Here is an 84,658-nt window from a genome sequence, read left to right as displayed (position 1 = left end):
ATTGATGGTGTTGCCAACGTTATGTTTTTCGGAAAATCCACCTCTGCATTATCTATCGTACTTGATCCGAACCAATTAAAAAACAAAAACGTAACATCACAGCAGGTACTAACTGTTTTACAAGGAAAAGAAACTTCTACTCCAGCTGGGGCAATTACTGTTAATCAGGAAGAATACAACCTCCGCGTCATTGGGGACATAAAAAATGTAAATGACATTAAAAACATCACTGTGGCACCCCAAGTGAAATTGCAAGACATTGCTCAAATTGAAATTAAACAACACTACGATACAATTTCACATATAAACGGAGAAGAAGGCACAGGATTAATCATCATGAAAGAACCGAGTAAAAATGCAGTTGCCATTGGAAAAGAGATTGATAAAAAAGTTAAAGAGATAGGTAAGGAATATAAAGATCAATTTTCTATTAAACTTTTGGCTTCAACCCATGAACAAGTTGAAAATGCTGTTACTAGCATGGGAAAAGAAGTAATACTTGGAGCAATCGCTGCAACTCTAATTATCTTAATCTTTTTACGTAACTTCCGAACAACACTCATCGCTGTTGTCAGTATTCCATTATCTATTTTATTAACACTCTTTTTACTACATCAATCTAACATTACGCTTAACATTTTAACCCTCGGTGGTTTAGCTGTTGCGATTGGACGTCTCGTCGATGATAGTATCGTTGTCATCGAGAATATTTTCCGCCGTTTACAAAAAGATTCTTTCTCTAAAGATATCATTCTCGATGCAACGAAAGAAGTCGCAGTCGCAATTACTTCTTCTACTTTAACAACGGTCGCTGTTTTTTTACCTATCGGCCTCGTATCAGGAGCAATCGGAAAATTAATGTTACCTATGGTATTAGCAGTTGTATATTCTATACTATCATCCTTAATCGTTGCACTAACAGTTGTTCCACTTATGGCTTTTTTACTACTCAAAAAAACAAAGCATCGAAAGCCAAGTTCTTCATCACGATATGTCGCTACATTAAAGTGGGCTCTTTCTCATAAATTCATTATTCTACTTACTTCATTTTTATTATTTGCAGGATCAATTGCGGCCTATATATTACTACCGAAAGCAAACATAAAATCTGAAGACGACACAATGTTATCTATTAACATGACATTTCCAGCCGATTATAATGCTGAATCTCAAAAACAAAAAGCATTTGATTTTGAAAAGAAATTACTTTCTAATTCGGATATAACAGACGTTATTTTACGAATGGGATCTAGCGCAGAAGATGCACAATGGGGGCAAACAACTAAAAATAACCTCGCTAGTATATTCGTAGTCTTTAAAAAAGGTTCTGATATTAATCAATATATTAAAGAGTTAAAAAAGGAAAATAAAACTTTTGAGCCTGCTGAACTTGATTATATAAAAACAAGTTATTCAAGCTCTGGCGGCGGCAATAACTTACAATTTAACGTAACAGCTACTAACGAAGCGGATTTAAAAGAGGCGGCTACTATCGTTGAAACAAAACTAAAAAGCATGGATGATCTTTCTAAAGTAAAAACAAATTTAGAAGACTCTAAGAAAGAATGGCAAATTCATATTGATCAAACAAAGGCTGAACAACTAGGTTTAACACCAGAAATAGCTGCGCAACAAGTAGCATTCCTTATGAAGAAATCACCTATTGGCGAAATTACAATTAATAATGAAAAAACTACTATTATGATAGAACACAAAAAAGAAAACATTAATAAACAAGAAGATATTTTAAATACAAACATACTATCACCTATTAATGGCCCAATACCTTTAAAAGACATCGCAACTATTTCAGAAAAACAAACGCAAACAGAAATTTTCCATAAAGACGGAAAAGAAACAATCCAAATTACAGCCGAAGCTTCAAATGAAGATTTGAGTAAAGTAAACACAGCAGTAAATAAAGCGATAACTGACTTAGATTTACCTAGTGGTGCAAAAGTAAATATCGCAGGAGCTACTGAATCTATGCAAGAGAATTTTACAGATTTATTCAAAATTATGGGGATTGCAATAGGGATTGTATATTTAATTATGGTTATCACCTTCGGGCAAGCACGTGCTCCTTTTGCAATCCTATTCTCTTTACCGTTAGCTGCTGTCGGCGGTATTTTAGGATTAATCATTTCAGGAACACCTGTTGATGTAAATTCCTTAATCGGCGCATTAATGTTAATCGGGATTGTTGTTACAAACGCTATTGTATTAATAGAAAGAGTCCAACAAAATCGGGAACACGGAATGGAAACAAGAGAAGCCTTACTTGAAGCAGGTTCTACTAGACTACGCCCAATTATTATGACAGCTATTACAACAATCGTTGCTATGCTCCCACTTCTATTTGGCCAATCCCAAGCAGGGAGTATGGTATCAAAAAGTTTAGCCGTCGTTGTCATCGGTGGTTTGGCAGTCTCAACTCTTCTTACATTAGTAGTTGTTCCAGTTATGTATGAACTATTAGATAAAATCGGGAGAAAAAGACGCTCCCGTAGAAAAATAAGCACTTCTACAGAAACACCTGATATTTAAAAGAAAAGGGTTATCTTCACGAATGAAGATAACCCTTTTTCTCTACCTACTCATATAATCCATCATTTTTTCCGCATACCGTTCTAGAGATTCACTAGAATCCACAATCTAAATTACATCTGTTCGTCTATATAATTAATCACAAATTCAACAATCGTTACGCCCTTTCCTTCTATAATTAAAATACAAAAGAACCCCCTATTTATAAGTAGAGAGTTCTTCTTTATAATTTATGCCGCTTTTACCTTTTTCGTCGTTTTACTTTTTCTTTTCGTTCCTGTAAAGCGCTTGTGTAATATAGATGCTACTAAGCGTGAAATAACATTGAATAGTAATACCATAATAATTAATACAGCTGCAGATTTTGTCGCAATTAACTTCGCATCCGGGATAATTCCTTCAGAATTTAACTTCCAAATGTGAACCGCTAACGTTTCAGCTGGTCTAAATGGATTTAAAGGATGAGCAGGACTTGAGAAGTCCGCTGCTGAATTTAAAATCGGAGATGTTAAACCCGCTGTATAAATTAATGCCGCTGCTTCACCAAATATACGACCCGCAGCTAAAATAACACCTGTAATGATTTGTGGTAATGACGACGGAATAATAATACGAGTGATCGTTTGCCACTTCGTTGCACCTAGCCCAAGACTTGCCTCTTTCACATTAGAAGGAACTTCTGAAATCGCATTTTCACAAACACGCGTTAAGCCCGGTAAGTTTAAAATAGTTAAAGCAAGGGCACCACCCATTACTGTATATCCCCAACCAGTCATTGTAACAAACACTAACAAACCGAATAAACCAACAACAATAGAAGGTAAAGATGCCATTGTCTCGATACATAAACGAACAAAGTTTAAAAAACGTCCTTGCTTTGCATACTCTGCTAAATATATTCCAGCACCTAATCCAAGAGGAATAGATATAATAAGCGTTATAACAAGCATATAGAAGGAATTGAATAACTGCGGACCAATCCCACCACCAGCTCTTGTATTGCTTGGTTCTCCAAACAAGAAATTAGGATCCCAAAAACCCCATCCCTTTTGTAAAATCTCAAACACTAAGAACACTAGCAAAGCTACAACTAAAGCTGCAATCGTATAAAAGATACCTGTCCAAACTTTATTTACCGTTCTTGCATTCATTATTATCGCTCACCTCTTTGCCCAATCGCTCGAATTACTAAAATAAACAGGAATGAAATAACAAGTAAAATCATCGCTAAAGTCCATAGCGCATTGTTCCAAGCAGTTCCGTTTAATGTATTTGTCATGTCCATTGTTAAAATACCAGTTAACGTCGCTGTCGGACTGTATATTCCTTCTGGTAATTTAATCGTATTCCCGATTACCATTTGAACCGCTAGCGCTTCACCAAAAGCACGCGCTAAACCTAAAACAACACCTGTTAAAATCCCTTTCTTCGCAGCAGGAACAATTACTCGGCTAATCGCTTGCCATTTCGTTGATCCTAGACCATAAGAAGCTTCTAAATAATCAAATGGAACAGAACGTATTGCATCAGAAGCGATACTAGCAATAGTTGGCAAAATCATAATACTTAATACAACAATACCCGCAATTAAACTAAAGCCCACTCCCCCAAACGAATCACGTAATAGCGGCACTAAAATCGTAACCCCTAATAATCCGTATACAACCGAAGGAATACCAACTAATAATTCTAAAACAGGCTTCAATACTTTATTTCCAAACTTTGGCGAAATTAAATTCATGAATATAGCAAGAGCTATAGCAATTGGCGCACTAATAATGACCGCACCTAACGAAACCACCGTTGAACCTACAATGAAAATTAAAGCCCCGAAGGATCCTTGATCAGCATTTGGATTCCATTTTGTCGATGTTAACATCTCAGTAAATGAGATACCACTTTGTGTAAAAGATTGAATACCTTTACCACAAATAAACGCAATAATAGCTAATGTAATTAAAACAATAAAAATACCACAAAACGTAACAAGTGATCTTCCTATATATTCACTTTTTACGTAATTAATTTGTTTTTTCCCCTTCATCACAGGACAGACCCCACTTCATAAATTGAAATGAACAGGACTGGCCTTGCAGCCAGCCCCATAAATTTTATTACTTATTTAATTTAGACATTGGAATATAACCCATATCTTCTACTTGCTTTTCAAAATCTTTACCTTTTACATAGTCAATGTAAGCTTTTGTTGCTTCTTTTGCCTCACCTTTTGTTACCATGTACTCGTAAGACCAAAATGGATATTTACCAGACGCAATGTTTTCAACTTTCGGTTCAGCACCATCAATTTTTACTGTTTGTAGCGCACCTTTTTTCTCGCCGACCATGTAAGACATCGCTAAATAACTTACTGAACCTGGAGTAGAGTTAATTGCTTGTTCTACTGCACCGTTAGAATCTTGTGTAGTACCAGTTCCATCATTGATTTTCGCGTCTTTCATAATTGTTTTTTCAAATGTAGCACGTGTACCAGAAGAAGCTGGACGATTAATCACGTTGATTTTTTCATCTTTCCCGCCTACTTCTTTCCAGTTTGTTACTTTTCCAGTGAAGATATCTTGTACTTGTTGTACTGTTAAGTTATCAACTTTTACATCTTTATTTACGACAAGTGCGAATGCAATACCCGCTACCTTGTTATCTACTAATTCTTTCGCCTTATTAGCATCTTTTATTTTATCTGCAGATGGAACATCTGAGTTACCAATTTGGACTGCACCAGAAGCTACTTGGTTAATTCCAGTTCCACTACCGCCACCTTGCACTTGAATAGAAACGTTTGAATTTTTCTCCATAAATTTCTTTCCGGCTTCCTCTGCAAGAGGTTGAAGTGCTGTAGAGCCTGCAGCTGCTATCGTACCTGACAATTCTTGTTTTGCATTATCGTTTCCTTTAGCATCTTTACCTGATGTCTCTTCTGCTTTTCCACATCCCACTAATGAACCCGCTACCACTAAAGCTGCTAAAGAAAATTTAATACCCTTTTTCATAACCATGTCTTGTACCCCCATTTGGATTATCACTTTTCACATTTGTCTACTTCTTTCGAACACAAATTCATTGTAGGACAATAATATTATGTAAGTGTTAAGCAATTTTTAATTTTAAGTAAATGACGATAATAATCCTTAAAAACTAGGAATCCCAACATTTATAGTTAAAGAACCCAACAAAATCCACACCATTTAAGCTGTAATGTAAATTTATTCTTAACAATGTAAATCCAATGTAAATGTTTTTCTCTCTTTTTCCCTTTTAATTAAAGTTACATTTACAATTACGCTGTATTTTGTAACTTTTACATGCCTAATTGATGCACATAAAAAAGAATTTCAGTAATATTTTTTAGTACAACTAAATAAATTGGAACAATTCTAAAATTAAATGAATATTTTTAAAGTACCAATTGACAGCATCATCCAATGTAGTCTACTATATTACTAACAAAAAGTTTACCTAAGGAAACTTTTTAAACTCAAACTAAAAATATAGAGATGAGGTAACTTTTATGGTATCGGCTAATATAAAACCACTTTCCGAATTTAAAATAGGAGAGTTTGTACAAATTGAGAAGATACAATTAGAAGGAACTATGAAACGACGCTTATTAGATTTGGGATTTATCCCAGGGGCGACGATTAAAGTATTGCAACGCAGTCCACTTGGAGATCCGGTCGCTTATCAAGTGAGCAACACAACTATTGCACTGCGTAAAGAAGAAAGCTCCCTTATTTTCGGGGTATTAATAGGAGATGATTTCAGATGAGCAAACATCGTATCGCTTTAGCTGGTAACCCGAATACAGGGAAAAGTACATTGTTTAATACTTTAACAGGCTTAAAACAACATACTGGAAACTGGACGGGAAAAACTGTTTTAAAAGCTGAAGGAGAATATGAACATAACGGAAGTAATTATACATTAATAGATTTACCGGGAACTTACTCACTATACTCAAATTCCGCAGACGAAGAAGTAGCGAGGGATTATATTATATTTGAAAAACCAGAAGTAACTGTAGTTGTTATAGACGCAACTGCTATGGAAAGAAATTTAAATTTAGCACTCCAGGTGATGGAGATGACAAATAATGTAGTCATTTGCATTAACTTAATTGATGAAGCCGAGAAAAAAGGGATTGTTATCGATGAAAAGAAATTAGCAAAATCACTTGGTGTACCTGTCGTTAAAATTTCAGCACGTAACCGAGTAGGTATTGGTCATTTGCTAAATGTTATTGCAAGAGTAGCAAATAAAAAACTAATTCCAACACCAATTAAAATTACTTACAGCGAAAAAATCGAAAATATGATTCAGAAATTAGAACCACAAATTTATAAAGTGTTCGGTGATACGTATCCAGCACGTTGGATTGCGTTACGTATATTAGATGGAGATAAAAATTTCTTAACTACACTTCAAAAACACCATAATGAACCACTTGTAAGGGAGGTCGTAATTAATGGAATCTCACTCAGCCAGTAAAGCTCTTCCATTAGACTATATTATTCAACATGCACAAACACTTTCAAAAGAAGATATACGAGATGATATAGTCGGAGATATTTACCGAACATCTGCAAGCATATGTAAAGAATCTGTCCAATATACAAATACTGATAAATTATATCGTTCCGAAAAACTAGATAAAATTTTCACATCTCCAATCTGGGGATTCCCAATTATGCTCGGTATTTTATCTATTATTTTTTATCTTACAATTGCAGGCGCTAACGTACCATCTGATATGATTGCCGAATTCTTCGGATGGGCCGAAGGATATTTAACATCTTGGTTCCAAGCAGCGCATGCACCTGAATGGTTACATGGCATTTTAATACTTGGTTTGTTCCGTGGTATCGGTGCTGTTATTAGCGTTATGTTACCACCTATGGCAATCTTTTTCCCTATGTTCGCGCTATTAGAAAACTACGGATACTTACCACGTGTCGCGTTTAATATGGACCGCTTATTCAAACGATCCGGCGCACACGGGAAACAATCTTTAACAATGGCAATGGGATTTGGTTGTAATGCAGCAGCCATTATGTCAACACGTATCATTGAATCACCACGTGAACGTATGCTAGCAATTTTAACGAACAACTTCGTTCCTTGTAACGGTCGCTGGCCTATGTTAATTTTAATGGCTTCACTATTTATGGCTGCTGGTTATACAGGCAGTATGCAAACATTGGTTACTGCTGGTGTTGTAGTTGGAATGGTTGTAATTGGTGTTATTATGACATTAACCGTTTCTTGGGTACTATCAAAAACAGCCTTAAAAGGGGTTCCAACTCACTACACACTTGAGTTACCTCCGTACCGCAAGCCAAAAGTTTGGAATACAATTGTTCGCGCAACACTCGATAAATCAATCTATGTTTTAAAACGAGCTATAGTTGTTGCTGCCCCTGCGGCTGCATTAACTTGGTTACTTGCTAACATTTTTATCGGTGACACAAGCTTACTTATGTATTTTGTAAACTTCCTAGATCCATTTGCTAAAATGTTAGGACTTGACGGGTTTATTCTAGCTGCATTCATTCTTGGACTACCCGCTAATGAAATTGTAATCCCAATTTTATTAATGTCTTACTTATCAACTGGGGCTTTAACTGAAATAGATGATTTTAATCAAATTAAAAATCTATTCCTAGAAAATGGTTGGACTTGGTTAACAGCGTTAAACACAATGTTGTTCTCACTTCTTCATTTCCCGTGCGGAACAACACTTGTTAATATATACAAAGAAACAAAAAGTGCAAAATGGACATTCTTATCGTTTGCAATCCCTACCGTTATCGCCATTGTTGTTACATTCCTCTCTACACAATTGGTACATTGGTTAGGGCTTGTATAAAGCAAAGCATACATAGAAGGTATCCCCCTTCACATATGCTTTGCACGAAAGAAACCTGAAATTATTCAGGTTTCTTTTTTTGCACATCAGTATTCCACGGCTGTGCTCCATACGTTGTGAGTTTTTTATGAATAAAATATATAGTTCCTGGAAGAACTGCCATTAATATCGTGCAACTAATTCCTAATCCAGTAAACAACTTTCATCACCTTATTTCACTCTTTTCGGTAAAGCTGAACCTGAATGTTCAATTGTTGGATGAACATGAACAGTAATTTCAGCATTACTAAAGTAATTTTCGCCTTGATCCCAATTCTTACTTACCTTTTTCCACTCTTTATAATTATGTCGCTTATACACTTCCCCTAACTCTAGTACATCTACCTTATATTTTTTTTGAACAAGTTTAATTGATTTTTGAATACGCTTCTCCATTTCTTCCGATATATCCTTCTCTAAACGCTTTTCATTCAAAACCTTTTTATGATCACTAAAATGCAACTCAGCCAATGTGCCTTCCAGAGATAAATGAATATCAAACTTTGGTTTTGTAGCATTCGTTGTGGATACTTTAATTTTTCGACGTAACTTATGAATTTCATATGTAATAAGTTGATTCTTTTTACGGATGGTAAAAAAACCTCCAATTTTTTTACCTATTATATAATTCATCCCTACTGTTTCTTCCCCACTCAAATTGCCTACACACTTATTATCCTTTCCACGAAACAATGCTGCACCGTTCATTTGTACCCCTTGTTTTGTTAGTTCAAGAATAGGTAATACAAAACTTCGGTTAGAGATCATCTTTTCCTGTACCTCACCAATTCTTGCAGCCTCAATCATTTGGGCATTTTTCGGAGGGTGTTCAGCTAACATATCAATATACTGCGCCGGTAAATTTTCAGGCTTGGCACTTTGTTTTAAAATAGCTTCGGCATTTTTATTAGAAACGAACAAACGAATATTTCTTCTCATCTCATGATCGCGAATATATACATCTAACGTATTTTGTAAAATGTATGGATGTGAAAGTAATTCTTCAGAGAAAATAATCACCTGTATATGAGGGAAAAATAACGTACGACTAATTTTTTTAGCGATTATTCTTATTTGTTCAAATACACTATCTGCTTTTGCACTAACATTAATATAATTTTCGCTATCCCCACCCCCTTGTCCACCCTGTTGAGACAATTTACTGGGGAGTACCATCTGATAGGTCCCTTTCATAATTGGATTCGCTTTCTTTTCCTTCACGATATCGTAAGCCGCTCCTACTACAAATCCTCTTTCTTCTATCTCTTCTAACTCAGAACACCCACTCATAAATCCAGTTAAAGCCATAACCATTATAATTTTAAGAAGGTGTTTCATTTCCACCATTCCTTCTTTTTATTTTATATACAATTAAAACGAGCAAAGGTGCTAACACAACACACCCCATATCTATCCAAGCTAAATAAGTCCCATAACTTGATAAAGCATTCAAACTACTAGGTATCATATTCGCCATAAAAATAATTGGGGCACTTACGAAAATAAAAATATGTTTCTTCACTTTCGGAAACATAGCACAAAACAATAAAGATGCAACGTCATAATACATTGCTGTCGTGTTATAAATAGTAATAATCCAAGTCGTAAAAAAAATCGCATCAAACCTTTCTAAAAATCCTCCACCAATTTCAATTTCTTTCCCTAATTCAATTGTTGGATATGTCAATCCACGTGTTGTCATATAAGTAAAAACACTAATACAAGTTACATAAATTAAAATGTATGACAGCACGTTTACCATCACCGCTTTCGCAACTGCCATTGGCGCTTTTTTCGCTGTCTTATCATTCAGCAAAACCGCATAAAATAACGCTACTTCAAATCCAATAAACGTAAAAATAGAATTTTTAACTCCAACAGCATATTGACTTACTTTCGTTTGAAAAGCTGGTAGTAAATTATTTATTTCCATTAAATTTATATTCAATAAAGAAAGAAGTACTATCGCAATTAAAACAATAGGCAAGAATAAAACATTTAACCTTAATAAGGCTGCTCTTGATCCTGCTATTCCATAAATAACAACTAATAAGAAGAAAAAAGACAGTAGTTGTATTGGTGTATCACTAAATAAATACGTTTGAGAAATAACTGAAATCATTCGCGATTCATACGCTGTCAAAGCAGCAAACGTTAATACTAAAATGCTACTAATTGTGTATGCAACAGGCTTCGTCAAATGCGCACTCGTATATTGAACAAAATTTTGTTTCGGAAATAAGATAGCCACTCTCGTCACAAACCAGCCTAAAACTGCACAGATCAATCCACCCAAAAGCAAAATAATCCAACCGTCCGAAAATAAAGTTTGGTTAGCAATATCTCTTGGCATAGACAATGCCCCTATACCAATAATGGTCGATGATACCGCAAACCCAATTTCCCGAGATCCAATCTCTTCATCGCCATACTCAAATGGTTTCAATTATTTTCGCTCCTTTGGACGTATTGTAGAATCTTTTGTTTGTAAGTACTCCGGTCTATCTTTCAACATCGCTTTTGGTATGCGAATAAATTCTTCTTTCCAATCTTTATAAAATGCAGGAGCAATTGGAGTTGTATACGGTATACCAACACTTGTTAAATTTGTAATATGAACAGCAAGTGCAATCAGAGCTAGAATGATCCCATACAACCCAAAAGCAGTTGCAGCTAATACAAAGACGAAAAGTAAAATCCGGAACGTAATCGTAATACTATATACAGGAAGCGAGAACGTAGCAATCGCAGTAACTGCAATAATAATAACTAAAAACGGATTTACAATCCCTGCATTTACCGCAGCTTCTCCAATTACAAGACCTCCTACAATCCCTATCGTTTGTCCCATTGGTTTGGGCAATCGGATTCCAGCTTCTCGTATTAATTCCATAGTCAAGGCCATCATTAACGTTTCAATATATGCTGGGAACGGAACACCTTCCCTCGCACCTGCAATTGAATAAGCCAGTTTAGAAGGAATAAGTCCTTGATGATAAGATACAAGTGCTACATACATAGCTGGTAACAAAACCGCAATTATGCCTGAACCCATACGTAAAAATCTTAATAACGTTCCAATCACCCAGCGCTCGTAATGATCTTCTACAGATTGAAAAATATCAACAAACACAAGTGGTGCAATAAGAGCAAACGGGGATCCGTCTACTAAAATGGCCGCCTTCCCTTTCGCTAATGAGGCTATAATATTATCAGGCCTCTCTGTATTCAAAAACTGTGGAAATGGGGATAAATTATTATCCTGAATTAATTGTTCAATCGTACCTGTTTCCAAAACGACATCTGTCACTATTGATTGAAGACGGCGATCTAACTCTTTTACAATGTGAGGATTAATAATATCATCTATATATACTAGGGTTACTTCTTTCTGCGATCGCTTCCCCATAATATAAGATTGGAACCTCAACTTGGGATCGCGTAAGCTGCGTCGGATTAACATTTTATTCACATTAATATCTTCATTTAATCCGACTCTCGGTCCACGTATTAAATCTTCTGTCACTGGTGGTTCTAAACTTCGCTTCTCCCAAGCCCTACTATTAATAATGATAGCGGTTTGAATATTATCAATTAATATAACTGTATCTCCCGCTAAAATCGCATTTATAATATCCGGAAATGTTGTCTTCTTACCCACTTCCGCAATAGAAATAAAACGATCCAATAACGTCTGAACGACAGCCGCTTCATTTTGCACTTCTTCATATTGAAGAGTACGAACTACATATTTATAAACATTATCCTTGTCTGTTAACCCACATAAAAATACAACCGCACAACGTGTAAAACTCCCAGCAAGAGCAACTTCTCTAATTGTTAAATCATTAGGTGAACCTAACTCATCCCTAATTTCTTTCATAACTTCAAATAAGTTACCTTCAAGCTCTAACAATTTCCCCACCTAACTTCCTTTTCAACAAGTTTTTAGTTAGATTCCGCTAATTGAAGAAAATATATACAAAAAAGAGCTATCTCTTTTCAAAGATAGCTCTAATAAAGTAAAACTTTAATCAACCCTCACCAATCGGGCTTTTACAGGCAGCAGGGCCCCCACCTAACTTCTTTGCTTCCGCTGAATTTTGAGGTGGGGGTCTTACTGCTTGTTAATGCGGGATAAACGAATTACTTTTCCACTATTATAGTGTTTTTCTTTATAAATACACCTTTTGTAAATCCACTGACTCCAAACATCACAATTATATTAATTAGCAATGCGACTATACCTACATTCAAATCTTTTATATACTGCGGGAAACTCGGAAACATCGTGGCTATAGTTGAACCAGATAAGGTAATATATGCGACCACTAATAGCCCAACTCCCATTCCTGCAATAGCTCCTTGCTTCGTAATAATTTGACGTGGAAACAAACTACATACAAGTGCAGGGAAAAGTTGTGTAACGATACTGTATCCCATTAATAGAAGCGCTCCTATCGTTTCTCCTCCTTTAAATGTAAATAAAACTGCCACGAGCGTTACTACAGGCACAAATAATTTTGCCATCTTAGCAACTTGTCTATCTGAAGCAGCTGGAACTATCGTTCGATAAATATTTTTCGCTAACAATGTAGAAGCCGCCATAACAAGCATCGAACCCGGAACCAATGCCGTTAATACTCCCGCACTACCAATAATTCCAATAAACCAAGGGTCAAACGTTTGAAGAGCAAGTCTGAACAATGAAAGGTCTACATCCCCTCCTTTTAATCCCGGAACCTGTAATATAGCAGCAAATCCTGCAAAAAATACGAAAAGTAAAACTAAAGAATACAATGGCATAATTGCTGCATTTTTACGAAATACTTTTTCATTTTTTGCAGAAAAAGCAGAAGCAAATGTATGAGGCCACATATAGAAACCGAGGGCCGTTAATATAATAGTAGAAACAAACCAAGAAATACTCATTCCTTCTTCAGGTAAAGATAAAAATCCCGGTTTCGCTGCCTCTACAGCCTCAAACATCGGCTGAAATCCTCCATAATAATGATACGGTAAATATATACCTAAAAACATAACGATAAACAGTATCATAATATCCTTCAAAGCGGCCGTCCAAGCCGAACCATGTATACCTGAAACCATTACATATATAGTTATAACAATAGCACCAATCCAAACCGCAACAACAGGTGACACCCTTCCGTAAGAAGCTTCTGAAACGATAATTCCCAGTCCTTTTAACTGTAAAACAAGATATGGGATGATGGAAACAACACCAACAATTGAAACAATAATCCCAAGCGCTTTACTTCTATATTTCTTCGCAAAAAAATCCGACTGTGAAACAAGGTTATGCTCTTTCGCATACTTCCAAATCGGTGGCAATAAAAAATACGATAAAAGATAAGCTAAAGCGCCATAGCCTAAAATATAAAAGGTAGGTGCTCCTTTACTATACGCCCAGCCACTTCCTCCCAAAAATGTAAACGTCGTATAAATTTCACCTGCCATAAGGAGAAAAACAAAAATAGTGCCAAACCCTCTTCCCCCAACTGACCATTGCTCTAAATTCATATCTTTTCCATGTTGTGCCCGAATCCCTAAAAATAGTGCGAGAAACAAAAATAAAATAATGATAAGTAATGCAGTCATTTTACATCCTCCTTATTAGCAGGATCAAACACGTACACAAGCCCCATACAAAAAGATGTAATAAACACTGATAATAATACCCAAAATAATAAAAATGGCATCCCTAATACGTAAGGAGTAACTGAATTCGCAAATATTGGCCCAACTACTAAACAAAGAACTGGGATAAGCGCTAGAATGTGTATTTTCTTCATCTCATTCTCCTTTACTTATAAATTTCATAATGGCTGATACAAAGACTTCCACTCCAATCGGTAATGCATCTTCGTCAATCGTAAAACGAGGGTGATGGTGAGGATATATAATACCTTTCTCTTTATTTCCCGCTCCGATAAAAAAGAATGTCCCCGGTGCCTTTTGTAAAAACGCTGAAAAATCTTCTCCAGCCATCGTCGGCTGTAAACGAACAACTCTATCCCTTCCATAAAGTTGTAATGCCGTTTGTTCAATAAGCTCTGTAGCTTCATAGTCATTTACAACTGGTCGATACCCATATTCATATGAAAATGTATATTTCGCTCCGTAAGATTCCGTAATATGCTTCACAATCCGCTCAATCTTCTTCTCTGTTTCACCTCGTAATTCATGTCTTAAACTTCTCACTGTCCCTTCAATTTCGGCTTGCTCTGGTATTACATTATGAGTTGTCCCCGCATGAAATTGCGTAACAGATATTACGAGAGAATCTAATGGATTCGTGAGGCGAGATACAATTTGCTGAAGTTGCGAAACGACTTGTGTTCCGATTGCAATACTATCCACCGTTTCATGAGGGATTCCAGCATGTCCACCTTTTCCCTCTATCTTAATTTTAAAAACATCCGGTGCAGCCATTGCAGGACCATAAATAACACCTATTTTCCCAACCTCTAACGACGCCCAAAGGTGAGCACCAATAATATAATCCACACCCTCCATTACACCTGCAGCAACCATCTCCTCTGCACCACCAGGAAAATTCTCTTCAGCATGTTGGAATAGAAAACGAATCTCCCCTTTAATCTTCTCTCTTTCTTCTACTAACTTATATACAACCCCAAGTAATATCGCTATATGTCCATCATGACCACATGCATGCATTACACCTTTATATGTAGAAATAAAATCAAACTCATTTTCTTCATGAATAGGAAGAGCATCCATATCGGCGCGAATCGCAACTGTTTTGCCCGGATGTTTACCTACTAACTTTGCCATCACACTATATTTAGTCGGCCGTGACACTTCTAAACATGGAAATTTCCGAAGTATATCGAACACAAACTGCGATGTTTTTTCTTCTTGAAAAGATAACTCTGGATACTTATGAAAATGCCTTCTCCACTCAACTAACTGATTTTTTAACAAAACAAGTTCCTTTGCAACATCCATTTCTCTTCTCCCCTTCTTCACCAAGTTAAATGTTATTATAACGTGAATTGTTAACTTTTAAAAGAATGTTCTGAATTTTCAGTGATGATAAACTAAAAAGAAAAAGCCATCCAAAAGATGACTTTTTCTTTATTATAAAATAGTAATTGCTTGTTTTCCCATTTGCTCCCAAGCTTTCTCAAATTCTGCTCGCGGAACAGCCAAACGTGGATTATTTTTAAGAGGATCATTTACATATACAAAGTTTTGATCATATCCAATTACTACTGCACTATGCTCATAATATGTAATTTTCACTTCGCCTGAACTCGTATTCCATGTTTCAAAACTACTTTCAGCTAGCGGCTTAAACGTCGTATTAATAATGACCCATACCGGAGAGCCTGAACTAATTACTTTATATATATCTTGCATGTCTCTACCTGTTAAATTAATTACTTTTTCAGGAACATATTTTTCTGCTAAATCAAAGATTGGTTTATTGTACACACCATATCCAGGCTCTGCCTTTGTATAAATATTTCCCACAAATCCCTCGTAAGGATTTCCACGCAAACCATTTTGTTCAAATGGAACACGATGAATTTCGCTAGCAAGTTGCATCTTATCTACTTGTACACCTTTATATTGCAGCAACATAGCTAAACTTGTCACTTCACATCCTCGAGGTAATTCTGGTAATTGTTTAATAAACGGAACATCTTCAATCATAGCTGCTTCTTTCATTTCAGATAGAAATTCTAGGCGTAGAACTTGCGCCTTTTGCATGATTTTATCTTTCCCTATAAAAAACGCAGCAGCAATTATAATCCCAAAAACAAAAAGATATTTTAACTTTTTCATTATAAACAAAACTCCATTAATTATTATTTTACAGACATAACTCTTATCATTGTACCCTTCTTCTTACTAGTTTGCTAGAAAGATCATGTGAATTATCGCTCATAGAATGAATTATAAAAATTCTAATTATTTTTAATAAAAAGAAAAATAAATATACATTTACAGAATATTTTGCTAAAATCAAAATTGTTAACATAGTGAAGATATCACCATGTTAACAAACATTCTTAGAGTATTTAGTCATAGTTCTTTTTTTACATACTCCATTCATTTCATAGCAAATAAACCGAGTGTGTGTTGCATCCCCCACTAATGATTAAAAACTCAGAATAAAACGAAGTTCACACATTCAAGAAAATACGGGGTGAGGGCATATGAATCAACAAATTGAACAAACAGATTTAAAACGAACAATGAAAAGTAGACACCTATTTATGATTGCACTCGGCGGTGTTATCGGAACCGGGCTATTTATGGGATCTGGTCAAATTGTCCATAATGCCGGACCTGGTGGTGCTATTCTTGCATTTTTAGTCGGTGGATTTGTTATGTATTTAACGATGTTATGTCTTGGTGAATTATCCGTTGCTATGCCAGAAGCAGGTTCATTCCAAAGTTATGCAAGCAAATTCATTTCACCTGGTTTTGGATTTGTTGTCGGTTGGATGTATTGGTTAAATTGGGCTGTTACAGTTGGCGTAGAGTTAACAACTGTAAGTATTTTAATGAAACGCTGGTTTCCAGACGTTTCTTCATGGATTTGGTGCGTTACATTTGCAGCGGCACTCTTCCTCGTCAACGCTTTATCAGCAAAAGCATATGCAGAAGCAGAGTTTTGGTTCGCAAGTGTAAAAGTCGCAACAATTGTTATTTTCATCGTACTTGGCGGCGCTGTTATGTTCGGTCTACTAGACTTTAATGGAAAGCCAGCTCCAATGCTTCATAATTTCACTGAAAATGGCGGGCTATTTCCAAATGGTGCATTAGCTGTTCTTCTTACGATGATTACAGTAAATTACTCCTTCCAAGGAACAGAATTAATTGGAATCGCTTCAGGCGAAAGTGAAAATCCTGAAAAAACAATTCCAAAAGCAATTAAAAACACAATTTGGCGAACTCTCTTCTTCTTCGTCTTAGCGATATCAGTTGTTGTAGGTTTACTCCCATGGCAAGAGGCTAATCTAGTCGAAAGTCCCTTTGTACTTGTATTTGATGTAGCCGGTGTCCCATATGCAGCAGACATTATGAACTTTGTTATTATTACAGCTGTATTATCCGTTGCTAACTCTGGTCTATACGCAAATTCTCGTATGCTGTGGGCGATGGCAAAACAAGGAATGGCAAGTCCAGCATTTACGAAATTAACTAAAAAAGGTGTACCGCTAAATGCATTAATTTTCAGCCTAATTTTCGCTAGCCTGTCCTTACTAACAAGTGTATTTGCGGCAGATACTGTCTTTCTAGTTTTAACATCTATTGCAGCAATGGCTGCCGTTGTAGTTTGGATGTCAATCGCCGCTTCACAGTTTTTCTTCCGTAGAAATTTCGTGAAAAATGGTGGCGACATAAATAATTTAAAATATCGTACACCGCTCTATCCACTCGTTCCAATCGTAGCGTTCTCGCTCAATTTCATTACATTTGTTAGTTTGGCTTTCATTCCAGATCAAAGAATTGCTCTTTATTGCGGCATTCCATTTATGATTATTTGTTACATTTTATACCAAGTTAAATATAAAAAAATTGTCACACTTGAACAGCCACGAACTGTCACACAAGAAATAAACTAAATATACAAAATATTCAGCTATCTTTCTTATCATAAGATAGCTTTTTTCTATTTCTTGGATATCCTGGTATAACTTTATTTATCTTAAAATTTTCACAATCACGTTTTTCTCTGGAAAATAGTTTACAATGTAATCAAGTTACAAATGATATTCACCTTAAAAAGTGTGCATTTGTGTCTATTTTTTAACAATATATCAAAAACTATTGCCTTCTATAAATTAATAGGTTTATATTGTTTTATTGGCATAGTTTCAATCCAAGGAGAAAGGAGATTTTCAATCGTGCAACTAAAGAAAGCGTTTTGGAAGTTGGCTTCGCTTCTTCCGTTATCATTACTTCTGTTCCTCGGTGGCTGTGATAAAAAACTCGCAGTATTAAATCCGCAAGGACCTGTTGCAAAAGCACAGTATGATTTAATTGTTTGGTCATTCTTGCTTATGTCATTAATTATCGCAATTGTATTCATTCTGTTTACAGTCATCTTGATTCGTTATCGTGAAAAACCAGAGAATATGGACTATGAGCCACCTGAACAACACGGTAACACATTACTAGAAATTATTTGGACGCTTGTTCCTGTTATTATCGTTATCGCATTATCGATTCCAACAGTAAAAGCAACTTATGCTTCGGAAGAGGTTCCGAAAGAGTCCAAACATATTAAACCAGTTGAAATTTATGTTACATCTGCAAACTGGAAATGGTTATTCAGTTACCCAGAGGAAAAAATTGAAACCGTTAACTATTTAAACATCCCAGCTGGTGTACCAATTCAATTCAAACTGACTTCTGTCGGCCCAATGAATGCTTTCTGGGTACCAGAACTTGGTGGTATGAAGTACACAATGGATGGCATGATTATGGATCTTTATTTACAAGCTGATAAGCCAGGTTCTTACCTAGGCCGTAGTGCGAACTTCTCTGGTGAAGGATTCACACACATGGAGTTCGAAGTTGAAGCAAAAACTAAAGAGAAATATGACAAGTGGGTTAAAGAAGTACAAGAAACTGCTCCTAAACTAACAGAAGCTAAGTACAACGAAATTGTTAAACCTGGTGTAGTTGGTCGTATGACATTCTCTAGTCACCACTTAAGTTATGTAGATCCAAAATCACTTGAATATTGTGATTACAACTACTACAAAAACAAAAAATAATAGCTATTATTCCAACAGATTGGAGTGAACACAGTGAAGCTTGATGAATTCTTTGTCACAGGTGACCCGATTATTTACGGTGCAGACGCTTCTATCGTTCTTGTGACATTAGCAATCATTTTCGTACTAACAAAGTATAAAAAATGGAAATGGCTTTGGGACGAATGGTTAACAACTGTTGACCATAAAAAAATCGGAGCTATGTATATTATTTCTGCGGTTATCATGTTATTCCGTGGTGGTATGGATGGTTTAATGATCCGTGCACAATTAACATTCCCAGAAACAACTTATTTAAACGCTGAACACTATAACGGGATCTTTACAACACATGGTACAGTAATGATTCTTTTCATGGCAATGCCATTCGTTATGGGATTAATGAACCTTGTAGTACCATTACAAATTGGTGCTCGTGACGTTGCATATCCGTTCTTAAATGCTTTAAGTTTCTGGTTATTCTTTGTCGGAGCAATGTTATTCAACATCGCTTTCGTAATTGGTGGTTCTCCAGACGCTGGGTGGACTTCTTACTTCCCAATGGCAGGTACAGAGTTTACTTCGGGCGTAGGAAATAACTACTACGCAATTGCATTACAGATTTCAGGTCTCGGTACGCTAATGACCGGTATTAACTTCCTTGTTACTATCTTAAAAATGCGTACACCTGGTATGACTTTAATGAGAATGCCAATGTTTACTTGGTCAATCTTAATTACAACAATTATCATTATTTTCGCTTTCCCAGTATTAACAGTTGCTCTTGCATTAATGACATTTGACCGTCTATTCGATGCTCACTTCTTTACGATGGCGAGCGGCGGTATGCCGATGTTATGGGCCAACCTGTTCTGGGTATGGGGTCACCCTGAAGTATATATCGTTATTTTACCGGCATTCGGTATTTTCTCTGAAATCATTAGTACATTCTCACGTAAGCGTCTATTCGGTTACAGTGCGATGGTATACTCAATGGTTGCAATTTCTTTACTAAGTTTCGTCGTATGGCTTCACCACTTCTTCACGATGGGTGCAGGTCCAGCGGTTAACTCATTCTTCTCGATTTCGACAATGGCGATTTCGATTCCAACCGGGGTTAAGATCTTTAACTGGTTGTTTACACTGTATAAAGGACGTATTCGTTTTACAGTTCCAATGCTTTGGTCATTGGCATTTATTCCAAACTTCGTAGTCGGTGGGGTTACAGGGGTTATGCTTGGAATGGCAGCAGCTGATTATCAATACCATAACAGCTACTTCCTAATCGCTCACTTCCACTACGTATTAATCGCAGGTACAGTATTCGCTATGCTTGCTGGATTCACATTCTGGTATCCAAAAATGACTGGTCATATGTTAAATGAACGCCTAGGTAAATGGACATTCTGGATCTTTATGAGCGGATTCAACATCTGTTTCTTCCCAATGTACTTCTTAGGTTTAGACGGTATGACTCGTCGTATGTACACTTACTCTGAAAGTCTTGGATGGGGATGGCTAAACCAAATCGCATCTGTTGGTGCGGTAATGATGGGTATCGGCTTCCTACTTCTTTGCTACAACGTAATTTGGAGTGCACGTCACGGTGAACGTGACACAACTGGAGATCCATGGGATGGTCGTACACTTGAATGGGCAACTCACTCTCCTGTACAACATTACAACTTCGCGAAGCTTCCTGAAATTAAAGAAGCTGATGCTTTCTGGTACATGAAAAAACGCGGAGAAACAGTTACACCAGCAGCAGAAGATATCAAACCAATTCACATGCCAAGTAACTCTGGTGTGCCTATTATTGCGTCTGGATTCTTCGGTCTTGCAGGTTTCGCATTAGTATTTAGCTGGTTCTGGCTTGCAGCAATCGGTGGAGTTGGTATTTTAGCTTGCTTAATCTATCGTTCATTCGATTATGATGAAGGTTACTATATCAGTGTTGATGAAATTAAAAAAACAGAACATATAGCATGAGAGGTGAAATGACATGGCGGCTTTAGATAAAAGCTTACCTTTGGAATATCAATCCGAACAAAGCAGATTGAATATCCTAGGATTCTGGATTTTTCTTGGGGCTGAAATTATGCTGTTCGCAACACTTTTCGCCTCTTATCTAGTCCTTGCTGGTCGTACGGCAGATGGCCCAACACCAGCGCAACTGTTTGAACTTAAAACGCTTTTAATTCAAACATTACTACTTTTAACAAGTAGTTTCACATGTGGTATCGTAATTCACGAAATGCGTAAGCACAACCAAAAAGCGATGCTTGGATGGTTCGTCCTTACATTACTTTTAGGTGCAGGTTTCCTATTCTTCGAGATTGAAGAATTCATTATGTATATTGGTGAAGGTGCAACAATTCAAACAAGTGCCTTCTTATCTGGATTCTTCGTTCTTCTTGGAACGCATGGAGCCCACGTAACAGGCGGTATCATTTGGGCAATTTGTGTTATTATCCAAATTTTAAAACGAGGTTTAACACCAGTTACAGCTCGTAAAGTATTCATTATCAGCTTATACTGGCATTTCCTCGATCTTGTTTGGGTCTTTATTTACACACTAGTTTACTTGAACGGGATGGTGGCGTAAATGGGTCAAAATAACAACCAAGCAAACGGACATGCGCATAGCGGATTCCCTTGGTCACACGTTTTCGGATTTATTTTATCGCTTGCATTAACGTTTCTAGCGTTATACGTGGCACTTTACACAACATTGCCACTTTCAACAGTCTTAACAACTATTATCATAATGGCTGTTGCGCAAGCATTGTTACAATTAATTATGTTCATGCATTTAAAAGAAGGAGAAGGAAGAGTTCAAATTCTTACAATGATATACAGTTTCTTCGTTGCAACTGCAACAGTTGGTTTAACTGTATGGATCTTCTTCTCAATGTAATGTACATGAAAAAGACTGCTGAGATTCCTCAGCAGTCTTTTTTTATCCCCTCCCCTATTACATCCACATTACGGAATTAACAACAGAATCATGAAAAATATACTTATTATGACAAATGTTAAGAAAAATCTTTCTTTATGAAATCGAATCCATATGCGTTGCTTTTCTACCTATTATATGGCTAAATAGGTACTATATTTATTTGAAGGGAGAGAACGCAATGGAACATCATACTTCTGTTCTATCACTTATGGTTGTCGTTGCAATCGCGTTTTTCGTTCCCCTTTTGTTACAACGCTTTAAATTAAAAGCACTTCCTGTTGTCGTTGCAGAAATTATTGCAGGAATCTTTGTAGGTAAAAGTGGGTTTAATATTATTGAGCCAGATATATGGCTTCAAGTTTTATCAACATTAGGATTTATCTTCCTCATGTTCTTAAGCGGTTTAGAAATTGATTTTTCTATCTTTAAACAAAAAGGGAAAAAAAATACGACAAACGAGCCAAATACATTTCAAGTAGCAAGCATTATCTTCTTATTTATTTTCATCTTGTCTTATGCCCTATCATTACTATTCGTATGGCTAGGATTCGTAGATAATGCAATGTTCATGACTTTAATTATTTCAACTATTTCTTTAGGTGTTGTTGTACCAACATTAAAAGAGAACAACCTAGGAAAAACTGCAATCGGACAAATCATTTTATTAGTTGCTGTTATTGCAGACTTAGTTACAATGATTTTACTCGCTGTTTTTGTCGGATTAAATTCCGAAAGCGGTCAGAGTATGTGGCTCTTACTTATTCTATTCGGTGCCGGTATTGTCATTTACTTTATTGCAAAACGCTTTAAAAACATTCCATACTTAGATAGTTTAAAAGCTGGTAGTGTACAAATTGATACACGAGCTGTTTTTGCACTCATTTTAATCTTAGTTGGGTTATCGGAATCTGTTGGAGCAGAAAATATTTTAGGCGCCTTCTTAGCAGGTGTACTTGTATCGTTATTATCACCAAATGAAGATATGGTGGAAAAACTTGATTCTATCGGCTATGGTTTCTTCATCCCTATTTTCTTCGTAATGGTTGGTGTAAATCTAGAGGTGTGGTCTATTTTCAAAGAACCTTCTAGCATGCTCATTATTCCAATCTTAATTGTAGGACTCTTTATTTCGAAACTCTTACCATCACTCGTCTTAAGAAAATGGTATCCACGTAATATCGTACTTGGAAGTGCAATCTTATTAACATCGACACTTTCTCTAGTTATTGCGGCTGCACAAATTGGTGAAAAACTGGAGATCATCAGTCCAAGTTTATCTGCCTCTCTTATTTTAAGCGCAGTTATTACTTGTATTTTTGCACCTATATTGTTTAAAAAAATGTTCCCAAAAGTAGAAACACCAAAACCAAAAGTAGCTATTATTGGCGCGAGCAGAATTACCCTTCCGTTATCACTAGATTTAAAACGAGAAGATTATGACGTAACGCTATATATGATGCGTCAAAACAAAATAAATGATGAAGAAGCGAAATCACATGACTTCCCTATCGTGAAATTAGATGACATCACAATCGCATCATTAACTGAACAAACAGCATTTGATGCAGATCGCGTCGTTGTTGCAACAAGCGATGATGAACAAAACTTATTATTGGCAGAACATGCAAAAGAGCTAGGTGTTGAACATGTTATTGCAAGTGTAGAAGATCCACTTCTACAAGAAAAAGCAACGCAAGAACATATCGCTGTATTCTCAACAATTAACTCTACACGTATTTTATTACGTGCACTTATTGATAAACCTAGTCTCGTTCGCTTAATTACAACAGCAAACGAAACAGTACGTGAAGTTGAACTGCGCAGCAATAAATATAACGGCGTTGCGCTTCGCCGCCTCCCGTTTTTAGGTGATGTACTTGTCATTCAGATCTACCGCGGTAACAAAGCATTAATACCACATGGTGATACAAGACTACAACACGGTGACATATTACTTGTAACAGGTTCAAAAGAACATATCGATACACTAAAAAACATATTAGAGTAAAAAAATGCCCCTCACATAATTGAGGGGCATTTTTTTAACTTCATATGGTAAAATGTTACTATCACATATTATGAGGATGGATCACATTATGTCTATTGTAACTTTAGCTCTTTTATTATTAGCAGAAATACTCGTTGCCATTATTCTCATCGGTGTTAGTATTGAGATTTGTAGTTACGGATGGAAAAAATCGAATGGAATAAAATATTCTTGCCTCCTACTTTCACTCCTTCTCGGAACTGCTAGCATACTCGGACTTCTCGCCGCACCTGCTTATTTCTTTATACAATTAACAGAAAAGGCCTTATAAGAAAGGATGTTAATATGATTATCGTGAAAAATATTGAGGGATCTGAAACTTACGTATTACGTCAAAAAATTTTACGCCCCAATCAAACATTAGCAGATTGTAAATATCCTTCCGATTATGAAACAGACACCTTCCACTTAGGCGCATTTATAAACGATGAACTAATTAGTATCGCTTCCTTCTCAAAAGAAATATACCCTGACCTACCAGCCGGTATTCATTATCGTCTACGAGGAATGGCCACATTACCTGAGTTTCGAAACAACCACGCTGGAAGCTCCTTAATTCAGAATGCAGAACAAATCTTACAAGAGCGTCAAGCAAATATGTTATGGTGTAATGGCCGAATTACTGTAACTGACTATTACAAGCGATTAGGCTTTCAGGAGCATGGTGAAATTTTTGAAATTGAACCAATTGGCCTTCATAAAGTTTTGTATAAAAAGATATAAGAAAAGCTTTCCTCAATACGGGAAAGCCTTTCTTATATTTCAATCTTCTCTTTTTATTTTTTTCATATATATGTATATAAACAAACTAGGAACTAAAAAACAAGCAAACATAATAAGTCCTGTCATACTAATTTCCTTTATCGAAATATCTGGTGTTACAACGATACAAATAGCTAAAATCCCAATAATAATACCCACCGGAATGAATAATAGCTTCATAAAATAACGACGCGACACTCCGCCCGTATGCTCATACACTTCCACTGAATTTTTCAGATTTAAAAAGTTAATAATTATTATCCCGCCCATAAATACCATTAATAAATCCGAAACACTTTCATATCCTGCCCCTTGCAAGACATAGCGGTAAAAGACGATAGCTAGTATGACGATATTTTGTAAGATGAAAGCTAATCTAATATGTTTTAACCCTTCAATCATTAAACGTTCATCTTTCACGATTTTCATCCTACCACTCCTTTTCCTCCCAAAATAAATCATTCAACGTTTTATCTACTGCATAACAAATTTTTAAACATAAATCTAAAGATGGATTGTATTTCCCCTTCTCAATTAAACTAATCGTTTGCCTTGTAACGCCTACTTTTTCTGCTAATTGTTGCTGTGTTAAATCTAACTGAACACGCGCGACTTTTATTTTACTTACAGCCATTCATGTTCCTCCTCTATCTATATTGTAACATATATATTCCATTAAGTAATTTATATTTTACAAAACCAATTAAGTTTTCATCTTATCCCGATTGGTGCGGGCTAATACACAGTGAGGATATCCCCTACTGCCCATAGTTTCACTTTATTATACACAAAAAGGGAGCCTCCCATAAGAAGGCCCTCTCCTATATTTATATTATAAGAATAAATGACATCCAAATAAGAATGCAAATAAGTATAGTAATGGATGCACTTCCATCCCTTTACCCTTCACAATTTTCAAGACTGGATATACTAAAAATCCAATTGCGATTCCATTTGCAATACTAGATGTTAACGGAATACCTATAAAAATTAAAAATGCTGGTAACGCATCTTCAAATTCATTCCAATTAATATCTCGAATGCTTTGTGCCATTAAACTACCTACTATAATTAATGAAGGAGCTGTAATAGCGGCTACACTTGATAAAGAAGCAATAACAGGACTAAAAAATGCCGTTATAATTGTTAGACCAACAACTACAATCCCTGTTAATCCAGTTTTACCACCTGCAGCAATACCTGCTGATGATTCAATCGTCGCTGCTGTTGGGCTTGTTCCAAAGATAGAACCTGTAGTCCCGCCAATTGCATCTGCAATAAACGCTTTACCAAAACGCTTCTCTGTATTGTCTGTAATTAAACCTGCTTGTTTAATTAAACCGAGTAATGCACCTGTTGTATCGAATAAAAGTACAAGTAAAAATGAAAATACAACGCCGTATAATCCGTATTCAATTACATCTGAAAAGGCATTGATTGGGTTTGAAACGATGATACCCTCTGGTAAATGAGGCATCGCCACAATTTTATCAGCAAACTTCAATTGCCCTGTAAAGAAGGCAATAATTCCTGTCACAATCATACTAATAAATAATGCACCGCTCACACGCAATGTCATTAATACCGCCGCTAATATTAAACCAATTAAAGTTAAAATAACAGCTGGAGAATGAAAATCACCAATCGTAACTAAATTAGACGGATGATCCACGATAATTCCAGAAAGGCGCAATCCAATAAAAGCAATAAATAGTCCAATTCCACCTGCAATTGCATGCTTTAAACTATCAGGAATTGCTAAAATTAACTTTTGCCTAAACGAAGTAAAAGATAATAAAAGAAAAATAATCCCCGTTACAAATACAGCTGAAAAGGCAACTACATATGTAATCCCTTCTGCCTTCTGTACAACAGAATAAGCAAAATATGCATTCATTCCCATAGCTGGAGCAATAACAATCGGGTAATTCGCGAAAATCGCCATACCTACTGTTCCAACAACGGTTGCAATAATTGTTGCTGTAAACGCTTGGTCAAATGGTACACCTGCATCAGATAATATTTTTGGATTGATGACAAGAATATACGCAAATGTAAAAAAAGTTGTGATGCCAGCTAAAAACTCTTGCTTCACAGAAGTGTTATATTTTTGTAATTGAAACATGCTTATGTACCCTTCCTACACCTGAATTATTATCACACATTCTTTTTCTTACTAGTATGTGAGAAAATATAATACTTAATCTTAACAATCAATAAAAAGAAGAGTCAATATATTCCCTAATAGTTCGAATTTTAAGTTTAAGTCTGACAAGTACAGATGTAGTACAGTTCATTATGATTATTTTTGTAGCATAACAGATAGAAATGTTTTATAATTTGAAATAGTTAAATATTTAACAAACACATTCAAATATCGTTCACTCTACAAGGGGGATTCTTCTTATGCAGCACACAAACAAATCTGGAACTTTAAATCGTGGTTTAAAAGAACGACATATTACTTTAATGTCACTGGGCTCAGCTATTGGCGTTGGGCTATTTTTAGGATCCGCTTCCGCCATTAAACTAGCAGGTCCTTCTATTTTGCTAGGCTATATGATTGCCGGTCTCGTTATTTTTTTCATTATGCGAGCGCTTGGGGAAATGGCAATTGAACAACCTGTTGCTGGTTCTTTTAGTAAATATGCATATGATTATATTGGACCACTCGCTGGTTATATTACTGGTTGGAATTACTGGTTCTTATGGGTTGTTACTTGTATGGCTGAAATTACAGCAGCTGGCATTTACATGCAGTACTGGTTCCCTGATATCCCGCGCTGGACTTGGGCATTACTTGCTCTATTATTAATGAGCGCTTTTAACTTCTTATCGGTAAAAGTATTTGGAGAACTTGAGTTTTGGTTTGCTCTCATTAAAATTGTCACAATTATCTGTATGATAGTAGTCGGAGCTGGTATTATTTTATTCGGATTCGGAAACGGTGGTATCGCTACTGGTATTTCAAATCTTTGGTCACATGGTGGCTGGTTCCCAAATGGATTTTCTGGGTTACTACTCTCCATGCAGATGGTACTATTCGCTTATTTAGGCGTTGAATTAATCGGTGTTACAGCTGGTGAGGCTCAAAATCCGAAGAAAACACTCGCAAAGGCAATTGATAACGTATTTTGGAGAATTCTACTCTTTTACGTTGGGGCATTATTCGTTATGATGGCAATTTATCCATGGAACGAACTTGGTGAGAAAGGCAGTCCATTTGTATTAACATTCCAGCAAATTGGTATCGCAAAAGCAGCAGGTATTATTAACTTTGTCGTATTAACAGCAGCTCTTTCTTCTTGTAACGGTGGTTTATTTAGTACAGGCCGTATGCTATATACATTAGCTCAGCAGAAAAAAGCTCCTGAAAGATTTGGTCGTTTAAATAAAAATGGCATTCCAAGCCAAGGAATTGTAGCAACTGCTATCATTTTACTCATTGGTGTTATATTAAACTATCTCGTACCTGCAAAGGTATTTACATGGCTTACTAGCATTTCAACTTTCGGCGCAATTTGGACTTGGGGCATTATATTAGTTGCTCAAATTAAATTCCGTAAAAGCTTGCCTACTCAAAATAAACAAAGGTTATCGTATAAAATGCCTTTATACCCATTAAGCTCATATTTCTCACTCGTTTTCCTTATATTAGTATTAGGTATAATGGCGTATTCAGAAGATACACGAATTGCATTGATTGTTGGCCCAATTTGGCTTATCGGCTTAGCAATCGTATATTACATGAAAGGGTTTCATAAGATTGATGAAACACCTAACTCAAAAATTAGTTAAGCAAAACATCCCTTCCTTATTACTTGGAAGGGATGTTTTTATATCTATATAAATATTTCTCAACATAATTCACGGTATTTTTACAATCTTTTAATATTTTTTATGTTTTCCGTCTTTATTTTTACAGAAAAATAAATTACATTATTAAAGCACATATATTTATTATTAGGGGGATTCTTCTATGAAGAATAAAAAATGGATTACATTTTCTTTAGCAACAGCAATTACACTAAGTATAGGGACCTCGTTCATACCGTCTACTTATGCCGAAAGCTCTGTAGACCCAGCTCCTGAAATTGCTGCAAAAGTTGTAAATCAAAACAATGGGAAGAAAGTATTATTTGATAATACACACGGTCAAACTGCTGGGACAGCTGACTGGGTTATTGACGGCGGCTTTTCTGACTTCGGAAACGGCATTGCAAAAAACGGATATCACGTAAAGGAACTTCGTAAATCAACACCTATTACGTACGAAGATTTAAAAGATTACAATGTATTTATCGTTCCAGAAGCTAATATTCCTTACAAAAAATCTGAGCAGGACGCTATGTTACAATATGTAAAAAATGGTGGTAGTATCTTCTTTATTGCTGATCATTACAATGCAGATCGTAATAAAAATCGCTGGGACTCTTCTGAAGTATTTAATGGATATAGACGCGGTGCTTGGGATAATCCAGCAAAAGGAATGTCTAATGAAGAAACAAATTCACAAGCTATGCAAGGAGTAGAAAGCTCTGATTGGCTCTCTGACAACTTCGGTATTCGCTTCCGCTACAATGCACTTGGTGATGTTTCAGCGAAAACAATTGTATCGCCTGAACAATCTTTCGGAATTACAAAAGGTGTTTCGTCTGTAGCAATGCATGCTGGTTCTACTCTGGCAATTACAAATCCAAAACTAGCAAAAGGACTTGTTTACCTTCCAGAAAATCCATCAAAATGGAATAACGCTGTTGATAGCGGCGTTTATAATGGCGGTGGTATTGCAGAAGGCCCATATGCTGCAATTGCAAAAGTAGGACTTGGAAAAGCTGCCTTTATTGGTGACTCTTCTCCTGTTGAAGATGCTACGCCAAAGTACGTTCGTGAAGATTCTGGCCAAACAAAGAAAACTTACGATGGTTATAAAGAAGAAAACGATGCTATCTTATTAGAAAACATTGTAAATTGGTTATCAAATAAAGAGACATTTACAAGTTTAGATCAAGTAAATGGTTTACAACTTGATTCACCTACAGCTCTACAAACATTTGAACAGCCAAGCTTATCAACAGAACCACAACCTGAACCTTGGAGTGCACCAAATGCAGGTTATCAATGGTTTAATACAAATACTTTTAAACCAGGTTCATACGGTTATAACGGTGCGGTAACAACAAGCGACTACGTCGTTACACACCCTAGCATTCTACCAAACAATGAAATTTTCCAAATGAAGATTCAAGTAAACAACTTACTACCTAATACAACGTATAACAACTATTCTTTAGGTATCTTCACTACTGGTGGAACACAAGTGGCTAAAGTACAAAATGCAAACGGCACTTGGCCATCTACTTTTGGATATAGTAGTGCATTTTCTTTCACAACAAACAGCTTAGGCTCTGCTGAGAAAGTTGTAAATGTACAGATTGATTCAAATACAATTGGACAAGCAACGCTTCGTCTACGCCAAAATACAACAACGAAATATAATGAAACTGTAACAATTAATAAGAAATAATAAAAAAGGCAATCCATACATGGATTGCCTTCTTCTCACTTCTCTTCCTTCGAGAAAAACATTCTTGAAATAACGATACCTATACTACCGACGATTAGGAATAACACTGCCCTAATCATCATCGATACCTCTGGTAAGTCAAGTAAGAATAACTTCCCTACCGTTACGACTAAAACGACTAAACCAGCATATAATATTTCATTCATATTTCTATTTCTTCCAAACCAAACCGCAAATAATGCATATACCATCCATAATAACGATACTGATACACTAATTACGCTTCCATCTGTAGATAAAACTTCACCGATTCTCGTAATTGTAATAAATACAATTATCATAAACCAATAGAGCACTATAGAATACATATATTTGCCGAAGCTCGCTAATACTTCTTTCGCTTCTCTCATGCAATAATAGAACGTTCCTATTAAAATAAGATGAGCAACAAAGCCTGCCGAAATAAATTGATCAAACGGGCTAAAAATAGTCTGTATCATTCCAATTGCGTAAACCGTCGCACTAACATACAATTTTATCTGTTGTTTTACTTTAATAGAAGTGACCATGCCGAGGAAACCTTGTAATAATAGTACAATCGCTGCATTCACTAAACTATACTCATATAAAATTGCTAAACTAAATGCTCCCATTGCGAAACCAAATAAGAGATTTGTAAATGTAGAATGTCTATTTTTCCTATATTCAAATACGAACATAGCGGCATGCACGATTGCACTAATAATTAATCCCCATGTTGTAAAATCAGGTATTTTTGAAATAGCTAGTATAAAGAACACTGCATTTGCACTAAATATCGCCAAACGTGGTTCTAGTATAAAACTTCTCTCCGTAAACATATGCCAAAATAATAGTAAATGAATCAAACCATATACAATCGTTAACTGTATTTGCAAGTTCTCTACTAACATTGACATAACAGCAAAGAAAACGAAAAGGACAATGGCAGCAACAGCGTAAGAAATCATATATAAGTATTTATAACGATTTTTCAACGCATACCATAATAAACTAAGTGTTAATACTGTCTCATATCCAAAGAAAATATAAGGATTAGGAGTCGTACTATTTAACAAGAATGGTACGAAGAACGCTCCGACCGCTACGAAAATAGTGAGATATTCCGATTGATATCTTTTCGCTAAATAAATACCTAAAATAACCCATGCAATATTACAGAGAAACGCGACACTTGCCGGAATAAATCCATATAAATAATGTGCTGCAAACGTTGTTAGAACAATCCCGGTAATACTTCCTCCAGCTAATACTAACCCTAACGCCTGCCGCTCTCTTTTAATTTGAATATCTCCTATATAATACAATCCGATAGATAATACGATACCAAACACAATTCGTATCGCTGGTGTTAATAAGCCAGCATCTACCCCTGCTTTAAATAACCAGATCACTCCAAGCAACATAATACCGACAAATACACGCGGTAACCATGTTTGACAAAACTTAATAATATTAAATGGCTCTGGTTTAAAAGCAGATATATCTACTTGTTTTACCTCACGTTCTTGCAAAGGCTCTTTTATCTTAACTATTTCTTCTTTTGGCTTTTCCTCCATTACCGTTTCAATATATTCTTTCTTGTTCTTACTAACATGTTGCTGAGCGTTTTCTACTTCTATTTCCCTTTGCTTCACTTTTAATTCAGCAAGTGCTTCTTGAATTGTTTCAATTGCCGTTTCGAGTGCTTCTATTTTCTTATCCAAATCCTTCTTCATACGCTCCCCCCTCATTTGTAACTCTCATTAAACCTATATATTACCAATTATCTTTATCATACTCTTAGTCTATTCATTTTCAATAGTATTTTTTCCAAAAAAGAAAGGCGTCTTCCAAAATCGGAAAACACCTTTTTACTCAGTTATTCTTATTTAAAACAATGCTAACGATGAAACCAAGACACATGCCTACAATAGCTGGAACAATCCACCCAACACCTTCTGTATAAAACGGAATGTATTTTAATGCTGACGTCCACTGATTCATCATTACATTTTTATTTAAAATATCAATTGCACTAAATATCGCTACAACCAAAACATTTACTGCATATACGTATGCATACTTTCCAATATACTTATGGAATAACCCTAGAATAATAAGAGTTAATGCAATTGGATAAATAAATCCAAGAATTGGAACTGATACTTTTAAAATTTGCGTTAATCCTAAATTAGCTAAGATCATACTAACAACGCTTACTATAAATGCCCACACTTTATAAGATACTTTCGGAAATGCACTCGTAAAAAATTGACTACAAGACGTAACAAGTCCAATTGAAACACATAAACATGCGATAGTAAAAATAAGACCTAATAAAACGACTCCGCCCTGCCCCAATAATGTAGTCATAACTTGCGCTAACACTTTCGCACCGTTATCGAATGTTCCTAATGAGCCACTAATTGCCCCCACATATCCAAGGATGACATAAATAATCGATAATAATAATCCTGCCACAATGCCAGCAATACTCATATATTTCGCTAAACTTTTATCATCTTCAATACCTTTTGCACGTAATGCATTTGCAATAACAATTCCAAAGATTAAAGCAGCTAACGCATCCATTGTTAAATATCCATCTAAAAACCCTTGAAACATAGGAGCTTGTCCATAGTTCCCTATTGGTTCTTTCATATCTCCTACCGGTGTAAACATACTCTTTATAAAAATAAGTGCAATCATACATAATAATAACGGCGTCAATACTTTTCCAAACAATCCCATTAATTTAGATGGAGATAAACTTAACCAGTAAACAATACTAAAGAAAATAACTGTGTAAAACAACAATAGTCCGCTTCCTGCTTCAGGGAATAACTGACCTGGCCCCATTTCAAAAGCTAAACTTCCCGCACGTGGTATACCAAGCCCAGGTCCAATAAATACATACACGATACATGGAAAAATAATTGCAAATGAAGAATGAACCCTACCCGCTAACGTTTGAAAACTTCCTGCTTTTGCAATAGAGATAACACCTAATATAGGAAGACCTGTTGCTGATATAATAAACCCTACTAATGAAATCCAAACATGTTCTCCTGCTTCATACCCAAGGAAAGGTGGAAATATAAGATTCCCTGCTCCAAAGAACATAGAGAATAACATAAGGCTAATAAGTAAAATTTCTTTTTTCTGTAACAATTTCATTTCTTTCTCCTTCTTTAATTTCATCTTTTATGAAATCAATTTCACATATAAAAAAGTACAATAACCCGCTTCCTTACAAAGAAAACATAGTCCATAGTCTATCACAAAAGAAACACCCATTCTATAGCTATTCCTCTTTTCCAATTTCTTCTGAAAAATCAACCTTTATTGACTTATAATAGTTAATAAGGTAAAATATTAAATGTACAAAATTATTAACTTTGTTTTTGTTTGTGTCAGGAGGAAAATAACATGGAATCAGCGATACAACTAGAAAGAGAACAACAAAGAAAAAAGAAACATCCTCCAGGTTTATACTTACTCTTCTTTACAGAAATGTGGGAAAGATTTAGTTACTATGGATTACGAGGATTATTAACATTATATTTAACGACAGCTTTAGTAAGCGGTGGTCTTGGGTTTAGTCCCGCATGGGCACTCTCTATTTACGGATTTTATACTGGAGCCTGTTATTTCACACCAATGATTGGTGGATACTTAACAGACCGTTTTCTAGGTAGACGAAAAGCAATCACAATTGGTGGTATAACAATGGCAATCGGTAACCTTACACTATTTGCCTTGCAAAACCAATTAGGTCTATACCTCGGATTAGCGCTTATTATTATAGGTAACGGATTCTTCAAACCGAACATCTCTACACTGGTTGGAGAATTATACGAAGAGAACGATCCAAAACGTGATAGTGCATTTACCATTTTCTATATGGGTATTAACGTCGGGTCATTTTTAGCTCCACTCGTTTGTGGATTTTTATCAGAAAATTTATTCAAAACAACAGTTGATGGCGTTGTACATTACGGATTCCGTTACGGTTTCTTAGCCGCTTCAATCGGAATGATCATTGGACAAATTTTATTTACAACACTATCAAATCGCTTCCTTGGTAATATCGGTAAAAAACCAACTCGTGATTTACAAACAGCTGCTGGACAACCATCAGTAGGAGATACACCGTTAACAAAAAAAGAAAAACAACGTACCGCAGTTATTGTCATTTTAACATGCTTCGTTGTCTTCTTCTGGGCTGGCTTTGAACAAGCTGGTAGCTCATTAACATTATATACAAACAAATTTGTAGACCGCTCTGTGTTCGGATGGGAAGTTCCAACATCTTGGTTCCAATCGGTCAATCCATTATTTATTATTTTACTTGCTCCAGTCATTTCTGCATTATGGGCAAAACTTGCAACTCGCAAGCAGGGTGATTTAAAAATCCCAACTAAAATGGGACTTGGTATGATCTTACTCGGTATCGGTTATATCATTCTCGTTATCGCTACATTAAAAACAGGTAGTGATGAACATAACATTACAGAAAAAGCAAACTTACTGTTTATCGTCTTTACGTATCTTTTCCATACGTTAGGTGAGCTATTCTTATCACCTGTCGGACTATCAATGGTTAGTGCGCTTGCTCCGGTAAAATTAGCATCTTTATTAATGGGTGTATGGCTAGCAAGTTCAGGTATCGCCAACATTTTAGGCGGACAACTCGCAAGCTTCACAACTTCACTTGGATACGCTGAAGTATTCACAGTTATTGGCGCTGTGGCAATTGTATTAGGCTGTGTTTTATTATTAATTTCTAAGAAATTAGTGAAATGGATGGATTAAAAAAGATGAGGAATTTCTCCTCATCTTTTTTATGCTGTTTTACCTTTTTCTATTGCTTGTTCGTACAGCTCTTTATGTTCTTTATATTCACTTGGTACGAAACTCTTATAGAAGAATGAGAACCAGCTGTCTCCTTTTTTATACCCTTCTTCTCGAATTTCCGCTGCTTTTTTATTCGATTTAAATCCTTCAGTAAACCACTTCTTTAACAATTCATTTCGTTCATACTTAGCAGGAACTTTTAAATCATAGTTTTCAAATGCATACTTATAGCCAGCCTTTTCTACTGCCTTTTTTGTAGACTTATAGCCTTTTTCATACGCTGTTTCATATGCCTTCACGTATACTTCTTTCTCTCTATTTTCAGGATTCTTTTCAGCTAGTTCTTTCCCTGTCTTTTCCCCTAATTCAGCTTGCTCTTTTTCAATTTTTTCGGTTCTTTCTTTATTCCCTACTTTGAACCCGTCTGCAAAGTTTACCTTAAACTCTGGAGCAACTTGACTATCGTCCATCGTCTCTTGTGCTAAACCTTGTTCTTTTCCTTTTTCAAAATGCGTTTTCTTCTGCTCTTCTAAAGACCATGCGGCTACATAAGTCGCTTTAAACGCTTGTTTATATGCATCAGATTTTCCAGCTACATGCACTTCTGCATCATTTTTTCCTGCTTTAAAATCAGTTTCTCCATTCTTTTGACCTTCAAGTTGACCTTTTTCCATATCAGCTTGGCGCTGCGCTTCCTCTTGCTTACGTGCCTCTTCAGCTTTTCTTTGTTCCTCGGCTACACGTTGTTTCTCTTCTTCAGCTTTACGCTGTGCTTCTGCAGCACGTTGTTTTTCAGCCTCAGTATTGCGCTGTGCTTCTGCTTGTCTCTCAGCTTCTACAGCACTATTATTATTCTGACTAGGAGCTGGGCTCGTTGCGCCACTACTAGAAGCTGGTTTATTGTGATAATGATATTCCCCGTACTGTAATCCCCACTTCTCACAATTTGTACGACACGTATGTCCGCCATTAGCATCTGTACGCCCTGGATGCGCATAAGCTGAAATTGGAGCTACCAATAACGCTATACTCGTTGTTAAAAGAAGTTTCTTCACCTGTTGTCTCACTCTTGTTCCTCCCAAAATATAGAATTCTAAATTTATTATACATAAATAGAAGAATAATTAAATACAAACCGAAATATTCTATTATTTCTCAACATTAGTAAAAAAGAAGGGGAACTCTTTAAAGAGTTCCCCTTCTTTTTTACTTCTTCGCCTTCGTTCCTACTAAATCACCAGCAACAACATAACGCTTAGAATTGTCCTTTACAGATACACATGTAATAAGCGTTATCTCATCTTTCCCATGATCCTCTACAACTTCCCACTTATCAGGAGTCACTTCAGATACACCAGTAACCGCATACTCATATTCATTTTCATTGTCATACAAATAAATTTTATCGCCTTTTTTCAAAGAAGCTATATCACTAAATAAAACACCTTTTTTAGACATATTATGTCCTGCTAATGCGTAATTTCCTTTTCCCATAACTTGATTCTCTTTTACTGTCGCTGCACCTGATAATAAGTTTTTTTCAGTAGAAGCTTTTAAAACAGGCAGTTCTACTGAAACACTTGGAATCGAAATACGACCAATTACTTGTTTCTTATCTAATGATGCATTCGCTACTTCCGCCAAGTCTGGTTGATTAATTTTGGAAGCATCTACAAATTCCGTCTCATGCTTTTCATAATCCATCTTTTGAACAGCCTGCACATTTTCAGTCTGTTTCTTTTCAGCCTGATATCCATCATAAAATGGCTTTCCAATTAACACGCCACCTACAACAAATAGCAGAATTGCTACTATACTATAAATTCTTTGCTTATTCATACACAGTTCCTTTCCCTTACAAAATCTTACTCTATATAAAATGATAAAATAATATCGCTATATGTACAAGTATTAGCTTAAAAAGAAACCTTCTTGCCGGTGCAAGAAGGTTTCTTTTTAAGCTAATTTATTTCTGTATAGTGATACGTGAAATACTGTCATTTGAATAAAGAAAATAGAAAATAGAATATATAATGGGTATCCAGGAAGATATTCATTAATAATAGGCGAAAAAGTTAAAAATCCAACTGCACAAGGTAACACAAACCATAACGATACAAATGTTGTTCTACAAGCTTTATCCGTAATCGCTTTTTCACGTTCATCTTCTAGTGGAAATAATAATGGATACATCCAAAAAGATAAATTCTTATATTTTTTCTTTTGAATTCTATAAAAAATTGTAACTATAATTGCTCCAATAAATAATAAAATGAATGGTACTCCATTAAACCATACTTCAAACGGGAATTTCTCGTTTTTAATTATATCTGCTAACTCTGTAATAACACTATAAAATTCAACAAATGTCCAACATGCTAGTGCAGTATAGAGTACATTTATAATATAAGAAAAAACAATTCTATTCATCCTTTTCCCCCTCCTTATTTAAAACAAACACATCTTCCATCTTTAACTGAAACACATCACAAATCGTAAGTGCCAATAACAACGAAGGAACGTAATCCCCTTTTTCAATTGCTGCAATTGTTTGTCTCGTTACTCCAACCTTTTCTGCTAATACGCTTTGCGTAAAGTTAAAACGAGCTCTTAATTCTTTTACTCTGTTTAAAATGGTCAAATTTACCACCTCTCACCATTATTGTATGCTATCCTTAACAAAATGTAAACTCAACTTAACATTATTATTATAAAAAAATCCAACTCTACGTATTGTAAAGTTGGATTACGTGTTAGTTTAAAATTGTAACTTTAACTGTTCTTCTGCCCCAACTACTTGATGAACCTTTATCTGGCATTAAAACATCAATTCTATGCCCCTTAATAGCTCCACCAGTATCGGCTGCAATTGCTACTCCATAACCTTCAACATTTACAGTCTTACCTAATGGAATAACATTTGGATCTACAGCAATTAATTTCATTCCTGGGTTTGCAGTTAAGTTATAGTGTCCCCATGCAGAAAATACTTGTTGACCTGGTGCATAACCATTTTCCGCTGGATCAGCTGTATAAGCTGTAGCTTCTACATAAATTTCTTTCCCACCAGCAGTTGGCTTAGAAGGTGGTTCAGGTTGTGCAGGTTTGGTAGGTTCTACCTTCGAATTATTATTAGCAACTGGTTCAGCTGGTTTACTAGCTTTTTCCTGCTTTTGCTTTTCAGCAATTTCTGCTTGTGCTTTCGCTAAAGCTTCTTGCTCTGCTTTTGCAGCCGCTTCTGCTTTTGCACGCTCTTCCGCTGCGATTCTTGCTGCTTCTTGCTCACGAGCAATCGTTTCTTGTACTGTCTTCATATTTGATTCAATTTTAGCTTTTTCTTCCGCTGCTAAATTAAGTTGACTTGCAACTTCATTATATTTAGCTTGAACTGTTTGTAAGTTATCTTGACGTTTTTTCAAGTTATCTTGCAGTTCAGCTTGCGCTTTTGCTAATTTTTGTTTGTCTACTACTAAAGATGCTTCTTTTTCGTCAATTGTTTTCTTGTCCTCTTCAATTTGACGAAGATCTTGTTCTTGTAGACGTAAAATTTCTTTATCAGCTTCTAGAATAGTAGAAACTGCGTTCATACGTTGTAAGAAGTCTGCAAAGTTTTTTGACTCTACTACAACTTCTACTACTAAACTTGTATTTGAACTGTTTTGAACAGAAACCATACGTTTTCTCATAATATCTTTACGAGCAAGGACTTTATCCTCCAAAACGACAATTTCTTGCTTTTTTTGCTCAATCTGCTTATGTGTTTCATCGATTTTACGTTGAATAGCAGCTTGATCCTCTTTATTTTTTGCAATTGTATTATTTAAATTATGTAGTTCGTTTTCGATACCTTTAATTTCTTTACTAACAGCTTGCTTCTCTTGCTCTTTCTTTTGCATTTCTGCATCGTTTTGTTGCAATTGCTGTTGCATGTTGTTAAGTTTCTCGTCGTTTGACTCTGCTTTAACAGCGACTGTACTAGAAAGACCGATAATTCCTGCTAATACTAGACAGCTGATTCGCTTAAAATAGTTCATAATCCGACTCCCTTCTTATACAGTTATACATGATTTATTTTACAGTTTGTTTACAAAACGATTAAATACAGTTTATTTTTCGTGACGAAAAAAAGAGAATTATGAATAAAATGTAATAGATTCTTAAATATTTAACAATTCCTATATTTAAAAAATACAAAAGATGCTAAAATCCAAATATAGAGAAAATATAACTTTCGAAGGCGGTTGAAATAAATACATGTTTACTCAAAAAAAATCACTCCAACATACAATTGCTCAATTAGAAGAGCGTATACAAGAATTAGAAGCAGAATTAAAACAAAAAGATATCGAAAAGCAAGAGACTATTTCTACTATCCACGATCGTGTACAAAGCGTTATCCAAGAGCATCAACTTGTAAATAACCAACATAATACACTTCAAAATTTAGTTCAACAGTTAAGTTCATGTTTCGAAAATGTTTCAACACGTACGACACATTCCAATGAGTTAAATAATGAAATGTTACAAAAGGAACAAAGCTTAATTCAGTCTATTGCAGAAATTATTGACTGCTCTAATGAAGGAAAAGAATCCGTTCACCGTTTACTTATTGTAATTAATAAATTAGGTGAACAATCTCAACGCACGTCTAATAGTATGAATCATCTAAGCGAACGCTCAAAGGAAATCGAGCAAATTGTAGAAGTCATTCAAAACATTGCAGCACAAACAAATTTACTTGCATTAAATGCGAGTATTGAAGCCGCACGTGCTGGAGAGCACGGTAAAGGATTCGCCGTCGTTGCCAATGAAGTAAGAAAACTAGCGGAAAGTACAGCAGAAAGTACAAAAAACATCGGCAACTTAACGAAAAAAATACAAGAAGAAATTGAAAAAGCATATGATAACACAAAAGATAATTTACATTTAGTCGATGAAGGTGTAGAAATGAGCGCCGATACAAATGCTAGAATTGAAAATATTTTAGTTATGATTCAAACGTTACAAAATGGTGCTACAAATGTTATTAAGGCTATCGAAAACCAAAAGTCTTGTAATGATGACATATTACGAGAATTCGCTAACACACAACAAATGTTCCAAAAATTAAATACTACTATTATGAATCATATTCATGATGCTGAAAAAGTCGATGTTCAATTATCTAAAAGTCTTCAAGGAACAGTGACTTCTTAATTAAAATTAAGAATCCCTTATACTGCTATAAGGGATTTTTATTTTATTTTGAATATTTATTTCTTTTCAATATTCATCCATATCTTTGTTATAATGGAAAAGTTGTTTCTTTCAACTAATAAACAAGGAGGTTATTATGGAACAATTTTACTACGTTTTAAAATATTTAATTCTCGGTCTGTTCCAAGGACTAACAGAACCAATTCCGATTTCTTCAAGTGGTCATCTCGTTTTAGCACAACATTTGCTAGGACTAAAAATAGAAGGGTTTAGCTTCGAACTACTTGTTAATTCAGCTTCATTATTAGCTGTATTACTTATTTATAGAAATGATTTAATTCGTCTAACGAAGAATGGTCTCTCTTATATATTTACAAGAGCAGAAGACGCAAAATCAGATTTCTTCTTTATTATTTATCTTGTTATTGCAACCATTCCAGCAGGTGTTATTGGTGTTTTATTTAAAGATTACATCGATCAGTACTTAAAAGGTGTGAAGATGGTTGGGGTTTCCCTTCTTATTACTGCTGTCGGCCTTTGGATTATTAGAAATTTACGCGGTCGTAAAAATGATGGCGACCTTTCTATGAAAGATGCAATCATCGTCGGATTAGCACAAGCTTGTGCACTGATTCCCGGAATAAGCCGATCTGGTGCCACAATCGTAGCAGCAATGTTACTTGGTATGAAGCAAGAAACAGCTCTTCGCTTCTCATTCTTACTATACATTCCTGTTAGCTTAGGTGGCTTATTGTTAAGCATTACAGACATTGCAAATGACCCAAATCTAGACACATTATTCGTACCATATGTCGTTGCATTCATCGCAACATTTATCATGACGTATATTTCACTAAAATGGTTTATGAACATTATGGCAAAAGGAAATTTAAAATATTTCTCTTTCTATTGTATTATCGTAGGTGTACTTACTCTTATTTTCTTATAAAGTAAAACTTACAAATTAAAAGCGAGTCATCTAGTGTAATAGAATGACTCGCTTTTTTATACCTTTATTAAGTTAAAACCTATTATTCACTTACAATTTTCAGAATAGTATAATATTTATCAAGTTCACTATTACAGTAATTCTATCTTTCCTACTATTATCGTAAAAGAGGTGTTTATATGTTTATAGTTACAAAACTCATTCACATTAAGTACGAATATGAAAATGAGCTACTTTATGGGCTTAAACAATATTATCCTTCCCCCGGAACGAACGGTTGTATTAACATAGAGTTTTCACCTGTTCATCGTACAAATGATAAGGCAGAGTATATGATTCGTATGTTATGGAAAACACAACAAGATTACCATACATGGCTTTCTCAAAAAGAAGGCAATGAAACTTTGAAGCACAAAATACAAGGCTATATCCTTTCTTCCAAATCAAATGCTACCTATGTGCATTAATCCTTCTCTTTTTATTCCTAACGAGGGCCAAAATGATAAAGTTAAATTAATCAGCCCTCATCAATTGGGCTGTTCACAAATAACGAGATAAGGACCCTCTTACTTTTCATACTGTAAGAGGGCTTCTCTTATGCATACACTTTCTTCTCTTGACAATACAAACGAATAACATGTTTATTTTGTTGAAATACATCATGCGTCAGCCGAATAATAATAAAGTTTCGTTTTGTTTGATCATCATGAACAAAAATCTGTTCTCCCTCCTGAAAACGCCATGCACTTTCAAAAGTCGTAATATGATCCCCACTTACAGAAAAAAGTTCATATCGCATCTCTTGTACCCTCTCTCAACTTATATAATCACAATATCCTTATATTAAATTTATTATAACTTAATCCCTATCAAATTAGTAATTTTTTCTATTTCGAAAGGTTTTAACTTTGTATTTAAATATTTTTAGCGCTATAATGATAAACGAATTTTTATTGAAAGGAGTTTTACTTTGACTGCATATTTATTTCCAGTGAAAACAGCATTTATTTTATTTCCTTTTTTAGCAATGTTTCTTTTAATCCCTTTTTTAATATTTAATTATCGAAAATACGGTTATTTAAATAAATGGCGCTCATTTATTTTATACTCACTATTACTTTACTTATTAAATGCCTATTTTCTTGTTATTTTGCCGTTGCCACAAACGTTTGATACTTGTAGCCTACAACCGGCTAATACACAACACATGCAACTCGCACCATTTTATTTCATACAAGAGATTAGTAGTCATACATCGGCAGTTTTAACGAAACCAGCTACTTATTTCTACTTATTAAAAGAGTCTGCGTTTTTACAAGTTGCCTTTAACGTTCTATTAACTGTTCCATTCGGTATTTACTTACGTTATTATTTCCGACGTAGTTTCTTACAAACAATTTGCATTTCCTTTTTCCTTTCACTATTTTTCGAGCTAACACAAGTGACTGGATTATACGGTATATACAATTGTGCATACCGATTATTTGATATCGATGATTTGTTTTTAAATACATTAGGTGGCGTAATTGGTTTTATCATTGCACCAATATTTACGTACTTCCTTCCGAAGACAAACGAGTTAGATAGTCATATTGATTTGGAAACGAAACCAGTCGGATTCATTCGTCGCCTTATCGCGATGCAAATTGATTGGATTTTCTTATCTATCGTCGTACCTGTCGTTAAAAACAAAGGAAATTCTTTCTTCGTTTCTAATATGCAATCTTACACCAATATGTATGAACTCATTTTCATTACGTGTTCAATCCTTATTTACTTTATTATTATTCCATACTTTACTAACGGAAAAACAATTGGGAAAGCATTGCTTCGCATTCACGTGAAAGGAAAATCAAATCGTATTACATTAAAAGAACTATTTATTCGCTACGGTATATTTTATTTTGCGTTAGGTGGAATCAATTATATTCTTTCTAGTAGCTCTATTTTAAATCACACAGAGCCTCTAATATTACTCGTTACATTGTTATTCCTATTCATCATTAACGGCCTATTTATTATTCATGTTTTACTACATGTATTTAGCCGGGATAAACTACTATTTTATGAACATATTAGTCATACAAGAAATGCAATTACACTAAAAAAAGCTGACAAATAATTATTTGTCAGCTTTTTCATATACATAATGTGAAACTTTAATTAGCCCTCACCTAACTTCTTTGCTTCCACTGAATTTTGACGTAGGGGTCTTACTGCCTGACAAATAGCGGGATAAATAACTTCTCCGCATAAGGATTAAAAAACATTCCAAGTTCATCTAGAGATTTCCTCACCTGTAAAAACGAATGAAACTCTGGATATATATATTGTAATTGTTCATACGATAATGTATGCATTTTCCCCCAATGTGGACGCCCTTCATACTTCAGAAAAATCTTTTCCACTTCGCCAAAGTAAGCAGCATATTTCATACCTTTATACATATGAACAGCGATATATGCTGAATCTCTTCCATAGGCCGGACTAAGCCATATATCATCCCCTTTCACATAGCGGCATTCGATTGGGAAGTGCACCTTATACTTTTTCTTTTCAATAAGATTTGAGATTTCTTCTACAACCGTCCTCATATACTTTGAAGGAATGCTATACTCCATTTCATAAAATGGCACCGTACGTGATGTAGCAAATACTTCATAGCTCGGGCCAATTATTTTTGTGTTTGGTACAGCTTTAGCTGATAACCGACTCACGCCTTTACTTATAGAAGGAAACCATTTACATCCTTTAGATAGTAAAGAGAACATCCTATTTTCAAGTAACTCCACCTTTAGTTTATGCCATTTCAAATCACTGCCTTTATTCGTTGTTTCGTTCGTAAGTTTCACTTGTACTTCATCAGAATAAGGAAAAACGAAAAATTCAAAATGACGATGCTTCTTATATTCTTCTAGTTTGTTCATTACAGTGGATAATGACTGTTTTTCACTTTCATAAACGAGTGAATACGCTGGAATAACCTTCAATTTTATCTTTACAATGATACCTAACATTCCAAGTGACAACTGAAACGCTCTCCAATATTCTACGTTCTCAGCTTCCGAACAAACTATACTCTCACCATTAGATAGAACTGCCGTAATCTCTATAACTTGTGTTGATAAACTCCCAAAGGTAATACCCGTTCCATGAGTCCCCGTACTAATCGCTCCTGCAATAGATTGCGAATCAATATCCCCTAAATTTTCTTGCGCATAACCTTTTTCCTCAAGTAACTTCCCTAAATCATATAACTTTGTTCCTGCCCATACTTCAGCAACCATCTTCTCTGCATCAATATTCACAATACCCTTCAATTCATCTAAAGAAACTAAAACTTCTTCCGTTTGCACAAGGGGGGTAAACGAGTGTCCTGAACCGACAACACGAATTTTCTTTCCCTTTTTTCGCGCAAGCCCCACAACTTCTACTACATCTTGTATACTTTCTGGATACATCGTATAATGCGGCGTTCCTTCTACATTCCCTGTCCAATTTCTCCACTTTTGTCCCTTTATAGAAAGCATTGGCCATCCCCCCGATATGTTGAATACTCCCCGACAATCTCTCCTTTTTTAACACGATATAAAAAAGGAAAGCGTTCACATAATTCACCAGCCTTACTATGACGAAACAAAATGGTCTCTCCTATATCCACTCGTTCCTCGCCGTTATAAAAAATTGGCGTTTGTACCTCGCCAGCACCTTCTAAAGCTAATAATTTTGCACCCTTCGGTCTCCAAACTTCAGGCTCTTTATCTTTTCCAACTGCTCCTGAAGCAATATATCCACCACCTAGGCAAGTGTAAATAAACGGGACTGGTTTACGCACAACTGGTAAGGCAAATCCGACCGCTGGATGAAATTTCACCTCTTTATAATAATCAAACAGCTTCGGAGAATAAAAAGCAGAACCTATTGTAATCTCTGAAACTGAATTATCTTTCTCGGTTGTTTTTATGCTTCCTGTTCCGCCTCCATTTACAAACCTTAGCTCAATACCAATGTTTTGTATTGCTTTTACAATATGTTCTCTTCTTTCTTTAACTTCTAGCACTGATTTCTGCTTTAAATACGAAATCACTTTACTTTTCAACCATTGATTCGGTATATAATCGCCCACCCCGGCAATTTGAGCTTCATATCCCATTACACCATCTAACATTAAATATGATGACCTTCTCACCTTTTCTACTACTTTCAACGCATCCTGCACATTTTTTACTGGGGACCTTTGTACACCAAAATGAAATTGAAAGAAGCGACTACTCATATCAATATCCAAACAAACACGAAAACATCCTTTAGATTGCTCAGCAATGTTTTCTAAATACACAATATGCTCTTCACAATCCACCATACAAGTTATAATGAAACCTTCCTTTGTTAACAAACTAATTTCATACAGAGCTCTTTCATCGTAAGCAGGATATCCAAGCAATAAATCATTAAATCCTTGTTCTATTAAAAATAAAATCTCTCTAGGTGAAAAGCACATAATACCTTGAAATCGATCATTTGCAGCTAGTATCTTTTGCATAATCGGAACAGAGCGTAACGATTTACTCGCTATACGAATCTTTTTATTTCCACTTAACTCTATAATCGATTGAATATTTCTATCTAAAGCCACTTCATCCAAAAATGCACAAGGTAATGGAACTTCTTTAAAAATTCCTCGATCCACATTTTTCTCTCCTCTTCTCAATATGTCTTATACATATTGGAAAGAAAGTGTGATTTTCCTGTTTGCAAATAAAAAAAGTTTCTTCTTTACGAAGAAACTTTTTGAAACTACTTCATAGAAATAGTCGCCTCTACTGGATAATGATCAGAGTAATCATTATACGTATATTTTTGGAACCATGATGTAACAGTCCATTGTGGAGATTGCGGCTGTAACACCTTATTCTCTATATACGATGGGTTCGCATGGTCTTTACTTGCAATAATATAATCTAAATACTCAGCAGGACTATCAGGGAAATTATATTTTGCAATACTGTTTGTCGTTGCGTCCCAAGTCGCTGTATGTCCAGTATAAGATGGTACAGAAGCGTTCAATGTTTTAAACATAGATGCATACTCTGAGTCATTCTTGTTCTCTGCATTTATTTTATTTACGTTCATATCACCACCAATTAACACATACTCATTATTTGGTATATTTTTATTTTTAATAAAGTCTTGAATTTCTTTTAATTGGTCTGTACGTACAGATGCAGGTGAAGTTTTTCCGCACATACTATCTTCCGCTTGCAAATGCGTACCAATTACATGAACAAAGTGATCATTTTTCTTAATTTTCGTGTATACAAATCCTTTATTCGATAAATTATCTGGCCCGCATCCTTTTGCAAATACATATTGAATCTTTTCAGCGATTGGCCATTTGCTCACAATCGCAACGCCACCATCTTCAGGAGTTGAAGATGAATAGTTTCCTAACGTTTTATCCCATTCACTTCCACTACTACGACCTAATACTGCTGTTTGATTTGGATATTCTTTCTTCAAATTCCCTAATAAACGATCTGATGCGCTATTATCAAACACTTCATTTAATATAACTACGTCTTGATTCTTTATATAATCTGCCGCCCCGATTAAATCAGCACGCTCAGTTTGTCCCCAGTTCGGATATAAGTTTGTTGATAGCATATATACATTATGCGTCATCACTTTTAATGTATCGTTTTGATTTGTAGACGCTTCTGCTTGAGCTGACGTTCCGCTATATAAAGCTCCTAGACCAACACCTAAGCTAAGTACACCTTTTAGCAATTTACCTTTCACGTTTCATACCTCCATGTATTGTATAGTGATAAAAAGGCCAAATACTCTATTCTGAGATTTGACCTTTTTTAAATACTTAACGATTTCCGTACGTATCAAACCAAAGCTGAATATATCCAGCAGTAACACGTTGTGCATCCATTAAACGCTTACCTGTCATTGGTGTAACTTCAGCGCGCCATTTATCTGCATATTCTTGTGATACAGCAGCTCTCACGAACCAATCTTTCGTATTATCATTTACAATGCCAGCGTAATCTTGTTTCGCAACTACTGCCGCTCCATGAATCCAATCTTCTGGATTCGTACCTTTCCAGTTCCAATATCCATTTCCATCCGTTACTTTATAGTTATCTTTTATCGTATCTACAAAGTTTTCATATTTAGAATGGAACCCTTGTGGATACGAAAGGTTCGTAAAGTTTGCTGCATGCATCGGTTGGTTTACATCCCCTAGATAATGAAGAGATAATCCTAAATAGAAGAATGCTTGTTTCATATCTTTATTTTTGTAAGACTCACCAGCTAATTTAAAATACTTAGCTCCAGTTTCCTTTGCCTGCTTTGCATACGGAATATAAGTTTTCCCATTGTCAGGGTCATAGAAATGTGAAGCAAATGTGCTATTATCATAGTAAGGATTTTCATAGTCAGCAGCATAAATACCGTTCTCTAACTCCGTACGCCATTCATTTAATAGTGCAACTCGATCTTGTTTTACAAGTGTTGTATTACGAGACATAATATCAATTGCACGGTTTACAATCCATAAATGAGAATTCACGCCTTCTTTATGTTTATCTTCAGCAGACCAGCGCGGAATAACTCCAAATCTCTGTCCCCCATCATTTTCATGAGCAAATGCAACACTTTGTAATGGAGCAACTAATGTAATAGCTGCCGCTAAAGCAAGTACTTTCTTTTTCATATAAAATCCTCCATTTTATAATTGAATTATTGTAAACATTTTGTTAGGATCCTATGATGTCGTCCGGTTAACCTATGACTAGAATATCCCACCTTTCACGAAATTTCTATCAATAAATTAAAATATGCAAATGTTCATATCATTATAACTTTATACACAGTGAATATAATGAATGAATACACTTTCATTTTAATAAACTATTATTAAGGCTTGTCTAAACTAATGTAAAAAAAGAGTAAAGCATCTGAATGCTTTACTCTTTTTTTCTATTCGATAATATACTTGGCAATTGTACATTAACTGCTAACTTATGAATAAATCCAAACACTAATCCAATCCCAATAAATATGTATAAGATTGTAAATATCTTTCCGAAATCAGTTTGCGGACTAAAATTCCCATCACCGACAGTCGTCAACGTGACCACACTAAAATATAAAGCGTCAATAGGACGTAATTCTTCAACTGTACTATAAAAAATCGTACCCGATATTAAAGTCAAAATTGTTAATACGAATAATACTTGAAATTCTTTATCTTTCCACGCTCGTAAACAGGCTCTTAACATTCGCTTTAAAGTTAACAAAAATGAAAGCATTAGATTCTCCCTTCCAAACAAAAATACATTTAGTCAAAGGAAAGTCTATCACCTTTCAGTATAGAAAAAAAGTAGCCCTCTTCTATTTCTAGAAAAGGGCTACTCTATTCGATTCTATCTTATTTAGGTGAAACAAGAATTTTCACTTGTGTTTTATCTTTTACAAGTGCTTCAAATCCTTCTTCAACAACTTGATCGACTGTAATTTTTTTCGTAATTAATTTCTCTGCTTGAATTTGACCAGAGCTAATTAATTTAATAACAGCTGGGAAGATGTGACGGTATCCTAAAATACCAATAACTTCTTTTTCTTTTAATACTAAGTTATTTGGAGTAATTGTTGCGTCTTTTTCCCATACACTAACAATTACAGTTTGTCCTTCGAAGCTTGTACTTTCAATCGCTTGACGTAGTACAACTTCAACACCTGTTACTTCAAAGCTAACATTTACACCTAAACCATTTGTTAAGTTACGAATTTCAGCTAACACATCTTGAGTTGCTGGATTTAATACATAATCCGCACCTGCTAATTTCGCTAACTCTTGACGTTCTTTAGAAAGTTCAACTGCAATAACAGGAGTTGCTCCTGCTGCTTTAGCTGCTTGGATAACAAGAAGTCCAATTGGACCGCAACCAAATACTGCTACAGCTTCCCCTTCTTTTAATTTACTTTGACGTACTGCATGAACTGCTACTGCTGCTGGTTCTACAAGCGCACCTTGTTCATACGTCATTTCATCTGGAATGTGATGAACCATATCTTCTGGTACTACTGTATATTCAGAGAAACCGCCGCCTTCTCCGCCAAGACCGTGGAAAACAAGTTGTTCACAAACATTGTAATGTCCATGTTTACAAGCTTCACATTTACCACAAGAATAAATTGGTTCTACAACAACGCGGCCTCCCACTTTATGAGATGTAACTCCTTCACCAATCTCTATTACCTCACCACTAAACTCATGCCCTAAAATAACAGGTGCTTTCACATGTGTTAATGGATGTTCTTCTGTTGGAATAAAAATAGGCCCTGCTAAATATTCATGCAAGTCTGTCCCACAAATACCACACCATTTAACTTTGATTTTCACTGTTCCTGGTTTTACTGTTGGTTCTGGTACTTCTTCTACTCGTACATCACGTTGATTATGCCAAAGTAGTGCTTTCATTTTATACATCCCTCTCTATGTATATACTTAACCTGGTGAAGTTTACAATTCTATTATAATACTTCTATCCATATATTTCAAAAAAACAATCGCATCTCTACTAATTTTTTACAAATAACGTTCAATATTTTGTCACTTTGTACTTTTTTCCACATCTGTTAATTCAATTTCATTGCAGGTGAAATTAGCATTGTGCCATAATAGCATAGGAGAGGTGAATATCGCTTGAAACATTTTATTTACTTTATCGTTATCGTGGCTTTTTTAGATACATTTTCACAATTACCTATTATGAGTACTTTCGCTCAAAGCCTTGGAGGAACCCCTCTTATTATCGGGCTAGTTGTCGGTATGTACTCATTCGCTAATATGATCGGTAATATTATTGCTGGAGCAGCTGTCGATAAATTTGGTGCAAAAAAAATCCTTTATATAAGCATGGGAATTACGAGTTTCATAGTCTTGTTATACACCGTTGTTCAAAGTGGTGAACAACTATTAGTTGTTCGCTTTATGCATGGATTTAGTGATGGCTTTTTAATTCCTGCTGCCTTTACATTCTTATCAAAACAAACAAATGCAAAAAGACAAGGAAAAGCAATGGCTCTATCTGGTGCTGCTGTTGGAACAGCCGCAATCGTAGGACCGGCTTTCAGCGGTATTATGAAAGCAACAGCTGGCGTAGAATGGGTCTTCATTACTATTTCTATTTTAATGGCTCTTGGTTCGATCGTATCTCTATTCTTCTTACCAAATAACGTATCAAGAAAAGATACATCAAGAACGCAAATGATGAACAAAGAAGATATGGTTGAACTTTTAAAATCAGAACCGTTATTACAAGCATATATTGGTGCTTTCACATTAATGTTTTCACAAGGAATTGTCACTTATATGTTACCAGTAAAAGTTGAGGCATTAGCGCTTAAAGCATCCACAACAGGCATGATGTTAAGTATATTTGGTATAACTGCTATCCTATTCTTCTTGCTTCCAACAAATCGTATTTACGATCGATTTAATCGTTCGAAACTAATGCTAATCGGAATTGCAGTTATGGCATTCGCATTATCTTTACTCGGATTATTTGCTACAAAAGGTATGCTCTTTATCGTAATGATGATTTATGGAATTGGATTCGCAATCCTCTTCCCGTCTATTAACGCTTTACTCGTTGAAAATACTACAGACGATAATCGCGGAAAGGCATTCGGATTATTTTATGCCTTCTTCTCATTAGGAGTTGTTGCTGGCTCCTTTACAGTCGGCGCAATCGGAGCATCACCCAGCATCAGCTTCATTATCGGGACAGCATTTTTATTAACATTTGCTGGGATGATTTATGTAAGAAGCAAAGTAAAAAAGACAATGATGGGATAATCCATCATTGTCTTTTTTAAAATGCATATTGATATAATCCGTAATATAATGGAAGCGTTGGAATAATGCCAATTAATTTAAATATAAAAGGTAACGGCTCATCTCGCTCTTCATATAAACGAAAAACAAAAACTGCAGTTAAAGTCCAAATGACGCTAAACAAGAAGATACATTTCCAAACAATTGAGGTTAATATTTGTATATCAAATACAAAACCAAAGAGCCCTATCCACGTAATAATAGAAACTACAAAGTCAAACTTTTGAATTGGTGTTTGAAACATGCCCCTTACTAACGAAATAATAGCTAACATTGCTACAATAACTAAATATATTTTCCAAAGCATTATGATAATCTCCTATTCAATTCAACTTTTAACTTTCAATAAGCCGTATTTAATAAACAATATAGCATTATATTTTTCATAGAAATAATACAATGGATAACAAAATAAGAAGAAAATAAGTACAGTTGGTACATCATCTATAATAGAAAAATATTTTACTAGTAATTCCTTAATACTCTCTCCAATTATAATAAACAGTGGAATGATACAAATTGCTGCTAATATTAAGCACGGTGTGATTCTCATTTCTTTTAACTTCACCTTGCAGTGTAGACATCTGAATGAAAAAGGATGCGGGAGATCAATAATATGTTGCGCAGTAATCTCTCCTTCACACTGTGGACATTCAATTATTTCTTTCATTTAACTCAACTCCTTTCTATCTACAAAAAGAGCACTATCCAATAGCGCTCTTTTACTGCCGAATATATTACTTTTGTGTGTAACCAAGTAACCAAGTAACAATGTAAATAAATTAAACTGTAAAGGCAATACTACATTTCTTCTTTTACAAAAAAGGTGTATAAATACCGACGATACTTCGACAATTTCCTCGGAAATATTTCCTTTCCCCACATAATTTGATACACTACATATGAACAGAGACTTGTATTACATAAGCTAAAATAATAACTTACTGTACAAATTAAAAAGCACACTCTTCATATGAAGAATGTGCTTTTATGTTATTAGCGTTTAATCCAAACAGCGCCTGCCGATTTATCTTCTGCCTGTCCAACAACTTGGAATTTAAGTCCAAGGTTTGGAACTTTTCTTCCTGCGTCTGCAATTTGCTTGTTACTATATACTTTTGAATCATCAAAAGTTGTAACACCTTGTAATCCAGAATAGTTAAACTGACCACGTGTTAATGAATTTACACTCCATGCTGGTGTTTTATCAAATGAAAATGCAGCATCTGCAATTTGCATGCCCGTATTACCGTATGCTGGTTTCCCGTTTAAATTACCAACTAGCGCTTCTGGATGAGAGTCAACAACACCAAGGAATCCTTCACCTGGATGCATCCCAACCCAGTTATCTTTAAAGCTATCATCTGCATACCAAACGACAAGACCTGTATTGTACACTGGACCTTTTCCTGCTTTTAATCCATTATCTGATCCCGCATAGTTTCTCCATTCTAAGTAGTAATAATGAGCTTTCTTCTCTGTCCCATCAGAAACAACAAAACCATTTAAATTCATTTTAGAATTTCCTTCTGCATCATCAGAAAATACAACTTGTCCATCAACAGTTACATTTACATTATCCATCGCAAAACCTTTATATGTTACAGCCGGATCTGTAATATAGTCGAATTGTAGTTTCACTTTTTTGCCTTTAAATTGACTTAAATCATATGATTTATCAATCCATTTCCCATCTGTTGTATCTTTATCTCCTTGGACTACTTTTTCTCCAAGTCTATCAATTAACGTCTTCGTTCCATCTTCTGTTACTGCATGTACTTCGACGAAATCGCACTCTGCTTCTAACTCATAATTTGCTTTATAATCGAATTTTGCATTTGTTCCCTTTGTTAAATCAAAGAATGGTGTCTCTAACGTTGTATGCATATCATCGCCTCTTGTACTATAATATGCATGCTTTCCAAACTCCGGTTTAATCGTTTCAACACTTTTACCTGGTAAGTTAACACGTACAACGCCTGGACGATTTGATTTCGTAACACTTTGATCAATATAGGTAGGAACTCCCACACCACTCTTAATTTTATCGTAATCTACTTCTAATATTTTTGCCCAGTTGCCACCCATATTCTTTTGTAAGAAGTCTTTATTTTGTGGTGAAAAACTAGTCGGCTCTGTTCCTGCGATTTTCCCTGTCCAACTACCTCCACTCATTAATGACCAAGCTTCGACTGGTGAACCATTTCCAGTATATTTCGTGTCATATTCATCTGGTAATCCAAGATCATGTCCAAATTCATGTGCAAACACACCTACAGCTCCATCTTCTGGTTCAATTGTGTAATCATGTGCTGCTACTTTACCACCAAAGTAATCTACCTTTGATTTCGTACCTTCAATCGCTACTGGATCTACTGCTAATTTTGAACGATGTGACCAGATCGCATCATCACCTAATTTACCGCCACCAGCTTCTTGACCAACACCAGCATGGATTACCATTAAATGATCAATTACACCGTCAGGTTCATTTTGATTCCCGTCCCCGTTTGTATCATATCTATCAAATTGATCAAACTGGGATAAATCTAGTCCTTTCTCAGCAGCTGCATGCAAAGCTTCTTTCACTAAATCACGTGCACCTTTCGGACCTTTATTATCGTGACCACTGCTACCATCAGCTCCATAATCAGATGCTTTTCCTGGAACAGTTAGCCACTCCGTTACATATCCATCTGTCGTATAACTACCACCAGACTGCTCTTCATAGTATTGTTTAAACGTTTTTACTTTTGAACCATCAAATAAAGTATAAGGCTCATTACCGAACAACATCTTTTGATAATGTTCTCTACTAAAGTCTTTCGAATACATATAACCTGGTGTTTGATCAATATTATTATGTTTATAATCACTAAATTCAACGAGTAGCACTAATACTTTATCCGATCGAACAGATCCCTTATATGGAGCTTGCTTTGCTTTTGAAGTTGGAACTTGCCCATTCAATTGATTTTTATTTGGTTCTGGCTTTTGCTCAAGGCTAACATTTTTTTCAGCCTTTTTTACATTTTCCTTTTCTTCCATCTTTTTCTCTTTTACTTTTTTTGTGAAATCAGACGTTTCTTGTGAGTGAGCATCTGGAAGAATTTCTTTATTCGCCTGATCTCCTTGTTTCTTTTCAATATATTGCTCAACAGCTTTTTTCGTCTCTTCTTTAGAAGATGATGGATTAATTGTTCCTCTTTCTTTCAGTGCTTCCGCTAAACGATCTTCTTGAATTAAATTGTAATCAATTGGTGTTGTAGATACATTATCTTTCTTTTTTGCTGCCGTTTCTGCATATGCTAACGGAGCACTCATTACAGATGTACATCCGATAATTGCCGCAATTGCTAATGATGACAACACTTTAAATGGTGCTTTTCTTCTCATTCCATTTCTCCCCTTTTATAAAACTTAAAATTCAGATAAATTGGTGCATTTTTGTCAAAATCTCTGTTTACTACCCTCCCTATATAAAAAGACATAATTCTATAAACATTAAGCTTTTTGTTATAGAATCATGCCCTCCAGTTTTCTGGTCAGACCCTCTATCTTTTTATCCCTTGGTTCAATTAATAATCAGTGGGGGGATGAACAAAGCCCCCACTGATTAAAGTTTCACTTTATGTCGAAATATGAAAAATAAAGAGTTATGTGATATATATTAAATATCTTATATAACAAATTTAAAAGACAATATGCAAAATTGCATGAAAATTCTTTTAAATAAAAAAAGAATCCTAGTCAATTAAACTAGGATTCTTGCTTTTCTATTATTTCTCTTGTGTTTTTTCCCAATCAGCTAAGAATTTCTCAATTCCTTGATCTGTTAATGGGTGCTTCACTAATGAAGCAATTACGTTTGCTGGGATTGTTGCAATATGTGCACCGTTTAATGCTGCGTCAGTTACGTGAACACTGTGACGTACAGATGCTGCAATGATTTCTGTTTCGATGCCATGAATTGCAAAGATTTCTGCGATTTGACGAATTAAATCCATACCGTTATGACCGATATCGTCTAAGCGACCTAAGAATGGTGAAACGTATGTTGCACCAGCACGAGCCGCAAGTAATGCTTGAACTGCTGAGAACACTAATGTAACGTTTGTACGAATTCCTAAATCAGAGAACGCTTTTACTGCTTTTAAACCTTCTGTTGTCATTGGAACTTTTACTACAACGTTTGGAGCAATCTTCGCTAGTTCTTTTCCTTCTTCAATCATCTTATCAGCTTCTAAGCTAATTACTTCTGCACTTACAGGTCCTTCTACAACGTTGCAAATTTCACGAATGCGTTCGTGGAAATCTACGCCTTCTTTTGCTACAAGTGATGGATTTGTCGTTACTCCAGCTAATACACCTAATTCATTTGCCTCTTTAATTTCGTTAACGTTTGCTGTATCAATAAAGAATTTCATTTGTTGTTCTTCCTTCCTAATTTTCATTTTATATTTATTTATTTTTCTTAATAAGCTCTAATTCAATCGGAATAGATTTGTCCACTTTTTTACCTTGTGTTATCTCTTTTGCTGTTTGCATCGCCTTCTCCCCGATTAATTCCGGTTTTTGAGCAACTGTTGCAGCCATACGCCCATCGTTAACCGCTTTCACTGCATCGTCTGTTGCATCAAATCCAACAACGACTACATCTGTTTTTCCAGCAGACTTCAATGCTTCAAGTGCACCTAATGCCATCTCATCGTTATGCGCAAACACGGCTTTAATATCACCATTTGCTTGCAAAATGTTTTCCATAACAGATAATCCTTTCGCTCTATCAAAATCAGCTGCTTGTTTTGCAACTACTTTTAAAGACTTATCGGCTACGTTATGGAATCCTTTCCCACGTTCACGAGCAGCGGAAGATCCAGGGATTCCTTCTAACTCAGCAACGTTTGCTCCTTCGCCAACTAATTCACGAATGTAATCACTAGCCATTTGACCACCTTCGATATTGTTAGAAGCAATGTGAGAAACAACCTTACCTGAATTCGCAACGCGGTCTACTGTAATAACAGGAACATTTGCTGCATTTGCCGCACTTACTGCTGAAGCAACAGCATCTGAATCGGTCGGATTAATAACAACTACATCGACACCCTTTTGAATTAAATCTTCAACATCGTTCGTTTGCTTTGCTGCATCATTTTGTGCATCAACAGCAATTAATTCAATGCCACTATCTTTCGCTTTCTTTTCTGCACCCTTTTTCAAAGTTACAAAAAAGGGATTATTTAAAGTTGAAACAGAGAATCCAACTTTAATAGTTTTATTTCGACCTTTATCGCTAGAATCCTTTGCCCATTCTGGCGGTTCCATTGAACAACCAGCAGTAATGACCATAATACATGCAACGAGTATAAGTAACCATTTCTTCATGAACTGTCCCTCCATTACGCTTCTTTTCTGCGATCAATTAATACAGCTAGTAAGATTACAAGTCCTTTTACAACTTGTTGGAAGAAAGAAGATACACCTAATAAATTTAAACCGTTATTTAATACACCGATAATAAGTACACCGATGAATGTACCAACAATCCATCCTCTTCCCCCAGAAAGACTTGTTCCACCTAATACAACTGCTGCAATTGCATCTAATTCATAAGAAGTACCTGCAGTCGGCTGTGCAGAATCTAATCGTGATGTTAAGACAATACCTGCAAGCGCTGCCAAAATTCCGGAAAGACCGTAAATCATTACTTTAATTCTCGTAACATTAATACCTGATAGTGCTGCTGCTTCTTCATTTCCACCAATTGCAAATGTACGGCGACCAAATGTCGTTTTCTTCAAAATGAAGTACAGTACTGCGAAAGCGATCATCATTGTAACAGCTGGTACCGGAATACCAAGAAAATAACCGCGGCCAAACATTTGGAACATTAAATGATCACCAAGACCAGTGATCGGACGTCCGTCCATATAAACAAGCGTCAACCCACGAAAAATAGTCATTGTTGCCAAAGTTGCAATAAATGGAGCTACTTTTCCTTTCGCAATGATGATACCGTTTACAATTCCCATTACAAGACCTGCTAATAATCCAACTGCCATTGCAAGGAACGGATCCATGCCACTTGCCATCATTCCAGCAACAAGTGCACTTGATAATGCTAAAATAGAACCTACCGATAAGTCAATACCCCCTGTTAAAATTACGAAGGTCATTCCGAATGCAATAAGCGCATTAATCGATACTTGACGCAGTATATTAAATAAATTTGGAATTTCAATAAACGCTGGATTTAAAGCTGTAATTACGACGATAATTAATACTAAACCGATTAAAGAACCGAGTTGTTGTAATACATTCCCCTTCTTAGCCATCCTTACTCTCCCCCTGTAGCTAGTGCCATAATAGACTCTTGTGATGCCTCATCTTTCCCTAAAATTCCGCCGACTTTTCCTTCATGAATAACAAGAACTCGATCACTCATCCCTAAAACTTCCGGAAGCTCAGATGATACCATAATAACGGCATCGCCTTGCTCTGTAAGCTTATTCATAATAGAGTAAATTTCTTTTTTCGCTCCAACATCAACACCTCTTGTTGGCTCATCTAAAATGAGTAATTGCGGATGAATGCCTAGCCATTTTGCGATTACAATCTTTTGCTGATTTCCACCAGAAAGAGATTTCACTGCCTGCTCTCCGCTAGATGCTTTCACATTAAGAAGCTTCATCATATCCTCTGTAAACTGTTGTTCTAGCTCGTTGCTTAGAATACTTCCCTTTGAAAGACTTTCTAAATTCGGTAAAGCTAAATTTTCTCGAATTGAAAAATCTAACACTAATCCTTCAGACTTTCTATCTTCTGTAATAAAAGCAATTCTTTGTCTAATTGCATCTATTGGACTATCAATCTTTACTTCTTGTCCATTTATAAAAATTTGTCCAGAGTCTAAAGGTTCATAACCAAATATCGCTTTCATAATATCAGTGCGACCAGCCCCCATCAAACCAGCTACACCAAGGATTTCACCTTTCCTCACTTGAAACGAAACATTTTCAAATTTCCCTTTCTTCGTTCCGTTACGCATTTCAAAAATGACATCACCAATTTGACTATTTCGCTCTGGATAACGTTCACCAATGCTGCGCCCCACCATCATACTCACTACTTCATCAAATGATGTTTCTGGAATTAATCTCTTTCCGACGTATTCTCCATCACGCAAAATCGTAATAGCATCACATATTGAGAAAATCTCTTCCATACGATGCGAAATGTACACGAATGAAACACCTTCTTTACGTAACTTATTGATTACTGTAAAGAGCGTTTCGATTTCACGATCCGTCAGTGCCGCAGTAGGCTCATCCATAATAATAACGCTCGCGTTTGTCATTAATGCTTTCGCAATTTCGATAATTTGCTGTTGTCCAACCGATAATTCCTCTGCTAACATAGCGCCTCTTACATGCAACCCTAACTCCGCTAGTTGCTGCTGCGCAATCGCATTCATTTGTCGAGTGCGTAAAATACCTGTTTTCCCATACATTAACTCTTTACCGAGAAACATATTTTCAGCTACTGTTAAATTCGGCAATATGTTTAGTTCTTGATGTATAAATGCGATGCCGTACTCTTCAGCTTCTTTCGCATTTTTAAAGGTGCGCTCTTGCCCATCAATTGTGATTGTCCCACCATCTTTTTTGTATACACCTGTTAAAATCTTCATGAGTGTTGATTTACCCGCTCCATTTTCCCCCATCAATGCATGGACTTCTCCTGTTTCAATCATAAACTGTGCATTCTTCAAAACAGGATTTCCATTGAACGCCTTTGAAATGTTTTTCATTTCAATATGCATTCCCATCACTTCCCTTTATTAAAAAATCACGCCTGCATGTAAAATTACATTTGCATAAGGCGTAGCCTCGCCTGTACGAATAATCGCCTTCGCTTTCTTTGTATGCTCTTTAAATTGCTCATGAGATACATACTCAAATGCTGGCTCTATTAATTTCTGCTCTATTTCTTTATTTACTTCCGCATTATTTATAATGACTTCTTCTGCTAACGTCACTTTTTCGATTGCCATATCATCAGCTACCACTTGCAATACATCTAAAAAGCTAGGTTTTCCAATTTCAACAGCTAAATCAATTCTTTTTACTCCGTCAGGAATTGGTAAACCGCAATCAGCAATTACAATCGTATCCGTATGCCCAAGTAAAGCAAGGATTGATGCAATCTCACTGTTTAATACGCCGTGTTTCTTCATCCAACAATCACCTGCACTTCACGTACTTTATCTCTCGTTGGCATGCCGCCTTGCGCCCCAAGTTTCGTTACAGAAAGACCACCGGCAATATTCGCGAAACGAATTGCTTTTTGAAGTGTCTCTCCTTCAGAAAGTGCAACTGCTAACGCACCATTAAATGTATCACCAGCTCCAGTTGTATCCACTACATCAACAGCAATGCTAGGAACATGTACAATCTCCGTGCCATTATGGAAACGAACACCGTTAGAACCTTCTGTCATCAATAATTTATTGGGATACTTCGCCAATAAATCTTCAATTGGTGATGTAAAATCATCTAATACGATGCGGCACTCATGTTCATTTGGCGTAATATAAGTCGCTTTTTCTAAAATTTCTTCTGATAAAACTTGTGCTGGCGCTGGATTCAACATAACAGGAATATTATGTTCCTCACAAATAGCCAATACATATTTTACTGTTTCAAGTGGAATTTCTAGTTGAAGAACAACCATATCCGCTTTTACAAGAAGGTCTTTGGAGCGATCTACAACTGACTTATTTACAAGAGCATTCGCCCCTTGTACGACAACAATACTGTTATCTTCTTCTGCTAAAACGATATGAGCAATTCCTGTCGTTCTATCTGTAACCGGTACCACATAATCGATAAAAATGCGTTCGTTCTCTAGATTTTTTCTAACTACTGTTCCATAATCATCATTTCCTACCGCTCCAACCATTGCTACATTTGCTCCTAATCTAGCTGCAGCAACTGCTTGGTTTGCTCCTTTCCCTCCTGGAATTGTATGAAACGCTTCACCAATTACTGTTTCTCCTGCTTTCGGCCGTTTTTTTGAAACAGCCACTAAGTCCATTGAAATGCTCCCTACTACTGCAATATTTGGCATCTGTTTCATCTCCTTACTTCGTTGTATTTCGTTCTATAATTTCAATCGGCAAACGATAGTGTTTCTCTTTTAATGTATTTCCTTCCATTTGCTCTAACAACAACTCTGTTGCAATTTTCCCCATTTCATATATTGGTTGTGCAACTGTCGTAATAGATGGATACATCATTTCCGTTAAAGAAATGCCATCAAATCCGATAATTTGCAAATCATTTGGAATGACAATCCCCTTTTGAAGTGCAGCCTTTACAATACCGATCGCAATTAAATCATTCCCAGCAACAATACCATCAATATGCGGGTATTCTTCTAATAATTCCATCGCTACACGCTCACTATTTGCTGGATCAAACGTACTCTCTGCAATCATATACGAAAGATTATTTTGCGTAATAACGTCTACAAAACCTTCAAAGCGTTCATTTGCAGTACTCACATCACGTGGACCGCGAATATGTGCAATATGTTTACATCCTTTATCTAGTAACAACTTTGTCGCAGCCTGACTTCCTGCATAGTTATCTGCATATACAGTAGGAATACGCTCATTAAACATACGGTCAATCGCAACAACTGGAACAGATACATTCATGTAATTAACACTATTTTGTGGATTCGTTGCTACAATAAATCCATCTACATTATTTTGTCTAAGTACATCAATATATTGTTTCTCTTTTTCTAAACTTTCATCAGAGTTACAAAGGACAACTGTGTAACCTTGTTTATGTGCTACATCTTCTACGGCACGTGCAACTTCCGGAAAGAATGGATTCACGATATTTGGAACAACTAAGCCAATTAAACGAGACTTTTTATTATACAGTGAACGCGCTACTGTACTAGGCTTATAATCTAACATCTCAATTGCACGTTCTACCTTTTTTAATGTATCTTCGTGAACATATCCATTTTTATTTAGAACTCTGGAAACGGTCGCAACAGATACTCCCGCTAATTTCGCAACGTCTTTGATCGTACTCATTCTCTTTTCTCCTCATTTCATGTAACCGTTTACAGAAAATAATATAACGTATTTCTAAAAATACGTCAATCATTTCTCACTAAAAAGCTTTTAAGGTTATACTCAAAAAAGCACCGCCATAAGGCGATGCTTCTTCATTACGAGTATGATACAGTTTTTTCTTTTTCTTCTACAACAGGCTCTTTAGCATCTTTTTTACGATCTGATAATTTAATTTTTTGTAAGAAAATCGTAAAGATGGCACCTACTACGATAAATACTAATCCTGTTAAGAATACAGTATGAAGCGAGTCTACTAAAGAGTTTTTCAAAATAGGTACAATACTGTTAGCGAACGCTTCTGGCATTTGTTTTAATGCCTCTGGGCTAAATAGCATCGAATATAAACCTTGTGGATCTGTGTGAATCATATCTTTAAATTTCGTTACCATTTGTCCCGCTTCTTTCGGGAATGTATCTAATACAGGTACTAAATTCTTTGTTAATGTCGTACCTGAAGTGTTATTCATAATTGATCCTAAAATTGTAATACCAAATGTACCACCGATTTGTCGGAAGAACTGACTTGATGATGTTACAACACCAAGGTCTTTTTTCGGGAAGCTTTCTTGTAACGCTAATGTTAATGTCGGCATTACAAGACCCATTCCTAAACCGATAACCATCATATAAGAAGTAGCTGTAAGCTTCGTTGTGTGCATATCCATCGTTGTTAATAACCAGAAACCACCGGCCATAATAAGCATACCTGCGATAATTTGTGGTTTTACACCAACTTTTAATACAAGTTGCCCACCGATAATACTCATCACAATCATTGTAATCATCATTGGAGTCATAATTGTTCCTGATTCAGCAGCACTTACTCCTACAATACCTTGCATGAAGAATGGTACGAACATAATCGCGCCGAACATTCCAATACTCATAAAGAATCCAATCGCATTCAGTATTGTAAATGTGCGATTTTTAAAGAAATGCATTGGTAAAATTGGCTCTTCAGCTTTCGTTTCAACGATAACAAAGCTAACGATACCAATTACAGCTAGTGCAAATAAACCGATAATTTGCCAAGAATCCCATGCATAATCTTTTCCGCCAAACGTTAGCGCAAGTAATAAACTTACAACACCGAGAATCATCGTAAAGATTCCAGCGATATCAATTTTAATTGGTCCTGTTTGTTTATGCGATTTTAATCCCATTGCAATAAAGATTGTTGCTAAAATACCAACCGGTAAGTTAATGTAGAATACCCATCTCCAGTTCACTGCATCTACAATCCAACCACCAACTTGCGGTCCAATTACAGAAGCAAGACCGTATAACGCACCAAAAATACCTTGCCATTTCGCACGTTCTTTTCCCGTGAACATATCTCCAATAATAATCATAGCCATTGGCATCATAATACCGCCACCAAGACCTTGAATACCACGGAAAATAATTAATTCTGTCATACCATTCGCCATACCACATAACGCCGAACCAATCATGAAAATAACTAGCCCTGTTATATATACGTTACGACGACCAAGTAAATCCGCTAATTTACCTGCAATTGGTACAACTGTCGTTGATGTTAACATATAAGCTGTCGTTAACCATGTCATTAAACTTAATCCGCCTAGGTCACCGACGATACGTGGCATTGCTGTACCAACAATTGTTCCATCTAATGCAGCAAATAGCATCGCGATTACTAAACCGATTAACAACAACTTTCTATTTTGATTTTCTTGTTGCTCCATGTAATCTCCTCAATTCCTCTTAGTTATTCTCTTTTTTCTCTTGTGTCCCGCAAATAATGGTTTCTAACTTCTCAAAGAGACGTAATAAATCTTCTCTTTCTTGCAACTCTAAATGTGAAAAGTATTTTGCAATATGCTCGTTACGAGCTGTCATTGCCTCTTCTACTCTAGCTTTCCCCTTTTTTGTTAACTCGATGATGACAACGCGACGGTCATCTTTGTCGTGATAGCGTTCTACAAGTTCTTGATCGATTAGACGATCAATCATCACTGTAATCGCACTAGGCTTCACATACATCTTTTTCGCTAATGTTGTCGCTCTTGAAGCCCCATAATGATCTAAAATCTTTAAAATATAAAACTGCGGTGGTGTAAGTCCTGTCGCTTGCATTTGTTCTAATAACTCCGTCTGCATTTTCTTTCCAATCGAAAAGGCAAGAGCTTGAATTTTATCGATATGCGTCATATCATTTGGCATGTTATCCACCTCTTATTTAAACAATAAAATATTTAATGTATTTAAATATTAATCCCACGAACAAAATCCGTCAATACTTTTATTCATAAAAACGTTTACATTTTTGTCACAAAGTTGTATAATTTTCGACGAAGTTAATATTGACAGTCACGGAGAAACGGAGTACACGGCTATGAATCATAAAAAAGGAAACTTTTTTATATTTCATGGCCTTTTTATGTTCTCTGTCTTAAAACGCTTCGAATTAATTAGGGGAGGATTTTCATTTTATGTTTTTCACACAATTATTTAAACCTGCGCCCCACGCGGAACGCTTACCAGCTGATCGCGTTGATAGCGAATACCGTAAATTACGTTTACAAGTATTCTTAGGTATCTTCATCGGTTATGCAGGTTACTACTTTGTTCGAAAAAACTTTTCACTAGCAATGCCATACTTAATCGAGCAAGGCTTTAGTAAAGGGGAACTTGGGGTTATCCTTTCAGCAGTTTCTATCGCTTACGGATTAAGTAAATTTCTTATGGGTATCGTATCCGATCGTTGTAATCCTCGCTACTTTTTAGCAGCTGGGCTATTTTTATCAGGTATCATTAATATTATTTTCGGCTCATTTTCTTTCATTACAACGAGCATTATACTTATGTTTGTACTTCAGTTTTTAAATGGATGGGTACAAGGTATGGGATGGCCTCCTTGTGGTCGTACGATGGTTCACTGGTTCTCTATTAGCGAACGTGGTACAAAAATGTCTATTTGGAACGTCGCTCATAATGTTGGCGGAGCGCTTATGCCTTCACTTGTAACATTAGGCTTATACTTCTTCGCAGATGACTGGAAAAGTATTTTTTACTTCCCAGGTATTCTTTCAATTTTAGTTGGTATTTATGTATTAATTACGATGAAAGATACGCCTCAATCCTGTGGACTACCTTCTATTGAAGAACATACTGGGGAATATCCACCAGATGAAAAAGTAAAAGACCGCGAACGCGAGCTTTCAGTAAAGGAAATTTTATTTAAATACGTATTAAACAATAAGTTTTTATGGTACATCGCTATTGCGAACGTTTTCGTATATTTCGTACGTTACGGCGTTGTAGACTGGGCTCCTACTTATTTAGTAGAAGAAAAAAGCTTTACTCATAGTAGCTCACGTACTGCTTACGCTCTATATGAATGGGCTGGTATTCCAGGTACACTTCTTTGCGGATGGATGAGTGATAAACTATTTAAAGGACGTCGTGCACCTGCTGGTATTCTATTTATGGTCGGTGTATTTATCGCAGTTCTTGTTTACTGGTTAAACCCTCCTGGTAATCCAATGGTTGATAGTATCGCACTTGTCGCAATTGGATTTTTAATTTACGGACCGGTTATGTTAATTGGTCTACACGCTCTAGATTTAGCACCAAAGAAAGCTGCTGGAACTGCAGCAGGCTTAACTGGATTCTTCGGTTACTTAGGCGGAGCCGCTTTCGCTAGTGCAGCTATGGGCTTTATCGTGGATGCATTCGGATGGGATGGCGGATTCATCTTATTACTTGCATCTTGTGTACTTGCAATGTTCTTCCTTGCTCTTACTTTAAATACAGGGTCAGTAAAACAAAAGCAAGCTTAAATAATATATAACAAGCATAAAAATAGCTCTTAGCATTTACATACATGCTAAGAGCTATTTTTTATTTTCATTGCTGTTCCTACTAATGATAACAACCAATTCCTTCCCTACTATAAGATTAAAAGATTTGATGAAACACCTTTATTAAAACAGCTAACGTAACAGATGCAGCAAATCCCCCTAAACAAATAAGACTGACACCTTGGCTATATGACAAATTTTGAAATGATTTCATTGCTTCCATCCTCCCTATCTCCCCTTTGATACTTTTATTTTACCAATGGGGAAAATTTCATAACATCGATTTCTCTAACAACTAACTTACAAATTTGTAAGTTAACATCTTTTCAACTTATATATCTAGTATTTCCACAAATAAGAGTCATTTATACATAAAAAAAGACCTCAGTTATACTAAGGTCTTCGTTACATTCTATTTCATTTTACAATCATCACTGGACATTTCACACGCTTTGCTATTTTATGACTTACACTTCCCAGCACCATTTCTTGCAGTGTATTGAGCCCTCTACTTCCAGCAATGACAAGATCTATATCTCCTGTATTTACATATTGAACAATTGTATCTCCAGGATCACCATGTAATATCGTAATTGTATAAGAAATGTTCTCTTTCTTTAATAAACCTTCAATCTCTTTTAATTTATCTTTTCGACTAGCCGATATTGTTTCTAAATCTGTTTGACCTTGTATAATATCTGATTTTGCCGTTCTATTATCTACTACGTACACAACTTCAACATTTGTTTCTTCGCTACATTTCGCAATATAGGTTGCATGCTCCGCTGCTCGAAGTGCATGTTCAGAACCGTCACATGCTAATATAATTTGTTTGTACATATGCTGAATCCCCTTTTCGTTATCCTATTCGTATTATATAATAAAGCCCCCTAAAAAGGAGGCTTTTAACTAGCAATTCTTTTATTATAAGTAGCTAAATTTGCAACAAGTTTTGAACTACGTTCATTTAATCCTGTTATAGTTACTTTCACACCACTTTGTTCATACTTCATGATAACTTTATCAATTGATGCCACTGCCGAATCATCCCATACGTGCGCATGAGTAAAGTTCATTTCGATTTCTTTTACATCTTCATTAAATGAAAAATTATTTATAAAGTCGGCTGTAGATGCAAAAAAAAAGTTGACCGTGAATTTCATATATTTTCTTATTTTCAATATATAAATGTTTCACGTGAATCTTTGCCATATTGAATGCAAATAAAACCGCACTAATTACTGTTCCGATAATTACACCTAATGCTAAATTATGTGTAATTAGGACAATCACAACTGTTACGATCATAACAAATGCGTTTCCTTTTGGTACTTTATGAATTGTTGTTACAGAGTTCCAATCAAACGTTCCGATTGAAACCATAATCATAACTGCAACTAAAGCTGCCATCGGAATATGAACGACATAATCTCCTAAAACAAATAGTAATACGATTAAAAATCCGCCCGCTACAAATGTTGATAGGCGACCTCGTCCACCTGATTTAATATTAATAACAGATTGACCGATCATTGCACAACCTGCCATTCCTCCGAAGAAACCAGCAACAATGTTTGCGATCCCTTGACCGCGTGCCTCTTTATGCTTATTACTTTCCGTATGCGTCATATCATCTAAAACTGAAGCTGTTAATAATGATTCTAGTAAACCGATAATTGCAAGCATAACTGCATACGGTAAAATAATCCCTAATGTCTCAACTGTAAAAGGCACGTCAGGAATGCTAAAGAGTGGTAATTCTTTCGGCAAGCTTCCCATATCCCCTACTGTTTTCAACTGTAATCCGCTCATAAGTGCAATACTCGTCACAATAATAATTGAAATAAGCGTAGAAGGTACAGCCGTTGTAATACGTGGAAATAAATATATAATTGCAAGTCCTAATACAACGAGTGCATACATTTGCCAAGTTGCATTTTTAAAATGTGGCAATTGCGCTGTAAAAACTAAAATTCCAAGTGAATTTAAAAAACCACTCATAACAGATTTCGGAACAAACTTCATAAATGAGCTCAGTTTGAACACGCCAAAAATAATTTGGACAATACCTGTTAATATTGTTGTAGCAAATAAATATTGCAAACCATGATCTTTAACGAGCGTCACCATTAATAATGCCATTGCACCTGTTGCAGCTGAAATCATCCCAGTTCTTCCGCCAACAAATGAAATGGTAACTGCAATACAAAAGGCTGCGTATAACCCAACGGTCGGATCCACACCAGCGATAACAGAGAAGGCTATCGCTTCAGGAATTAATGCTAAAGCAACGACAATTCCTGATAACACGTCCCCTCTCACATTAGAAAACCAATCATTTTTTATCGTTTGAAACAAAATACCACTCCTCTACTCCTTTATCATTTGATTTTCTCCATAAGAAAATCAGCCGACTGCACGAAAGCTATTATATAACGAGTAGAAGATTTTTTACTATGTAAAAGTTTCCTAAAGAAAAAGACGCTATATCAGTAGCGTCTTTGCTCATTTCATTAATGTCCACCGTGTCCTTGACCACTTTCCTGAACAATTTCTAACCTCTCATCTAGTATTCCTTGTGTTTCAAATGAAATATCACTCGTACTTCCTAATAAGAAGCCATGATTATATGGTCCAAGTGTTGGATCATCTTTAAACTTCGGCTGAATGCTTGCAAGGAAGTCATACACTGGTTGTGAAGCTTTCCCTTCTTCTAACAAGACAACAGGTGCGTGTTTACCCATATGTGAAAAAGGTGCCCCAGCAACTGCTAAATCTGGTGTTTTGCTTGAAACAAATGATAAACCGTGACCAGGTTTTGTGAATCCCCAGCCAAATTTTGTTTTTTCATCTTTAAATTTCGCAAACGCAACCGAATTTTCTGTTGGAGTCTCTCCACTAATACGCGTTACTTTCCCGTATTTGCTCAGCTCTTTTTCCACTTCTTTTGAAACAATTTTTTCTGGCCCTAATACATATATATTTGCTTTGTCTTTTCTCATTTTTAATGCCTCTATTGTCGCTTCTGGCACTTTATTCTTTTCTGTATAGAGTAGTGGTTCCGGCATATGAGAAATCCAATTTACAGCGGGTGTTGTATATAAACGGCCTTCTTCTGCAGACGAACCAATAATAACACTATTTGGGTAGCTTCCTGTTATATCGGCATACTCCTTATCAACATCCTTCGCAAATATAGCTGGGTCCGTTTCTTTTATTTGTTTTACTTTATAACCTTTTAATTGTTCAAGCGCGCTAGTACCTACATCTCCCATCACCATAATTTGTGTTCCGTCTTTCGTTCCGATTGGATTTAATCGTTTTATTTCTTTTAACGTCATTTCCGGTATCTTTTCTTTTTCTATAAATAAAATCGGCCCGTTATTCGGATGATGAATAAGGTCTGCACTCGCAATACCTAATTGCCACTCGCTTGCTGGTACTAAAATAACAGCACCTGGCTGGTTCTCCTTATGAGTTGCTGGCCATATCGTTTGCGAAGTTAATACTGCCATTTTTAGGGGGTCATTTGTATTTAACCTCGTCACATTTTTTAGACTTGTCGTTAATAAATCATTAGATGCACCTTCGTTCATTTCTTTTGGCGCCGTTACCTCCTGATTCATTTTCATTTCCTTTTGCTCTGTTTTCTTCTCTTTTGTAGATTCATGGTTTTTATGGTCTGTATTCGTTTGTCCGCATGCAGCAAGACCAACTGCTGTAATTATTGTTATCCCAAAAATTCGGGTCATTTTTTTCACTATACCGCCTCCGTATTAATCATTTTTGAGCCAATATGATTACCTAAAATGTAATTTCAACTCCACAATAACAAGCAATTCTGAAGAAATTATGCAGACGCATCATAATCTGCACCATTTCTTCATGATTTTGCATTACACTTTAAGTAACGATTATAAATATGGAGGGCTCTCTATGATTGATATACTGCTCGTAGACGATGAACCGAGAATGCTTGAATTATTAACGCTTTATCTTACCCCAATTGGATATAACTGCGTATGTGCGACTTCAGGAGAAGAAGCTATTTTACATATAGAAAATCGAAACTTTAAATTTGTTTTACTCGATATTATGATGCCAAAGATGGACGGATGGGAAACGTGCAAAAAAATCCGATCTTTTAGTAACATTCCTATTATTATGGTTACAGCTCGTGATCAAACAGTAGATGTCGTTCAAGGATTAAAACTTGGAGCCGATGATTACGTAACGAAACCTTTCCATGAAGAAGAACTTTTCGCAAGAATTGAAGCCGTTTTAAGACGTACAAATGAACATAAACAAATCCAATATCACGGTATTGTATGGGATGAAACAAAACACTTCGTTTCTGTCCATAGTGAAGAACTCCTTCTCACACCAATTGAATTTTCTTTACTCGGATTATTTTTACGCCATGTGAACTACGTATTAAACCGTGATCAGCTCATCGAACGAATTTGGGGATTAAACACAAATACAGAAGATCGCACAGTCGATTCGCATATTCGTAATTTACGTGATAAATTGCGAAAAGCAAATTTCCCTATTGATCATCATTTAAAAACCGTGTATGGAGTAGGTTATCGATGGGTTGATACTGAACAGTAAGGGGCAAAACGATGAAACGAATTTCAATTCAATTCGGATTTTATTTTTTAATTGTTACACTTTTAATTGAAAGTGTTCTCTTTATTTTGCTCTATTATAGTCTCGTAAACACTAGAGTAAATGAAGAAATGACAGCTTTATTAAAGCGAGGAAATAGTCATCGAGATGTACTTGAAAAATATTACGATGAGCAAACCATCTCTCACGTAGCATTAATGGAATCTGAAGCTGAAACAACTGTCGTTATTACAAATACAAATAAAGAAGTGCTAGCTAAATCTAACGAAATAAACACGACTATAAAAAATCACATTAGTAGCATGCAGACTCGAACAGACCATAACGGAGCGATTATAGAAAATCATTGGAAAACATCTAATTATATATGTACAGTTAGTCCTATCATAGTAGCTGGAAAACATGAAGGGTATGTGTATATGTTTCTTGGAACAAAATCCATTGAAAAGTTGGTAAATGGATTAACGAAACAATTCATTATTGCTGGCGCCATCACGTTTCTACTCACAGTCATCACAATTTTCCTATTATCACGTTTATTAACAAAACCATTGTTACACATGAAACATGCAACTGAAAAAATGAGTAAAGGCGATTTGTCCGTTTCATTAACGACTACTCGAAATGATGAAATTGGTGAACTAGCATCATCTATTCAAACGCTCGCAAATGATTTACATTATATGAAAACAGAGCGAAGTGAATTTCTAGCAAGTGTTGCTCACGAATTACGAACACCATTAACATACGTAAGAGGTTACGCTGACATTGCTTTAAAAGAGACCACATCTCCTGAGCAACGTTTGCGATATTTATCTATTATAAAAGATGAGTCTGATTACATTACAAACTTAGTTCAAGATTTATTTTCACTTGCACAAATGGAACAACATAACTTTTCTATTCAAGTAAAGGAAGTACATTTACACACCTTCCTTACTCGCATAGCCGAAAAAGTTAACGCTATGTATAAAGAAAGGTACATTAAAGTTTCTTTCTCTTGTCCTCCTACACTGGTAGTAAACTTAGATGAACAGCGATTTGAACAAGTTATAATAAACATTTTAAATAACGCTTATAGGCATTCAAAAGAACATTCTCATATAAACATTTCTGTTACAGAAGAACATAGACGTATTTTCATTACAATTGAAGATGAAGGCGAAGGTATTTCGCCTGAAGACCTCCCTCACATTTTCGATCGTTTTTATCGAGTTGATAAAGCGAGAACACGAGCTACAGGCGGAACTGGTTTAGGACTATCTATCGTAAAAGAAATTGTAGAACTACACGGCGGAAATATTACTGTAACGAGCGAAGTCGATTATGGGTCTTGCTTTATAATTTCATTACCATCCATAAAGAAACACGACTATCATCAATAGTCGTGTTTTTTATCACTTTACTTTATAATATAAATTTACAAATTGCCCAAAACGTTTCGTATCCGTTAAAGTTAAATTAATTTCCGGGTTCTTGTCTTGAAATAACGGAACTCCAGAACCTAATATGTGAGGTGTAATCGTAACAACATATTCATCAATTAGATTATTCTTAAAGAACTCTCTTAAGAGACTCCCTCCACCGACCATCCATATTTTAGATCCTTCTTGTGCTTTTAACCTTTTTGTAAACTCCACTACATCTTCATTTACAAACTCCACGTGTTCGTTTGAACCTTTTTCTGAGTTAGAAAAAACATAACATTTTTTATCTAAATACGGGAATGGTTCTATATGCTCTACTACATAATCATACGTTCTTTTTCCCATAATTATTGTATCAATAGTTTCGTACATTTCTGTATAACCGTTATCTCCCTCTCCTTCGGTTTCCATTAACCACTGTAAATCATCATCTTCTTTCGCAATATATCCATCTAAGCTCGCCGCAATAAATAAAACTATTTCACGTGACATATTTTTTCCTCCTTATACCTCATCTTGATAACATTATGATGTAAACAATATACTAACAATAAAACACGACAATTTATGTCATGTTTAAAAAGAAAAAAGGTGATACATTTGTCAAAAGCTAAACGCTTATTAGATATTCTTATATTTGCTTCTGCGAAAAAAGCATTTACAGCTCAAGAAATAGCCGATGAATTTAATATTTCTGTTCGTACTGTCCATAGATACATTTTAGATTTAAGTGATATGGGATTACCCATTTACGCTGAACAAGGTCGCAACGGAGGATATAAAGTATTAACGAATAGAGTAATTCCACCTATTTTATTTACCGAAGAAGAAGCAGTCTCTATCTTTTTTGCCTTTCAATCTTTAAGCTACTACAGAGACTTGCCTTTTAACACAGAAATAAATTCCGTTACACATAAACTATATAGCTCCCTACAACATGATGCGAAAGCTAAAGTTGACAAAATACGTTCTTATATCGCCTTTTGGAATCCGAAAAGAACAATTGAGACACCACTTTTAAACGAAGTGTTAACAGCGGCTATTGAAAATAAAAATTTACACTTTCAATACGAATCTAAATCAAGGATCAAAACAAAACACGTTCATCCTATCGGTGTATATGCGCATGATGGTTTATGGTATTTACCTGCTTATGATTTTAATGTAGAAAAAACATTACTGTATCGCGTCGATCGTATTCTTTCTATATTATCAACGGAAGAAAATGAAGATACATTCATGAATTTAGAAGAGTGGTTTGCCTCTAACTCTCACGTAGTACATAATCCTACTCAGTTACATGTTTTACTGTCAACAGAAGGCGTACGCCAATGTAAAAGCGTGCCTTACCTTGAAGAATTCGTTGTAACAAACGAAAACGGGACAGGATATATACATTCAACAATTGATAAAGGAGAAATCAATTTTATTACCCCTTTATTTTATAGACTCGGAAAAGATGCAAGAGTTTTAGAACCGATAGAATTGATAGATGGTTTACGTATGCGTGCGAAAGAAGTTTTACATATGTATGAAGACTAAAAGGGCGTAAGAGAAATTCTCTTACGCCTTTTTAGTGTGCAGTATTTTCTCTATCTCTTCTTTTAACAACGTCTTTATTTCTTCCAAATTATGATTCTTCTTTTGTCCCGGCTGTACCATATAAAACTCAGCAAACGAACGCTCTTTATATCTTGGTACGATATGCATATGGTAATGTGTTAACTCGTTAAATACTCCACCATTTTGACAAACTGTAACTCCGTCAGGTTTATATACTATCTTAATCGCTTTTGCAATAAGCTTAGAAGCATCCATAACGGATTTTGCTACAACATCATTTAATTCATCTACTTCTACAACATGTTGCTTTGGCACAATTAAAGTATGTCCTGGGTAGAAAGGCGCATGATCTAAAAAGCAAGTTACATAGTCATCTTTATATATTTTATATATTTTTTCCTCTTCGTTTGCTAATTTACAACCTAAACATTCCATCATACTTTCTTCCTTTATTAAAAACATAAAAACGTGAGAGCCGTATTCTCACGTTTTTATGTTTCATTTTATTAGTTCAATTGTTTCCGTAACCTTTATACTATCTTTTACAGATTGAACAATCGTACAATTTTTCACTGCAAGTTGCAGCGCCTTGTCCAGCTGCTCTTCTGTAATGTTTTCTGCTTTAATTTTATAGTGCAAATGAACACTTTCAACTGGCTTCGATAACGCTTCACTTCTACCAATTTCAGTTTCGATTGTAAACGTATCGTATGGAATACGTTTCTTTTCTAAAATCGTTCGAAAGACAATTGCACTACACCCTGCGATAGAAGAAACGAGTAATTGTAACGGTGAATAACCGTTTTCTTTTCCAATCGCTAATTGACCATACGATAAATCTGCTTCTATATCATCGTGTTTGATTGTTAGTTTCATTTGTTTTTTCCATCTCCACTTTCATCGGTTTCTGCCGTTTCTTACTAATATAATAATATATATAGCAGAAAATGATAAATGGAATACCACAGTATAACGCCATTCTTTGTTCAGGAATAAACGCTAAACTAATAACAACGATGCTATTTGTAATTAAAGCTAAAATTGGAACAATCGGGTATAGTGGTGTTCTATACTTTAAGTCCTCTAACTTTCCTCCGCCCTTTATATACTGACTTCTAAAGCGAAGTTGCGATAGAGCAATAATGATCCAACTTGAAACAGCCGATAAACCAGCTATCGATAATAAATACATGTATACTGTATCTTCTGCAAGGAAACTTGTGAATAGAGATAATCCAGCTACCGCAATCGTTACGACTAGCGCTGTAATTGGAATACCACGCTTATTTACTTTCTGGAAGGAAGTTGGTGCCATTCCCTCATTTGCAAGTGACCATAGTATACGCGTCGCTGCATATAATCCAGAGTTCGCTACAGATAATAACGCAGTAATAATAACGAAGTTCATAATATCAGCTGCGTATGGAATACCAATTTTATCAAATACGACTACGAATGGACTTTCAATTACACCTGCTTCTTTCCAAGAAATTAATCCTACTAAAATTGTCATTGTTAAAATGAAGAATAACATAATGCGCCATACTGTATTACGGATCGCACGTGGAATTGTTTTTTCTGGATTTTCACTTTCTCCCGCTGCAATTCCGATTAACTCTGTTCCTTGAAATGAGAAGTTAACTGTAATCATTGTAAGTAGTACGGCAGCTAGTCCATTCGGGAAAAGTCCACCATCGCTTACAAAGTTAGAGAAAAGAGGTGCTGCTTCTTTTCCGTCATATGATATAAATCCTAATAATGCACTACCACCAAGAACAACAAATGCAAGGATTGTAATTACTTTAATACTAGAAAACCAAAATTCTAATTCAGCATAACTTTTTGCCGAAATTGCGTTTGAAGCATATAAAATAACACCGAATACAAGGCACCATACCCAAACATCAACATTTGGAAACCATCTTTTCATCATTAAACCGATTGACGTTAATTCTAGCCCCACTGTTACTGCCCAGCCAAGCCAGTATAACCAGCCAATCATAAAGCCCGTTCCTGGTCCAATAAACTTCGTTGCATACTTTTGGAAAGATCCTGAAACCGGCATAGCTACCGTTAACTCTCCAAGACAAAGCATTGTTAAATACATAATAAATCCGCCTACTAAATATGAAAGGATGGCTCCCCCTGGTCCAGCCTGATTAATAGTGTAACCTGAACCTAAGAAAAAACCAGTTCCGATTACACCACCAAGTGCGATCATAAATAAATGTCTACTCTTCATCGTGCGATGTAATTTCTCATTCGTTGGTTGCTGCATCTAAATCCTCCCCCTACCAATACCCCTATATCTTGTTAAAATTTTCTGATAATAAAAATATACACGAAAGCGATTACATTTTCTATATAAAATTAAAACTTTTCTGATAAAATAATATAAAAATCGAATTATTGCAAGATTTAGATTCTATTTAGAGGAAAATAAGGAGAAACAAGGAAAAAACCCTTACATATATTGTAAGAGTCAACGAAGTTCTAATCTTCTCGATAAAATTGATAAACTATAATTTACGATAAAGTACATACAAGCTACTAATATAAATGTTGGAATCATGTAATTCACATTTTGCCCGCTAATAATTTGAGCATTATGCATAAGCTCAGGGAGTGATATAACAACCGCTAGCGACGTATCCTTCAGCAATGAAATAAATTGACTGACAAGCGGCGGAACCATTCTCCTTAATGCTTGTGGCAAAATAATATGCCAAAGCGCTTGCACATAAGTTAATCCCGAAGATCTTGCGGCTTCAACCTGCCCTTTTTCAATAGACAATAAACCACTTCTAACAATTTCAGATATCATTGCTGCCTCAAATATTGTTAAAGCAACAATTGCAGCTGTTATAATTTCTAATTTCAAGCCTGCTTCTGGAAGTGCAAAATACGTGAAAAATATAATTAACAGTAGTGGTAAGTTTCGAATCACTTCAACTATAACTCCTAATATTTGTGAGACGACAGGTATTTTCGTGTAGCGCAATATACCGATTACACTTCCAATAATAAAACTAAGTACAATTGCTATGAGCGCTACCTCTAATGTTATAAGTAATCCTTTTAATAAAAATAGAATATGATCTCCTGTAATTGCTCCCTTGAAATCCATTTACACCGCCTCCTTTGCCAAGCGTTTTTCTAAATAACGCACTAGCATACTGAGCGGAATTGTTAATATTAAATAAAACATCCCGACAAATATATAAACATCAAACGTAACAAACGTCTTCGTTGAAATTAAATCTCCTTGATACATTAAATCAGCACCAGCAATGATTCCAAGTATTGAGGAGTTTTTAACTAAATTGAGAAACTGGTTTCCTAAAGGGGGAATTACAATTTTCACAGCTTGTGGTAAGACAACATAATACATCGCCTGCACATACGTTAGCCCTGAAGAGCGGGCAGCTTCCATTTGCCCTTTCGCAACTGATAAAATACCAGCGCGAATTACTTCTGCAATAAAAGCTGCCGTATATACCGTAAGCGTAACTGTTCCTGCTACAAAACCATTTAAAGTAATTCCTATTACAGGTAAAGCAAAATAGAATATAAATGCAATTAATACGAGTGGAATATTTCTTACAAACTCCACAAAAGCTGATCCTATCCAATTTAAAATACGAATAGGTGCAATACGCATTACTGCCAAAATTACTCCTAAAATAAAACTACCTATCAATGCAATTACACTAGACATAACTGTATATTTAAATCCTTCTAAATACATATCAATGTTATTCGTTAATATAGAAAAATCAGGCACATATTCTCCCCTCTTTCTTTACAAGAAGAGGATGAGTACTCTCATCCTCTCACTTTTACTATCTACTTTTCTGGTTTTTGTCCAATCCACTTCTCATATAATTTGTCATACTCTCCGCTTGCTTTCATGTCTTTAATTAAAGTATTAATCTCTTTCGTTAAATCATCTGCCCCTTTTTGCACTGCAATTCCATACGGTTCATCTGTGAAAATTTTTCCTACTACTTCATAATTAGAATCTTGTTTTGCCATTCCGTAAAGGATCGCATTATCTGTCGTTAACACATCACCTTTACCTGCCTTTAACGCTGTAAATGCCTCACTATAATTTTCAAACTCTAATACAGTCGCTTCTGGTGACTTTTGACGAATGTTATTTGTAGATGTTGACCCTTTTACAGCTAATACTTTAACGCCTTGTTTTATATCATCGACACTCTTAATATTGCTTCCTTTTTTCACAAGTAACGATTGTCCTGCTTTAAAATATACATCTGAAAAATCCACTTCTTTTTTGCGTTCTTCCGTAATTGTCATTGTTGCAATAATTGCATCAATATCACCATTTTTCAGCATTGGAATACGTGTTTTAGACGTTACTTCTTTCAGCTCTAGCTTCTTTTCATCTCCAAGAATCTTTTTCGCAAGTGCCTTCGCGACATCAACATCGAATCCTTCTACCTGCCCTGTTGAAGGATTTTTTAATCCAAATAAATTCGTATCATTCTTCACCCCAACTACTAATTTCCCTCGTTTCTTAATTTGCTCAACAGCCCCGCCTTGCTTCGTATTTGTTTCCTTTGCCTCATCTTTCTTACTTCCGCATCCAGCAACAACAAGCACGAATAAACATGAAAATACGATTAAAGTAAATAATTTTTTCATTTTAAGCATAAAATTCCTCCTCTAATGATTTAGCACCCGACTTAAAAATAAACGAGCTCTTTCTTGTTCAGGGTTTGCAAAGAATTGCGCCGGTGTTGTATCTTCAATAATTTGACCATCATCCATAAATAAAATCCGATCTGCTACTTCTCGCGCAAATCCCATTTCATGCGTGACAACAACCATCGTCATCCCTTCTTTAGCCAGGGCCTTCATAACATCAAGCACCTCTCCAATCATCTCTGGATCAAGAGCAGACGTAGGCTCATCAAACAGCATAATTTCCGGCTGCATCGCAAGTCCTCTAGCAATTGCTACCCTTTGTTGTTGTCCTCCGGATAATTGATGCGGATATACATTAGCCTTCTCTGGGATTCCTACTTTCTCTAAATAAAGCATTGCTGTTTTCTCTGCTTCTTCTTTGGAAACTTTATTTACTTTAATCGGTGCTAATGTAATATTTTGAAGAACCGTTTTATGTGGATATAAATAAAAATGTTGAAAGACCATCCCAATATTTCGCCGCAATTCATTCATGTCCGTTTTTTTATTGTGTACCTCTGTATTTTGTACAATTAATTCTCCATCTGTAATTGCCTCTAATTGATTTATACATCGAAGCAATGTACTTTTTCCTGATCCTGAAGGCCCGACAACTACTACCACTTCGCCTTTTTTCACTTGCACATTAATATTTTTCAAAACTTGAAAGTTACCATAATATTTATTTACATTACGAAATTCTATCAACATACTCCCCCTTCCCCTAACAATGCATGTACATTCTTTTTATATTCAAAAATAGTCCCAAAAATAACTTTTAGCTTCAATTTGTCCATAAAAAAAAGCAAAGAGTTTCCCCTTTGCTTCTTCATTTCTATTCTGTTAAGATACTTCTTCTTTCTTATCTTTCCCGTATTCATGCTCCCAAAAATCAGCATTTTTAATTCCTAATGGCCCTGGATCGAATACTGGATCTTTTCCTTCTTTTTTCTGTTTTTCATAATCCTTTAATGCGACTAATGCAGGTTTTTGTAATAGTAAAATCGCAATGATATTTACCCATGCCATAATTCCTACCCCAATGTCGCCTAAAGCCCAAGCCGTTGCTGCTGTTTTTATACATCCATAGAATACAGCTCCTAAAAATACAAACTTTAGTACCATAGACATCCAAGGACGGTCTTTATCACGATTTAAGTACGCAATATTCGTTTCTGCAATGTAGTAATACGCCATAATTGTTGTAAACGCGAAGAATAATAACGAGATTGCAACGAAAACGTTTCCAAATCCAGGGAAAACAGATTCTACCGCCGCCTGTGTATATCCTGGTCCTGGCTGAGCACCATTTAGTTTATTAACGATAAAGTTTTTTCCGCTTGCATCAAATACGTTATACATGCCTGTAATAATCATCATAAATGCTGTTGCTGAACAAACAAATAATGTATCAATGTAAACGGAAAATGCTTGCACTAAACCTTGCTTAGCTGGATGTGATACTTCGGCTGCTGCTGCTGCGTGTGGTCCAGTTCCTTGCCCTGCTTCATTGGAATAAATACCACGTTTTACCCCCCAAGAGATTGCTAAACCGATAATACCACCGAAAGCAGCTTCTAATGCAAATGCACTTCTTATAATTAACATAAATGCTTCTGGCAATTTTTCAATATTCATAGCAACAATGACGCAAGCTACTAAAATATAGCCTATTGCCATAAAAGGTACGACAACTTGCGCTACGTTAACAATTCGCTTTACTCCACCGAAAATGATAAGAGCTAATACAACAACTAATATAGCCCCTGATGCGGTAGTATTAATACCAAAAGCCGTTTCTAAACTTACAGCAATACTATTTGCTTGTACGCCTGGTAGTAAAAGTCCTGTTGCAAGAATTGTCGCTGCAACGAATACTAAAGCATACCATTTAACTCCTAGACCTTTTTCGATGTAATAAGCAGGTCCACCACGAAACTGCCCTTGATGTTTCGTCTTATATATTTGCGCGAGTGTTGATTCTACATAAGCTGATCCTGCCCCTAAAAAGGCTACTGCCCACATCCAAAATACAGCTCCTGGTCCACCGAATGCAACCGCTGTTGCTACCCCAGCGATATTCCCTGTCCCAACACGTCCTGATAACGAAAGTGCTAACGCTTGGAATGAAGAAACACCAGCCTCTGATTTTTCTCCTTGAAATGTCAGCTTCACCATTTCTCCTACGTGCCTTACTTGTAAAAACTTCGTTCGAATAGAAAAATATAAACCTACTCCTAAACATAAATAAACAAGTGCTGGACTCCAAACAATATTATTTAACCAATTTACGAAAGTTTCCAACATTCCCCCTCCTTCTTTATAAAGAATATTCAGAATATATATAAAATTATAAGTGCATACCGAATCTAGGACAATATTATTTTAATAAAGTAAACATATTTTTGTATAAAAAAACAAAGTATATATTTGTTTTATATACTTTGTTTTGAACTAAATGTATTATATATTCACAATTGCTTCTCTTTTAATAATTCTTTCGTATAGCTCTTCTGATAATTTCAAGAAGTTATCAGGCATATCTTTCCCTTTAAACTTCTTCTGAAGCGTTCCATATAAACCTATATCACGTAAACGTAAAAATAGTGGCAACGATTCATACCAACTATCCGCCAGCCTGTGCTCATACTCATATCCTTTTCGTAACACTTGTAACTGTTTACGAGCAAAATCTGTCTTCTCTTCTGCTGTCCACGTTGTAAATAGAACAGAGTAGTATAGAACCATCGCTAAATCATGTATAAAGTAATTATAAGCCGCATCATCAAAATCAAAGATTGTTAGCTCTTTACCATCATAATGAAAATTACCTTGATGGATATCACCGTGCATAAGACCGAACGTTTCTCTTTCAACTGGAAGGGCCTTAATTTCATCCATTAGTACCGCTGCAATCTTTTTCACTTGACCATCTTCTAATTCATTAACAATTCCACTTTCGTCTTCTTCCCACGTATCACGGTAGTCTGTTTTAGGATATTCCATTGTAAGGCGATGCAGTTGCCCAATCGCTTTTCCCCATGCTTCAAAGAGAGGCTCGCCCCAATAAGGCGATTCCTCTCCTTTTACTTGCTCACCTTTTGCATATGTAAATAAAGAAGCGGAAAAGAACGTTCCATCCTCTGCTACGATTTCTTCTACGAGATTTCGAGACGTTGAATAAAGAGGTCCTGCTACCTTTGCCCCATTCTCCGCAACATATCGTAAAAAATCTAGTTCAGCCTCTACCTCTTGTTTAGAACGATGAGAAGAATGTGTTAAACGTAATACGTAATCTTCATCATTATCAACCTTCGCCTTAAAAATATAATTCTCAAAATCTCCAAGTGGCTTTTCTTCCACTGTTACATGAAACAAATTCGCTGCTCTTTTTAAAATCTCTTTCGTAAAAACACGTTCTACAGCTATTTCCATATATATCCCTCCTATATATCTTCTTAATTCGACACAAATGTTAGAAGTACTGCTATGAAATTGAATAATGCACAAAAGACAATGTAACGTAACCTTCAATCCTCTTTTTTTAAAATAATTCAAGCATAAATTTCTCACAAACGACAAAAATTAACAGAAACAATTGCACTTTAAGAGAGGTGGAAATTATGACAGAGCAAAAAGAACAACAAGAGAGTAAAAAACAAAAGCATATGTTTCCATCACTTCCGGAGAACATTAATTACATTGAAAATAAACTTTCTCATTCTGATGATATAAAAAAATTAGATCTCCCTTTTCAAAACGGAAAAGGAGCAATCTTATATATCGAATCTTTAGCAGATCCAAATCTAATTCATCAGTTAGTCCTTGAGCCATTATTAACGCGATCAGATTTATCTTTAGATAAAGCTTTTTCTACGTTAAATATGAAAAAAGAAACGAATTTAAATTATGGGATACAACTTTTATTACAAGGTAAATCCTTATATTTTCATGAACACGTCGACAGTTTTTGTATTTTCGAAACAACCTTATCTTTAAAGAGAGATATAGCAGAGCCTGATAATGAAGGAGTTGTGCGCGGTCCACATACTGGTTTTGTAGAGGATCTAGCAACTAATTTAACCTCTATTCGTAAACTCATTAAGAGTCCAAATTTAGTTGTTAAGTATTTTACACTCGGTGAAGAAATGCACACGAAAGTGGCAATTACTTATATGCAAAATATAGCGAATGACGATTTAGTTATAGAAGTGAAAAGAAGATTGGAAACCATTAAAACGGATGCACTTATGCCACCAGGATACATACAAGAATTTATAGAGGATACGTCTTTCTCCCCATTTCCGCAGCAATTAAATACAGAGCGTCCAGATAGAACTGTTGCTAATTTAATGGAAGGGCGTGTTGCTATTTTATCTGATGGAGATCCAACAGCACTCATCGTTCCTGTTACGTTATTTGCTTTCTATCAATCACCAGATGATTATAATAACCGTTGGATTGTCGGTTCTTTCGTCCGAATGATTCGCTTAGTAAGTTTTTTAATTGCCTTTCTCTTACCAGCTTTATATATTGCAACTGTTGCTTTTCATCCTGATGTGTTACCGCTCGAACTTGTGTATACGATTAAAGCTTCATTAGAGAAAGTACCGCTTCCTCCTATTTTTGAAGCTCTCTTAATGGAGTTAATTTTCGAGTTATTACGAGAAGCTGGTATTCGCTTGCCGAGCCGCGTTGGACAAACAATCGGTATTGTAGGTGGTTTAGTAATTGGGGATGCAATTGTAAAAGCTGGACTCGTTTCTTACACAATGATCATCGTTGTAGCTTTAACTGCAATCTCATCTTTTCTCGTTCCATCAAACGATATGAGTTCAGCAGTTCGGATTCTTCGTTTTCCATTAATGCTCCTTGCTGCCATATTCGGATATGTAGGAATATCATTCGGTCTCATTATAACTTTCGTTCACTTATGTCAGCTTCATTCATTTCATACACCATATCTTTCTCCTGTTGCCCCGATGCGGATTAAAGATATGAAAGATTCTTTCATAAGACTACCAATTTGGTCATTTTGGGAAAGACCACATGATCCAAAACCGAAAAAAATGCAGCGCCAACATGTAACGAGAGAGGATGAGGACGGTGACAAACACGCAAAGTAAAATTTCACTTGTTCAATTTACCTTTTTCGTTATTCAATGCCAAATTGGGGTCGGTATACTATCTCTACCTAACCGGCTTCATCCGATAGCAAAAGGTGGTGGTTGGATTTCTGCGCTCATTGCGGGGCTTGCCATTCAACTTATTATTTTACTTATGTGGCTTTTCTTAAAACGATTTCCTGATGCAGATATGTATAAAAGTGTTTGTATGCTATTTGGTAATAAGTTAGGAAAACTATTGGGCTTTTCTTATGTTTTTTATTTTACCCTTATCGGTATGACGGTTATGTTGAATGCTTGTAACGTCATTAAAGTATGGGTTTTACACGCAACTCCGTGGTCTGCAATTCTCATATTATGTACAGTAGCTTGTTGTTATGTAGCTTATAACACATTTAAAGTCATCGTACGATTTTATGTCATGGCCTCTATTCTCATTATTCCAATGGCCCTTTTAATTGCCCTAGGGCTTTCACGAGCTGATTTCTCTTATATTTTTCCTATTACAGAAGCCGGATGGTGGAATATAATTCAAGCATCCAAGGAAACAATTACAGCCATGTATGGTTTTGAAATTATTCTTATCGCTTTTCCAAAAGTAAATGGGAGTTCTATTGCAAAACTGAAGGCCATTTCTATCGCCAATGGATTTGTAACTCTTTTTTATACTTTTACCGTTTGGATTTGCTTTATCGTATTTAGTCCAAAGCAAATTGAGCTTATTCCAGAGCCAGTTGCTTACTTATTACGCTCCTTGCATATTGGAATTATAGATCGAACGGACCTAATCTTCATCCCAATTTGGATGATAACAGTTGTCGCTTCTATTGCTAGTTATTACTGCGCTGCTTCAATCGGAATTGGACATATATTCAACCTTGCTAATCATAAAAAGGCTGTTCCAATCGTTGGTATTATTGCTTTTAGTGTAGCCTTATTTATAGATACACCTGAAGAATTAAAAGTAATTTCAACTTTCACTGATAAGTTCACCTATATTTTCATCGTTGTTCTCCCTCTTTTATTTCTACTTTATTCAATAATAAGAAAGAAGAAAGGAGAACAGTATGTTCCCAAAAAGAGTTAAATTACTTTTAATATTATGTGCTAGTTCCCTCCTTTCTGGCTGTTGGGATCAAGAACCATTAAGGGAGGCAAGTTTAGCTTATAGCGTTGGAGCTGATATTACGGAAGAGAATAAACTCCAGCAAACAATCGAGCTCGTAAAAAGTTCAAGCGGAGAGCAATCTTCATTTGAGAATGAAATATATTCAGCAACCGGGCATAACATAATGGATACAGGCGATGCCCTAAAAAAAAATGTGACTGGGAATATTCGCTATTTTAAATATGGTGTTCAATTACTCGGAACCAAAATTCTAAAAAAGGGTATACTCCCCTATTTAGATGTCAGCTTTCGAGATCCAACAAACCCAACTGCTTTAGTAAAACTTATTGCAGTAGATGGTGAAACATCGGAGATACTCGAAAAAAAGAAAATAGGAAATTTACTAATTGGAGATTTTCTAAAGAAAAAAGTGAAAAGCTTAGAAGATATGAGTGTATTTCCAAAAGAAACTTTAGAAACAGCTGCTACAAAAATGTTAGATCCCGGTAAAGACTTTACCCTTCCTTCTATAAAAATAAAAGGAAAAGAAGTAGTTACAAACGGGTTAGCTTTATTTAACAATGATAAATTAACTGGGCATTTACCTTTGCAACAATCTGTTTTATTCGTGTTATTAACCGGAAA

At 35.6% G+C, this 84,658-nt stretch carries 79 protein-coding genes and 2 pseudogenes (2 of these 81 cut by a window edge); 27 read left to right on the top strand and 54 right to left on the bottom strand.

Going from position 1 to position 84,658, the window contains the following annotated elements:
• A protein-coding gene (locus tag NST27_RS03590) for an efflux RND transporter permease subunit (protein WP_061662102.1) crosses the window boundary here: on the top strand, nucleotides 1–2,547 show its 3' portion. It extends 498 nt beyond the left edge of the window; only the last 2,547 of its 3,045 coding nucleotides appear in the window; its start codon lies off the left edge, out of view; it ends in the stop codon at nucleotides 2,545–2,547.
• A 230-nt stretch (nucleotides 2,548–2,777) separates the two neighbouring features.
• Here the strand turns inward: NST27_RS03590 and pstA are convergent, their stop codons facing one another.
• The 3 genes from pstA to NST27_RS03575 all read right to left on the bottom strand — a co-directional run bounded on the left by pstA (nucleotide 2,778) and on the right by NST27_RS03575 (nucleotide 5,561).
• The gene (gene pstA / locus NST27_RS03585) at nucleotides 2,778–3,698 is read right to left on the bottom strand and encodes a phosphate ABC transporter permease PstA (protein WP_000994155.1); all 921 of its coding nucleotides are present in this window, start codon (nucleotides 3,696–3,698) and stop codon (nucleotides 2,778–2,780) included.
• Between the two features lie 2 nt (nucleotides 3,699–3,700).
• Complete coding sequence (gene pstC, locus NST27_RS03580; RefSeq protein ID WP_000676676.1) at nucleotides 3,701–4,591, bottom strand: phosphate ABC transporter permease subunit PstC; 891 nt, start codon at nucleotides 4,589–4,591, stop codon at nucleotides 3,701–3,703.
• Nucleotides 4,592–4,661: 70 nt separating this feature from the next.
• Nucleotides 4,662–5,561: a phosphate ABC transporter substrate-binding protein PstS gene (locus tag NST27_RS03575; RefSeq protein ID WP_000245116.1), complete on the bottom strand. Its 900-nt coding sequence runs from the start codon at nucleotides 5,559–5,561 to the stop codon at nucleotides 4,662–4,664.
• Nucleotides 5,562–6,073: 512 nt separating this feature from the next.
• Between NST27_RS03575 and NST27_RS03570 the strand changes: the two genes are divergently transcribed.
• The 3 genes from NST27_RS03570 to NST27_RS03560 are packed head-to-tail and all read left to right on the top strand — an operon-like array spanning nucleotide 6,074 to nucleotide 8,428.
• Nucleotides 6,074–6,331 carry a FeoA family protein gene (locus NST27_RS03570; RefSeq protein WP_000252982.1) on the top strand — a complete coding sequence of 86 codons (258 nt, stop codon included), beginning with the start codon at nucleotides 6,074–6,076 and terminating at the stop codon, nucleotides 6,329–6,331.
• Entirely contained in the window at nucleotides 6,328–7,050 is a 723-nt protein-coding gene (locus NST27_RS03565; RefSeq protein ID WP_000033870.1) for a FeoB small GTPase domain-containing protein, read from the top strand. The genes NST27_RS03570 and NST27_RS03565 overlap by 4 nt, the downstream gene beginning before the upstream one ends.
• Entirely contained in the window at nucleotides 7,028–8,428 is a 1,401-nt protein-coding gene (locus tag NST27_RS03560) for a nucleoside recognition domain-containing protein (protein WP_000443602.1), read from the top strand. The genes NST27_RS03565 and NST27_RS03560 overlap by 23 nt, the downstream gene beginning before the upstream one ends.
• A 61-nt stretch (nucleotides 8,429–8,489) precedes the next feature.
• Here the strand turns inward: NST27_RS03560 and NST27_RS03555 are convergent, their stop codons facing one another.
• The 8 genes from NST27_RS03555 to NST27_RS03520 form a co-directional block, all read right to left on the bottom strand.
• Nucleotides 8,490–8,627, bottom strand: coding sequence for a hypothetical protein (locus tag NST27_RS03555; protein ID WP_000493997.1), 138 nt, complete (start codon nucleotides 8,625–8,627; stop codon nucleotides 8,490–8,492).
• Between the two features lie 11 nt (nucleotides 8,628–8,638).
• Nucleotides 8,639–9,805, bottom strand: coding sequence for a spore germination protein GerLC (gene gerLC / locus NST27_RS03550; protein WP_000681631.1), 1,167 nt, complete (start codon nucleotides 9,803–9,805; stop codon nucleotides 8,639–8,641).
• Nucleotides 9,789–10,913, bottom strand: a complete 1,125-nt coding sequence (gerLB, locus tag NST27_RS03545) for a spore germination protein GerLB (protein WP_000802004.1) — start codon at nucleotides 10,911–10,913, stop codon at nucleotides 9,789–9,791. Before gerLB ends, gerLC begins: the two co-directional genes overlap by 17 nt.
• Nucleotides 10,914–12,392, bottom strand: coding sequence for a spore germination protein GerLA (gene gerLA / locus NST27_RS03540; protein ID WP_001985972.1), 1,479 nt, complete (start codon nucleotides 12,390–12,392; stop codon nucleotides 10,914–10,916). It lies immediately after the preceding gene.
• 221 nt (nucleotides 12,393–12,613) lie between these two features.
• Entirely contained in the window at nucleotides 12,614–14,086 is a 1,473-nt protein-coding gene (locus NST27_RS03535; RefSeq protein ID WP_000125933.1) for a sodium:solute symporter family protein, read from the bottom strand.
• Complete coding sequence (locus NST27_RS03530; protein WP_000719833.1) at nucleotides 14,083–14,280, bottom strand: DUF3311 domain-containing protein; 198 nt, start codon at nucleotides 14,278–14,280, stop codon at nucleotides 14,083–14,085. Before NST27_RS03530 ends, NST27_RS03535 begins: the two co-directional genes overlap by 4 nt.
• A 1-nt stretch (nucleotide 14,281) precedes the next feature.
• Nucleotides 14,282–15,457, bottom strand: coding sequence for an amidohydrolase (locus tag NST27_RS03525; RefSeq protein ID WP_000382089.1), 1,176 nt, complete (start codon nucleotides 15,455–15,457; stop codon nucleotides 14,282–14,284).
• Between the two features lie 132 nt (nucleotides 15,458–15,589).
• Nucleotides 15,590–16,300 (bottom strand): C39 family peptidase, encoded by a 711-nt coding sequence (locus NST27_RS03520; protein ID WP_000734482.1) that lies wholly within the window; start codon nucleotides 16,298–16,300, stop codon nucleotides 15,590–15,592.
• A gap of 374 nt (nucleotides 16,301–16,674) precedes the next feature.
• Between NST27_RS03520 and NST27_RS03515 the strand changes: the two genes are divergently transcribed.
• From NST27_RS03515 to NST27_RS03480, 8 genes are all read left to right on the top strand, one after another.
• Complete coding sequence (locus NST27_RS03515; RefSeq protein WP_047385631.1) at nucleotides 16,675–18,090, top strand: amino acid permease; 1,416 nt, start codon at nucleotides 16,675–16,677, stop codon at nucleotides 18,088–18,090.
• 282 nt (nucleotides 18,091–18,372) lie between these two features.
• Complete coding sequence (locus tag NST27_RS03510) at nucleotides 18,373–19,248, top strand: cytochrome aa3 quinol oxidase subunit II (protein ID WP_001176165.1); 876 nt, start codon at nucleotides 18,373–18,375, stop codon at nucleotides 19,246–19,248.
• A 33-nt stretch (nucleotides 19,249–19,281) separates the two neighbouring features.
• The gene (gene qoxB / locus NST27_RS03505; RefSeq protein WP_000762367.1) at nucleotides 19,282–21,216 is read left to right on the top strand and encodes a cytochrome aa3 quinol oxidase subunit I; all 1,935 of its coding nucleotides are present in this window, start codon (nucleotides 19,282–19,284) and stop codon (nucleotides 21,214–21,216) included.
• Between the two features lie 13 nt (nucleotides 21,217–21,229).
• Nucleotides 21,230–21,832 (top strand): cytochrome aa3 quinol oxidase subunit III, encoded by a 603-nt coding sequence (gene qoxC / locus NST27_RS03500; protein WP_000729317.1) that lies wholly within the window; start codon nucleotides 21,230–21,232, stop codon nucleotides 21,830–21,832.
• Nucleotides 21,833–22,144, top strand: coding sequence for a cytochrome aa3 quinol oxidase subunit IV (qoxD, locus tag NST27_RS03495; RefSeq protein ID WP_000531386.1), 312 nt, complete (start codon nucleotides 21,833–21,835; stop codon nucleotides 22,142–22,144). It begins immediately after the preceding gene.
• A 220-nt stretch (nucleotides 22,145–22,364) separates the two neighbouring features.
• Nucleotides 22,365–24,194, top strand: coding sequence for a monovalent cation:proton antiporter family protein (locus NST27_RS03490; protein ID WP_000399969.1), 1,830 nt, complete (start codon nucleotides 22,365–22,367; stop codon nucleotides 24,192–24,194).
• 52 nt (nucleotides 24,195–24,246) lie between these two features.
• Nucleotides 24,247–24,504, top strand: coding sequence for a DUF4022 family protein (locus NST27_RS03485; RefSeq protein WP_044129536.1), 258 nt, complete (start codon nucleotides 24,247–24,249; stop codon nucleotides 24,502–24,504).
• 14 nt (nucleotides 24,505–24,518) lie between these two features.
• The gene (locus NST27_RS03480; protein WP_000587680.1) at nucleotides 24,519–24,956 is read left to right on the top strand and encodes a GNAT family N-acetyltransferase; all 438 of its coding nucleotides are present in this window, start codon (nucleotides 24,519–24,521) and stop codon (nucleotides 24,954–24,956) included.
• Between the two features lie 39 nt (nucleotides 24,957–24,995).
• Here the strand turns inward: NST27_RS03480 and NST27_RS03475 are convergent, their stop codons facing one another.
• The 3 genes from NST27_RS03475 to NST27_RS03465 all read right to left on the bottom strand — a co-directional run bounded on the left by NST27_RS03475 (nucleotide 24,996) and on the right by NST27_RS03465 (nucleotide 27,120).
• Nucleotides 24,996–25,424 (bottom strand): hypothetical protein, encoded by a 429-nt coding sequence (locus NST27_RS03475; RefSeq protein WP_000706629.1) that lies wholly within the window; start codon nucleotides 25,422–25,424, stop codon nucleotides 24,996–24,998.
• Between the two features lies 1 nt (nucleotide 25,425).
• A complete protein-coding gene (locus tag NST27_RS03470) occupies nucleotides 25,426–25,629 on the bottom strand; it encodes a helix-turn-helix transcriptional regulator (protein WP_000301183.1) in 204 nt (67 codons plus the stop codon).
• A gap of 198 nt (nucleotides 25,630–25,827) precedes the next feature.
• Nucleotides 25,828–27,120 carry an NCS2 family permease gene (locus NST27_RS03465; protein ID WP_000487191.1) on the bottom strand — a complete coding sequence of 431 codons (1,293 nt, stop codon included), beginning with the start codon at nucleotides 27,118–27,120 and terminating at the stop codon, nucleotides 25,828–25,830.
• A gap of 281 nt (nucleotides 27,121–27,401) precedes the next feature.
• On the opposite strand from NST27_RS03465, the gene NST27_RS03460 reads away from it, so the two are divergent.
• Together NST27_RS03460 and NST27_RS03455 are read left to right on the top strand one after the other, a co-directional pair.
• A complete protein-coding gene (locus NST27_RS03460; RefSeq protein WP_047385628.1) occupies nucleotides 27,402–28,793 on the top strand; it encodes an amino acid permease in 1,392 nt (463 codons plus the stop codon).
• A 181-nt stretch (nucleotides 28,794–28,974) separates the two neighbouring features.
• Nucleotides 28,975–30,522 carry a hypothetical protein gene (locus tag NST27_RS03455; protein WP_000791510.1) on the top strand — a complete coding sequence of 516 codons (1,548 nt, stop codon included), beginning with the start codon at nucleotides 28,975–28,977 and terminating at the stop codon, nucleotides 30,520–30,522.
• A gap of 35 nt (nucleotides 30,523–30,557) precedes the next feature.
• Here NST27_RS03455 and NST27_RS03450 read toward each other — a convergent pair whose 3' ends face one another.
• Nucleotides 30,558–32,279: a DUF2339 domain-containing protein gene (locus NST27_RS03450; protein ID WP_000710924.1), complete on the bottom strand. Its 1,722-nt coding sequence runs from the start codon at nucleotides 32,277–32,279 to the stop codon at nucleotides 30,558–30,560.
• A gap of 139 nt (nucleotides 32,280–32,418) precedes the next feature.
• Nucleotides 32,419–33,720 (bottom strand): branched-chain amino acid transport system II carrier protein BrnQ1, encoded by a 1,302-nt coding sequence (brnQ1, locus tag NST27_RS03445; protein ID WP_000771702.1) that lies wholly within the window; start codon nucleotides 33,718–33,720, stop codon nucleotides 32,419–32,421.
• 252 nt (nucleotides 33,721–33,972) lie between these two features.
• On the opposite strand from brnQ1, the gene NST27_RS03440 reads away from it, so the two are divergent.
• The gene (locus NST27_RS03440; RefSeq protein WP_000443143.1) at nucleotides 33,973–35,358 is read left to right on the top strand and encodes a peptide MFS transporter; all 1,386 of its coding nucleotides are present in this window, start codon (nucleotides 33,973–33,975) and stop codon (nucleotides 35,356–35,358) included.
• Between the two features lie 29 nt (nucleotides 35,359–35,387).
• On the opposite strand, the gene NST27_RS03435 is transcribed toward NST27_RS03440, so the two are convergent.
• The 5 genes from NST27_RS03435 to NST27_RS03415 all read right to left on the bottom strand — a co-directional run bounded on the left by NST27_RS03435 (nucleotide 35,388) and on the right by NST27_RS03415 (nucleotide 39,434).
• Nucleotides 35,388–36,467 carry a YHYH domain-containing protein gene (locus NST27_RS03435; protein WP_061662103.1) on the bottom strand — a complete coding sequence of 360 codons (1,080 nt, stop codon included), beginning with the start codon at nucleotides 36,465–36,467 and terminating at the stop codon, nucleotides 35,388–35,390.
• 139 nt (nucleotides 36,468–36,606) lie between these two features.
• The gene (locus NST27_RS03430) at nucleotides 36,607–37,239 is read right to left on the bottom strand and encodes a class A sortase (protein ID WP_001041724.1); all 633 of its coding nucleotides are present in this window, start codon (nucleotides 37,237–37,239) and stop codon (nucleotides 36,607–36,609) included.
• A gap of 117 nt (nucleotides 37,240–37,356) precedes the next feature.
• Nucleotides 37,357–37,830 (bottom strand): hypothetical protein, encoded by a 474-nt coding sequence (locus tag NST27_RS03425; protein WP_001080043.1) that lies wholly within the window; start codon nucleotides 37,828–37,830, stop codon nucleotides 37,357–37,359.
• Complete coding sequence (locus NST27_RS03420; protein ID WP_000154020.1) at nucleotides 37,823–38,041, bottom strand: helix-turn-helix transcriptional regulator; 219 nt, start codon at nucleotides 38,039–38,041, stop codon at nucleotides 37,823–37,825. The genes NST27_RS03425 and NST27_RS03420 overlap by 8 nt, the downstream gene beginning before the upstream one ends.
• Before the next feature lie 112 nt (nucleotides 38,042–38,153).
• Nucleotides 38,154–39,434 (bottom strand): 3D domain-containing protein, encoded by a 1,281-nt coding sequence (locus tag NST27_RS03415; RefSeq protein ID WP_001105789.1) that lies wholly within the window; start codon nucleotides 39,432–39,434, stop codon nucleotides 38,154–38,156.
• Between the two features lie 631 nt (nucleotides 39,435–40,065).
• Between NST27_RS03415 and NST27_RS29505 the strand changes: the two are divergent.
• The 3 genes and pseudogenes from NST27_RS29505 to NST27_RS03400 all read left to right on the top strand — a co-directional run.
• Nucleotides 40,066–40,596: pseudogene (locus NST27_RS29505) on the top strand (methyl-accepting chemotaxis protein); the annotation flags it as partial.
• A gap of 136 nt (nucleotides 40,597–40,732) precedes the next feature.
• Complete coding sequence (locus NST27_RS03405; protein ID WP_000434796.1) at nucleotides 40,733–41,545, top strand: undecaprenyl-diphosphate phosphatase; 813 nt, start codon at nucleotides 40,733–40,735, stop codon at nucleotides 41,543–41,545.
• Between the two features lie 179 nt (nucleotides 41,546–41,724).
• Nucleotides 41,725–42,012 carry a hypothetical protein gene (locus NST27_RS03400; RefSeq protein ID WP_000471239.1) on the top strand — a complete coding sequence of 96 codons (288 nt, stop codon included), beginning with the start codon at nucleotides 41,725–41,727 and terminating at the stop codon, nucleotides 42,010–42,012.
• Between the two features lie 128 nt (nucleotides 42,013–42,140).
• Here the strand turns inward: NST27_RS03400 and NST27_RS03395 are convergent, their stop codons facing one another.
• Nucleotides 42,141–42,344, bottom strand: coding sequence for a hypothetical protein (locus NST27_RS03395; RefSeq protein ID WP_001268332.1), 204 nt, complete (start codon nucleotides 42,342–42,344; stop codon nucleotides 42,141–42,143).
• A 171-nt stretch (nucleotides 42,345–42,515) separates the two neighbouring features.
• On the opposite strand from NST27_RS03395, the gene NST27_RS03390 reads away from it, so the two are divergent.
• Nucleotides 42,516–43,667 carry a VanZ family protein gene (locus NST27_RS03390; RefSeq protein ID WP_000128012.1) on the top strand — a complete coding sequence of 384 codons (1,152 nt, stop codon included), beginning with the start codon at nucleotides 42,516–42,518 and terminating at the stop codon, nucleotides 43,665–43,667.
• Between the two features lie 91 nt (nucleotides 43,668–43,758).
• Here the strand turns inward: NST27_RS03390 and NST27_RS03385 are convergent, their stop codons facing one another.
• The 6 genes from NST27_RS03385 to bdhA all read right to left on the bottom strand — a co-directional run bounded on the left by NST27_RS03385 (nucleotide 43,759) and on the right by bdhA (nucleotide 50,042).
• Nucleotides 43,759–45,075 (bottom strand): D-arabinono-1,4-lactone oxidase, encoded by a 1,317-nt coding sequence (locus NST27_RS03385; RefSeq protein WP_000948950.1) that lies wholly within the window; start codon nucleotides 45,073–45,075, stop codon nucleotides 43,759–43,761.
• Nucleotides 45,063–46,235 (bottom strand): amino acid deaminase/aldolase, encoded by a 1,173-nt coding sequence (locus NST27_RS03380; protein ID WP_000373743.1) that lies wholly within the window; start codon nucleotides 46,233–46,235, stop codon nucleotides 45,063–45,065. Before NST27_RS03380 ends, NST27_RS03385 begins: the two co-directional genes overlap by 13 nt.
• A 107-nt stretch (nucleotides 46,236–46,342) precedes the next feature.
• Nucleotides 46,343–47,344 carry a sphingomyelinase C gene (gene sph / locus NST27_RS03375; RefSeq protein ID WP_000676789.1) on the bottom strand — a complete coding sequence of 334 codons (1,002 nt, stop codon included), beginning with the start codon at nucleotides 47,342–47,344 and terminating at the stop codon, nucleotides 46,343–46,345.
• 76 nt (nucleotides 47,345–47,420) lie between these two features.
• Nucleotides 47,421–48,272 carry a phospholipase CerA gene (gene cerA / locus NST27_RS03370; RefSeq protein ID WP_000730997.1) on the bottom strand — a complete coding sequence of 284 codons (852 nt, stop codon included), beginning with the start codon at nucleotides 48,270–48,272 and terminating at the stop codon, nucleotides 47,421–47,423.
• 253 nt (nucleotides 48,273–48,525) lie between these two features.
• Nucleotides 48,526–48,870 carry a potassium channel family protein gene (locus NST27_RS03365; protein WP_000948209.1) on the bottom strand — a complete coding sequence of 115 codons (345 nt, stop codon included), beginning with the start codon at nucleotides 48,868–48,870 and terminating at the stop codon, nucleotides 48,526–48,528.
• A gap of 119 nt (nucleotides 48,871–48,989) precedes the next feature.
• Nucleotides 48,990–50,042, bottom strand: coding sequence for a (R,R)-butanediol dehydrogenase (bdhA, locus tag NST27_RS03360; RefSeq protein ID WP_000645829.1), 1,053 nt, complete (start codon nucleotides 50,040–50,042; stop codon nucleotides 48,990–48,992).
• 225 nt (nucleotides 50,043–50,267) lie between these two features.
• Between bdhA and NST27_RS03355 the strand changes: the two genes are divergently transcribed.
• Nucleotides 50,268–51,422 carry an MFS transporter gene (locus NST27_RS03355; protein WP_000680154.1) on the top strand — a complete coding sequence of 385 codons (1,155 nt, stop codon included), beginning with the start codon at nucleotides 50,268–50,270 and terminating at the stop codon, nucleotides 51,420–51,422.
• A 16-nt stretch (nucleotides 51,423–51,438) separates the two neighbouring features.
• On the opposite strand, the gene NST27_RS03350 is transcribed toward NST27_RS03355, so the two are convergent.
• The 12 genes from NST27_RS03350 to NST27_RS03295 form a co-directional block, all read right to left on the bottom strand.
• Nucleotides 51,439–51,768: a hypothetical protein gene (locus NST27_RS03350; protein ID WP_000964465.1), complete on the bottom strand. Its 330-nt coding sequence runs from the start codon at nucleotides 51,766–51,768 to the stop codon at nucleotides 51,439–51,441.
• A 21-nt stretch (nucleotides 51,769–51,789) separates the two neighbouring features.
• A complete protein-coding gene (locus NST27_RS03345; RefSeq protein WP_000658665.1) occupies nucleotides 51,790–52,131 on the bottom strand; it encodes a hypothetical protein in 342 nt (113 codons plus the stop codon).
• 326 nt (nucleotides 52,132–52,457) lie between these two features.
• Nucleotides 52,458–54,857, bottom strand: coding sequence for a M6 family metalloprotease immune inhibitor InhA2 (inhA2, locus tag NST27_RS03340; RefSeq protein WP_001252961.1), 2,400 nt, complete (start codon nucleotides 54,855–54,857; stop codon nucleotides 52,458–52,460).
• Between the two features lie 383 nt (nucleotides 54,858–55,240).
• Nucleotides 55,241–55,888: a fructose-6-phosphate aldolase gene (gene fsa / locus NST27_RS03335; RefSeq protein WP_000667698.1), complete on the bottom strand. Its 648-nt coding sequence runs from the start codon at nucleotides 55,886–55,888 to the stop codon at nucleotides 55,241–55,243.
• Nucleotides 55,889–55,922: 34 nt separating this feature from the next.
• Nucleotides 55,923–56,849, bottom strand: a complete 927-nt coding sequence (gene rbsB / locus NST27_RS03330; protein ID WP_000758974.1) for a ribose ABC transporter substrate-binding protein RbsB — start codon at nucleotides 56,847–56,849, stop codon at nucleotides 55,923–55,925.
• A gap of 14 nt (nucleotides 56,850–56,863) precedes the next feature.
• A complete protein-coding gene (locus tag NST27_RS03325) occupies nucleotides 56,864–57,799 on the bottom strand; it encodes an ABC transporter permease subunit (RefSeq protein WP_001074641.1) in 936 nt (311 codons plus the stop codon).
• Between the two features lie 2 nt (nucleotides 57,800–57,801).
• Nucleotides 57,802–59,286 (bottom strand): ribose ABC transporter ATP-binding protein RbsA, encoded by a 1,485-nt coding sequence (rbsA, locus tag NST27_RS03320; RefSeq protein ID WP_001986250.1) that lies wholly within the window; start codon nucleotides 59,284–59,286, stop codon nucleotides 57,802–57,804.
• 18 nt (nucleotides 59,287–59,304) lie between these two features.
• On the bottom strand, nucleotides 59,305–59,700 hold the full coding sequence (rbsD, locus tag NST27_RS03315) for a D-ribose pyranase (protein ID WP_000716154.1): 396 nt from the start codon (nucleotides 59,698–59,700) through the stop codon (nucleotides 59,305–59,307).
• Complete coding sequence (rbsK, locus tag NST27_RS03310) at nucleotides 59,697–60,593, bottom strand: ribokinase (RefSeq protein WP_001132864.1); 897 nt, start codon at nucleotides 60,591–60,593, stop codon at nucleotides 59,697–59,699. The genes rbsD and rbsK overlap by 4 nt, the downstream gene beginning before the upstream one ends.
• A gap of 13 nt (nucleotides 60,594–60,606) precedes the next feature.
• Nucleotides 60,607–61,578, bottom strand: a complete 972-nt coding sequence (gene rbsR, locus NST27_RS03305) for a ribose operon transcriptional repressor RbsR (RefSeq protein ID WP_047385621.1) — start codon at nucleotides 61,576–61,578, stop codon at nucleotides 60,607–60,609.
• A gap of 137 nt (nucleotides 61,579–61,715) precedes the next feature.
• Nucleotides 61,716–63,329, bottom strand: coding sequence for an MDR family MFS transporter (locus tag NST27_RS03300; protein ID WP_000437646.1), 1,614 nt, complete (start codon nucleotides 63,327–63,329; stop codon nucleotides 61,716–61,718).
• 19 nt (nucleotides 63,330–63,348) lie between these two features.
• Complete coding sequence (locus tag NST27_RS03295; protein WP_001132365.1) at nucleotides 63,349–63,807, bottom strand: MarR family winged helix-turn-helix transcriptional regulator; 459 nt, start codon at nucleotides 63,805–63,807, stop codon at nucleotides 63,349–63,351.
• A 269-nt stretch (nucleotides 63,808–64,076) separates the two neighbouring features.
• Here NST27_RS03295 and glpT point away from each other — a divergent pair, with 269 nt between their 5' ends.
• Nucleotides 64,077–65,426, top strand: a complete 1,350-nt coding sequence (glpT, locus tag NST27_RS03290; protein ID WP_000466384.1) for a glycerol-3-phosphate transporter — start codon at nucleotides 64,077–64,079, stop codon at nucleotides 65,424–65,426.
• A gap of 118 nt (nucleotides 65,427–65,544) precedes the next feature.
• Here the strand turns inward: glpT and NST27_RS03285 are convergent, their stop codons facing one another.
• From NST27_RS03285 to NST27_RS03270, 4 genes and pseudogenes are all read right to left on the bottom strand, one after another.
• Nucleotides 65,545–65,661: a DUF4027 family protein gene (locus NST27_RS03285; protein ID WP_000834733.1), complete on the bottom strand. Its 117-nt coding sequence runs from the start codon at nucleotides 65,659–65,661 to the stop codon at nucleotides 65,545–65,547.
• 203 nt (nucleotides 65,662–65,864) lie between these two features.
• A complete protein-coding gene (locus NST27_RS03280; RefSeq protein WP_000277999.1) occupies nucleotides 65,865–66,287 on the bottom strand; it encodes a universal stress protein in 423 nt (140 codons plus the stop codon).
• A 65-nt stretch (nucleotides 66,288–66,352) separates the two neighbouring features.
• Nucleotides 66,353–67,805 (bottom strand): annotated as a pseudogene (locus NST27_RS03275) (SulP family inorganic anion transporter).
• Between the two features lie 155 nt (nucleotides 67,806–67,960).
• Nucleotides 67,961–69,208 carry a hypothetical protein gene (locus NST27_RS03270; RefSeq protein ID WP_000738867.1) on the bottom strand — a complete coding sequence of 416 codons (1,248 nt, stop codon included), beginning with the start codon at nucleotides 69,206–69,208 and terminating at the stop codon, nucleotides 67,961–67,963.
• Nucleotides 69,209–69,383: 175 nt separating this feature from the next.
• Between NST27_RS03270 and NST27_RS03265 the strand changes: the two genes are divergently transcribed.
• Nucleotides 69,384–70,061: a response regulator transcription factor gene (locus NST27_RS03265; protein WP_000565484.1), complete on the top strand. Its 678-nt coding sequence runs from the start codon at nucleotides 69,384–69,386 to the stop codon at nucleotides 70,059–70,061.
• 11 nt (nucleotides 70,062–70,072) lie between these two features.
• Nucleotides 70,073–71,464 (top strand): sensor histidine kinase, encoded by a 1,392-nt coding sequence (locus tag NST27_RS03260; RefSeq protein ID WP_047385619.1) that lies wholly within the window; start codon nucleotides 70,073–70,075, stop codon nucleotides 71,462–71,464.
• A 12-nt stretch (nucleotides 71,465–71,476) separates the two neighbouring features.
• On the opposite strand, the gene NST27_RS03255 is transcribed toward NST27_RS03260, so the two are convergent.
• The gene (locus NST27_RS03255) at nucleotides 71,477–71,998 is read right to left on the bottom strand and encodes a dihydrofolate reductase family protein (RefSeq protein ID WP_000085764.1); all 522 of its coding nucleotides are present in this window, start codon (nucleotides 71,996–71,998) and stop codon (nucleotides 71,477–71,479) included.
• A gap of 75 nt (nucleotides 71,999–72,073) precedes the next feature.
• Between NST27_RS03255 and NST27_RS03250 the strand changes: the two genes are divergently transcribed.
• Complete coding sequence (locus tag NST27_RS03250) at nucleotides 72,074–73,048, top strand: helix-turn-helix transcriptional regulator (RefSeq protein WP_141526348.1); 975 nt, start codon at nucleotides 72,074–72,076, stop codon at nucleotides 73,046–73,048.
• Between the two features lie 21 nt (nucleotides 73,049–73,069).
• Here the strand turns inward: NST27_RS03250 and NST27_RS03245 are convergent, their stop codons facing one another.
• The 9 genes from NST27_RS03245 to NST27_RS03205 all read right to left on the bottom strand — a co-directional run bounded on the left by NST27_RS03245 (nucleotide 73,070) and on the right by NST27_RS03205 (nucleotide 81,214).
• Nucleotides 73,070–73,507, bottom strand: a complete 438-nt coding sequence (locus NST27_RS03245; protein ID WP_141526347.1) for an HIT domain-containing protein — start codon at nucleotides 73,505–73,507, stop codon at nucleotides 73,070–73,072.
• A 60-nt stretch (nucleotides 73,508–73,567) separates the two neighbouring features.
• Nucleotides 73,568–73,945 carry an OsmC family protein gene (locus NST27_RS03240; RefSeq protein ID WP_016117157.1) on the bottom strand — a complete coding sequence of 126 codons (378 nt, stop codon included), beginning with the start codon at nucleotides 73,943–73,945 and terminating at the stop codon, nucleotides 73,568–73,570.
• A complete protein-coding gene (locus NST27_RS03235) occupies nucleotides 73,920–75,347 on the bottom strand; it encodes an amino acid permease (protein WP_001187097.1) in 1,428 nt (475 codons plus the stop codon). The genes NST27_RS03240 and NST27_RS03235 overlap by 26 nt, the downstream gene beginning before the upstream one ends.
• Before the next feature lie 204 nt (nucleotides 75,348–75,551).
• Nucleotides 75,552–76,196: an amino acid ABC transporter permease gene (locus NST27_RS03230; protein ID WP_000345955.1), complete on the bottom strand. Its 645-nt coding sequence runs from the start codon at nucleotides 76,194–76,196 to the stop codon at nucleotides 75,552–75,554.
• Nucleotides 76,197–76,853, bottom strand: a complete 657-nt coding sequence (locus NST27_RS03225) for an amino acid ABC transporter permease (RefSeq protein WP_001112667.1) — start codon at nucleotides 76,851–76,853, stop codon at nucleotides 76,197–76,199. It abuts the gene before it with no gap.
• 62 nt (nucleotides 76,854–76,915) lie between these two features.
• Nucleotides 76,916–77,746 (bottom strand): glutamine ABC transporter substrate-binding protein GlnH, encoded by an 831-nt coding sequence (glnH, locus tag NST27_RS03220; protein ID WP_000916491.1) that lies wholly within the window; start codon nucleotides 77,744–77,746, stop codon nucleotides 76,916–76,918.
• A gap of 12 nt (nucleotides 77,747–77,758) precedes the next feature.
• The gene (locus tag NST27_RS03215; protein ID WP_001999062.1) at nucleotides 77,759–78,490 is read right to left on the bottom strand and encodes an amino acid ABC transporter ATP-binding protein; all 732 of its coding nucleotides are present in this window, start codon (nucleotides 78,488–78,490) and stop codon (nucleotides 77,759–77,761) included.
• Between the two features lie 132 nt (nucleotides 78,491–78,622).
• Nucleotides 78,623–80,083 (bottom strand): alanine/glycine:cation symporter family protein, encoded by a 1,461-nt coding sequence (locus NST27_RS03210; RefSeq protein WP_047385612.1) that lies wholly within the window; start codon nucleotides 80,081–80,083, stop codon nucleotides 78,623–78,625.
• Nucleotides 80,084–80,242: 159 nt separating this feature from the next.
• Entirely contained in the window at nucleotides 80,243–81,214 is a 972-nt protein-coding gene (locus tag NST27_RS03205) for a phosphotransferase enzyme family protein (RefSeq protein ID WP_047385610.1), read from the bottom strand.
• Nucleotides 81,215–81,402: 188 nt separating this feature from the next.
• Here NST27_RS03205 and gerKA point away from each other — a divergent pair, with 188 nt between their 5' ends.
• The 3 genes in view from gerKA to NST27_RS03190 are tightly spaced (each overlapping or abutting the next) and all read left to right on the top strand, a layout consistent with a single transcriptional unit that may run on beyond the window.
• Entirely contained in the window at nucleotides 81,403–82,905 is a 1,503-nt protein-coding gene (gerKA, locus tag NST27_RS03200) for a spore germination protein GerKA (protein WP_000139243.1), read from the top strand.
• Nucleotides 82,886–83,992, top strand: coding sequence for a GerAB/ArcD/ProY family transporter (locus NST27_RS03195; protein ID WP_000185796.1), 1,107 nt, complete (start codon nucleotides 82,886–82,888; stop codon nucleotides 83,990–83,992). Before gerKA ends, NST27_RS03195 begins: the two co-directional genes overlap by 20 nt.
• Nucleotides 83,973–84,658: the 5' portion of a Ger(x)C family spore germination protein gene (locus NST27_RS03190; RefSeq protein ID WP_000484126.1), read on the top strand. It continues 439 nt past the right edge of the window; 686 of the gene's 1,125 nt are visible here — the first part of the coding sequence; it begins with the start codon at nucleotides 83,973–83,975; the stop codon falls past the right edge of the window. The genes NST27_RS03195 and NST27_RS03190 overlap by 20 nt, the downstream gene beginning before the upstream one ends.

The sequence above is a fragment of the Bacillus sp. FSL W8-0770 genome, from assembly GCF_038008705.1.
GTDB lineage: Bacteria > Bacillota > Bacilli > Bacillales > Bacillaceae_G > Bacillus_A > Bacillus_A cereus.
The sequence above is the reverse complement of the archived record's forward strand: the minus strand, read 5'-3'. Positions and strand labels throughout refer to the sequence as shown.

What these genes read in the sequence shown, in the direction of transcription:
- rbsA (WP_001986250.1), bottom strand. Translation starts at nt 59,286, where the DNA reads ATGCATATTGAAATGAAAAACATTTCAAAGGCGTTCAATGGAAATCCT.
- NST27_RS03295 (WP_001132365.1), bottom strand. Translation starts at nt 63,807, where the DNA reads ATGCCAAATGATATGACGCATATCGATAAAATTCAAGCTCTTGCCTTT.
- NST27_RS03560 (WP_000443602.1), top strand. Translation starts at nt 7,028, where the DNA reads ATGGAATCTCACTCAGCCAGTAAAGCTCTTCCATTAGACTATATTATT.
- NST27_RS03350 (WP_000964465.1), bottom strand. Translation starts at nt 51,768, where the DNA reads ATGCTTTGGAAAATATATTTAGTTATTGTAGCAATGTTAGCTATTATT.
- NST27_RS03230 (WP_000345955.1), bottom strand. Translation starts at nt 76,196, where the DNA reads ATGGATTTCAAGGGAGCAATTACAGGAGATCATATTCTATTTTTATTA.
- NST27_RS03535 (WP_000125933.1), bottom strand. Translation starts at nt 14,086, where the DNA reads ATGACTGCATTACTTATCATTATTTTATTTTTGTTTCTCGCACTATTT.
- NST27_RS03455 (WP_000791510.1), top strand. Translation starts at nt 28,975, where the DNA reads ATGAAGAATAAAAAATGGATTACATTTTCTTTAGCAACAGCAATTACA.
- NST27_RS03415 (WP_001105789.1), bottom strand. Translation starts at nt 39,434, where the DNA reads ATGAACTATTTTAAGCGAATCAGCTGTCTAGTATTAGCAGGAATTATC.
- rbsB (WP_000758974.1), bottom strand. Translation starts at nt 56,849, where the DNA reads ATGAAGAAATGGTTACTTATACTCGTTGCATGTATTATGGTCATTACT.
- brnQ1 (WP_000771702.1), bottom strand. Translation starts at nt 33,720, where the DNA reads ATGAAATTGTTACAGAAAAAAGAAATTTTACTTATTAGCCTTATGTTA.
- NST27_RS03430 (WP_001041724.1), bottom strand. Translation starts at nt 37,239, where the DNA reads ATGAATAAGCAAAGAATTTATAGTATAGTAGCAATTCTGCTATTTGTT.
- NST27_RS03240 (WP_016117157.1), bottom strand. Translation starts at nt 73,945, where the DNA reads ATGAAACTAACAATCAAACACGATGATATAGAAGCAGATTTATCGTAT.
- NST27_RS03365 (WP_000948209.1), bottom strand. Translation starts at nt 48,870, where the DNA reads ATGCTTTCATTTTTGTTAACTTTAAAGCGAATGTTAAGAGCCTGTTTA.
- NST27_RS03485 (WP_044129536.1), top strand. Translation starts at nt 24,247, where the DNA reads ATGTTACTATCACATATTATGAGGATGGATCACATTATGTCTATTGTA.
- NST27_RS03265 (WP_000565484.1), top strand. Translation starts at nt 69,384, where the DNA reads ATGATTGATATACTGCTCGTAGACGATGAACCGAGAATGCTTGAATTA.
- NST27_RS03565 (WP_000033870.1), top strand. Translation starts at nt 6,328, where the DNA reads ATGAGCAAACATCGTATCGCTTTAGCTGGTAACCCGAATACAGGGAAA.
- NST27_RS03250 (WP_141526348.1), top strand. Translation starts at nt 72,074, where the DNA reads ATGTCATGTTTAAAAAGAAAAAAGGTGATACATTTGTCAAAAGCTAAA.
- NST27_RS03515 (WP_047385631.1), top strand. Translation starts at nt 16,675, where the DNA reads ATGAATCAACAAATTGAACAAACAGATTTAAAACGAACAATGAAAAGT.
- NST27_RS03490 (WP_000399969.1), top strand. Translation starts at nt 22,365, where the DNA reads ATGGAACATCATACTTCTGTTCTATCACTTATGGTTGTCGTTGCAATC.
- rbsK (WP_001132864.1), bottom strand. Translation starts at nt 60,593, where the DNA reads ATGCCAAATATTGCAGTAGTAGGGAGCATTTCAATGGACTTAGTGGCT.
- NST27_RS03285 (WP_000834733.1), bottom strand. Translation starts at nt 65,661, where the DNA reads ATGAAATCATTTCAAAATTTGTCATATAGCCAAGGTGTCAGTCTTATT.
- NST27_RS03530 (WP_000719833.1), bottom strand. Translation starts at nt 14,280, where the DNA reads ATGAAGAAAATACACATTCTAGCGCTTATCCCAGTTCTTTGTTTAGTA.
- NST27_RS03215 (WP_001999062.1), bottom strand. Translation starts at nt 78,490, where the DNA reads ATGTTGATAGAATTTCGTAATGTAAATAAATATTATGGTAACTTTCAA.
- qoxC (WP_000729317.1), top strand. Translation starts at nt 21,230, where the DNA reads ATGGCGGCTTTAGATAAAAGCTTACCTTTGGAATATCAATCCGAACAA.
- cerA (WP_000730997.1), bottom strand. Translation starts at nt 48,272, where the DNA reads ATGAAAAAGAAAGTACTTGCTTTAGCGGCAGCTATTACATTAGTTGCT.
- rbsR (WP_047385621.1), bottom strand. Translation starts at nt 61,578, where the DNA reads ATGAGTACGATCAAAGACGTTGCGAAATTAGCGGGAGTATCTGTTGCG.
- NST27_RS03470 (WP_000301183.1), bottom strand. Translation starts at nt 25,629, where the DNA reads ATGGCTGTAAGTAAAATAAAAGTCGCGCGTGTTCAGTTAGATTTAACA.
- NST27_RS03480 (WP_000587680.1), top strand. Translation starts at nt 24,519, where the DNA reads ATGATTATCGTGAAAAATATTGAGGGATCTGAAACTTACGTATTACGT.
- NST27_RS03280 (WP_000277999.1), bottom strand. Translation starts at nt 66,287, where the DNA reads ATGTACAAACAAATTATATTAGCATGTGACGGTTCTGAACATGCACTT.
- NST27_RS03245 (WP_141526347.1), bottom strand. Translation starts at nt 73,507, where the DNA reads ATGATGGAATGTTTAGGTTGTAAATTAGCAAACGAAGAGGAAAAAATA.
- bdhA (WP_000645829.1), bottom strand. Translation starts at nt 50,042, where the DNA reads ATGAAAGCACTACTTTGGCATAATCAACGTGATGTACGAGTAGAAGAA.
- glpT (WP_000466384.1), top strand. Translation starts at nt 64,077, where the DNA reads ATGTTTTTCACACAATTATTTAAACCTGCGCCCCACGCGGAACGCTTA.
- NST27_RS03440 (WP_000443143.1), top strand. Translation starts at nt 33,973, where the DNA reads ATGGAATCAGCGATACAACTAGAAAGAGAACAACAAAGAAAAAAGAAA.
- glnH (WP_000916491.1), bottom strand. Translation starts at nt 77,746, where the DNA reads ATGCTTAAAATGAAAAAATTATTTACTTTAATCGTATTTTCATGTTTA.
- NST27_RS03385 (WP_000948950.1), bottom strand. Translation starts at nt 45,075, where the DNA reads ATGCTTTCTATAAAGGGACAAAAGTGGAGAAATTGGACAGGGAATGTA.
- pstC (WP_000676676.1), bottom strand. Translation starts at nt 4,591, where the DNA reads ATGAAGGGGAAAAAACAAATTAATTACGTAAAAAGTGAATATATAGGA.
- NST27_RS03475 (WP_000706629.1), bottom strand. Translation starts at nt 25,424, where the DNA reads ATGAAAATCGTGAAAGATGAACGTTTAATGATTGAAGGGTTAAAACAT.
- NST27_RS03405 (WP_000434796.1), top strand. Translation starts at nt 40,733, where the DNA reads ATGGAACAATTTTACTACGTTTTAAAATATTTAATTCTCGGTCTGTTC.
- NST27_RS03520 (WP_000734482.1), bottom strand. Translation starts at nt 16,300, where the DNA reads ATGAAAAAGTTAAAATATCTTTTTGTTTTTGGGATTATAATTGCTGCT.
- NST27_RS03255 (WP_000085764.1), bottom strand. Translation starts at nt 71,998, where the DNA reads ATGTCACGTGAAATAGTTTTATTTATTGCGGCGAGCTTAGATGGATAT.
- NST27_RS03570 (WP_000252982.1), top strand. Translation starts at nt 6,074, where the DNA reads ATGGTATCGGCTAATATAAAACCACTTTCCGAATTTAAAATAGGAGAG.
- NST27_RS03450 (WP_000710924.1), bottom strand. Translation starts at nt 32,279, where the DNA reads ATGAAGAAGGATTTGGATAAGAAAATAGAAGCACTCGAAACGGCAATT.
- NST27_RS03460 (WP_047385628.1), top strand. Translation starts at nt 27,402, where the DNA reads ATGCAGCACACAAACAAATCTGGAACTTTAAATCGTGGTTTAAAAGAA.
- fsa (WP_000667698.1), bottom strand. Translation starts at nt 55,888, where the DNA reads ATGAAATTCTTTATTGATACAGCAAACGTTAACGAAATTAAAGAGGCA.
- NST27_RS03425 (WP_001080043.1), bottom strand. Translation starts at nt 37,830, where the DNA reads ATGAATAGAATTGTTTTTTCTTATATTATAAATGTACTCTATACTGCA.
- NST27_RS03235 (WP_001187097.1), bottom strand. Translation starts at nt 75,347, where the DNA reads ATGCAGCAACCAACGAATGAGAAATTACATCGCACGATGAAGAGTAGA.
- NST27_RS03525 (WP_000382089.1), bottom strand. Translation starts at nt 15,457, where the DNA reads ATGGATGTTGCAAAGGAACTTGTTTTGTTAAAAAATCAGTTAGTTGAG.
- gerLC (WP_000681631.1), bottom strand. Translation starts at nt 9,805, where the DNA reads ATGAAACACCTTCTTAAAATTATAATGGTTATGGCTTTAACTGGATTT.
- NST27_RS03345 (WP_000658665.1), bottom strand. Translation starts at nt 52,131, where the DNA reads ATGAAAGAAATAATTGAATGTCCACAGTGTGAAGGAGAGATTACTGCG.
- inhA2 (WP_001252961.1), bottom strand. Translation starts at nt 54,857, where the DNA reads ATGAGAAGAAAAGCACCATTTAAAGTGTTGTCATCATTAGCAATTGCG.
- NST27_RS03395 (WP_001268332.1), bottom strand. Translation starts at nt 42,344, where the DNA reads ATGCGATATGAACTTTTTTCTGTAAGTGGGGATCATATTACGACTTTT.
- NST27_RS03575 (WP_000245116.1), bottom strand. Translation starts at nt 5,561, where the DNA reads ATGGTTATGAAAAAGGGTATTAAATTTTCTTTAGCAGCTTTAGTGGTA.
- gerKA (WP_000139243.1), top strand. Translation starts at nt 81,403, where the DNA reads ATGACAGAGCAAAAAGAACAACAAGAGAGTAAAAAACAAAAGCATATG.
- NST27_RS03325 (WP_001074641.1), bottom strand. Translation starts at nt 57,799, where the DNA reads ATGGCTAAGAAGGGGAATGTATTACAACAACTCGGTTCTTTAATCGGT.
- NST27_RS03205 (WP_047385610.1), bottom strand. Translation starts at nt 81,214, where the DNA reads ATGGAAATAGCTGTAGAACGTGTTTTTACGAAAGAGATTTTAAAAAGA.
- NST27_RS03300 (WP_000437646.1), bottom strand. Translation starts at nt 63,329, where the DNA reads ATGGAGCAACAAGAAAATCAAAATAGAAAGTTGTTGTTAATCGGTTTA.
- NST27_RS03465 (WP_000487191.1), bottom strand. Translation starts at nt 27,120, where the DNA reads ATGTTTCAATTACAAAAATATAACACTTCTGTGAAGCAAGAGTTTTTA.
- NST27_RS03400 (WP_000471239.1), top strand. Translation starts at nt 41,725, where the DNA reads ATGTTTATAGTTACAAAACTCATTCACATTAAGTACGAATATGAAAAT.
- qoxD (WP_000531386.1), top strand. Translation starts at nt 21,833, where the DNA reads ATGGGTCAAAATAACAACCAAGCAAACGGACATGCGCATAGCGGATTC.
- rbsD (WP_000716154.1), bottom strand. Translation starts at nt 59,700, where the DNA reads ATGAAGAAACACGGCGTATTAAACAGTGAGATTGCATCAATCCTTGCT.
- NST27_RS03260 (WP_047385619.1), top strand. Translation starts at nt 70,073, where the DNA reads ATGAAACGAATTTCAATTCAATTCGGATTTTATTTTTTAATTGTTACA.
- pstA (WP_000994155.1), bottom strand. Translation starts at nt 3,698, where the DNA reads ATGAATGCAAGAACGGTAAATAAAGTTTGGACAGGTATCTTTTATACG.